General features: G+C 70.9%; 100 protein-coding genes (2 of these 100 cut by a window edge). 47 read left to right on the top strand and 53 right to left on the bottom strand.

The features are described 5' to 3' along the window. A protein-coding gene (locus BJZ21_RS00840; RefSeq protein ID WP_343051884.1) for a M3 family metallopeptidase crosses the window boundary here: on the bottom strand, window positions 1-1,247 show its 5' portion. Its footprint begins 766 nt before the window's first position; only the first 1,247 of its 2,013 coding nucleotides appear in the window; its start codon is at window positions 1,245-1,247; its stop codon lies beyond the left edge, outside the window. 185 nt (window positions 1,248-1,432) lie between these two features. On the opposite strand from BJZ21_RS00840, the gene BJZ21_RS00835 reads away from it, so the two are divergent. Next, window positions 1,433-2,038 (top strand): hypothetical protein, encoded by a 606-nt coding sequence (locus tag BJZ21_RS00835; RefSeq protein ID WP_179662022.1) that lies wholly within the window; start codon window positions 1,433-1,435, stop codon window positions 2,036-2,038. Between the two features lie 13 nt (window positions 2,039-2,051). Here the strand turns inward: BJZ21_RS00835 and BJZ21_RS00830 are convergent, their stop codons facing one another. The 6 genes from BJZ21_RS00830 to BJZ21_RS00805 form a co-directional block, all read right to left on the bottom strand. Then, window positions 2,052-5,183 (bottom strand): FtsX-like permease family protein, encoded by a 3,132-nt coding sequence (locus BJZ21_RS00830; RefSeq protein ID WP_179662021.1) that lies wholly within the window; start codon window positions 5,181-5,183, stop codon window positions 2,052-2,054. A 90-nt stretch (window positions 5,184-5,273) separates the two neighbouring features. After that, window positions 5,274-5,783, bottom strand: coding sequence for a DUF427 domain-containing protein (locus BJZ21_RS20705; protein WP_179662020.1), 510 nt, complete (start codon window positions 5,781-5,783; stop codon window positions 5,274-5,276). Between the two features lie 68 nt (window positions 5,784-5,851). After that, window positions 5,852-8,911, bottom strand: a complete 3,060-nt coding sequence (locus BJZ21_RS00820; RefSeq protein ID WP_179662019.1) for an FtsX-like permease family protein — start codon at window positions 8,909-8,911, stop codon at window positions 5,852-5,854. Further along, window positions 8,908-11,181, bottom strand: coding sequence for an FtsX-like permease family protein (locus BJZ21_RS00815; RefSeq protein ID WP_179662018.1), 2,274 nt, complete (start codon window positions 11,179-11,181; stop codon window positions 8,908-8,910). Before BJZ21_RS00815 ends, BJZ21_RS00820 begins: the two co-directional genes overlap by 4 nt. Then, window positions 11,178-12,134 carry an ATP-binding cassette domain-containing protein gene (locus BJZ21_RS21300; protein WP_179662017.1) on the bottom strand — a complete coding sequence of 319 codons (957 nt, stop codon included), beginning with the start codon at window positions 12,132-12,134 and terminating at the stop codon, window positions 11,178-11,180. The genes BJZ21_RS00815 and BJZ21_RS21300 overlap by 4 nt, the downstream gene beginning before the upstream one ends. Then, complete coding sequence (locus tag BJZ21_RS00805) at window positions 12,131-13,057, bottom strand: ABC transporter ATP-binding protein (RefSeq protein ID WP_343051883.1); 927 nt, start codon at window positions 13,055-13,057, stop codon at window positions 12,131-12,133. Before BJZ21_RS00805 ends, BJZ21_RS21300 begins: the two co-directional genes overlap by 4 nt. A gap of 172 nt (window positions 13,058-13,229) precedes the next feature. Here BJZ21_RS00805 and BJZ21_RS00800 point away from each other — a divergent pair, with 172 nt between their 5' ends. Continuing rightward, complete coding sequence (locus BJZ21_RS00800; protein ID WP_179662015.1) at window positions 13,230-14,516, top strand: MFS transporter; 1,287 nt, start codon at window positions 13,230-13,232, stop codon at window positions 14,514-14,516. Window positions 14,517-14,575: 59 nt separating this feature from the next. Here BJZ21_RS00800 and BJZ21_RS00795 read toward each other — a convergent pair whose 3' ends face one another. Continuing rightward, the gene (locus BJZ21_RS00795; protein WP_179662014.1) at window positions 14,576-15,079 is read right to left on the bottom strand and encodes a mycothiol transferase; all 504 of its coding nucleotides are present in this window, start codon (window positions 15,077-15,079) and stop codon (window positions 14,576-14,578) included. A gap of 73 nt (window positions 15,080-15,152) precedes the next feature. Here BJZ21_RS00795 and BJZ21_RS00790 point away from each other — a divergent pair, with 73 nt between their 5' ends. After that, window positions 15,153-16,151 (top strand): LLM class F420-dependent oxidoreductase, encoded by a 999-nt coding sequence (locus tag BJZ21_RS00790; protein WP_343051882.1) that lies wholly within the window; start codon window positions 15,153-15,155, stop codon window positions 16,149-16,151. 102 nt (window positions 16,152-16,253) lie between these two features. Here the strand turns inward: BJZ21_RS00790 and BJZ21_RS00785 are convergent, their stop codons facing one another. The 3 genes from BJZ21_RS00785 to BJZ21_RS00775 all read right to left on the bottom strand — a co-directional run bounded on the left by BJZ21_RS00785 (window position 16,254) and on the right by BJZ21_RS00775 (window position 20,994). Then, on the bottom strand, window positions 16,254-17,942 hold the full coding sequence (locus tag BJZ21_RS00785; RefSeq protein WP_179662012.1) for an ABC1 kinase family protein: 1,689 nt from the start codon (window positions 17,940-17,942) through the stop codon (window positions 16,254-16,256). Between the two features lie 101 nt (window positions 17,943-18,043). Further along, window positions 18,044-19,798 carry a DUF429 domain-containing protein gene (locus BJZ21_RS00780; RefSeq protein ID WP_179662011.1) on the bottom strand — a complete coding sequence of 585 codons (1,755 nt, stop codon included), beginning with the start codon at window positions 19,796-19,798 and terminating at the stop codon, window positions 18,044-18,046. A gap of 35 nt (window positions 19,799-19,833) precedes the next feature. Beyond that, entirely contained in the window at window positions 19,834-20,994 is a 1,161-nt protein-coding gene (locus BJZ21_RS00775; protein WP_218851216.1) for an ROK family protein, read from the bottom strand. A gap of 207 nt (window positions 20,995-21,201) precedes the next feature. Here BJZ21_RS00775 and BJZ21_RS00770 point away from each other — a divergent pair, with 207 nt between their 5' ends. Genes BJZ21_RS00770 through BJZ21_RS00750 form a run of 5 tightly spaced genes read left to right on the top strand, consistent with a single transcriptional unit; the run spans window position 21,202 to window position 27,733 of the window. After that, window positions 21,202-22,473 (top strand): extracellular solute-binding protein, encoded by a 1,272-nt coding sequence (locus BJZ21_RS00770; protein WP_179662009.1) that lies wholly within the window; start codon window positions 21,202-21,204, stop codon window positions 22,471-22,473. Between the two features lie 24 nt (window positions 22,474-22,497). Beyond that, a complete protein-coding gene (locus tag BJZ21_RS00765; protein WP_179662008.1) occupies window positions 22,498-23,499 on the top strand; it encodes a carbohydrate ABC transporter permease in 1,002 nt (333 codons plus the stop codon). Continuing rightward, window positions 23,496-24,368 (top strand): ABC transporter permease subunit, encoded by an 873-nt coding sequence (locus BJZ21_RS20690; protein ID WP_218851214.1) that lies wholly within the window; start codon window positions 23,496-23,498, stop codon window positions 24,366-24,368. Before BJZ21_RS00765 ends, BJZ21_RS20690 begins: the two co-directional genes overlap by 4 nt. Window positions 24,369-24,386: 18 nt before the next feature. Continuing rightward, complete coding sequence (locus BJZ21_RS00755; protein WP_179662007.1) at window positions 24,387-26,141, top strand: glycoside hydrolase family 13 protein; 1,755 nt, start codon at window positions 24,387-24,389, stop codon at window positions 26,139-26,141. Further along, entirely contained in the window at window positions 26,138-27,733 is a 1,596-nt protein-coding gene (locus tag BJZ21_RS00750) for a glycoside hydrolase family 66 protein (RefSeq protein ID WP_179662006.1), read from the top strand. The genes BJZ21_RS00755 and BJZ21_RS00750 overlap by 4 nt, the downstream gene beginning before the upstream one ends. 60 nt (window positions 27,734-27,793) lie before the next feature. On the opposite strand, the gene BJZ21_RS00745 is transcribed toward BJZ21_RS00750, so the two are convergent. After that, complete coding sequence (locus tag BJZ21_RS00745) at window positions 27,794-28,336, bottom strand: dihydrofolate reductase family protein (protein WP_179662005.1); 543 nt, start codon at window positions 28,334-28,336, stop codon at window positions 27,794-27,796. Between the two features lie 6 nt (window positions 28,337-28,342). Continuing rightward, window positions 28,343-29,266 (bottom strand): NAD-dependent epimerase/dehydratase family protein, encoded by a 924-nt coding sequence (locus BJZ21_RS00740; RefSeq protein WP_179662004.1) that lies wholly within the window; start codon window positions 29,264-29,266, stop codon window positions 28,343-28,345. A gap of 247 nt (window positions 29,267-29,513) precedes the next feature. Here BJZ21_RS00740 and BJZ21_RS00735 point away from each other — a divergent pair, with 247 nt between their 5' ends. Together BJZ21_RS00735 and BJZ21_RS00730 are read left to right on the top strand one after the other, a co-directional pair. Further along, window positions 29,514-31,301 carry an AMP-dependent synthetase/ligase gene (locus BJZ21_RS00735; protein WP_179662003.1) on the top strand — a complete coding sequence of 596 codons (1,788 nt, stop codon included), beginning with the start codon at window positions 29,514-29,516 and terminating at the stop codon, window positions 31,299-31,301. Window positions 31,302-32,029: 728 nt separating this feature from the next. Further along, window positions 32,030-33,967: a hypothetical protein gene (locus tag BJZ21_RS00730; RefSeq protein WP_179662002.1), complete on the top strand. Its 1,938-nt coding sequence runs from the start codon at window positions 32,030-32,032 to the stop codon at window positions 33,965-33,967. A 140-nt stretch (window positions 33,968-34,107) separates the two neighbouring features. On the opposite strand, the gene BJZ21_RS00725 is transcribed toward BJZ21_RS00730, so the two are convergent. From BJZ21_RS00725 to BJZ21_RS00715, 3 genes are all read right to left on the bottom strand, one after another. Continuing rightward, window positions 34,108-34,902, bottom strand: a complete 795-nt coding sequence (locus BJZ21_RS00725; protein WP_179662001.1) for an AbiTii domain-containing protein — start codon at window positions 34,900-34,902, stop codon at window positions 34,108-34,110. Window positions 34,903-35,490: 588 nt separating this feature from the next. After that, window positions 35,491-36,051: a hypothetical protein gene (locus tag BJZ21_RS00720; protein WP_179662000.1), complete on the bottom strand. Its 561-nt coding sequence runs from the start codon at window positions 36,049-36,051 to the stop codon at window positions 35,491-35,493. Between the two features lie 136 nt (window positions 36,052-36,187). Then, window positions 36,188-37,171, bottom strand: a complete 984-nt coding sequence (locus BJZ21_RS00715; RefSeq protein WP_179661999.1) for a hypothetical protein — start codon at window positions 37,169-37,171, stop codon at window positions 36,188-36,190. 325 nt (window positions 37,172-37,496) lie between these two features. Between BJZ21_RS00715 and BJZ21_RS00710 the strand changes: the two genes are divergently transcribed. The 5 genes from BJZ21_RS00710 to BJZ21_RS00690 all read left to right on the top strand — a co-directional run bounded on the left by BJZ21_RS00710 (window position 37,497) and on the right by BJZ21_RS00690 (window position 42,463). After that, entirely contained in the window at window positions 37,497-38,084 is a 588-nt protein-coding gene (locus tag BJZ21_RS00710; RefSeq protein WP_179661998.1) for a hypothetical protein, read from the top strand. A 287-nt stretch (window positions 38,085-38,371) separates the two neighbouring features. Beyond that, complete coding sequence (locus tag BJZ21_RS00705) at window positions 38,372-39,124, top strand: class I SAM-dependent methyltransferase (RefSeq protein ID WP_179661997.1); 753 nt, start codon at window positions 38,372-38,374, stop codon at window positions 39,122-39,124. Window positions 39,125-39,206: 82 nt separating this feature from the next. Continuing rightward, complete coding sequence (locus tag BJZ21_RS00700; protein WP_179661996.1) at window positions 39,207-39,848, top strand: methyltransferase domain-containing protein; 642 nt, start codon at window positions 39,207-39,209, stop codon at window positions 39,846-39,848. A 75-nt stretch (window positions 39,849-39,923) separates the two neighbouring features. After that, entirely contained in the window at window positions 39,924-40,838 is a 915-nt protein-coding gene (locus BJZ21_RS00695) for an SMP-30/gluconolactonase/LRE family protein (RefSeq protein ID WP_343052252.1), read from the top strand. A 47-nt stretch (window positions 40,839-40,885) separates the two neighbouring features. Then, entirely contained in the window at window positions 40,886-42,463 is a 1,578-nt protein-coding gene (locus tag BJZ21_RS00690) for a GMC oxidoreductase (RefSeq protein ID WP_179661994.1), read from the top strand. A 54-nt stretch (window positions 42,464-42,517) separates the two neighbouring features. On the opposite strand, the gene BJZ21_RS00685 is transcribed toward BJZ21_RS00690, so the two are convergent. Further along, window positions 42,518-43,453, bottom strand: coding sequence for an NPCBM/NEW2 domain-containing protein (locus tag BJZ21_RS00685; RefSeq protein WP_179661993.1), 936 nt, complete (start codon window positions 43,451-43,453; stop codon window positions 42,518-42,520). Between the two features lie 536 nt (window positions 43,454-43,989). Here BJZ21_RS00685 and BJZ21_RS00680 point away from each other — a divergent pair. Continuing rightward, a complete protein-coding gene (locus tag BJZ21_RS00680) occupies window positions 43,990-44,436 on the top strand; it encodes a hypothetical protein (RefSeq protein ID WP_179661992.1) in 447 nt (148 codons plus the stop codon). Window positions 44,437-44,470: 34 nt separating this feature from the next. On the opposite strand, the gene BJZ21_RS00675 is transcribed toward BJZ21_RS00680, so the two are convergent. After that, a complete protein-coding gene (locus tag BJZ21_RS00675) occupies window positions 44,471-45,331 on the bottom strand; it encodes a phosphatase PAP2 family protein (RefSeq protein ID WP_179661991.1) in 861 nt (286 codons plus the stop codon). A 188-nt stretch (window positions 45,332-45,519) separates the two neighbouring features. Between BJZ21_RS00675 and BJZ21_RS00670 the strand changes: the two genes are divergently transcribed. Then, entirely contained in the window at window positions 45,520-46,122 is a 603-nt protein-coding gene (locus BJZ21_RS00670; protein ID WP_179661990.1) for a DUF1326 domain-containing protein, read from the top strand. A 6-nt stretch (window positions 46,123-46,128) separates the two neighbouring features. After that, window positions 46,129-46,938, top strand: coding sequence for a DUF2182 domain-containing protein (locus BJZ21_RS00665; protein WP_179661989.1), 810 nt, complete (start codon window positions 46,129-46,131; stop codon window positions 46,936-46,938). Between the two features lie 61 nt (window positions 46,939-46,999). Here BJZ21_RS00665 and BJZ21_RS00660 read toward each other — a convergent pair whose 3' ends face one another. The 8 genes from BJZ21_RS00660 to BJZ21_RS00625 all read right to left on the bottom strand — a co-directional run bounded on the left by BJZ21_RS00660 (window position 47,000) and on the right by BJZ21_RS00625 (window position 56,602). Then, window positions 47,000-47,335 carry a hypothetical protein gene (locus BJZ21_RS00660; protein WP_179661988.1) on the bottom strand — a complete coding sequence of 112 codons (336 nt, stop codon included), beginning with the start codon at window positions 47,333-47,335 and terminating at the stop codon, window positions 47,000-47,002. Between the two features lie 43 nt (window positions 47,336-47,378). After that, window positions 47,379-48,908, bottom strand: coding sequence for a SulP family inorganic anion transporter (locus BJZ21_RS00655; protein WP_246298430.1), 1,530 nt, complete (start codon window positions 48,906-48,908; stop codon window positions 47,379-47,381). A 282-nt stretch (window positions 48,909-49,190) separates the two neighbouring features. Next, window positions 49,191-50,765 (bottom strand): peptide chain release factor 3, encoded by a 1,575-nt coding sequence (locus tag BJZ21_RS00650; RefSeq protein ID WP_179661987.1) that lies wholly within the window; start codon window positions 50,763-50,765, stop codon window positions 49,191-49,193. Window positions 50,766-50,838: 73 nt separating this feature from the next. Then, window positions 50,839-51,246 (bottom strand): MerR family transcriptional regulator, encoded by a 408-nt coding sequence (locus BJZ21_RS00645; protein ID WP_179661986.1) that lies wholly within the window; start codon window positions 51,244-51,246, stop codon window positions 50,839-50,841. Window positions 51,247-51,320: 74 nt separating this feature from the next. Beyond that, complete coding sequence (locus tag BJZ21_RS00640) at window positions 51,321-52,634, bottom strand: alpha-hydroxy-acid oxidizing protein (protein ID WP_343051881.1); 1,314 nt, start codon at window positions 52,632-52,634, stop codon at window positions 51,321-51,323. 94 nt (window positions 52,635-52,728) lie between these two features. Beyond that, window positions 52,729-53,247, bottom strand: coding sequence for a hypothetical protein (locus BJZ21_RS00635; RefSeq protein ID WP_179661985.1), 519 nt, complete (start codon window positions 53,245-53,247; stop codon window positions 52,729-52,731). Window positions 53,248-53,285: 38 nt separating this feature from the next. Next, a complete protein-coding gene (locus BJZ21_RS00630; protein ID WP_179661984.1) occupies window positions 53,286-55,061 on the bottom strand; it encodes a sialidase family protein in 1,776 nt (591 codons plus the stop codon). 350 nt (window positions 55,062-55,411) lie between these two features. Beyond that, window positions 55,412-56,602: a RimK family alpha-L-glutamate ligase gene (locus tag BJZ21_RS00625; protein ID WP_179661983.1), complete on the bottom strand. Its 1,191-nt coding sequence runs from the start codon at window positions 56,600-56,602 to the stop codon at window positions 55,412-55,414. A gap of 106 nt (window positions 56,603-56,708) precedes the next feature. On the opposite strand from BJZ21_RS00625, the gene BJZ21_RS00620 reads away from it, so the two are divergent. Both BJZ21_RS00620 and BJZ21_RS00615 read left to right on the top strand, forming a co-directional pair. Next, complete coding sequence (locus BJZ21_RS00620) at window positions 56,709-57,182, top strand: putative ATP-dependent zinc protease (protein ID WP_179661982.1); 474 nt, start codon at window positions 56,709-56,711, stop codon at window positions 57,180-57,182. Then, window positions 57,182-58,141 (top strand): succinylglutamate desuccinylase/aspartoacylase family protein, encoded by a 960-nt coding sequence (locus tag BJZ21_RS00615; protein ID WP_179661981.1) that lies wholly within the window; start codon window positions 57,182-57,184, stop codon window positions 58,139-58,141. The genes BJZ21_RS00620 and BJZ21_RS00615 overlap by 1 nt, the downstream gene beginning before the upstream one ends. A 56-nt stretch (window positions 58,142-58,197) precedes the next feature. Here BJZ21_RS00615 and BJZ21_RS00610 read toward each other — a convergent pair whose 3' ends face one another. Next, a complete protein-coding gene (locus BJZ21_RS00610) occupies window positions 58,198-58,851 on the bottom strand; it encodes an SAM-dependent methyltransferase (protein WP_179661980.1) in 654 nt (217 codons plus the stop codon). Between the two features lie 178 nt (window positions 58,852-59,029). Next, window positions 59,030-59,464: a hypothetical protein gene (locus BJZ21_RS00605; RefSeq protein ID WP_179661979.1), complete on the bottom strand. Its 435-nt coding sequence runs from the start codon at window positions 59,462-59,464 to the stop codon at window positions 59,030-59,032. Between the two features lie 83 nt (window positions 59,465-59,547). On the opposite strand from BJZ21_RS00605, the gene BJZ21_RS00600 reads away from it, so the two are divergent. Further along, entirely contained in the window at window positions 59,548-60,072 is a 525-nt protein-coding gene (locus BJZ21_RS00600; RefSeq protein WP_179661978.1) for an excisionase family DNA-binding protein, read from the top strand. Window positions 60,073-60,112: 40 nt separating this feature from the next. On the opposite strand, the gene BJZ21_RS00595 is transcribed toward BJZ21_RS00600, so the two are convergent. Continuing rightward, a complete protein-coding gene (locus BJZ21_RS00595) occupies window positions 60,113-60,556 on the bottom strand; it encodes a hypothetical protein (protein ID WP_179661977.1) in 444 nt (147 codons plus the stop codon). A gap of 49 nt (window positions 60,557-60,605) precedes the next feature. Between BJZ21_RS00595 and BJZ21_RS00590 the strand changes: the two genes are divergently transcribed. Together BJZ21_RS00590 and BJZ21_RS00585 are read left to right on the top strand one after the other, a co-directional pair. Next, window positions 60,606-61,670, top strand: a complete 1,065-nt coding sequence (locus tag BJZ21_RS00590; RefSeq protein WP_179661976.1) for a protein kinase domain-containing protein — start codon at window positions 60,606-60,608, stop codon at window positions 61,668-61,670. A 286-nt stretch (window positions 61,671-61,956) separates the two neighbouring features. Further along, window positions 61,957-62,481 carry a hypothetical protein gene (locus tag BJZ21_RS00585; protein WP_179661975.1) on the top strand — a complete coding sequence of 175 codons (525 nt, stop codon included), beginning with the start codon at window positions 61,957-61,959 and terminating at the stop codon, window positions 62,479-62,481. Between the two features lie 231 nt (window positions 62,482-62,712). On the opposite strand, the gene BJZ21_RS00580 is transcribed toward BJZ21_RS00585, so the two are convergent. From BJZ21_RS00580 to BJZ21_RS00540, 9 genes are all read right to left on the bottom strand, one after another. After that, window positions 62,713-63,297, bottom strand: a complete 585-nt coding sequence (locus BJZ21_RS00580) for a hypothetical protein (protein WP_179661974.1) — start codon at window positions 63,295-63,297, stop codon at window positions 62,713-62,715. 84 nt (window positions 63,298-63,381) lie between these two features. After that, a complete protein-coding gene (locus BJZ21_RS00575; protein WP_179661973.1) occupies window positions 63,382-63,534 on the bottom strand; it encodes a hypothetical protein in 153 nt (50 codons plus the stop codon). 17 nt (window positions 63,535-63,551) lie between these two features. Continuing rightward, a complete protein-coding gene (locus BJZ21_RS00570) occupies window positions 63,552-64,133 on the bottom strand; it encodes a hypothetical protein (protein ID WP_179661972.1) in 582 nt (193 codons plus the stop codon). Beyond that, window positions 64,130-64,771, bottom strand: a complete 642-nt coding sequence (locus BJZ21_RS00565) for a Cap15 family cyclic dinucleotide receptor domain-containing protein (protein ID WP_179661971.1) — start codon at window positions 64,769-64,771, stop codon at window positions 64,130-64,132. Before BJZ21_RS00565 ends, BJZ21_RS00570 begins: the two co-directional genes overlap by 4 nt. Next, window positions 64,768-65,694 carry a nucleotidyltransferase-like protein gene (locus BJZ21_RS00560; protein WP_179661970.1) on the bottom strand — a complete coding sequence of 309 codons (927 nt, stop codon included), beginning with the start codon at window positions 65,692-65,694 and terminating at the stop codon, window positions 64,768-64,770. Before BJZ21_RS00560 ends, BJZ21_RS00565 begins: the two co-directional genes overlap by 4 nt. Window positions 65,695-65,794: 100 nt before the next feature. Continuing rightward, window positions 65,795-66,790 carry a nuclease-related domain-containing protein gene (locus BJZ21_RS00555; protein WP_218851212.1) on the bottom strand — a complete coding sequence of 332 codons (996 nt, stop codon included), beginning with the start codon at window positions 66,788-66,790 and terminating at the stop codon, window positions 65,795-65,797. A gap of 87 nt (window positions 66,791-66,877) precedes the next feature. Next, window positions 66,878-67,594: a TIGR02391 family protein gene (locus tag BJZ21_RS00550; RefSeq protein WP_179661969.1), complete on the bottom strand. Its 717-nt coding sequence runs from the start codon at window positions 67,592-67,594 to the stop codon at window positions 66,878-66,880. 10 nt (window positions 67,595-67,604) lie between these two features. Continuing rightward, window positions 67,605-70,196, bottom strand: a complete 2,592-nt coding sequence (locus BJZ21_RS00545; protein ID WP_179661968.1) for a DEAD/DEAH box helicase — start codon at window positions 70,194-70,196, stop codon at window positions 67,605-67,607. A 9-nt stretch (window positions 70,197-70,205) separates the two neighbouring features. After that, a complete protein-coding gene (locus tag BJZ21_RS00540) occupies window positions 70,206-72,347 on the bottom strand; it encodes a DNA methyltransferase (protein ID WP_179661967.1) in 2,142 nt (713 codons plus the stop codon). Window positions 72,348-72,639: 292 nt separating this feature from the next. On the opposite strand from BJZ21_RS00540, the gene BJZ21_RS00535 reads away from it, so the two are divergent. The 7 genes from BJZ21_RS00535 (at window position 72,640) to BJZ21_RS00505 (ending at window position 79,169) form a co-directional block, all read left to right on the top strand. Continuing rightward, window positions 72,640-73,098: a hypothetical protein gene (locus BJZ21_RS00535; protein WP_179661966.1), complete on the top strand. Its 459-nt coding sequence runs from the start codon at window positions 72,640-72,642 to the stop codon at window positions 73,096-73,098. A gap of 419 nt (window positions 73,099-73,517) precedes the next feature. Further along, window positions 73,518-74,105 carry a hypothetical protein gene (locus BJZ21_RS00530; protein ID WP_179661965.1) on the top strand — a complete coding sequence of 196 codons (588 nt, stop codon included), beginning with the start codon at window positions 73,518-73,520 and terminating at the stop codon, window positions 74,103-74,105. Window positions 74,106-74,146: 41 nt separating this feature from the next. Further along, on the top strand, window positions 74,147-75,793 hold the full coding sequence (locus BJZ21_RS00525) for a DDE-type integrase/transposase/recombinase (RefSeq protein ID WP_179661964.1): 1,647 nt from the start codon (window positions 74,147-74,149) through the stop codon (window positions 75,791-75,793). Between the two features lie 83 nt (window positions 75,794-75,876). Beyond that, on the top strand, window positions 75,877-76,692 hold the full coding sequence (locus tag BJZ21_RS00520) for an AAA family ATPase (protein WP_179661963.1): 816 nt from the start codon (window positions 75,877-75,879) through the stop codon (window positions 76,690-76,692). After that, on the top strand, window positions 76,692-77,891 hold the full coding sequence (locus tag BJZ21_RS00515; protein ID WP_179661962.1) for a hypothetical protein: 1,200 nt from the start codon (window positions 76,692-76,694) through the stop codon (window positions 77,889-77,891). The genes BJZ21_RS00520 and BJZ21_RS00515 overlap by 1 nt, the downstream gene beginning before the upstream one ends. Before the next feature lie 17 nt (window positions 77,892-77,908). Further along, window positions 77,909-78,592, top strand: coding sequence for a helix-turn-helix domain-containing protein (locus BJZ21_RS00510; protein ID WP_179661961.1), 684 nt, complete (start codon window positions 77,909-77,911; stop codon window positions 78,590-78,592). A gap of 124 nt (window positions 78,593-78,716) precedes the next feature. Beyond that, on the top strand, window positions 78,717-79,169 hold the full coding sequence (locus tag BJZ21_RS00505) for a hypothetical protein (protein ID WP_179661960.1): 453 nt from the start codon (window positions 78,717-78,719) through the stop codon (window positions 79,167-79,169). A gap of 359 nt (window positions 79,170-79,528) precedes the next feature. Here BJZ21_RS00505 and BJZ21_RS00500 read toward each other — a convergent pair whose 3' ends face one another. Both BJZ21_RS00500 and dnaB read right to left on the bottom strand, forming a co-directional pair. Further along, on the bottom strand, window positions 79,529-79,732 hold the full coding sequence (locus tag BJZ21_RS00500; protein WP_179661959.1) for a hypothetical protein: 204 nt from the start codon (window positions 79,730-79,732) through the stop codon (window positions 79,529-79,531). 522 nt (window positions 79,733-80,254) lie between these two features. Continuing rightward, the gene (dnaB, locus tag BJZ21_RS00495) at window positions 80,255-82,051 is read right to left on the bottom strand and encodes a replicative DNA helicase (RefSeq protein ID WP_179665422.1); all 1,797 of its coding nucleotides are present in this window, start codon (window positions 82,049-82,051) and stop codon (window positions 80,255-80,257) included. Window positions 82,052-82,598: 547 nt separating this feature from the next. Between dnaB and BJZ21_RS00490 the strand changes: the two genes are divergently transcribed. Both BJZ21_RS00490 and BJZ21_RS00485 read left to right on the top strand, forming a co-directional pair. After that, complete coding sequence (locus tag BJZ21_RS00490) at window positions 82,599-83,966, top strand: MATE family efflux transporter (protein ID WP_343051880.1); 1,368 nt, start codon at window positions 82,599-82,601, stop codon at window positions 83,964-83,966. Window positions 83,967-83,976: 10 nt separating this feature from the next. Continuing rightward, the gene (locus BJZ21_RS00485) at window positions 83,977-84,561 is read left to right on the top strand and encodes a hypothetical protein (RefSeq protein ID WP_179661958.1); all 585 of its coding nucleotides are present in this window, start codon (window positions 83,977-83,979) and stop codon (window positions 84,559-84,561) included. A gap of 20 nt (window positions 84,562-84,581) precedes the next feature. Here the strand turns inward: BJZ21_RS00485 and rplI are convergent, their stop codons facing one another. The 4 genes from rplI to rpsF all read right to left on the bottom strand — a co-directional run bounded on the left by rplI (window position 84,582) and on the right by rpsF (window position 86,466). Then, window positions 84,582-85,028, bottom strand: coding sequence for a 50S ribosomal protein L9 (gene rplI, locus BJZ21_RS00480; RefSeq protein WP_179665420.1), 447 nt, complete (start codon window positions 85,026-85,028; stop codon window positions 84,582-84,584). A 16-nt stretch (window positions 85,029-85,044) separates the two neighbouring features. Continuing rightward, on the bottom strand, window positions 85,045-85,281 hold the full coding sequence (gene rpsR, locus BJZ21_RS00475) for a 30S ribosomal protein S18 (RefSeq protein ID WP_179661957.1): 237 nt from the start codon (window positions 85,279-85,281) through the stop codon (window positions 85,045-85,047). 170 nt (window positions 85,282-85,451) lie between these two features. Further along, window positions 85,452-86,051, bottom strand: coding sequence for a single-stranded DNA-binding protein (locus BJZ21_RS00470; RefSeq protein ID WP_179661956.1), 600 nt, complete (start codon window positions 86,049-86,051; stop codon window positions 85,452-85,454). A 124-nt stretch (window positions 86,052-86,175) separates the two neighbouring features. Further along, on the bottom strand, window positions 86,176-86,466 hold the full coding sequence (rpsF, locus tag BJZ21_RS00465) for a 30S ribosomal protein S6 (RefSeq protein ID WP_179661955.1): 291 nt from the start codon (window positions 86,464-86,466) through the stop codon (window positions 86,176-86,178). Window positions 86,467-86,837: 371 nt separating this feature from the next. On the opposite strand from rpsF, the gene BJZ21_RS00460 reads away from it, so the two are divergent. The 3 genes from BJZ21_RS00460 to BJZ21_RS00450 are packed head-to-tail and all read left to right on the top strand — an operon-like array spanning window position 86,838 to window position 89,909. Then, complete coding sequence (locus BJZ21_RS00460; protein WP_179661954.1) at window positions 86,838-87,632, top strand: deoxyribonuclease IV; 795 nt, start codon at window positions 86,838-86,840, stop codon at window positions 87,630-87,632. 20 nt (window positions 87,633-87,652) lie between these two features. Next, entirely contained in the window at window positions 87,653-88,816 is a 1,164-nt protein-coding gene (locus BJZ21_RS00455) for a lipid II:glycine glycyltransferase FemX (RefSeq protein ID WP_343051877.1), read from the top strand. 7 nt (window positions 88,817-88,823) lie between these two features. After that, complete coding sequence (locus BJZ21_RS00450) at window positions 88,824-89,909, top strand: alanine racemase (protein WP_179661953.1); 1,086 nt, start codon at window positions 88,824-88,826, stop codon at window positions 89,907-89,909. Here BJZ21_RS00450 and BJZ21_RS00445 read toward each other — a convergent pair. Together BJZ21_RS00445 and BJZ21_RS00440 are read right to left on the bottom strand one after the other, a co-directional pair. Next, window positions 89,902-91,332: a glycosyltransferase 87 family protein gene (locus BJZ21_RS00445; protein WP_179661952.1), complete on the bottom strand. Its 1,431-nt coding sequence runs from the start codon at window positions 91,330-91,332 to the stop codon at window positions 89,902-89,904. The genes BJZ21_RS00450 and BJZ21_RS00445 overlap by 8 nt on opposite strands. After that, window positions 91,329-93,680, bottom strand: coding sequence for a transglycosylase domain-containing protein (locus BJZ21_RS00440; RefSeq protein WP_179661951.1), 2,352 nt, complete (start codon window positions 93,678-93,680; stop codon window positions 91,329-91,331). Before BJZ21_RS00440 ends, BJZ21_RS00445 begins: the two co-directional genes overlap by 4 nt. Before the next feature lie 151 nt (window positions 93,681-93,831). Between BJZ21_RS00440 and BJZ21_RS00435 the strand changes: the two genes are divergently transcribed. Both BJZ21_RS00435 and BJZ21_RS00430 read left to right on the top strand, forming a co-directional pair. Further along, window positions 93,832-94,449: a PadR family transcriptional regulator gene (locus tag BJZ21_RS00435; protein ID WP_246298429.1), complete on the top strand. Its 618-nt coding sequence runs from the start codon at window positions 93,832-93,834 to the stop codon at window positions 94,447-94,449. 18 nt (window positions 94,450-94,467) lie between these two features. Next, on the top strand, window positions 94,468-95,553 hold the full coding sequence (locus tag BJZ21_RS00430) for an inositol-3-phosphate synthase (RefSeq protein ID WP_179661950.1): 1,086 nt from the start codon (window positions 94,468-94,470) through the stop codon (window positions 95,551-95,553). A gap of 210 nt (window positions 95,554-95,763) precedes the next feature. Here the strand turns inward: BJZ21_RS00430 and BJZ21_RS00425 are convergent, their stop codons facing one another. The 3 genes from BJZ21_RS00425 to BJZ21_RS00415 form a co-directional block, all read right to left on the bottom strand. Next, entirely contained in the window at window positions 95,764-96,750 is a 987-nt protein-coding gene (locus BJZ21_RS00425) for a hypothetical protein (protein ID WP_179661949.1), read from the bottom strand. A gap of 210 nt (window positions 96,751-96,960) precedes the next feature. Then, window positions 96,961-97,464, bottom strand: a complete 504-nt coding sequence (locus tag BJZ21_RS00420) for an SRPBCC family protein (protein ID WP_218851209.1) — start codon at window positions 97,462-97,464, stop codon at window positions 96,961-96,963. A 99-nt stretch (window positions 97,465-97,563) separates the two neighbouring features. Continuing rightward, entirely contained in the window at window positions 97,564-98,985 is a 1,422-nt protein-coding gene (locus BJZ21_RS00415) for a CCA tRNA nucleotidyltransferase (RefSeq protein ID WP_218851588.1), read from the bottom strand. A gap of 156 nt (window positions 98,986-99,141) precedes the next feature. Here BJZ21_RS00415 and BJZ21_RS00410 point away from each other — a divergent pair, with 156 nt between their 5' ends. From BJZ21_RS00410 to trxA, 7 genes are all read left to right on the top strand, one after another. Continuing rightward, window positions 99,142-101,340, top strand: a complete 2,199-nt coding sequence (locus tag BJZ21_RS00410) for a DUF6049 family protein (protein ID WP_179661947.1) — start codon at window positions 99,142-99,144, stop codon at window positions 101,338-101,340. Window positions 101,341-101,477: 137 nt separating this feature from the next. Continuing rightward, complete coding sequence (gene murJ / locus BJZ21_RS00405; RefSeq protein WP_179661946.1) at window positions 101,478-103,154, top strand: murein biosynthesis integral membrane protein MurJ; 1,677 nt, start codon at window positions 101,478-101,480, stop codon at window positions 103,152-103,154. A gap of 21 nt (window positions 103,155-103,175) precedes the next feature. After that, entirely contained in the window at window positions 103,176-105,269 is a 2,094-nt protein-coding gene (locus BJZ21_RS00400; protein ID WP_179661945.1) for a protein kinase family protein, read from the top strand. Continuing rightward, a complete protein-coding gene (gene sigM, locus BJZ21_RS00395) occupies window positions 105,266-106,012 on the top strand; it encodes an RNA polymerase sigma factor SigM (protein ID WP_179661944.1) in 747 nt (248 codons plus the stop codon). Before BJZ21_RS00400 ends, sigM begins: the two co-directional genes overlap by 4 nt. A 68-nt stretch (window positions 106,013-106,080) precedes the next feature. Beyond that, the gene (locus tag BJZ21_RS00390) at window positions 106,081-106,830 is read left to right on the top strand and encodes a hypothetical protein (protein WP_179661943.1); all 750 of its coding nucleotides are present in this window, start codon (window positions 106,081-106,083) and stop codon (window positions 106,828-106,830) included. A 118-nt stretch (window positions 106,831-106,948) separates the two neighbouring features. After that, the gene (gene trxB, locus BJZ21_RS00385; RefSeq protein ID WP_179661942.1) at window positions 106,949-107,965 is read left to right on the top strand and encodes a thioredoxin-disulfide reductase; all 1,017 of its coding nucleotides are present in this window, start codon (window positions 106,949-106,951) and stop codon (window positions 107,963-107,965) included. 118 nt (window positions 107,966-108,083) lie between these two features. Beyond that, window positions 108,084-108,410, top strand: coding sequence for a thioredoxin (gene trxA / locus BJZ21_RS00380; protein ID WP_343051876.1), 327 nt, complete (start codon window positions 108,084-108,086; stop codon window positions 108,408-108,410). A 36-nt stretch (window positions 108,411-108,446) separates the two neighbouring features. Here trxA and BJZ21_RS00375 read toward each other — a convergent pair whose 3' ends face one another. Beyond that, a complete protein-coding gene (locus BJZ21_RS00375; protein ID WP_179661941.1) occupies window positions 108,447-109,094 on the bottom strand; it encodes a GNAT family N-acetyltransferase in 648 nt (215 codons plus the stop codon). A 128-nt stretch (window positions 109,095-109,222) separates the two neighbouring features. On the opposite strand from BJZ21_RS00375, the gene BJZ21_RS00370 reads away from it, so the two are divergent. From BJZ21_RS00370 to BJZ21_RS00360, 3 genes are read left to right on the top strand one after another with little or no spacing between them, the layout of a single operon-like run. Continuing rightward, on the top strand, window positions 109,223-110,569 hold the full coding sequence (locus tag BJZ21_RS00370) for an aminotransferase-like domain-containing protein (RefSeq protein WP_179661940.1): 1,347 nt from the start codon (window positions 109,223-109,225) through the stop codon (window positions 110,567-110,569). A gap of 37 nt (window positions 110,570-110,606) precedes the next feature. Further along, window positions 110,607-111,560, top strand: a complete 954-nt coding sequence (locus tag BJZ21_RS00365) for a D-alanine--D-alanine ligase family protein (protein ID WP_179661939.1) — start codon at window positions 110,607-110,609, stop codon at window positions 111,558-111,560. 19 nt (window positions 111,561-111,579) lie between these two features. Next, on the top strand, window positions 111,580-112,335 hold the full coding sequence (locus BJZ21_RS00360) for a 1-acyl-sn-glycerol-3-phosphate acyltransferase (protein WP_179661938.1): 756 nt from the start codon (window positions 111,580-111,582) through the stop codon (window positions 112,333-112,335). A 319-nt stretch (window positions 112,336-112,654) separates the two neighbouring features. Here BJZ21_RS00360 and BJZ21_RS00355 read toward each other — a convergent pair whose 3' ends face one another. From BJZ21_RS00355 to rsmG, 3 genes are all read right to left on the bottom strand, one after another. Beyond that, the gene (locus tag BJZ21_RS00355; protein WP_179661937.1) at window positions 112,655-113,740 is read right to left on the bottom strand and encodes a ParB/RepB/Spo0J family partition protein; all 1,086 of its coding nucleotides are present in this window, start codon (window positions 113,738-113,740) and stop codon (window positions 112,655-112,657) included. After that, window positions 113,737-114,741 (bottom strand): ParA family protein, encoded by a 1,005-nt coding sequence (locus BJZ21_RS00350; RefSeq protein ID WP_425490497.1) that lies wholly within the window; start codon window positions 114,739-114,741, stop codon window positions 113,737-113,739. Before BJZ21_RS00350 ends, BJZ21_RS00355 begins: the two co-directional genes overlap by 4 nt. A gap of 209 nt (window positions 114,742-114,950) precedes the next feature. Further along, a protein-coding gene (rsmG, locus tag BJZ21_RS00345; protein WP_179661936.1) for a 16S rRNA (guanine(527)-N(7))-methyltransferase RsmG crosses the window boundary here: on the bottom strand, window positions 114,951-115,343 show its 3' portion. 354 nt of this gene lie beyond the right edge of the window; the window shows 393 of its 747 coding nt (coding positions 355-747); its start codon lies beyond the right edge, outside the window — the gene reads right to left on this strand; the stop codon is at window positions 114,951-114,953.

Raw genomic sequence — 115,343 nt, 5'->3', positions numbered from 1 at the left:
ATCCGGCCGATCCGTCGAGACGCTGGCTGCGCTCGCTCCCCGGGAACGGCGGAGTCCGGGTCGGCCCCGTCGTGCAGGTCGGACTCGTCGTACACGTCGTAGACCGTGACGTCCTCGTGCCACACCGGGGCGTCGGGCACCTCGACCCAGCGCAGCCCGAACAGCCGGCCGGTGACGTCGAGCAGCCCCTGGCGCACCTTGGCGAAGTCGAAGTAGGTGCGCACCTGCTGGGCGTCGACGTCGAGCTGCTCCTTGCGGACCAGCTCCTCGTAGTAGCCGGCGTCGGCGGCGTCGATCGTCGTGGCGCCGGGGACGTCGCGGCGGTAGCGCTCGAGGACCACGTCGAGGTCGCGGCGCATCGGCTCCTCGGCCGCGGCGGCGATCCGGTCGATGAACTCCGGGATCCGCGCGCCGGCGCCGATCATCTTCACCTCGGCGTCGTAGGACGCCCAGTCCGGGAACCCGACCAGCGTGGCGAGCTCGTGGCGCAGCGCGACGAGCTCGGTGAGCAGCGGCTCGTTCGCGGGCCAGCCCCGCTGCAGGAACGCGACGGTGACGTCGCGGCGCACCTGCGGGTCGTGGACGAACATCCGCACCGGCACGGCGTCGGGGTAGTCGGTGGTCACGGTGACCAGGCCGTCGGCGTCCGCGGGGTGGGCGTCGAGCCAGTCCTGCGGCATCCCGGCCAGCCGGTCGGCCGGCACCCGGACCCGGCGCACGTCGTCGCGGATCGTGCGGCCGAAGTCCTGGACCAGCTCGGTCAGCCGCTCCTCGATCTGCGCCAGCCGCGCGCGGGTCGCGTGGTCGCGGTCGACGCCGGCGCGCCGGAAGTCCTGCAGGGTCTTGTCCAGCAGCCGGGCGGCCTCCGGGTCCAGCCCGGCCGGGTCGAGGGCCGCGAACACGTCGTAGAGCCCCCGGTCCTGGCGCAGCTCGGTGCCCAGCCGGTCGGCCTCGACCTCGGCCCGCTCGCAGGCGGTGCGCACCTCCAGCAGCGGGTGCACGTTGGCCCACAGCGACCCGACCGCGGCCACGTCGGAGAGCGCCAGGGAGACCTCGTCCCAGCTGCGCAGCACCGTCAGCGGGTCGGCCGGCCGCGCCTCGCGGAGCCGCGCGACCAGCTCGCGCACCCGCGCGAAGCCCTCCGCGGTGCGCGCCTCGACCCAGGCCCGGGCGCCGGCGGCGTCGGGCAGGGCCAGCGGGGCCGGTTCGGCGGTGGGCGGGTGCTCCGGGAGCGGCGTCTGGGTCACGGGCGCCACCCTAGGGCTCACCGGCGACGGCGCGCGCCGTCCAGGATGAGCAGGCCGAGCGCGACGACGAGCACGACGATGAAGATCCAGAACCACATGGGGCACCTCCTGCCCGCGACGCTAGGGACGGCGGGGGCCGCGGCGACAGGGCCGTTCGCACCGCCCGGATGCCCTAGGGTCTGGCCATGACGGACTGGGGCGGCCTCTACCGCGACCACGCGACCGCCCTGGCCGCGCTCGCCGCCGGGCTCACCGACCACCAGCGGCACCTGCACGTGCCGGCCACCCCCGCCTGGACCGTGCATGACGTCTACGCCCACCTCGCCGGCGGCCCCGCCGACGCGCTGGCCGGCCGGATGGACGGCGCCCCGGGCCCGGAGTGGACCGCCCGGCACGTCGGGGAACGGGCCCTCCTCCCGCTCGACGAGCTGGTCGCCGAGCTGCTGGCCAACGTCGACGCGGTCGCCGGATCGGTCGCCGACAGCGCCACCCCCGCCCTGGTGTGGGACATCGCGGTCCACCACACCGACCTGCACGAGGCGCTCGGCCTGGGCCGGCCCCCGGAGCACCTGTGGCGACCGGTCCTCGACGCGCTCCGGCCGCGGATGCTCGACCGGCTGCCGGACGGGGTCGCGGTCGACGCCCCGGCGTACGAGCTGTTCCGCGGCTTCTTCTCCCGCCGCTCCCGGCGGCAGATGCGGGCGTGGTTCGCGCCGGTGCCGGGCGACGACGAGCTCGACGCGCTCACCGTCTTCGGGCCGCGCCCCGACGACCAGCCCCAGCCCGCCTGACGCCGCGTCGGGATCAGCGTGCGTCCTCCCGCAGCGTCGCGCCGCGCGCACCCCGGACGGTCAGTACGGCGCTGGCCACGGCCACCACCGCGAAGAGCCCTCCGGCGAGCAGGGCGAGAACGGCGAGTCGCTGCACGTCGAGCTGCGCCACCAGGGGTGGCGTCCGGATGTCCTGGAGATAGCCGAGCGTGACGGTCCGCAGCACGACGTACTCCGCGAGCGTGCCCGCGGCGAGGCCGGCCAGGGCGGTGCCCCCGAGCACCACGACGAGCTCGCGCACCACCGAGGACATCACCGAGCGCCGGGACATACCCACGACCCGCAGCGACGCGGCGTCGCGTCGGCGGGCGGGCAGCTGGACGGCTGTGCTCACGAAGAGTCCCGCGAGCGCCATCACGAGCACCAGCCCCGCGACGACGGCGTAGAGCCGCAGGGCCAGCGCGTAGGCGCCCTGGTCGAGGGTGTGCTTGACCGCGGCGAGCGTGGTGCTGCGCGTGACACCCGCCTCCTGCAGTCCCAGGACGACCGAGGCCGGGGTGTCCGCACGGGCCAGCACGTGGACCGCCTGCCCCTGGTCGTCGATGGTGCGGGTGGTCGTCAGCATGTCGTAGTCGACCATCAGGCCGCTCGGCCCGAGGAACGGCACGCTGCCGGAGGTGATCACCGGGTCCACCGGGAACTCGTAGGCACTCGTGTTGCTGAAGCTGCCCGAGGCTGCCGTCGTGGACGCGTGGGCGCCCGCCACGACCGGGAGCCTCGACGGCACACCCCCGGAGGTGATCCGCCCGATCGCCGGCCGGCCGCCCGAGTCCACGGCGACCACCAACCGGTCGCCCTCGGTCCGCACCGCTGTGACGGCACCGTCGGGCTGGTCATCGGGGCTGCGGACCCAGCCGGCGGACCGGATCCCGCTGGCCACCGTCCTGCCGTCCACGACGACGTCGCTGATCGTGAGCGTGCCCGTCATCGTGGTCGGCAGCGCGGCGGACCCACCCAGGGTCATGCCCTGCAGCAGGCAGCCCTCGCGGCAGTAGGACACCGGCCCCGAGACGCTGCTGGTGCCGGACGCGAGGGGCCCGAGGAAGAGCAGGTGGGTGCGCTCTCCGAGGACGTCGAGCCGGAGCCGGAGGTAGAGGTCCTCCCCCGAGCTGACCCGGTTGTCGACAGTGATCCCGACCCGCGAGCCGGTGACGGTCGGCACCGTCGCCGGCAGACCGATCCGTCGGGCGATCTCGTCGGCGCTGGTGCCGGGGGTCCACTGGTCCTGCCACGCCGCCACCCGGCCCAGGCGGGGCGCGTCGACGACGGTGTACGTCGGGCCGAGACTGTCGATCTGGCCGGCCGCCATCAGCCACCGGCCCCTGGGGTCGAGCCGGTGGGTCAGCGCGACGGTCTGGTCGAGCGTCGCCGACGACGTCCAGACCTGCCCGGCCGGCGCGGTCGTGGCGGCCACGCTCTCCCGCCACAGGCTCGCGGACTGATAGACCCCGGCCCCGAACACGCAGATGGCGATCGCGGCGGTCAGCGGCAGGATCACCAGCGTGCCCTCCCGCCTGCGGCTGATCGCCCGGGCCGCCACGAAGCCCGCCAGGGACCGGGCCCGGGGGCGGGCCCGGGTCCAGCGCGAGGCCGCCGCCGCGACCAGTCGGGTCGCCGCGAGACCGGTGACCACGGCCAGCAGCACCGGCAGCACCAGGTCGGTCAGGTCGGGCTGCCCCGGTCGGCCGGCGGTCAGCTTGCTGGCCAGCACCGCGACGGCCGCGGCGAGGAGGGCGAGCTGTCCGATCAGTCCGAGCCGTGAGGTCCGCTGCGGTCGGCGGACACCGGTGAGCTGATCGGACAGGGGGACCCGCAGCACCCGGCCGACGGCGACCACCGCCACGAGCACCGAGGCGACCGTGACCACCAGCGCCGAGGCCAGCGCGACCCCCGGGACCGGCATCGGCAGGCCCGGGACCAGCCACCACCGCACCAGCACGAAGGAGGACCCGAGACCGGCGATGACCCCGACCGGGAACGAGAGGCCCAGCAGGGCAAGCGGCTCCGACAGGCCGAGGGTCCACATCCGCCGACGCGGCAGGCCGCGCAACGACGCCAGCGCGAGCTCGGGCAGGCGCAGCTCCGCCGCGGCCACCAGCAGCCGCAGCAGCAGTGCCATCGCGACGAGCACCAGCGAGATCACCGCCGGCGTGACCGAGGCCTTGGCGGTTGACTGCTGCCGCTCGATCTCCCGGGCGATCCCCGTGAGGTCGTTGATGGTGTCGCCGGTCAACGTCCCGCCACGGACCGGCGTGACCCGACCATCGAGATGGTGGCCCATCCGCTCCACTGGCGCCAGGTCGCTGAGCCTGAAGTCGGGCGGGACCTGCAGCCGCCGGTCGACCAGCACGCTGTACCGCGCGGGCTCGACCTGGTCGAAGGTGCCCAGCGAGGTCACGAACGGCGCCGGCTGGTACGGCGAGTTGGTGGTGGGCGGGATGCTGCTGAACCGGGCCGGCAGGAACCAGTAGTCGGTCGCGTCGACCGGCACCTCGTAGCTGCCGACCACCGTCAGCCTGCCGAAGCCACCGCGTCCCTGGGGGCCGGTGTCGATCGCGCTGCCCGGGGACAACCCGGTCAGCTCGAGGTCCTTGGCGAGCATCAGGATCTCGCCGGGCCGGCTCGGACAGCGTCCCTGGACGACGAGGTGGGAGCAGGCACCCTGCTTGCCGAGCACCTCGACCTTCGCGTCGGCCAGGGCCGTCATCCGCGGGCTCTCGACCAGCGACTGCGGTGGCAGGAACGGGCCGTGCGTCTGGTCGGCCGCCGCGTCCTCAGCAAGCCCGATGGCACGGTGCACGTCGCGGACCCCACCGTCCGGCTGGAACCGCCAGGTGAGGCCGGTGAGCTCGTTGGGGGACTCGTTGAGCCGGCTGACCAGGTAGGAGCTCACCACGGCCTGCTGGAACACCGGGCCCAGCACGGCAGCCCCGACGGCCAGGACCGTGAGCAGCACCGACCCGGCCGAGAGCAGGGCGCGGGACCGCACGCCCCGGGCCACGGTGGCGAGCAGCTGACTCCTGCTGAGCCGCGTCCGCGCCGCACGGCCGGGCGGGTCGGACGAGTGTGCCGGTGACCGGTCCTTCGGCGGCGGCGTGGCGGTCACAACCGCCCACCCTAGGCACGATCGGGGTGGAACCTGCGGCGTTTCGGCCGGTCTCCTCCGCATCACCCGTCGCGCCGGCGCGCCGACGGCCTACCAGCCGGCGGTGCCCGGCGCGCCCTTGAACGGGCCGACGAACCGGCCGGTGATCCAGCCGCCGTAGAAGCCGCCCGGCTGCGGCACCACGGTCTCCCCGTCCACCGTGCACCGGTCCACCAGCCCCGGCATCACCGCGACCGCCCCCGCCAGCTCGACGAAGCCCGGGGTGGGGTGCTCGTAGGTCCAGGCGGCCCGAGGGGCCACGACCTGCGCCCCCGCCGGGCCGGTGGCGACCACGTCGAAGTACGACGCCCGCCCCTTCCACTCGCACCACGTGGCACCGGGGCACGGCCGCAGACTGCCGGCGACGAACGCCTCGCGGGGCAGGTAGTACGTCGGGGGGTGGCTGGTCTCCAGCACCCGCCAGCCGGCCCGGCTGCTGGCGACCACGCGGCCGCCGAGCTCGACCTCGACCAGCTCCTCGGTCCGCTCCAGCCGGGGCGGCCGCGGGTAGTCCCACACCGACTCCTGTCCCGGCCCCGGGACCTCACGCTGCTGCTGCACGGCCCCACGGTAGGCGCGGGCCCAAGGCGCCCGGGGTCGGGACCGGCCAGGACCGGAGCGGCCCCGGCTCAGCGCGCGTTCTCCCGCAGCGTGGCCCCACGCGCGCCGCGGACGGTCAGCGCGGCGCTCGCCACGGCCACCACGCCGAAGACCACCGCGGCGAGCAGCGTGAGCACCGCGAGCCGGTTCCAGTCGACCGCGGCGACGAGCGCGGGGGTCTTGATGTCCTCGACGTAGCCGAGCGTGACCGTCCGGAGCACGACGTACTGCGCGACCGTGCCCGCGGCGAGGCCGGCCAGCGCGGTCCCCCCCAGGACCACCGCGAGCTCGCGCACCACCGAGGACATCACCGACCGGCGGGAGACCCCCACGACCCGCAGCGACGCGGCATCGCGGCGTCGGGCCGGCAGCTGGACGGCGGTGCTCACGACGAGGCCGGCCAGCGCCATGATCAGCACCAGCACCGCGACCACGGCGTAGAGCCGCAGCGCCAGCGCGTAGGCCCCCTGGTCCAGGGTGTGCTTGACCGAGGCGAGCGTGGTGCTGCGGGTGACGCCGGCGTCCTCGAGGCCCTGGAGGACCGACGGCGGGGTGTCCGCGCGGGCCAGCACGTAGACGTCCTGGCCCTGGTCGTAGAGCGTGCGGGTGGCGGTCAGCATGCCGTAGTCGATCATCAGGCCGCTCGGGCCGAGGAACGGCACGCTGCCCGAGGTCAGCACCGGCCGGACCGGGAACTCGCTCTCGCTGGTGCCGGTGAAGCTGCCGGACGCGGCGGTCGTCGGCGAGTCCACGCCGGCCACCACCGGCAGCCTCGCCGGCACGTCCCCGGAGGTGATCTGCCCGATCGCGGTGCCGCCGCCGGAGTCCACGCCGACCACCAGCCGGTCCCCGCTGGTGGAGACCTCGCCGACCGCGCCGTCCGGCTGGTCGTCGGGGCTGCGGGTCCAGCCCGCCCCCGCGATCGCGCCCGGGACGGGCTCGCCGTCGGCGACGATGTCGCTGAGGGTGAGCGAGCCCTGCATCGCTGCCGGCAGCGCGGCGGCGGCGCCCACGGTGATGCCCCGCAGCTGGCAGCCCTGGCGGCAGTACGGCGTGGGCCCGGACAGGCTGCTCGTGCCGGACCGGAACGGGCCGAGGAACAGGTAGTGGGTGCGGTCCGACGGCACGTCGAGCCGGAGCCGGAGGTAGAGGTCGTCGTCGGAGCGGACCTGGTTGTCGACGGTGAGACCGAGCCGCGTGCCGGTGACCGTCGGCACCGTCGCCCGCAGGCCGATCCGGCGCGCGACCTCGTCGGCGCCGATGCCGGGGGTCCACTGGTCCTGCCACGCCGCGACCCGGCCCAGCCGGGGCGCGTCGACGACGGTGTACGTCGGGCCGAGGCTGTCGAGCTGCCCCGCGGCCATCAGCCACCGGCCCTGCGGGTCCAGCCGGCGGGTCAGCCCCACGGTCTGGTCGATGGTCAGCGGGGAGGTCCACACCTGGCCGGCCGGCGCGGCGGTCGCGGCGACGCTCTCGCGCCACTGGCTCGCCGAGGTGTAGACCCCGGCGCCGAACACGCAGATGGCGATCGCGGCGGTCACCGGCAGGATCACCAGCGTGCCCTCCTGCCGCCGGCTGATCGCCCGGGCGGCGACGAAGCCGGCCAGGGCCCGGGCCCGCGGGCGCGCCCGGGTCCAGCGGGTCGCCGCGCCGGCCACCAGCCGGGTGGCGGCCAGGCCGGCCACCACCGCGAGCAGCACCGGCAGCACCAGGTCGGTCATGTCGGGGTCGCCCGGCTTGTCGGCCGACAGCTTGCTGGCCAGCACCGCGACCGCGGCCGCGACCAGCGTGAGCTGCACGACTAGCGCCACGCGGGAGGTCCGCTGCGGCCGGCGTACACCGGTGAGCTGGTCGGACAGGGAGACCCGCAGCACCAGCCCGACGGCGAGCACCGCGACCAGCAGCGAGGCGACCGCGACCACCAGCGCCGAGGCCAGCGCGGTCCACGGCAGCGGCAGCGGCAGGCCCGGGACCAGCCACCAGCGCACCAGCGCGAGCGACAGCGCGAACCCGACCGCGGCGCCCACCGGCAGCGACAGCGCCAGCAGGGCCAGCGGCTCCGACAGCCCGAGCGCCCACATCCGTCGACGCGGCAGGCCGCGCAGCGAGGCCAGCGCCAGCTCGGGCAGGCGCAGGTCGGCCGCCGCCATCAGCAGCCGCAGCAGCAGCGCCATGGCCACGAGCACGAGCGAGATGACAGCCGGGGTGATCGAGGCCTTCGCGGTGGCCTGCTGCCCCCTGACCTCCTGCGCGATGCCGTGGATGTCGTTGATGCTGTCGCCGGTGAGCGTCCCACCCGGGACCCGGCTGGCGTCGCCGTCCAGCCCGGCCGCGGTCCGCTCGACCGCGGGCAGGTCGTCGACGGTGAAGCCGGCCGGGACCTGCAGCCGCCGGTCGACCAGCACGCTGTAGCCGGCCGGCGGGACCCGCTCGAAGGTCGACAGCGGCGTGACGAACGGCGCCGGCTTGTAGGGCATCTGCTGGCGCGCCGTCTCGAACGGGGGGATGCTGCCGAAGCGGGCCGGCTGGAACCAGTAGTCGGTGGCGCTCGACGGGACCCGGTAGCTGCCGACCACCGTCAGCTTCCCGAACCCCCCGCGGCCCGGCGAGCCCGTGTCGATCGGGCTCCCGACCGTCAGCCCGGTCCGCTCGAGGTCGCCCGCCAGCATCAGGATCTCCCCCGGCCGGGCCGGGCACCGGCCCTCGACCTCGAGGTGGTCGCAGGCGCCGTCCCTGCCGAGCAGCTGGACCTGGGCGCCGGACAGCGCGGGCAGCCGGCCGCTCTCGACGAGGGACTGCGGGGCCAGGAAGGGCCCGTCGGCGGCACCGGCGGCGGCCCGCTCCGCCCGGGCCACGGTGGTGGCGACGTCGACCGTCGGGCCCTCCGGCTGGTAGCGCCAGGTCAGCCCGGTGAGCTCGTTCGGGGCGTCGTTGAGGCGGGTGACCAGGTAGGAGTTGGTGACCGCCTCCTGGAAGACCGGACCGAGCACCGCCGAGCCGATGGCCAGCGCCGTGAGCAGCACCGAGCCGGCCGAGAGCAGCGCCCGGGCCCGCAGCCCGCGGGCCACCGTGGCGAACAGCGGGTTCATGCGGCGCCCTCCTCGCGCAGGATGGCCGGCCGGGTCTGGTCCGGGCGCAGCCTCCGGCCGCGGCCGGCTACCCCGCCGGTGAGGACGGCCGCGACGACCGCACCGAGCAGCAGCGGCCACCACGACAGCCCGGTGACGAGGGGTACGGCGTGCTCCGGGACGCTGACCAGCGGCAGGTGGGCCAGCAGCAGCGGCACCGCGAGAACGGTGCCGAGCAGCGTGGACACCGTGGCGGCCGCGGCCAGCCAGAGCACCTCGACCCGCCCGGAGGCGCGGACCACCTGGCTGCCGACGCCGACCGTGCGCAGCGCGGCCACCTCCCGGGTCCAGGCGGTGCGCTGCCGGGCCACCGCGGTGGCGAGCACCAGCAGCGCGGCCAGCACGCAGAACAGCGCCATCAGCGAGTAGACCTTCGCCTGGGCGGCGCCGGTCACAACGGCCACCCGCTGGTCGACCGCGTCGAGGGTGACCGGGCGGTGCCCGGCCTTGGCGACGAGCGCGTCGAGGACCTTGGTGGGGGTGTCCGCGCGGGCCAGCACCATCACCTGGGCGGCCGGCACGGTCGGGGGCGCGCCGGCGGCGGCCCGCGACAGGTCGGCGAGCAGCCCGTCGGCCTCCACCAGCGGCAGCGCCGGCAGCCGGCCCACGAGCTCGGCGGTCCGCTCGTCGCCGCCCGGCGAGTCCAGCAGCCGCTTGCCGTCCCAGGTGGCGGAGTCGGTCGCGACCACCGGGACCGTGGCGGCGGTCTGGGTGGCCTGGGCGGTGAGCGGCTTGAACGTCGACGGCGCGAGCAGCCCGTCGTCGACCCGGGTCGGCGAGGTCGGCTCGCCGAACCAGTTCGGGGCGCTGGTGCGCCAGTGCGCGGTCATCGCGTCGGCGCCGCCGAGGTCCAGGCCGGTGAGCACCCACGGCAGCGTGGTGTCCCCCGGGCTGCGGGCCAGCGTCACCGAGGTGACCACGCAGCCGGTGTCGCAGCCCTCGACCGGCGCGGAGGCGGTGTCCGGGCCGCCGTCCCGCGCGACCTTCAGGCGGACGACGACCTGCCGGCCGGTGCCGGTGGAGTCGCGGTAGCCCACCTTGACCCGCGGCCGCATCACGCCGGTGCGCCGCGCGCTGACGCCGCGCACCGTCGCCGTGACCGTGTCGCCGGTGCCGAGGCTGTCGCCGCCGGTCAGCGCCGCCACGTCGTGGGCCAGGCCGGCCGCGGGGGTGCCGGCGTAGAAGTCGCCGAGCACCGGGTCGAAGCGCGAGAGGTCGAGGAACGCGCGCCGGGCCACCACGCTGCCCTCGCCGGGCACCAGCACCGCGGCCATCAGCCAGTGCCCGTCCGGGTCGAGGTCGCGGGTCAGCTGCAGCGCCGCGGCGGCGTCGCCGTCGAGGCGGACCTGCAGCGGCGCCCCCGCCCTCAGCCGGGCGGTGTCGTGGGTCCAGTCGCCGACCTGGGCGGCGCCGGTGACCGCGACGGCGGCCACGACGGTCGCGGCCACGAGCACCCGCAGCGCGGTCGCCGCGTCCGCGACCCGCGCGAGCCGGCGTACGGCCAGGAAGCCGGACAGCGACCCGTCCGCGGTCCGCGCCACGGCCACCCGGGCGGCCACCCGCACCAGCCAGACGACCAGCCCGCCGACCGCGAGCCCGATCAGCGCGGGACCGACCAGCACGACCCAGTCGGGGTCGCCGGTGGCCACCGAGCTGCGGTAGACGGCGACGACCGCGGCCACGACCACCAGCACGTTGCCGAACAACGCGGCCGCGGAGGCCGACCGCGGACGCGTGGCGGTGCTGACCTGGCCGGCCAGCGGCTCGCGCAGCGCGCCGGCCATGCCGGCGAGCACCGCGACCAGGCCGATCACGACGATCGCGAGCCCGGCGAGCAGCGCCCCCGGCCCCGGCAGGCCGGCGCCGGAGCCGAGCCAGGCCGCGGTGGCCAGCAGCGAACCGATCCCGCCCAGCACCAGCCCGGCCAGGCCGCCGAGGACCAGGACCAGCAGCGGCTCCACCGCGAGCAGCCGGTAGAGCTGGGCACCGCGCAGGCCGCGCAGCCGGGCCAGGGCGATCTCGCCGCGCCGGGCGCTCGCGAGCTCGCGCCCGGTGGTGGGGACCGCGACGATCCCGAGCAGCAGCAGCGGCACCGCCAGCATCGCGGAGGTCCCGGCCTGCTCGGCGAAGCCGATGACGGTGACGGTGCCGGCGACCACGACCACGGTCAGCAGCAGCAGGGGCAGCAGGGTCCCGCGCCGGGACCACGCACCCCGCAGGGTGCGGTTCATGCGTCGCCCGGGGGGCGGCGGAACGCCGCGTCGTCGCCCTCGGCGCGCGGCCGGGCCACGGCGGGGACCTGTGCGTCGGCCGGCTCGCTCGTCCCGGCCGGTTCGTTCGTCCCGGACGGCTCGCTCGTCCCGGCCGGTTCGGCCGGTTCGGCCGTCCCGGTCGGCACGCTCGTCCGGGGTTGGGCGGGCCGGGCGGGCTGCGGCGCGGCGAACTGGGCCAGGTCGACCTCGGCGACGTGGTCGACCAGGCGGCCCTCGTCGATCACGTAGTGCCGGTCGCAGGCGTCCACGACCGCCGGGTCGTGGGTCGCCACGACCACGACCGCGCCGCGCCGCGCCTCCTTGCGCAGCTCGGCCAGCACCAGGCCCCGGTTGCCCTCGTCGAGCTCCGAGGTGGGCTCGTCGGCCAGCAGCACCTCCGAGCCGACGCACAGCCCGCGCGCCAGCGCGACCCGCTGCATCTGGCCGCCGGAGAGCTCCTCGACCTGGCGGTCGCCGAGGTCGGCGATGTGGAACCGGGCCAGCGCCGCCTCGGCCCGCTCGTCGGCCTCGGCCGGCTTCAGGCCGCGGGCGCGCAGCGCGACCGAGACGTTCTCGCGCGCGGACAGGATCGGGACCAGGCCGTAGACCTGGAGCACGAAGGCGACCTCCGGGCGCGGGTCGCCGGTCCCGAGCCACATCGGCTTCCCGGCGTACGTCGCGCGGCCGCTGGTCGGCTCGATCAGGCCGCCGGCGACCGACAGCAGCGTGGTCTTGCCCGAGCCGCTGGGCCCGGACAGCGCGGTGAGCTCACCGGCCCGGAACTCCACGTCGACGTCGTCGAGGAGGCGCCGGGACAGCTCGTAGGTCACCCCGGCGAGGACCAGGCTGCGCCCGGCCGCGTCCGGGCCGGGGGTCGCTCCGGCGCTCGTGCCCGCCTCGGCGCCCGCGCCGGTGTTCACGCCCGTGCTCACTGCTCGACCTCCGGGTCCTGGCCGGCGTCGGACTCCGAGGGACGGGAGACCACCAGCCGGTCGTAGTCCTCCGGCTCGATGCGCACCAGCGTGCCCTGCGGCCACTGGTCGGCGAGGTGGCTGGGCAGGTGCACCACGCCCTCCGCGCCGATCACGACGTACTCCGCGCCGTCGCGGCCCTCGGAGCCGACCCGGCCGCCCTTCATCGTGACCGTCCGCGGGAAGGTCGCGGCGACCTCGGGCTGGTGGGTGACCACGACGATGGTCGTGCCCAGGTCGTCCCCGAGCTCGTGCAGCAACTCGATGACGTGGTCGCGGTCCTCGTGGCTGAGCTGGCTGGTCGGCTCGTCGGCGAGCAGCAGCTGGGGACCGGTGGAGACCGCGCAGGCCAGCGCGAGCCGCTGGCGCTGGCCGCCGGACATCGTCGAGACCACCTGGTCGGCCTGGCCGCCGAGCCCCACGCGGTCCAGCAGGGCGGCGGCCGGCTCGACCTCGCGGCGCTCGGAGCCGGCCAGCGCCAGCCGGGCGAACGCGATGTTCTGGCGGGCGGTGGCGTAGGGCAGCAGGTTGCGGGTCGAGCCCTGCAGCATCGTGCTGACCCGGCGCGACCGGATCCGGGCGAGGTAGCGCTCGCCCATCCGCGAGATCTCCTCGTCGCCGAGGAAGATCCGGCCCGCGCTGGGCTTCTGGATGCCGCCCAGCAGCGTGAGCAGCGTGGACTTGCCCGAGCCGCTGGGGCCGAGGAACGCCACCCGCTCGCCGGGCGCGATGGTCAGGTCGACGCCCTGCAGCGCGACCACGTCGTGGCCCTCGAAGGTGCGGTAGAGGTGCACGAGGCCCTGGCAGCGGATCCCGATGCCCCCCGGCCGGCCCAGCTCCCCGATGTCGAAGCCCCGCTCGACGACCGTCTCCGCCGCTACCACGTCCCACTCTCCCCACGTCGATGCCTGGGACACCGTACGGTCGGCGTCAAGCCTATTTGCTGCGTCGCGTCCGTTCGTCATCGGTTCGTGACCGTCCGGAGGCCGGACACGGCTGCGCCGGTGCCGGCCCGGCGGCGTGCGGGCCGGGCTGCGGGCAGTAGATTCGCCGGACGTGGCAGGACTCCGAGGGCTCGTCGCGGACACGCGGCCGTTGCGCAACGAGCACTTCCGCCGGCTCTGGCTGGCCAACATCGTCACGGTCGTCGGCGCCCAGCTGACGGTGGTCGCGGTGCCGGCGCAGATCTACGCGGAGACCGGCTCCTCGGCGTACGTCGGACTCACCGGGCTCTTCGGCCTGGTGCCGCTCGTGGTGTTCGGGCTCTGGGGCGGCGCGCTGGCCGACGTCGTGGACCGCCGTACGATCCTGGTCTGCACGACCGTGGGGCTGATCGCGACCAGCGCGCTGTTCTGGCTGCAGGCCGCGGTGGGCGGCCTCGACGTGTGGCTGCTGCTGGGCCTGTTCTCGCTCCAGCAGGCGTTCTTCGCGGTCAACCAGCCGACCCGCAGCGCGGTGCTGCCGAAGATCATCTCGCTGGACCTGCTGCCGGCCGCCAACTCGCTGAACACGACGATCTTCCAGGCCGGCGCGATCGCCGGCCCGCTGGTCGCCGGGGCGCTGATCCCGGTGCTCGGCTTCTCCTGGCTCTACCTGATCGACACCTGCACGCTCTTCGCCACGCTGTCCGCGGTGGTCCGGCTGCCCCGGCTGGCGGTCGAGGGCGCCGCCGGCGCCCCCGGGCTGCGCTCGGTGGTCGAGGGCCTGACCTACCTGCGCGGTCACCCGGTGCTGCTGATGTCGTTCGTCGTCGACCTGATCGCGATGACCTTCGGGATGCCGCGGGCGCTGTTCCCCCAGGTGGCGCACGAGGCGTTCGGCGGGCCGGCGGAGGGCGGCCTCGCGTTCGCGCTGCTGTTCGCCGCGATCCCCGCCGGCGCGGTGCTCGGCGGCATCTTCTCCGGCTGGGTCTCCCGGGTCGACCTCCAGGGCCGGGCCGTGATCGTCTGCATCCTGCTGTGGGGCGTGGCGATCACCGGCTTCGGCGTGGCGGTGGGGCTCGCCGACCGCCTCGGCCCGACCCCGATGCTGGTGGCCGCGGTGCTGACGCTGGTCCTCGGCGGCGCCGCCGACATGGCGTCCTCGGCGTTCCGCAACAGCATGCTGATGACCGCCGCCACCGACTCGGTGCGCGGCCGGCTGCAGGGCGTGTTCATCGTGGTGGTCGCCGGCGGGCCGCGGATCGCCGACGTCGCCCACGGCGCCTCCGCCGCGCTGGTCGGCACCGCCGCCACCGCCGCCGGCGGCGGCGTGCTCGTGGTCGTCGGCACCGTCGTCGCCGCCCTCGCCGCCCCCGCCTTCGTGCGCTACCGGATCAGCCGGACCATGCGCGAGGTCACCTGAGGCGGGCGCTGCCTGCTGTCGCTCGGCCGGGGGCCGGGCCGGGCCGGGCCAGCCCGGCCTCAGACGCCGAGCAGCCCCCGGACGTACGCCGCCTGGCCGAGGTGCTGGAGGTCGTCGCCGACCACGCTGACCAGTCGCACCCCCAACGTCACCGGGGGGTCCCAGCGCTCGTCGACGACCCGGTCAAGGTCCGCCTCGGCGAGCCCCTCGAGGTAGCCGCGGGTCTGGTCGTGGACGGCCGCGACGTACTCCTGGAGCATCGTGGCGTCGGCGCGCAGCTGCCCGACCTGCTCGCTGGAGTGGCCGTAGCCGATGTCGCCGGTGTCGAAGGGCAGGGCGAACCGCTCGGCGAAGCCGCGGCCGGTCCACACCTGGTCGCGGCCGGCCACGTCGGCGACGTGGTCGTCCTGGACCCGGGCCAGGTGCCAGACCAGCCACCCGATCGGGTTGGCGTCCGGCCCGGGGCGGTGGGCCAGCTGGGCCTCGTCCAGCCCGTCGACGACGTCGTGGGCGCCCTCGGCGATCCGGCCGAAGGAGTCGATCAGCAGCTCGGCAGGTGTCATGGCTCGAGGCTACGAGGGGTACGGGCGTGGTCCGACGTTCGTCCGGGCCCGCGGGGCCCCCGAGGAGGATGCAGTGACCGAAGCACAGACCCGGTTCGGCTACACGCTGATGACCGAGCAGAGCGGTCCGCGCGAGCTGGTGCGGTACGCCGTGGGCGCGGAGGAGGCGGGCTTCGACTTCGAGGTCTCCAGCGACCACTACTCCCCGTGGCTGACCGAGCAGGGGCACGCGCCGTACGCCTGGACGGTGCTGGGCGCGGTGGCCCAGGCGACCTCGCGGGTGGACCTGATGACCTACGTGACCTGCCCGACGATCCGCTACCACCCCGCCGTGGTCGCCCAGAAGGCGGCGACGCTGCAGCTCCTCGCCGAGGGCCGCTTCACCCTGGGCCTCGGCAGCGGCGAGAGCCTGAACGAGCACGTGGTGGGCGCCGGCTGGCCGTCGATCCAGACCCGGCAGGAGATGCTCGCCGAGGCCGTCGAGATCATCCGGGCGCTGCACACCGGGGAGCTGGTGACCTTCCGGGGCGAGCACTTCGACGTCGACTCCGCGCGCATCTGGGACCTGCCGGAGCAGCCGGTCGAGCTCGCGCTCGCGGTGGCCGGGGACCGGGCCATCGAGCACTTCGCACCGATCGGCGACCACCTGATCGCGGTGGAGCCGCGCGCCGACCTGGTCGAGTCGTGGAACGCCGTCGAGGGCGCCACCCGGATCGGGGAGGGCGCCCGGGCCGTCGGCCAGATCCCGATCTGCTGGGACCCCGACGAGGCCGTGGCGGTCCAGCGCGCCCACGAGCAGTTCCGGTGGTTCGCCGGCGGGTGGAAGGTGAACGCCGACCTGCCGACGCCGCGGGGGTTCTCGGGCGCGACCCAGTTCGTCCGCCCCGAGGACGTCGCCGAGTCGATCCCGTGCGGCCCGGACCTGGACCGGATCGTCGAGGCGGTCAGCGCGTTCTGGGAGGCCGGCTTCACCGACGTCGCGCTGGTGCAGGTCGGCGACGAGAGCCAGGACGCGTTCCTCGCCGAGGCCGCCCGTCCGCTGCTGGAGAAGCTCCGGGCCGCCTCGAGCTGATCGCGCCGCCTGCTTGTAACGCCCGGTTAGGGGGCCAGCCGACCCGTTCGAACGGTGCGACGGAGCCCCTAACCGGGCGTTACATGTTTTCCCGGCCGCCGCTCAGATCCCCGGGCCGGTGTCGCCCGGGCTGGGCCGCACGGTCCTGGCCACCTTGCGGTCGGTCATCACGATCCACACGCCCAGCGCGATGCCGGCGAGCACGGCGAAGGAGAAGAAGCCCATCGCCAGGGAGGGGTAGCCGAGGATCCGGTGGTCGGTGGGCACCCGCATCATCAGGGCGGCGCCGAGCAGGGTCGCGGCGATCACGATGCCCAGCGTCACCCGGTTGGCGAGACGCTGCAGGACCCGGTGCAGCCGCTCCTCGTCGACCGCCTGCACCCGGATGGTGAACTCGCCGTCGGCCAGGCTGTCCAGGATCCGGTTGCCGCGGCGGGGCAGCTGCGCGGTGAACTCCTTGGCCTCCAGCGCCGCGGCCATGACCCCGCCCCGGCTCACCTTCAGCCCGCTGGTGAGCAGGTCGCTGAGGTTGGCCCGGACCGCCTCGGCGGGGTCGAAGTCCGGGTCGAGGTGCAGCGTCGACTGGTCGAGGTTGAGCAGCGCCTTGCCGATCATCGACATCTCCGCGGGCGGGCGCAGGCCGTGCGCGCCGCTGAGCCGGCTGAGCTCGACCAGAACCTTGCCGGCCTGCTGGTGCGGCCCGGCGGCGGTCGCCTCGGAGACCAGGTGCGCCACGTCCGAGCGGAACGCGGCGGCGTCGTACTCGTCGAGGGGCTGACCCATGGCGGCCAGCACCTTCGCCGCCTCCTCGCCGTCGCCGTCGCCGATCGCGAGCAGCAGCTTGAGCACCCGGTCCTGGATCCGCGGCGGGATCATGCTCACCATGCCCAGGTCCAACAGCGCCAGCCGGCCGTCGTCGGTGAGCAGCAGGTTCCCCGGGTGCGGGTCGGCGTGCACCACGCCCTCGTCGAGCATCAGGTTCAGGTAGCAGCGGAACAGCTGCTCCACGATCGGCGCGGCGTCCACGTCGAGCAGGCCGAGCGGCCCGACGTCGGTCACCTTGCGCCCCTCGATGCGCTCCATGGTGAGCACCCGCGACGAGGAGTGGTCGAGGACCGGCTCCGGCACGACCAGCAGGTCGTAGGGCTGGGTCAGCTCGCGGAACTTCGCCAGGTTGCGCGCCTCGCGCCGGTAGTCCAGCTCGCCGGCCAGCGAGCGCCGGAACTGCCCGAGCAGCTGCTCGAACCCGAACCGGTGCCCGGCCTCGGTGTGCCGGTCCGCGAGGCCGGCGAGGCGCGCGAGCACCTCCATGTCCTCGCGGGCCACCTCCCGGGCGTCGGGGCGCTGCACCTTGACCACCACCTCGCGGCCGCCGGGGAGCGTCGCGCGGTGGACCTGGCCGAGCGAGGCGGCCGCCAGCGGCTCGCGCTCGAAGTCCGCGAACAGGTGCCGCACCTGCCCGCCCAGCTCGGCCTCGACGATCGCCTCCACCTGCTCGTAGGGGAACGGCTCGGCGTCATCCTGCAGCCGCGCCAGCGCGGTGGTGTACGCCGGCGGCAGCAGGTCGAAGCGGGTCGAGAGCAGCTGGCCCAGCTTGATGTACGTCGGGCCGAGCTCCTCCAGGTCCCGGGCGAACGCCTCGGCCCGACCCTGGTCGCCGGTCGGGCGCTCCTCGTCGACCGCGAACTCGTCCAGGCCCGCGCCGGACACCAGGTCCGACCGGCCGTGCCGGACCAGCAGCCGGACCAGCGCGGTGTAGCGGTGCAGGCTTCCGGAGGTCGTTGAGCTCATGACTCTCCTATGCCCACTACCGCACCGGTCCTACCGCGCGGGCCGTGTGCGATCCGCCGCAGGTGGGATGCGGACTGGACCGGCCGGAGTCAGGGCCGGAGTCAGGGCTGGCCGCGGAGCCGGGCCAGCCGGGCCTCCAGCAGCGGCACCCGGTGACTGTTGCCGTGCAGCGCGACGTACTGCTCGTCGTAGGCCGCCAGCAGCGCGTCGTCGAGCCGGCGGACGGCGCCGGGCGGGTAGCGGTAGTCCATCCGCTCGTTGAGCGCGGCCGAGTCGACCGCCCGGAGCACCTCGCCCAGCTCGTCGAGCGAGGCGATGCCCAGCTCCAGCAGCAGCCCGGAGATCCACGCGTAGTGGTCGGTGCGCGACCAGCCGGCGTCGGCGTACTGGCCGGCGAGGAACGCCGCGAGCTCGCGCGGGCTGATCCGCGGGTCGTCGTCGACGTGCTCGGCGGGCGCGACCCGGAGCCCCTGCTGCAGCCGCTCCCGGATCGTCTCGAACTCCTGGTCGGCCAGCTCCAGCAGGCCGGCGGCCAGCGTGAAGCGGCGGTCGAAGTCCGGCACGTGCTCGTCGGGGATGGTGCCCTTGTAGCGGATGTCGTGCTCGAACTCCGCCCACGCGTGCTGCAGCACCGTGCGGATCTGCACCTGCACGACCCGGCCGCGCAGCAGCTCGTAGGCCTCCTGGCCCTCCCGGGCGGCGTCCAGCTCGATCAGCAGGTGCCGGCTGGCGTACCCGAACCGGCCCTGGCTCGCGGTCTCGCGGCCCATGTCGCGGTCGTCGCGGACCACCACCTGGTCGCCGAGCAGGTCCGCGACCGCGGCCACGTCGCTGTGCACGTAGGTGATCACCCGGACGCCGACCTGGTCGGTGATGTCGCGCAGCGGGTCGGGGTACGCCGGGGCGCCGTCCTCGATCCGGGCCGCCTTGGCCGCGAACGACGCCACGCTCTTGGCCCGGCCGTCCACGGTGAGGTAGTTGATGCCGGCGTCGTCGAGCACGGTCCGGACCAGCGCGACCGCCTGCTCGGCGGCCCCGCGCAGCGACGGCTGCGCCACGGCGTACTCACGCACCGCGGCGGCCACCCGGTCCCCCGCGGTGGCGCTGCGGCGCTCCCGCGGGGTCGGCTCGAGGCCCTCAGGCAGCGCCGGGGTGACGATGCAGCCGTGCTCGGGGTCGCCGTACGTCGTGGTCTGCTGCGGCCGGCGGGTCGCGAAGAGGGCGACGTAGGCGCAGAGCACCGCGTCGACCTGGTCCTCGACCACCCGCAGCTCGCTCTTGCGACCGGCCTCCTCGACGGCCGTGACCAGGGTGCGCCAGGTCCCGTTGACGTGCAGCGCCGGGTCGGCGTCGGCGAGCCCCTCGAGCAGGCCCATCAGCACCAGCATCTCCCCGCGCAGCGACTCCAGGGAGCGGCCGGTCTTGTTCTTGTACTTCAGGGTCCGGCCCAGCCGGAACAGCGAGACCGTGGCCGCGTGCGGGTAGACCTCGACCGCCCGGCGGCCGTTGCCAGGCGCGGGGTCCAGGGAGAGGCCGAGCTTGTCCGCGAGCAGCGCGCCGCGGGGCGAGACCAGCTCCGGCTTGCCGGTGTTCGAGGGGTGCGCCCCGGCGTCGAACCGGGCGAAGTCGCGGTTGAGCTCGGCCTCGGCCGCCCGGTTGCCGGTCGCGTTGCGGACCACCAGCGGCGCGTCGACGGCGACCACGCAGTCGCCCTCGACGTACGGCGCCAGCGCGGCGACGATCTCCTCGTCGGTGGTGACCGCGGAGACGTGCACGAGCCGGCCGTCGTCGTCGAGCGCGGCCAGCCCGGTGGGCTTGCGCCGCCCCCAGGCGAGGTCGACCCCGACGTAGTACATGCGCACAGCCTGCCGCATGAGGGGGCGGGGCAGCGTCAGCGCGTCGACGCGGAGCCGAGAACGTGGTGCTGGATCGCGATCGCGGCCGCTCCCCGGGCCCACTGGTCGGAGTCGTAGGGCTGCACGGCCACGTCGACGGTCGAGGCGGCGGGGTCCCGATCGCGCTGCACTCCCGCCCACACCGACGCCCAGACCAGCCGGGCCAGCTCGATCCCCTCCCCGGACAGGAAGATCCGCTCGGGCATCGCCAGGTTGGCGACGGCGGCGATGAGCCGGCCCAACGCGTGGCCGGCGGCGGTGACGACCTGCAGCGCCACCGGGTCACCCTGGCGGGCCAGCTCGAGCGCCTCGTCGTAGCCGACCGGGCGGCGGTGGGCGACCGAGACCTGCGAGCTGATCCCGGTGGTGGTCAGCATCGCCTCGGCGCATCCGTGGTGGCCGCTGGGACAGCGCGGCCCCTGCGGGTCCAGCGGGTAGTGGCCGACGAGCCCCACCCCGACGTCTCGGTGGGTGACGACGCGGTCGTGCACGACCAGGCCGTAGCCCACGCCGATGCCGATGGTGAGGACGGCGAAGCTCGACACCGTGCGCCCCTCGCCGAACCAGTGCTCGGCCCCGGCCAGCGCGACCAGGTCGTTCTCGAGGATCACCGGCAGGCCGGTGGCCTGCTCGACCAGCTCCGCCAACGGCACCTGGTGCCAGTCCAGGAACGGCGCCCGGGCGACGGTGCGGCCGTCGTGGCTGACCCCGCCGAAGCTGATGCCCACCGCGGTCGCGTCCCGACCCGTGTCCAGCTGCTCGACCAGGCGGGCGACCTGCTCAGCGACCCGCGCCGGCTCGAGGGTCTCGAGCTGCACGGTCCGCGAGGCCGCGATCTGGGCGCGGAGGTCGGTGAGCACCCCGTGCACGCAGTCGCCGGTGAGCTTGAGGCCGACGAACCGGTGGGTGCTCGCCGGGACGTCGAGCAGCCGGGCGGGCCGCCCCAGGCCGCCGGCGAGCGGCTCCTCGAGCTCGATCAGCACCCCGCGCTCGATGAGCGGCGCCACCGTCCGGGTCAGGGTCGCGGCGGACACCCCGAACTTGGCCGCCAGCTCGCGCCGGGGCAGCGGCCCCCGGATGAGCACCTCGAGCGAGAGGTCGCGCGCCAGCCCGTCCAGCGTCGGCCAGGCCTGCTGTCGCTCCTCCAACTCGGTCACACCGATCTCCGTTCCCCGCTCAACACCCATAGTTCCTTGCAGTATGGCGATAATTCAACGCGATGATCGCGGTTCAGCGCAACGGTTGCGCGAATTTCACGCCTGGCCGCCAGTGACTCTTGACACCAGTTCTTTTCATGCTGCAACTTATTCCCCAAGCGACGTCTCGCACGCCGCCGACCACTCGCCGAGAACGGAGAACCGAGCATGAGAGTCTCGAAGACGCTGAGCTGGCTGGCCCTCGGGGGCGTCGCGCTGACCCTGACCGCCTGCGGCGGGGGCGACCAGAAGCCGACCACCGACGCCCAGGGCAACACCGTCATCAAGTACTGGCACGCCTACAGCGCCGACAGTCCCGAGATCAAGACCCTCGAGGACAAGGTCATCCCGGCCTTCGAGAAGTCCCACCCCGGCATCAAGGTCGAGTCGGTGCCCTATCCCTACGACGACCTGCACCAGAAGCTGCTCACCGCCACCGCGGGCGGCACCCTGCCGTGCCTGGTCCGCAGCGACATCATCTGGGTCCCGGAGCTGGCCAAGCTCGGCACGATCGCGCCGCTCAGCGACGAGATGACGGACTTCGACAAGATCGCCTCGACGACCTACGACGGCGCGCTCGCGACCACCGAGTACGACGGGAAGCACTACGGGCTGCCGCTGGACACCAACACCCGGGTGCTGATGTACAACCAGGCCACGCTCCAGGAGGCCGGGATGAGCAAGCCGCCCGCCACCTTCGACGACATGCGCAAGCTCGCCGACGGGCTCAAGGGCACCGGCGACTACGCGTTCGCCGACAACGGCACCTCCGGCTGGAACCTGATGCCGTGGATCTGGTCCGCCGGCGGCGACCTGGCCAACTCCGACATGACCAAGGCGACCGGCTACCTGAACTCGCCGCAGTCCGTCGCCGGTGTGCAGCTGCTGGTCGACCTCTACAAGGAGGGCGAGCTCCCCGACATCATCACCGGCGCCAAGGGCGGCGAGGAGACCTCGGTGGGCCTTCCCAAGGGCGACTACGCGACCATGCTCGACGGACCGTGGATGCTCCCGATCTTCGCGAGCCAGAACCCCGACTTCCAGGTGCAGACCGCGATGATGCCCGCCGGCCCCGGCGGGTCCATCTCGGTCGTCGGCGGCGAGGACGTCGTGATGACCAACAGCTGCCCGTCCAAGGGCGACGCCGAGCAGTTCATCCGGTTCCTGCTCTCCGACGAGGCCCAGAAGGACATGGCCGAGGTCGGCCAGATGCCGGTGCTGTCCACGCTCGGCTCGCAGCTGACCGACATCAAGCCCTACTACGGGATCTTCGCCAAGCAGCTCGAGACGGCGCGGCCGCGGCTCCCCCACCCGGAGTACCCGAAGATCGAGACGATCCTGAGCACCGAGGTGCAGAAGGCGTTCACCGGCGACACCACCGTGCAGGCCGCCCTCGACAGTGCCGCGAAGCAGATCGACGGCATCCTCGCGAGCTCCTGACCGACCTGACTTGGTGGCTGACCGATGACCGATACCGCCTCACCGACGACCGGCGCCACCCCGGCGGCCCGCCCCCGCGTCCCCCGCCCGGGGTCGGGCCGCCGCGCCCGCCCCCGCCGGGGGCCCGCCCCCTCGGGCGGGACCGGGCACGGCTCCCGGCTCACGCCGTACCTCTTCCTGCTGCCCGGCATGGTGCTCTTCGTCGGGCTCGTGCTCTGGCCGATCGTGCAGGCGGCCCGGATGAGCCTGCTGGACTGGCAGTTCAACCCGGGGCTGCCGAGTCCGTTCGTGGGCCTGAAGCACTACGACCGGGCCCTGCACGACCCGATCTTCTGGAAGAGCCTGGTCAACACCGGCGTCTACATGGTCGCGACCGTGCCCACCCAGATGATCCTCGGCCTGGCCCTGGCGCTGCTGCTGAACAAGGCGATCGCCGGCAAGGTCGCCTTCCGGGTGCTCTACTACCTGCCGGTCATCACCAGCTGGGTCGTGGTGTCGCTGGTCTTCGAGTACCTCTTCGCGACCAGCAGCGGCCTGGTCAACCACGTCCTGCACGACGGGCTGGGGATCGGCTCGGAGCCGATCAACTGGCTCGGCAGCCGGTGGCCGGCGATGGTCGTGCTCAGCCTGCTCGGCATCTGGAAGGGTGCCGGCTGGTCGATGCTGATCTTCCTGGCCGCCCTGCAGGCCGTGCCGAAGGACCTGCTCGACGCCGCCAGCGTCGACGGAGCCGGACCGGTCCGCCGGTTCTTCGCGGTGACGCTGCCGCAGCTGCGCCCGGTCGCACTGTTCGTGACGGTCATGCTGGTCATCGGCGGGTTCAACGTCTTCATCTCGGTCTTCGTCATGACCGGTGGCGGCCCCGCCAACGACACCCAGGTGGTCCTGACCTACATGTACAAGCAGGCGTTCGACTTCCTGGAGTTCAGCTACGGCTCGGCGATCGCCTACCTGCTGGCGATCATCATCTTCGCGCTCAGCTTCGCCCAGATGAGGCTGTTCCGCTACGACGAGGAGGCCTCGTGACCCGCCCCCCGACCGGCCCGCCGACCCGCCCGCCGGCCCGCCCGATGAGCCGGCCGTCCGCGCGGACCACCGGACGCTTCGTGGTGCTGCTCGTCGGGGCCGCGGTGATGGTGCTGCCGTTCGCGATGATGATCGCCACCTCGCTCAAGCAGCAGAGCTTCGTCCTCACCCCGAGCCTGGTGCCCGACCACCCGACGCTGGACAACTACGTCCGGGCGTGGACCTCCAGCGGCTTCGGCCGCTACTTCCTCAACAGCGCGGCCGTCGCGCTGGCCACGGTGGCGCTGGTGCTGCTGTTCGGATCGATGATGGCCTACGCGTTCGCCCGCTTCGAGTTCGTCGGCAAGAAGGCGATGTTCTACGCGATGATCGCCACCTTGATGATCCCCGCGATGATGCTGCTGATCCCGCAGTACTTCGTGGCCCGCGACCTCGGCGTGCTCGACAGCCGCACCGGCCTGGTGCTGTTCTACGTCGCCGGGCAGCTCGCGTTCACGACCTTCCTGTTGCGGGGGTTCTTCGCCGGGATCCCGCGCGAGCTCGACGACGCCATGCTGATCGACGGCGCGAACCGCTGGCACATCTACTGGCACCTGATGCTGCCGCTGGCCCGTCCCGCCCTCGCGACCGCCGCGATCTTCACGTTCCTCGGCTCCTGGGACGAGTTCGTCTGGGCGGTGACCATCATCGACTCCAAGGACAACCGCACGCTGCCGATGGCCATCCAGCTCTTCCAGGGCCAGCACGGCACCTCCTGGGGGCTGGTGTTCGCCGCCTCCACCATCGCCGTGGTCCCGGTGATCGCCGTGTTCGTCGTCTTCCAGCGCTACTTCGTCTCCGGCCTGCAGGCCGGCGCCCTCAAGGGCTGAACCGAAGGGATGATCCCCATGACCGTCGCAGGGTCCGTTCCCGAGCCCCGCCCCGAGTCCCGCCCCGAGCCCGGCCCCGAGGCCCCCTGGTGGACCAGCTCGGTCGTCTACCAGGTCTACCCGCGCAGCTTCGCCGACGCCGACGGCGACGGGGTCGGCGACCTGCGCGGCATCACCTCGCGCTTGGACTACCTCCAGCAGCTCGGTGTCGACGTGCTGTGGCTCAGCCCGATCTACCCCTCGCCGCAGGACGACAACGGCTACGACATCAGCGACTACCAGGGCGTCGACCCGCTGTTCGGCTCGCTCGCCGACCTCGACGACCTGATCGCCCAGGCCCACGCGCGCGGCCTCCGGGTCGTGATGGACCTGGTGGTCAACCACACCTCCGACGAGCACCCGTGGTTCGTCGAGTCGCGGTCCTCGACCGACTCGCCCAAGCGCGACTGGTACTGGTGGCGGCCCGCCCGGCCCGGCAGCACGCCCGGTGAGCCGGGCGCCGAGCCCACGAACTGGGGCTCGTTCTTCTCCGGGCCCGCGTGGGAGTACGACGAGGCGTCCGGCGAGTACTACCTGCACCTGTTCAGCCGCAAGCAGCCCGACCTGAACTGGGAGAACCCCGAGGTCCGGCACGCCGTCCACGCGATGATGCGCTGGTGGCTCGACCGCGGCGTCGACGGGTTCCGGATGGACGTCATCAACATGATCTCCAAGCAGCTGCCGCTGACCGACGGCCCCGTGGCCGAGGGCGCGGCGCACGGCGACGGCGCGGCGTACTTCCTGGGCGGGCCCCGCATCCACGAGTTCCTCGCCGAGATGCACGCCGAGGTGGTGGCCGGTCACGAGGCCACCCTGCTGACCGTCGGCGAGATGCCGGGGGTGACCGTCGAGGAGGCGCAGCTGTTCACCGATCCCGAGCGGCGCGAGGTGGACATGGTCTTCCAGTTCGAGCACGTGGGCGTCGACCAGGGCGAGGGCAAGTGGGACGTGCTGCCGTTCCGGCTCACCGCGCTCAGGGAGTCGCTGGGGCGCTGGCAGGAGGGCCTGGCGAAGGCCGGCTGGAACAGCCTCTACTGGAACAACCACGACCAGCCGCGGGTGGTGTCCCGCTTCGGGGACGACGGCGCGCACCGGGTGCGCTCGGCCAAGCTGCTCGGCACCGTGCTGCACCTGCACCGCGGGACGCCGTACGTCTACCAGGGCGAGGAGCTCGGCATGACCAACGCGCCCTTCGCCGCGATCGAGGACTTCCGCGACATCGAGTCGGTCAACCACTACCGGCACGCGGTGGGGCTCGGCGAGCAGCCCGCCGACGTGCTGCGCGCGCTGCGCGCGATGAGCAGGGACAACGCCCGGACGCCCATGCAGTGGGACGCCTCGCCGAACGCCGGCTTCACCACCGGGACCCCCTGGCTGGCGGTCAACCCCAACCACGACGAGATCAACGCCGCGGCCGCGCTGGCCGACCCCGACTCGGTCTTCCACCACTACCGGCGGCTGATCGCGCTGCGGAAGTCGGAGCCGGCGGTCGCCCTGGGCGACTTCACGATGCTGCTCGAGGACGACCCTGTGGTCTACGCGTTCACCCGGCGGCTGGGCGAGGTGGAGCTGCTCTGCGTCGCGAACTTCTCCGGCGACCCGGTCCGCCCGGCGGTCCCGGGGTGGGAGGAGTGGCTGGACGCTCCGCTGCTCCTCGGCAACGTGGCGGGCTCGGTCGGACCCGACCTCGTGGCCTGGGAGGCCCGGGTCCTGCGGCGGGAGCACGGACGATGAGCGGGCAGGACCTGGTCCCGACCCACGCGACGTTCGCCCCGGACCAGCCGGTGGTCCTGGAGTGGACCGGCGCCGCTGCGCCGGCCCGGCTGGTGGTGACCCGGCTCGGCGAGAGGGTCCGCGACGAGCAGGTGCCACCCGGTCGGCTGCTCGACCTGGGCGTGCTGCCGGTCGGCGGCTACGCCGTACGCCTGCTGGGTGAGGACGAGGCGCCGGTCACCAGCGCGTTCGACGTGCTCGCCGCTCCGGTCGACCGCCCGCGCTACGGCTTCCTCTCCGAGTTCGGGCCGGGCCGGTCCCCGGAGGAGACCGCGGCTGCGAGCCTCGGCCTGCGCCGGTTGCACCTGACCGCGGTCCAGTTCTACGACTGGGCCTACCGGCACGCCGACCTGGTCGGGAGCGCGGAGGAGTTCACCGACATCTGCGGCCGCGACCTCTCGCACCGGACCACACGGTCGCTGATCGCGGCCTGCCGCGAGGTCGGCGCGTCGGCGGTCGGGTACGCCGCCGTCTACGGCGTGGCGATGGACTACGCCGAGGAGCACCCCGACCAGCTGCTCTACCACCGCGACGGGACGGCGTACGCGCTGGCCGACCTGCTCAAGATCGGCAACCTCGCCCCGGACAATCCCTGGCACGACCACATCATCGGGCAGTTCCGGCGCGCGGTGGACGAGCTGGGCTTCGACGGGCTGCACCTCGACACCTACGGCTTCCCGAAGATCGCGTGGGACCACGAGGGCCGGCCGCTGGACCTCGCCGAGCTGTTCCCGCCGTTCCTGCGCGAGGTCCGGCGTGCGCTGCCGGAGGCGACGCTGTTCTTCAACAACGTCAACGACTACCCGACCTGGACCAGCGTGGCGGCGCCGCTGGACACGACGTACGTCGAGGTGTGGGACCCGCACCGGGAGTACCGCCACCTCGTCGCGCTGATCGAGGCCGCCCGGCTCTCCGCGCCGGGACGCCCGGTGGTGCTCGCGGCCTACCTGGTGCCGTTCGCCGACGGCAGCACGCCCGGCGCGGAGTGGGCGGCGCGGCTGGCGCTGGCGACGATCTGGGCCCACGGCGGCCACCACCTGCTCTGCGGGGAGGGCGACGGGGTGCTGACCCACCCCTACTACCCGAACTTCGCGCGGGTCGACGCCGGGACCGGCCGGTTGCTGCGGGACTGGTTCGACTTCGCCGTGGCCAACGGGGACCTGCTGCACGCACCGAAGGCCCGCACCATCACCCACTCGCACCTGTCCGGGGACGAGAACGACGACCTCGCGGTCACCGCCGCCGTCCCGGTGAGCCCGGACCCCGTCGCCGGGAGCCTGTGGGTCGTGGCCCGGTCCTCGGCGCTGGGCATGACGCTGCACCTGATCGACCTGGCAGGCCAGGAGGACCTGGAGTGGAACCGGCCCAAGCAGCCGTCGCTCCCGGTCGGGTCGGTCACGGTCCGGGTCCGGTGGGCCGGCGAGCGGCTGCTGTTCGGCAGTCCGGAGCACGGCCCGGAGCTGGTGGATCTGCCGGCCGTCCGCGACGGCGACTACCTGGTCGCCGAGCTGCCCGCCTTCACAGGCTGGGGGCTGGTGCACCTGCCGCGCTGAGGGTGCCGGGGCGCCGGCGCCTCAGCCGGGCGCCTCAGTCGGGCGCCTCAGTCGGGCGCCTCAGTCGGTGCGCACCCGGTAGTGCACGAGCAGCGAGCCGGACGGGGTGCTGGTGCTGCGGACCAGCTCGAGGGAGTGCGCCACGTCGTCCTGGAACAGGCGGCGACCGCGGCCGACCACGCACGGCGCCACGAGCAGCCGGAGCTCGTCGACCAGCCCCGAGGCCAGCAGCGACTGCGTGAGCGTGATGCTGCCGTGGACCCCGATGTCGCCGCCCTCGTCGCTCGCCTTGAGCGCCCGGACGAAGTCGTCGACCGGGCCCGAGATGGCCTCCGCGTTCGTCCACCCGCCCATCAGCGGGGTCGCGGTCGCGACGTACTTCTGCACGGTGTTGATGAAGTCGGCGAAGGGCTGGTGCTCGGCGTCGGGCCAGTAGCGCGACCACTGGTCGTGCATCGTGCGGCCGAGCAGGACGGTGTCCTGGGTCTCGATCGCCTCGGCGAGGTCGGCATCCATCTCCTCGTCGAAGTCGGACACGAACTCCTCGGGGTCCTGCGCGACCCCGTCCGCCGACACGATCATGTAGGCCACGAGCTTGCGCATGGCGGTTCAGCTCCTCCCGGTCCCGGTCTCGCTCCGGGCACCGGGGTCGGCCAGGACATCGCGCCAGGAATGGCGAGGAGCGTAGCCGAGCAGGTCGCGCGCCTTGTCGATGGAGTAGAAGGTCTCGTCGCGTCCCAGCTCGCGGCGCACCTCCACGCCGTCGTAGAACCGCTCCCGGATCTCCTGCGTCGTCGAGGCCACGGACAGGTCGGCGTTCGCGACGTTGAAGACCTCGTAGCCGAGCCCGTCGGTCTCCAGGCAGCGCTGGACCATCTGGCCCAGGTCGCGGGTGTCGATGTAGGCGAAGATGTTGCGCCGCCGCAGCGCCGGGTCAGCGAGGAAGTCGGGGAACAGCTCGGCGTACTCGTGCGGCTCGATGACGTTGTTGATCCGCAGCCCGTAGACGTCCGCCCCGGTGCGGGCCTGGAAGGAGCGGGCGGTCGCCTCGCCGGCAACCTTCGACATCGCGTAGGAGTCCTCGGGGACGGTCGGGTGCTCCTCGTCGACCGGGAGGTAGCGCGGGCGCCGCTCGCCCTGCGCGAAGCAGATCCCGTAGGTCGTCTCCGAGGACGCGAACACGATCTTGCGCACCCCCAGCGGGGTGGCGGCCTCGAGCACGTTGTAGGTGCTGAGCACGTTCGCGGCGTACGTCGCCGCGTCTGACGTCAGCAGGATGCGGGGGATCGCGGCGAAGTGCACGACCGCGTCGTAGGTGGGCTTCTCGGGCAGGTCCAGCTCCTCGAAGGTGGCGAGCCCGGCCAGCGCCGAATAGGTCTCGCCGGCGTCGGTGAGGTCGACGCGGAGGTCCGCCACGGCGGGGTGGCCCAGCGGGACGAGGTCGGCGTTGGTGACGTGGTGGCCCTGGGCGGCGAGGTACGGCGCGACGTGCCTGCCGGCCTTGCCACTGCCCCCGGTGAAGAAGATGCGCATGAGCGTCGACGTACCCGCCTCGGGGACGGTCCAGTCATGGACCGGATCGGCGTCGGGACAAAGTTCCCTGGTGAGCCCCCCGGCCGGGGCGGGACGCTGGCGGCGACGGCGTAACGGTTACGTCGGGTGCAGGCGCGCCGAGGCCGGTGCGAGCGAGTCGGCGGCGGCGCCGGGAATCGGAGTACCCGTGACCAGGACGAGTGCAGGTTCGACCGACGCCAGCCGATACCCGACGCCAGCGGTCTCGATGGCCCGCCTCTTCCGCGACCGGGTGACCGCGACGCCGGACGCCGAGGCGTTCCGCTTCCCGACCGACTCGGGCTGGCAGTCGGTGACCTGGGCGCAGGTGGAGGACACGGTCCGGACGATGGCGGCTGGTCTGCTGGAGCTCGGGGTCCGGCCAGAGGACCGCGTGGCGATCGTGAGCAACACGCGGGTCGAGTGGATCTACGCCGACCTGGCCGTGATGTGCGCTGCCGGCGCGACCACGACGGTCTACCCCACGACGGGAGCCGAGGGCGTCGCGTTCATCGTGTCCGACAGCGGCTCGCGCATCGTCTTCGCCGAGGACGATGCGCAGATCGACAAGCTGAAGGAGCAGCGCGACCATCTCCCGGACGTGGTCCGGGTCGTCACCTTCGACGGTACGGCGGACGGGGAGTGGGTCCTCGCCCTGGAGGAGCTGCAGGCGCTCGGCGCCAAGCACCTCGTCGCGCACCCGACGGCGGTGGACGAGTCCGTGGCCGCCGTACAGCCGGAGCACCTGGCCACGCTCATCTACACCTCCGGGACCACGGGACCACCCAAGGGGGTCGAGCTGCCGCACCGGTGCTGGACCTACATCGGCGCGGGCGCGACGACGCTAGACCTGTTGTCGCCGAGCGACCTGCAGTACCTCTGGGTGCCGTTGGCGCACGCCTTCGGCAAGATGCTCGAGACGGTGCAGCTGCAGGTCGGGTTCCCGACCGCCCTCGACGGCCGCGTCGACAAGATCGTGGAGAACCTCGCCGTCGTCCGGCCCACGTTCATGGCCGGCCCGCCGCGGATCTTCGAGAAGGTGCACTCGAAGGTCGTGCAGGGCATCGAGGAACAAGGTGGCCTCAGGCACCAGCTGTACAAGTGGGCCTTCGGCGTCGGCGACCGGGTGGCGCGGGCCCGGCTGGACCAGCAGCGCCCGAACCCGCTCGTACGCGCGCAGTTCGTGCTCGCGGACCGGCTGGTGCTCTCCCAGATCCGCGCCCGGCTCGGCGGCCGGATCCGCTTCCTGGTCTCGGGCAGCGCGGCGTTGTCGACCGACGTGGCGCGCTGGTTCCACGCAGCCGGCCTGCCGATCATCGAGGGCTACGCGCTCACCGAGACCAGTTCCGGGGCGTGCATCACCCGTCTCGACGACCTGCAGTTCGGAATCGTCGGACCACCGCTGGCCGGCACCGAACTCAAGGTGGCCGACGACGGCGAGATCTTCATCCGGGGCCCCGGGGTGATGCGCGGCTACCACAACCTGCCCGAGGCGTCGGCCGAGGTGCTGGACGAGGACGGCTGGTTCGCGACCGGGGACGTCGGCGAGATCGATGACCAGGGCCGGTTGCGCATCACCGACCGGAAGAAGGACCTGGTCAAGACCTCGGGCGGCAAGTACATCGCGCCCCAGGCCATCGAGGTGATGTTCAAGGCAATCTGCCCGCTCGCCAGCCAGATGCTCGTGCACGCCGACGGCCGCAACTACGCCACCGCGCTGGTCACGCTCGATCCGGAGGCACTCCTCCAGTGGGGACGGGCGCAGGGTCTGGCGGCCACCGACTACGCCCCGCTCGCCGCGGACCCCGCCGTCCGCTCGTACGTCGGCTCCTGCGTCGAGGTGCTCAACGGCCGGGTGAACCGCTGGGAGACGATCAAGGAGTTCCGGATCCTCGACCACGACCTGAGCGTCGACGACGGCGAGCTGACACCCAGCATGAAGGTCAGGCGCAAGGTCATGGAGTCGCGGTACAGGCCGCTGCTGGACTCCATGTACGACGGACAGCCGCATGGATGACGCGGATGCCCTGCGGGCGGAAACACCCGCGACCTGAGCCTTCAGCCCGAGCAAAGCCCGTATCCGGAGCCTTCACGTTGCGGCGTCAACGTCGCTCCCCGGCGGCGGGACCACCAAGCACTGCTCCCGATCGGGCCGCCAGCCTGACGCTCGCCTCGGTCCACGGCTTCTCCGTCGCTCGCGCAACCGGGCAGGGCTGGCGCTCGGCACTGAATCGCCTCGCGGTCTTGGACGCAGACGGCCGATAGGTCTTGTGGCCGCAGTCTGTCAGCTCGTCGTAGCCACCGACGGGCCAGAGATTCAGCGTGTGCGAGCCCGAGCCGGTCTATGAGGAGTCCACCTTGGCTCCTTCGACCTCCAACCACTTGCCACAGACCGTGGCCTTGTCGTCCTCGATGTGGATGGTGCTGTCCGCCTTGGCGCGGAAGGCGTAGTGGCAGAACCAGTGGCCGTCATCGTGCCGGGGCGACGAGATGTCACCGGTCCACTCGCGGTTCCGATACCTGCGGCCTTTCGCCCAGAATGCTGCGACCGGCAGCGCCGGCTTGAGTTTCGCACAACGCGCCGGGTTGAGATGGGCTCAGCTCAGGCGTCTTCTCGCGCTCAGCTACGAGCAGAAGGAGAGGTGCCACAACATCTGACGCAAGCCGAAGGTGGCCGGCCTCATCAGACCGAACACGACGCAGAAATCCTTCGTGTGACACACGCCGAACCACCAAGATAGGCCCATGTCCGAACCAGAACTCCCACGAAGGAGGTTGAGGTTCTACGGGCTATCCGACTACGCGACGTTCTTCCAACTCGAGCAAGTTGTCGGGCTACTCGGCGCCCTCGACTCCTCGCAGCAGCCCTCGGAGGTCAACGACGTAGTCGAGATTCACCACGCGGGCAGGTTCGCTGACCAAGACCTCTTCCCCGCAAGTGTTACCGAAGAAGAGCGCCGCGCGCTGAGAGCGCGAATTGCTGATGTGCGCCGGATAGTCGGCACCTTCTTCAGTCAGGTAGACGACGCGAACTTCGCGACTCGCATCACAGAGGTCGATTTTCAATACCACACCGACGTGTTGGATCTACTCGCACGAAACGGCGTCTTCCACAGATGCAGCGCATCGGTAGTGCTGCCTGCGCTGAAACAAGCTCGCTTTCACACAGGCGAACTCCTGTCCAACGCTGCTCTCGTGCGCGCCTACGACGCGGAAGTGAGAGCTCTGCTTCTGGCGAGTCCGAAGCACGCAGAGCAGATCATTGCCAAGCATCTTCAGGCGGATGGCGGGCGCGACATCCACCTGCCTCAGAGTCTGACCGCCGACGACAGCCGTGGACTCATCGAGACGTACATCGACAGCGATGGGCCCAACCCGAACTACTTGAAGCTCGTCGCCGATGCGCGTACCGATCGCAACACGGGCATCGACCCGAAGTTGAAGCTCAAGGCTCAGCGCGCTTACGACGCGTATTGGAAGAAGCACTTTGAGACGAACGAGGGCATCAAGACGGGGTGTGAGATTCGCGTTGCCGATGACCAGGACGATCCAGTTGCGACAAGTTTGGATGGGCTCGTCGGCAAGTACTCCTACAGCAGAGAGTGGCTGAACGCGAGCCTGGACAATCCGTCCATCCTGAACAACTTCATATACCTGTTCGAGTTCTCGAGCCATCACATGCTGCTCAACTTCCCGTCGTTCTCGGCGCAACTTGGAGTGGTTGAGCGGTTCTTGGTGACTACCGGCAAAGACAGCTACCGAACTGGCGCAGCGTTCGACCACTCGAATCAGGCGAGCTTCCTCCAGTTGGTCATGTACGAACAGTTCCTGCGCTCAGAGTCGATCGAGCTCGAGAACGTCTTGGCGTGGTTCTTCGAGGACTACCTTCCAGCAGAGTTCGGCGTCGACAACCTGAGGTTTCGGCCGGCGAGCAGCACAGCCAGCTTCCTGGAGAAGGCCCGACATCTGTTCGCAGAGATGGAGAGCGTCCTCAAGCAGTACTCGCTCTACGTTGAAAACGGACAACTGGACCCAGAGTTGCTCGCAATGACTTCCGAGCAGCTGTCATACCGGGCCATACCGAGCTTCGTCGAAGGTAAGTACGTCTACGTGACCGACAACCCGGAAGTGCGCCGAATTCAACACCTGCTGTTCTCCGACCAGGCCGTTCTGGGCTACATCGACGGGAGCCTGCAGGAAGACACGTTCGCTCGTCTCATCCTCAAGCACGACGTCCCGTACGAAGCCTTCGCCGAGCATCAACGGGCAGACATCGACTTCCTCGTTGAAGGTGGAATTGTTGAGAACGAGAATGGTAAACCTCTCCGATTCGCCAACCTAGCGCAGTTTGAAGTCCTTCTGTCGCTCAACAACTTCGAGGCCGCGAGCTTCAACCGCCATTCGCAGGCAAGCCAAGACGCCATCGAGGAAATGGAACAGAAGGGATGGGTCACGCGTAGGTCCTCATTGCTCACAGCACCGGAGAGCAGCTACTTCAACTACATGCTGAACCAGTCCGAGTTCAGCAACGGACCCGACCTGCGCAACCGGTACCTCCACGGATCGCAGGCTGATGGCGAGGACGACCGCGAGCACTTCCATACCTACATACACGCGCTTCGATTGCTCGTAGCACTCGTCATCAAAATCAACGACGACCTCGAGCTAAGGGAGTCGAACTAGGGCCCCTGCCAGCCGGACGTCTACTTGGTCCTACGTCGTGCAAACACACGACGTGGGCCGGTGTTCCCTTTCAGCGAGAGCGACGGGCGGCGACCAAAGGCACCGCCCGTCGACCCCTCCGCCCACGTTGCGACTCGCGATCATGTGAATGGGGTCCAATCGAGCCAGACCGCGATCGCGCCCACGCCACCGGCAATGGTTGCCAGGCCCAGGACCACCGCCCACGGCCCCCGGACCCAGCCTGGGAGACTCGCATGCTCGGCGGACGGTGGCGTTGTGATCTCCTGGGAACCTCCAACGCCGCCCGATGCCTGGTTGGCATTGACAGTGATCTGACTTCGTTTGGCGTTGTGAACGACCACCTGGACTGCTTGGTTGGCGACCTCCGCCGGTGGCACATCATCCACTCCCGCCGCCCGCATTTCAGCCACGAGTGCCACGAGATTTGTGCGAATCGTGTCCAAGATCCCGTACAGGGCACTCGGCGTGACCTTCCAGTACATGGCGAGAATCGTCCCGTTGACATGGACGTCGTCCTGCTGGCTGTTCATGTAAGTCACTAGGTCCGGCATCGCTGAGTGCTGAATCCGTATGACCTCCTCCTGGGTGGCAGCCAGCCTCTCGATTTCCGCGACGCCTTGCGTGATCGCAGCTTCTTGCTTGATGGACTCACGCGCGAACTCCGGAAGGTCCGACGGCGAGATTTGTTGGCCCGTGACCTTGTACGCAAGGTTTGCGCCGTCGATCGCAATGATGGCCCCCACTGTCCTATAGCCCGGCAACTCCTCCGCGGGTGGGTATCCGTCAAGTTCGCGACGTGCCCAGTCCCTCAGCTGCTCCGAGCCAGAGCGTCCGCCAAGGGCCACACACTTCCGCAAGACATCAGCCAGCGAAGACTTACTGTCCAGCGCGCCCTCCTCGATCTGCTCGAGCATGCCCTTCGTGGATCGGGTCAAGCCCACACCTCGCTCCCGGAGCCGTTTCAATCCTCGACCGCGACTCTAGAGCCCTCGCGCCGATCGTCCGAGACAGAAGTTCCAACCACCTGCGTCATTTCGCCGCGAGTGCCCCGGCTTGACCCCTTGATGGGCAAAGCGGGAAGCCCTGGCAACCGCCAGGGCTTCCGAGTCATTGGCTCAAGGTGGCCAGTGGGCTGACCATTACCCCAGCACCCACGGCCCAGATAGTTTCGAGCAGATACTGCCAGTACTTCCGTGCAGACGTGTTTGACTTCTTGGTGTTGCTGCTGTTGTGCCTTCCCTTTCGTGCGTCCATGTTGTTCTCCTTCCTCGTACCCCTTGCGGGGAGTTCACTCAGAAGGCGCATGAATGCCAGTCCGGCCAGCGCCGCGAAGCCACCTGCGATGCCCCAGGAATCGAACCCAGGTCCACTGGCGCCTTCAACCAACGACTGGTCCCATCATACCGCTGACCACGACAGAGCCGCGCGCGTCAATCCACCGCGTTCACGCCCGCCCCTCGCCGAGTGGTTGACCGAAGATCTTTGGGCGTGCGAAGCCGGCGCTAACTTCCTATGGCCGGTACTGCATTGGAGCCCCACGGCTCCCGGCGACCGGTACGCACCAGCCACTCCTCGTAGGTCATCAGTTGCTTCGGCGTGTCCTTGCCTGAATCGCCCCATCGCAAGATCGACCTCGCCGCGTAATCGAGGTACTCGTCGGCATAGTCCTGCCACATGCCATCTGGCTCCGCGAGGTCCAGCTCTCTCGCGTCTGGGCGGAGGTCGACGAACGAAACGCCACCGAAGACGGTTCCAGTTGCGTCCCGAACGCTCCGACTCAGGTGTCGCCACTCCTGCGGTAGCCGATGACCATGATCGTCGTACGCCGCGAACCAGTGCTGGAACGCGTCTGCCACCTCGTCGCGGGCGACATCTTCCCGTCCGAATCGGCGTACGAGTCGCTGCAGGACGCGGAGCGGAGCCACTAGATCCGCCGCGGCAGTGAAACGTCGGCCGCGTCCTTCCTTGTCACGCTCCTGGCGCACGCCGAATGCATAACCTGACCAAGTAGTTGCTAGGGCGACCAGCGCGCCGCCCGCGGATGAAGCCACCAGTTCGTACACGACGCGAATCCTGCACGTTCACACCGACATCACGTGACGATGTATGACGCGACGCCCATCAGCCCGACGCCTTCGCGAGCGCAGCCTTTCGCCACAGTGGCTCATGCAGAGGACGCGTCTTACCGCCGCGGGTCGGCTATGGGCACGCGGCGCGGCCGCCGTCCGCTACCGCGGCGAGTTCCCGGTCGATTGCGACGGCGAGGTTAACGGCGTGCGCTACGAGGGGCTCAGGATTGCCTTCGATGAGTTCGAGCCGGGGACCGAACCCAGCCCACCCCCAGCGGGTCAACTGATTCTGCCCATATCCGTAGGTCCATGAAGCGGGCACCTGATTGACAGCGGCAGCCGACGTCTCTTCCGGCGTGCGGCGCCCTCGTTGGCCATGCGCCACGTGTTCGGGTGGCACTAGCGTTGACCGACCAGCAGCATGGCCGAGCGCGGACCAGACGACCGGATCGGTTGCGCTGGATCTGCTGCAGGCCAACACATGGGCGCGCAGCGGCGTCCGTTGGCCACGTGATCGGTCAGATACCTCAACCTGCACCCACTGACCACTCGGCATTTCGGGGCCGGTGAGTATCAGCAGATCGCCACCTGCTTTGTTCCCCACGACACTGCAACTCCAGTTCGAGGGCAGCGGGGCCGGGATCAGAGCAGCGAGCCGACGTCGCCTTCGGATCGCCGGCGAGTCGAGCAGGAGCATGAGCTCATCGGCGAGAAACTGCGTGACCGCGTCCGCGTGCGGTCCTCTCTGCATGAGCTTAACCAGGTCTTCCCAAGTAGCCGCAACCACCCCCGAAAGCACCGGGGGAGCGATTCCGGCCGGGACCAAACTGACCACGACATCCGACGCGCGTTTCGTGTCGGCAAGTTGCGAGACATCCACAGGGGCGTCGAGTTTCGCTTCAACGGTCAAGACAGCGACGCTGCCGGCGACGAAAACGTCGAGGCGGACGTCCGCGCGGCGTTCACCGTCCAGAACAATCTCCTCTACGCGCACATCTGTAACTGCGTCGCACGGGACACCGAGGTGGCGAAGCCAGTCCCTAGCCAGTGAAAGGGAGCGAAGCAGGGCGGCGGCGAGCGCTCGAGTGGCCTCGGTCTCAGTGGTCAGCAACACTTGATCAGTGTCCCCCGGACGTGCGGCGTCACGCACAGCCTTCCCTATGCCGCCTGTCTGATCTTGATCAGAAGGCGCGCAATGACTCCTCTGCCGATTGCGTCCTCAGTGAGGACCTTGAGCGCGCGCCGGGGGGATCACCACTCTTAGGTCGGACGTGTCCATGCATCGCGCGTTCAGAGGATCCATAGGAGCAGGGCCATCCGCAATGGGCAGTGCGTCACTCCGCCGCGAATCGTCGAGGCGCACTGTGCAGCAGCCGCGACCGACATAGCCCCGGTAGAAATACGGACGACGCTCGACCAGTCGTGCGAGACTCCCGCCCATGATGCGCCTGGGGATCGCCTCGGTCCTGCTCCTGCTCCCGTTCGCCGCCTGCAGCAGCTCTACCGAAGAGCCCGAGGCCCGCCCGGACACGGCTTCAAGCAGCAGCTCAAGCCCTGCACAGGAGCCGGCTGACTCCCCCGCCGACGACGAGAGCGAGCCCTCGGGCCCAGTCGAGGACGTGACCGCGATTGCCAACGGCCTCAAAGGCTCCCTGCCCGACGTGCTCGAGTCCATCAAACTCACCGAGGACAACGACGCGAACGACTTGATCGGCCGCCCGGGGCAGTACGACGCCGCGGTGTTCCTCGCGCTCGACTCACTCGGCTGCAGCGGGCCTGACTACGACGAACTCTCGATCGACTGTGGCATCAAGCTTGAGCGTTGGCCGTCCGCAGACGACGCCGCGGCCCGCGCCCACGACATTCAGACCAAGCTGCAGACCTACGGGCTGGGCGCGGAGTGGGACTACGGCGCCGGCAGGGTGCTTCTCCGCATCGCCGGCGACGTGCCGCCCTCCCAAGCCACCAAGATCCGCGACGCCTTCGCCAAGGCGACGAACGCTAAGCCAGTAGACCTCGCCACCTGACCTCAGCCGGGCGGCCTCGGATACTGGCCGCCGAGGAGGTCGGGATGACGATGCGTCATGCCGCGTGTCGGGCGGCTGCCTGGACTTGTCCGTGGGTGCGACAGTCGTGCGTGGCTCTGTTTGGGACTGGTTCAGCGGGGCGATGTCACTGTCGCCGCATCGCGGACACGGGTCTCTGCACGGCCCACAGCCGACGCGCTCACATATTGTCAGGACCGTGCGTGGGCCTGCTTGAGTCAGGAGGATTCGAGCGCAGCTGCAGGCGGTCACGCGGGAAGGGCGTCGTGATGGGCGAAGCGTTCTACTCAAACGCGAGGCTTTACGACCTCATGTTTCCCGGTGGTGGTCCCGCGGTGGACTTCTACAGAGCCGAGGCCGGCCGACGCGGGGGCCCGGTCCTTGAGCTCGGCTGCGGGACAGGGCACAAGCTGATCCCGATCGCGTCGGACGGTGTTCGGTGCGTCGGGCTGGACCTCTCACCGGGCATGCTCGCCGAGGCCCGCCGCAAGGCGGACGAGAACGGCGTCGGTGTGGAGTGGGTGCAGGGGGACATGACGTCCTTCGACCTGGGCCGCACGTTCGATCTGGTGTTCATCACCGCCAACTCCCTGCTGCACCTGCATGAGACTGAGGATCTTGTGAGCTGCTTCAGGGCGGTACGCCGCCATCTGGCACCCGGCGCCCGGTTCGTCTTCGACGTGTTCAACCCGAGCGTGCGGCTGCTCGCCGAGGCCGACGGCGTACGACGCACCAGGGACTCGCTGTCGTTCACCGATCCCGACCGCGGCAGGGTGAGGGTCGATGTGGCCGAGACCTACGATGCGCCCGCTCAGGTGACCCGCGGGACGTGGTTCCTTTCGACGGACGCCGAGCCCGACTTCCTCGCCGCGCCGCTCGAGATCAGGAGCATCTTCCCGCAGGAGCTTCCGCTGCTGCTCTCGCTCGGCGGACTTCGGCTGGTCGACCGCTTCGGCGACTGGTCCGGCCGAGAGTTCATCGGTGACGCGCCACTCCAGCTGTGCGTCTGTGAGGCCGCCTGATCGCAGCGAGCACCGGGTCGCTTCTTGCGCCGGCTCCGCTGGACGATCTCCGCTGGCACCGCCGGGGACTAGGGTCGAGCACGTGCACGAACACAAGCGATTCGACGACGAGGCAGCGACGTGGGACGACGACCCCGGCCACGAGAAGCGGCAGGTGGCGGTGGCCCAGGCCATCAGGGAGGCCGTCAACCTCAGCCCTCGGATGAAGGCTGTCGACGTCGGCGGCGGCACCGGCCGGCTGAGCATCCTGCTCGCCGACCAGGTCGGCTCCGTGGTCGTGACCGACCCCTCCGCCGGGATGGTGCAGGTCGCACGGGAGCGGATCGACGCGGCCGGGCTCAACGACCGGCTGCGCGCGGTCCAGGCAGACCTGACGACAGACCGTCTCGACGGCGCGTACGACGTGGTGTGGAGCTCCATGGCGCTGCACCACGTGCAGGACCTGGACGGACTGTTGCGGTCCGTAGCGGACCTCCTCGTCGACGGTGGCCGGCTGTGTATCGCGGACCTGGACGAGGATCCCGACGGCGCCTTCCACGCTGACAAGGTCGACTTCGCCGGACATCACGGGTTCGACCGGCACCGGCTTGCCGAACAGTTGGCCCACGCGGGATTCGCCGACGTCAGCTTCGTCGACGCCACGACCATCCTCAAGGGCGACCGCGAGTTCGGCGTCTTCCTGTGCACGGCGACCAAGGTGCACGAGCCTGCCGGAGAGCACTGAGCAGGACAGTCGTTCGCGGCGGGGCCGGTCCCTGGTCGAGTGGCACCCCAGCCGGGGGTCCGATGCTGCGTGGCTATGGTCGTGGGCATGGTGTCACCGAAGCCCCTCCAGTTGCCCACCCCTGACTGTGTCGTGCGGAGCGAGGCCACCTGCGGCGAGTCACCCATGTGGTCGACCCTCGAGGCGGTGCTCTACTGGACCGACAACGTCGAGCACCGCATCCACCGTTTCGACCCGCGTACCGGGCACGACGAGGAGATCCGGCTCGACGAGGACGTGATGGACCTCGTGGTCCGGCGCGAGGGCGGCCTGCTGGTGGTCACCGCCAAGTCGTTCGCCTGGCTCGAGCCCGGTTCCGGCGTACTCCGTCCGTTCGCCGAGGTGGAGCAGGACCGTCCCGACAACCGGTTCAACGACGGCAAGGTGGACCGGCGCGGCCGGTACTGGGCCGGCAGCATGGACGGCGAGCACTGGGACCGGCCCACCGGCGCCCTCTACCGGCTCGACCCCGGCGGCGCTCCGGCCCTGCAACTCGACGGCGTCGTCTGTGCCAACGGACTCGGCTGGAGTCCGGACGACCGCACCTTCTACCTCGGCGAGAGCTTCCGGCACGCCATCTTCGCCTACGACTTCGACATCGACCGCGGCACGGTCTCCAACCGCCGGTTGTTCACCGAGGTCGGAGCGCCCGATGGCGCCTTCCCCGACGGGCTGACCGTCGACGCCGAGGGCGGTGTCTGGAGCGTGCACAACGCCGGCGGCAAGGTGGTCCGCTACGACCCGGAGGGCGCACCCACCCACGTGGTCGACCTGCCGGTCCCTCACCCCACCAGCTGCATCTTCGGTGGCGAAGACCTGACCACGCTCTACATCACGACGGCGCGGCAGGGCATGGACGACGACGACCTTGCGCGCTACCCGCTCAGCGGAAGCGTGTTCGCGCTCGATCCGGGTATCCCAGGTATGCCGGAACCACTGTTCGCGGGCTGACCGACCGTTCCGCCTCGCGCCGACACGACCAACCACAGGAGAGCCCGATGGACCCGCACGAGCATCAAGACGTCATCGTGATCGGCAGCGGCCCGGCCGGCGGCACCATGGCCGCCGAGCTCGCCGCCACCGGCAAGAAGATCCTGCTGCTGGAGCGGGGAGACTGGCTGCCGCGCGAGCGGGCGAACTGGGAGTCCGAAGAGGTCTTCGGCAACTCCCGGTACGGCGCAGCCGAAACCTTCTACGACCGCGACGACAAGCCGTTCCACCCCGGGATGCACTACTTCGTCGGCGGCAACTCCAAGGTGTACGGCGCCGCGCTGTTCCGGCTGACCCCCGCCGACTTCGGTCAGATCACGCAGCACGGCGGCATCTCCCCCGCCTGGCCGATCAGCTACGACGACCTCGAGCCGTACTACGTCCGCGCCGAACACATGTACAAGGTGCACGGCAAGCACGGCGAGGACCCGTTCGCCGGCAAGTCGAGCGAGGACTACAAGTACCCCCCGGTCCAGCACGCCCCCCGCATCCAGCAGCTCTCTGACGGCCTGACCGGCCTGGGCCTGCACCCGTTCCACCTGCCGATCGGCGTCGACATGATCCAGGACGAGCAGGGGCAGGCGACCCACGACTCGCCGTGCATCCGCTGCGACCGCGTCGACGGCTTCCCGTGCCTGGTCGGCGCGAAGTCGGACTCCGAGACGATCGCAGTGCGTCCCGCGCTCGCCGCCCACTCCAATCTGCAGCTGCTGACCCGCGCGACCGTGCGCAAGCTGCTCACCGACGACGCGGGCGGCTCGGTGACCGGCGTGGTGACGGAGATGCCCGACGGCTCGACCCAGACCTTCACCGCCGACATCGTCGTACTCTCCGCCGGCTCCATCCTCTCCTCCGCCCTGCTGCTGGCCTCCGCCAACGACAAGCACCCGCACGGCCTGGCCAACTCCAGTGACGTCGTCGGCCGCCACTACATGCGGCACAACAACGTGGCGCTGATGGCGCTGTCGAAGGACCCCAACCCCACCACGTTCCAGAAGACGCTGGCGATCAACGACTTCTACGGCCCCAGCAAGTTCTGGGACTACCCGATGGGCAACATCCAGATGCTCGGCAAGTCCGACGACTGGCAGGTCAAGGGCGAGGCCCCCAAGATGCTCCAGTGGGGCCCTGACTTCGGCTACCGCATCGCCGCCTCGCACTCCATGGACTTCTGGCTGGCCGGCGAGGACCTCCCGCTGCCCACGAGCCGCGTCACCCTGCGCAACGACGGCTCGATCAAGCTCGCGCTGACGCCGGACAACAACACCGAGGGCGTCAAGAGGCTGCGCGCCTGCTTCGATGACATGCTCACCGACCTCGGCATGGCCTCGAAGTCGTTCGCGCGCGGCCTCTACCTCCACAAGAGGATGGACGTCTCGGCCACCGCCCACCAGGCGGGGACGGTGCGCTTCGGCACCGACCCGACCACCTCCGCGCTCGACCTGGACTGCAAGGCCCACGAGCTGGACAACCTCTACGTCGTCGACGGCAGCTTCATGCCCTCGATCGGCGCGGTCAACCCGACACTGACCATCATCGCCAACGCGATCCGCGTCGCTGAGCGGATCGCTGCCCGGCTGCGCTGAGGCGCACACACACCCGCACGATCCGCCCAAGCCTTGCGGCCGCAGTTCAACCACTTAGACGCCTGTGCAGAGGAAGGTCGGTTCCCCTAGTACTGGCCAGGATTCCACGGCGTCCCGTTCCGTGGTGGCGCCGGGCGTGGTGTCGAGCAACTGGATGCCGAACCGGTACGGCTTCGCCAAGTCGACGGTGACTGGAACGCTCATGCCCGGCGTCAGGGTTGGTGAGGCGTAGACCTGCGTGTCATCGGCGGTGAACGTGATCGCGCCGGAGGAGCCGTCGGCAGAGATGTCGGCGACGCCGAGGACTGCCTTGAACGACCTGCAGTGTCGCCCGGGCGTGAACCGGCTCTCCCAGCTTCCGGTGTGGGAGTAGATGTCTACTCCCCAACCGGTGTAAGCGACTCCGTTGATGGTGGTGGTTCCGAAGGTGGTTCCGCCGGTGGTGTAGTACGGGTGGTAATCCGAGAGTGGGATCCAACGCCAGATGGTCACGCTGACCGCGTTCGACACCACCGGCCTGGCGACATGCCGGTAGGTCACGAACACGCGGTAGCGCTCCGTGTTCTCATCGGTGGCGACCCTCTTGAAGCGGACCTTTCTCCGCCCGTTGACCTTGACGGTCTTGACCGTCTGCCACGACGCAGTGCCATAGACCGGCACGTACCACTTCTGAAACGTCGCAGAAGTGGCAGTCCTGGGCGACTTGACCGTGACCGTAAGGGTCAACCGGTCGCCCTCCTTCACCGCCTTCGCGGAAGAAGTCAGCACGGGCTTGGCGATCGACTTGGCGGCGACTCGGCTCTCTGCGGATAAGCCAGCCGTCCTCGCTTCTGCCGTGTCGGTCATCGCCGATAGCGGCGCGACCAGTCCAACCAGCAGGCCGGCGACCAATCCGATACGAACGCGCTTCAATGCCCTCACCTCAACGCCGCCAGAGACCACGTACTTGCGGGTCCGAGTATTGGCCACCCGGTTTCCGAACGTGGCCATTCCCGCGAAGTCGGCTGGCGGAGCGATGTTTTCAACTTGCGGGCGCCTGCATGGCTTCCTTCACCCGGTCCGACCAGCCTGTGCACGCAGACAAGACCGGTGATCGTCGCGATAGCTGCGACCACGGCTGCGCCGCCTGCACGCCACCGAGGCGGCCTGTTGACGTTCCACCCGGGTCGCCGAGTCGGGCGACCGCCGGGCCTCCTTCCGCACGGGAACCCGGCGTCAACCTGCGCCGAGTCGGCCCATGTTGACGTTCCACCCGGGTCGCCGAGTCGGCGCAGGTTGACCTTCCACACGGGAACACGGCGTCAACGAGCGCCGACTCGGCGTGCGCACGGCGTCAACGAGCGCCGACTCGGCGGATCAGGGGCCGGGCCGCGATCTAGTCGAAATGGGTCCTGCCGTCACGCGCCCGGCGGGGTATAACGGAAGTGTCCGGCACAGCACCGCCGGGAGACACGGCGCCGGCCCCCCGGCGCACCGCGAGCTCACGACCCGTGCACGCGCCACGCCGCCCGGATCGGAGCCCCGCCATGCGCAGCTCGCCCGCCCCCCACCTGCTCGCAGCACCGGTCGGCCTGCTGCTCGCGGTGGCCACGGCGATCGGCTGCCAGAGTTCTGCCCCCGACCATGCCGACACCCTGGTCCGGGCCGCGAGCCAGCCGACGTACGTCGCCCAGTACGGCGTCGACACCCACGCCTACCGGCCGAGCCGGCTGAACCCCTCCGTCGACGGGTCGTTGTACGTCACCGGCATGCGATGGACCACCTGGGACGCGCGCCGAGCGGTCGGCAAGGGCGTCGCCCACGTCAACGACTGCAAGCCGGACTGCGCCCACGGCCACTACGCCCGTTACCGGGTCACCGTGCACCTGGCGAAGCCCCGGGAGCTGTGCGGCAGCCGGTTCTTCACAACCCTCCGGGTGAAGGGATCGGGCTACCACACGTTCGCCCACCGGCCGGGCGTCGGCTGCCGGTAGGCACCACGGGCGCCCGGTCCGGGGCCGACCAGGACTACGTGGGCGAGGACCTGTTTCCCGGGCCCGGCCCCCCTGCCGGACTCGCGCGGACGCCCGCTGGTGCGCCCACCGGTGCACCCGCCAGGGCCGGCCGTGCCGCCGCGGGGGCGGCCTCCTTCGGTGCCCCGCGGGCGCTGCGGGTGGCGCCGGGCGTCAGCAGCCCCACCGCCCAGGTCGCCACGAGGCCGAGCAGCATCCCGCTGCCCACGTCGACCACGTAGTGGTTGGCGGTCACCACGACCACGACCGCGGTGAGCAACGGATGCGCCACCAGCAGAGCGCGCACCCACCAGCGGCGCACCATGGCGACGCCGACGACGGCCACCCAGGTGGCCCAGGCGAGATGGAGCGACGGCAGCGCGCCGTACTGGTCGGCGGGGATCGGCCCGTGCGTGGTCCCGAAGCCCGCCCGGGCCACCGAGTCCACGAACCCGGCCCCCGGCAGCAGCCGAGGCGGCGCCGCGGGATAGAGGGCGAACACCAACAGCGCGACGACGTTCGTGAGCACCAGCGCGTTCCGCGCCGGACGGTAGAGGGCCGGCCGACGCACGTAGCAGAACGCCAGCACGCCCATCGCCACGCTCAGGTGGAGGAACTGGTAGTAGTCGACCGCCAGCATGCGCACCAGTCCCTGACCGGTCAGCCAGCCGTTCACCGCGCCCTCGACGCGCAGGGACACGGCCCCCTCGGCGTCGAGGATCGCCCGGCCGTGGGCGACCGCCTCGGACGGGCGGACCGCGGCCAGGGATCGCACCCGGCCGTAGAAGACGAGGAGCGCGGCGACGATCGCGAGCTCACCGACCAGCCGAGGCCGGGCTCGTCCGGTGAACCTCCAGCAGAGTGGGAGCAGTGCCACGACTTCGACTCTACGGTCGGTTCCCGGCGTCGCGCGTCCCACAAGTTCGGGGTCGAGGAGCGGCGACTCGCGGTCCCGATCCTCGGCACCGCTCGTCGCCGAGCCGGGGCCGCCGTATCGCCCGTCTGGTGGATTGACGGGCCGATTCCGCGGTCGAAGAATGAGAGGGCCCAGGGAAGGGGACCGGGATGGCATGGAATCTGACCGGTAGCTACGTCGAGACCTGCTCGTGCGAGCTGATGTGCCCGTGCAACCTGTCGTTCGACCACGGCGCGACCTACGACTTCTGCCGGGTGACCCTCGTCTTCGTCATCCGTGAGGGTGACATCGAGGGCACCGACATCGCAGGCCGCAAGGTCGCGCTGATCGCGGACACGCCCAAGGTGATGACGCAGGGCAACTGGCGGCTCGGGGTGTACGTCGACGACGGGGCCAGCGACGAGCAGTTCGACCGGCTCGTGAAGGTGTTCGGCGGGCAGCTCGGCGGCCCGATGGGCGCCCTCGCGCCGCTGGTGGGCGAGATCATCGGAGTCGAGCGCGCCCGGATCGAGGTGAGCGACGACGGGCTGCGGCACAGCGTCCGGGTCGCCGACACCATCGACTTCGAGATCGAGGACGTCGTCCCGTTCGGCGTCGAGACCGGCGAGCCGGTGCGCTTCCAGGGCATGTTCCACCCGGTCGCCTCCGATCTCACGATGGCCGAGGCCAAGCGCAGCCGGATCGACGCGTTCGGCATCTCCTACGAGGGCCGCACCGGGCTGTCCACGTCCACCTTCACCTGGGCCGCCTGAGCCGAGATGGGGTCGACGGCCGGGCCCACCCCGAACGCCGGCCCGAACCCGGCGTACGCCGCCGCGCGCGCCCGCCTCGGCCTGGTCCTCGCGCTGTTCGCGGTCGCCGCCGCTGGCTGGGTGTGGACGGCGCGGGAGATGCGCGGGATGGACCACGGGCCCTGGACCAGCCTGGGCAGCCTCGGCTGGTTCCTCACCGTCTGGGTGGTGATGATGGCCGCGATGATGTTCCCGTCGGTGGCCCCGACGATCGCGCTCTACACCCAGGTCACCAAGGCCGCCTCCCGTGCCGCACCCTGGCTGTTCGCCGGCGGGTACCTGCTCGCCTGGGTCGGCGCCGGGCTGGTGGCCTTCCTCGTCGGGCGGGGCACCGTCGCGATCGCCGGCGACACCGTGGCCTGGGACCACGCGGGCCGGGCGGTCGCGGGCGCCACCCTGGTGGTCGCCGCGGCCTACGAGCTCACCCCGCTCAAGGACGTCTGCCTGGCCAAGTGCCGCAGCCCCCTGAGCGCGCTGCTCGGCTCCTGGCACGGCGGCCCGACCGGCGCGCTGCGGATGGGCGCCGGCAACGGGGCCTGGTGCGTCGGCTGCTGCTGGGCGCTGATGGCCTCGCTGTTCGCCCTCGGGATCATGAGCATCACCTGGATGGCGCTGGTCGCGGGCATCATCGCCGCCGAGAAGACGCTCCCCTGGCGCCGGACGGTCACCCTGACCACGGCCGGCCTGCTGCTGGCTCTCGGCGTGCTCCTGATCGCCGCCCCGGACGCGCTGCCCGGGCTGCACCTGCCCTCTGGCCAGAGCATGCAGATGGGCTGAGCCGGAGTCGGAGTCCCCGCGACGGCGACGGAGGCGAGCGGAGGCGGGCAGAGGCGGGCGACTACCGACGGGCGCGGTGCACGGCGATCGCCGCGAGCATCGCCAGCACGCCACCGGCGACCGACCAGGCCGGCACCCGGCCGGTGGCCTGCCGGTCGCGGAACCCGTGGCGGGACTGACTCGAGAGCACGGACCCGTCGCACTGGTGGGACAGGGCCGAGCCCCGGCACTGGTAGGACAGCAGCGAGGCGGCCGACATCGCCGACCCGATCGACCCCACCGAGGCGAAGGAGCCGACGCTCGCGACCGAGGCGACCGAGGCCGCGCAGCCGATCGAGAGCACCGAGTCCTGGGAGCAGATCGACAGGATCGAGTTCTCCGACCGGAGGGACCACACGCCGGCAGCCTAGCCCCGGGCCCCGGACGGCCCCCGGAGCCGGTCAGTGCGTCGCGAGCTGCCCGGTGAGCCGGCCGTGCATCCGCGAGCTCGCGTCGTTGAGCCCGCGGATCTCCACGGTCTTGCCCTTGCGGTCGTACTTGGTGGTGATGCTGTCCAGCGCGGCGACCGTCGAGGCGTCCCACACGTGGGACGCGCTGAGGTCGATCACCACCCGGTCGGGGTCCGCGGCGTACTCGAACTGGGTGTAGAGGTCGTTGCTGGAGGCGAAGAACAGCTCGCCGGTGACCGTGTAGACCGCGCGCACCCCGCCGTCGGGGTCCTCGACCAGCTCGCGGGAGACCTCGGCGAGGTGGGCGACCCGGCGGGCGAAGAGCGTCATCGCGACCAGGACGCCGACCACGACGCCGATCGCCAGGTTGCTGGTGGCGACCACCACGACCACGGTCGCGACCATCACGATGGTCTCGCTGCGCGGCATCCGGCGCAGCGTGGCCGGCTGGATGCTGTGCCAGTCGAAGGTGCCGACCGAGACCATGACCATCACCGCGACCAGCGCGGCCATCGGGATCCGGCCCACGACGTCGCCGAAGCCGACCACGAGGATGAGCAGGAACAGCCCGGCGCAGAACGTCGAGATCCGTGACCGGGCCCCCGAGGCCTTCACGTTGATCATCGTCTGGCCGATCATCGCGCAGCCGCCCATCCCGCCGAAGAACCCGGTGATGACGTTGGCGCAGCCCTGGCCCCAGGCCTCGCGGCTCGTGTGGGAGCGGGTGTCGGTGATGTCGTCGACCAGCTTGGCGGTCAGCAGCGACTCCAGCAGGCCGACCAGCGCCATCCCCAGGGCGTAGGGCGCGATGATCTTGAACGTCTCGAGCGTGACCGGCACGTGCGGGATCCCCAGCGTGGGGAGGCTGTGCGGCAGCTCGCCCTCGTCGCCCACGTTCGGCAGGTCCCAGCCGGCGAGCAGCGTCACCGCGGTGACCACGACGATCGCGACCAGCGGGGCGGGCACGGCGGTGGTCAGTCGCGGCAGCAGCACGATCATCGTGATCCCGACCACCACGACCGGGTAGACCAGCCACGGCACGTGCACGAGGTGCGGCACCTGGGCCAGGAAGATCAGGATCGCCAAGGCGTTCACGAACCCGACCATCACCGAGCGCGGCACGAACCGCATCAGCCGCGCCACGCCGGCCAGGCCGAGCAGCACCTGGAAGACGCCGGCGAGGATCACGGTGGCGATGAAGTACTGCTCGCCGTGCTCGCGGACCATCGGCGCGATCACCAGCGCGACGGAGCCCGTCGCGGCCGAGATCATCGCCGGGCGGCCGCCGAGGAAGGCGATCGAGCAGGCCATCGTGAACGAGGCGAACAGCCCGACCTCGGGGTCGACGCCCGCGATGACCGAGAACGAGATGGCCTCGGGGATCAGCGCGAGGGCCACGACGAGGCCGGCGATCAGCTCCCGGCGCAGCAGCCGGGGTGAGCGCAGGACCGTGGCGACGCGGTCGCCCGCCGGGTCGTACGACGAGGAGCGGGCCGGCCGGGACAGGGCGGGATCGATCAAGGAGGAGGCTCCGTGGGAACTGGATCTGTACGGGGGAAGGCCGCGGAGGTACGACGCCGTCCACGCCGTCGGCGTCCGGGGACGCCGCGGCAGTGGCAGGGAGGGCCCACGAAGAACGCGGCGGGGCACGCGGCGGAGGACGTCGCGGCGACATCCCCGGCCTGAAGGCCCCGAAAGCCCCGAGGGCCCCGGGGCGTGCGTGACGCACCCGGGCCCTCGAGTCAGCAACTCTACCCTTACGTAAGACTCAGGGACGAATCGACGCGAGCGCTGGCCCGTGGCTCACGCCTGGTCGACGCCGAGCTCCTCGAGCCGCAGGTCGGGGAGCTCGCGCTGGACGCTGGAGACCCGCCACCGGTCGGGGAAGAGCGCCAGCAGCGCCCCGTCGCTGCGGCGCATCACCTCGACGCCGCGCTTGCCGGCCAGCGCCTCGGCCTGGTCCGCGGGGACCCGGCGCGCCAGGGTGTAGTCGAGGTGGTCGAGGCGCACCGGGCACTTGTACTCCGCCGCCATCCGGGCCACGACCACCTCGAACTGCATCGGGCCGACCGCGGCCAGCACCGGCGCCTGGTCGCCGCGCAGCTCCGAGCGCAGCACCTGGACCACGCCCTCCTGGTCGAGCTGCTCGATGCCGCGGCGGAACTGCTTGTGCCGGCCGCTGTCGGCGGCCCGGACGCTGGCGAAGTGCTCGGGCGGGAAGCTGGCGATCGGCGGGTACTCCACCGGCGAGCCGTCGTAGATCGTGTCGCCCACGCGCAGCGCCGCCGCGTTGACCAGCCCGATGATGTCGCCGGGCTCGGCCACGTCGACCGACGAGCGCTCGCGGCCGAAGACAGCCTGGGCGTACTTGGTCGCGAACGGCCGGCCGGTGGCGGCGTGCCGGACCACCATGCCGCGCTCGAAGGTGCCCGAGCAGACCCGGGCGTAGGCGAGCCGGTCGCGGTGCGCGGCGTCCATGCCGGCCTGCACCTTGAAGACGTAGGCGCTGAAGTCGTCGCCCGGCTGCCGGGGGCTCCCCTGCGCGTCCAGCGTCGGGCCCGGCGCCGGCGCCAGCTCGAGCAGCGTGTCGAGCAGCCGGCCGACGCCGAAGTTGAGCAGCGCGGAGGCGAACAGCACCGGCGTGGTCGCGCCGGCGAGGAAGAGCTCCTGGTCGTGCTCGGCGCCGTCGGCCGCGAGCAGCTCGTGCTCCTCGACCGCGGTCGCCCAGGCGTCGCCCTCCCGGGCCGCCGCGGCGGCCGGGTCCATCCGCTCCTCGGGGGCCTTCGTGGCGCCCCCCGCGGTGCGGGTGTACCGGACGAACTCCCCGCTGCGCCGGTCGAGGACGCCGCGGAAGTCGCCGGCGAGGCCGACCGGCCAGGTGAGCGGCGTGGGGTCGAGCCCGATCTGCTGCTGGATCTCGTCCATCAGGGCCAGCGGCTCCAGCCCGGGCCGGTCCCACTTGTTGACCACGGTGAGGACCGGGATCCGCCGCTGGGCACACACCCGGAAGAGCTTCAGCGTCTGCGGCTCGAGCCCCTTGGCGGCGTCGACCAGCATCACCGCGGAGTCGACCGCGGTGAGGACCCGGTAGGTGTCCTCGGAGAAGTCCGCGTGCCCGGGGGTGTCGACGAGGTTCACCACGTGGTCGCGGAAGGCGAACTGCAGCGCGGCGGAGCTGATCGAGATGCCGCGGGCGCGCTCCATCTCCATCCAGTCCGAGACCGTGCCTCGGCGGCCGGCCTTGCCGTGCACGGCGCCGGCCTCGGACAGCATCTCGGCGTGCAGCGCCAGCGCCTCGGTGAGCGTCGACTTGCCGGCGTCCGGGTGGCTGATGACCGCGAAGGTACGGCGGGGTCGGGTGTCGCTGCTCGGTTGCATAGGTGCACGGAGCCTACCGCCGCGTGAGGGTGGCCCGCATTCCTGCCGCCCCGGCGGTCGGCCGAGCCGGGAGTCAGTGCCGCGCGGAGCGCCGCTGCTTGGCGACCGCGCCGCGCAGCTCCTCGGCGAACCCCTCGGCCACCGCGAGCTGTGCCCGGATCGCGTCCACCCGGGCCAGGGCGGCCTCGTGGAACAGCGAGAGTCGCGCCAGCAGCACCGACCGGTCGGCCTCGGGGTCCTGGCGCTCGAGGGCGTCGAGCGTGCCGAGCAGCTCGCTCATCTCCTCCAGCGAGAACTCCAGCGGCTTCATCCGCTTGATCACCATCAGCCGGGCCACGTCGCTCTCGGTGTAGAGCCGGAAGCCGCCCGTCGTACGCGCCGAGGGCACGACCAGGCCCATCTCCTCGTAGTAGCGGATGGTGCGCAGGCTCAGACCGGTGCGGTTGGCGACCTCGCCGATCTGCATGTGCTGGCGGCCCATGGGTTCCGTTCCGTCGCGGCCTGGGTGACGCCCGAGTCTACCGCCGCGGGCGGGTGCCGCCCCGGCCGGCGAGCTCAGGCCAGCAGGTCGCGGGTGACCTGCTCGACGCCGCCGACGCCGCTCAGCGCCATGGTCAGGTCGAGCTCGGCCCACAGGTCCTCCATCACCTCGCGCACCCCCCGCGCGCCGGCGAGCGCCAGCCCGTAGACCCAGGGCCGCCCGACCAGCACCGCCCGGGCGCCGAGCGCGAGCGCCTTGAACGCGTCGGCGCCGCTGCGCACGCCGCTGTCGAACAGCACCGGGACCCGGCCGTCGACCTCCTCCACGATGCCGGGCAGGGCGTCGAGCGACCCGATCGCGCCGTCGACCTGGCGGCCCCCGTGATTGGACACCACGATCCCGTCCACGCCGTGGTCCAGGGCGAGCGCCGCGTCCCGCGGGTCCTGGATGCCCTTGAGCAGGATCGGCAGCGCGGTCCGCTCGCGCAGGTAGGCCAGGTCGGCCCAGCTCAGCGACGAGCGCGAGAACACGTCGAGGAAGGTCTCGACCGCGGCCCGCGGCAGCGGGGAGCGCAGGTTGCCCCAGGTGTCGCCCGGCCAGTGCCGCGCCATCGAGACCAGCGCGCGTACGGCGGCCGCGGTCGGCCGGGGCGTCGGCTCGCCCGAGGGCCCGGCCGCCGCCCGCTCCGCCACCAGCCGCCGGAAGACCGGGTCGCTGGTGTACTGCGCGATGCCCTGGCCGCGCGCGAACGGCAGGTAGGCCAGGTCGAGGTCGCGGGTGCGCCAGCCGAGCACGTGGGTGTCCAGCGTGACCACGATCGCCTCGCTGCCGATCTGCTCGGCCCGGCGTACGAACGAGTCGACGAGCTCGTCCTCGCGGCTCCAGTAGAGCTGGAACCAGCGTGGTGCGTCCCCGAGGCGGGCGGCCACCTGCTCCATCGGCACCGACGCCTGCGTGGAGAGCACCATCGGGAGGCCCAGCTGCCGGGCCGCCTCGGCGACCGCGAGGTCGGCGTCCCGGTGCGCCATCTCGAGCACGCCGACGGGCGCGAACAGCAGCGGCGCCGGCAGCCGGCGGCCGAAGAGCTCCACCGAGGTGTCGCGCTCCTCGACGTCGACCAGCATCCGCGGCACGATCCGGTGCCGGTCGAACGCCTCGACGTTGGCCCGGGCGGTGCGCTGCTGGCCGGCGCTGCCGGCCACGTAGGACCAGGCCTGCCGGCTCATCGCCCGCTCGGCCGCACGCTCGAGCGCGGCCGGTTCGACCGGGACCGCCGGTCGGTGGCCGAAGACGCCGGCGCGGTAGATCCGGCCCTGGACCTCCCGGCCGACGGACACGGCGCTGGTGGTGGCCCGCTGGGCCCGGCTGAGCGTGGGCTGGTCGGTCACGGCAGCAGTCTCCTACACGGCGGGCTGGGGGTGGAGGGGCTGAGCTGGCAGCCCCAGCCGGCAGCACCAGCCGGCAGCACCAGTCCGGCGCCGGTCAGGACGTCGGCTCGGCGTACACCTGGATCACGGTCTCGCCGGGGCACTGCGGCGATTCGCGGATCGCCCAGCGCCCGTCCTGCCGCCCCGTGGACCAGTTCGCCTCGGCGTCGTGCTCCTCGGTCTCCCCGCCGGTGACCTCGAAGCCGGCGTCGACCGCGTCGTGGTTGAGGAAGTCGAGGATCTGCTTGAACGGGGTCGAGGAGATCCCGGTGACGATCACCCCGGTCGAGCCGCGGTCCTCGACGTCGTAGACCGTGGTCCGCGGCGGGAAGCGCCACGCGTCGGGGAAGCCCTCGGCGTACGGCGTGGCCACGGCGGTCGCGTCGGCCTGGCAGATCGTCCGGTCGGCGGCCCCCTCGAGCTCGTTGCCGGCCTCCTGATCGGTCTCGTGCCCCTGGGTCGGCTCGGTCCCCCGGCCCGACGCCGGCTCGCCGTCGGCGTCGCCGCCGCAGCCCGCCAGCGTCGGCAGGCCGAGCAGCAGGGCGACCGCGAGCGCCGCCGCCCGCAACCCCACCGGCCGCACCCTGCCCGGCCGCGCCCCGGCAGACCCCCTCATCGGTCGTACTTCGGGAACAGCGTGCGGCCCCCGGTCTGCCGGGCGATCGTGGCGTAGGCGTCGTGGCCGTTCTTCCTCGGGTGGTCCACGCAGGCGCCGATGCAGCCGTCGGCGTAGCCGACCAGGATCCGCCCGTGCTCGTCGAGGGTGATGTCCATGAAGTCGAGCAGGTTCCGGTCGTTGCCGCAGGTGGTGCCGCCGGTGCACAGCGAGCCGCGCTGCACCGGGTCCTTCGGGGTGGCGTCCCGGGTCACCCAGTGCCGGCCGCCGTCGTACGTCGTGCTGATGTAGAGGTGCCAGACGCCCTTGAACTTGCCGGTCGCCTGGTAGTTGCCCCCCTTGGTGGTGCCGAGGTAGGCGAACGCGGCGCGGTCGTCGGCGCCCGCGACCATCTCCGGGAACACCGCGTTCTTGACGCCGAAGTCACCGGCGACCTGCTGGCCGTGCTTCCAGGTCCGGCCCTGGTCGTGGCTCACCGCGACGCCGGGTCGGCTGTCGGCGCCGACGTACCCGAAGTAGACCGTGCCGTTGGCGCCGATCCCGATCGACGGGTCGGAGTCGCCGACGGTGCTCGAGGGCACCTTGCGGACCGTCCAGCTCTGGCCGTCGTCGGAGGAGACCGCGACGGCGGCGTTGGAGCCGCAGCCCTTGTTCGGCAGGTAGGCCGTGCCGTCGGGGGCGACCTTGAGGTGGCCGTGCAGGCCGCCGCACTGGGTCAGGTCGTAGGTCGGGACGCCCGCGCCGAAGGTGGTGCCGCCGTCGTGGGACGCGGCGCAGAACGCGGTCGCGATGTCCTGGCTGCAGTAGTAGACGGCGTTCGGGTACGCCGAGGTCGGCAGGCCGCCCAGTCCGCCGGCCGCGTAGGGGCCACCGCCGATGCTCTGGTGGTCGACCCCGCTGGGGATGCCGCCGCCCTCGCTGGGGTTCCAGGTCTTGCCGTCGTCGTCGGTCCAGCAGGTCGCGGAGTCGACCCCGGTCAGCTGGGACTCGAAGGTGCGGCCGGTCTGGCGGTCGGTGAACAGGATCGGGTCGAGGCTCTGTGTGCTGCCCTGCGGGCAGCCGTTGCCGGCGTTGGCCGAGACGTCGGTCCACGCGGCCTTGCCGTGCTTCCAGCGGACCTTGTAGGTCGACAGGTAGGCCTGGTACATCGTGGCGCCGGTCTTGAAGCTGTTGCCGATGCTGGGCTCGCCGGCGTTGTCGGCGTCGGCGAACTTCTTCGGCGCCTTGTAGTTGCGGAAGGTGGGCGCCCTGCCGGGCGCCGGGGCCGGGTTGTCCGGCTTCTTCACCAGCTTGGCGGTGGCGGAGTAGCTCTCGCCGAGCGGGGCGAACGGCACGACGCGCACGGTGTAGTCGCCCGCCTTCGGCGCCGCGAGGATCAGCTCGGGGTCGGCGCTGCTCGCGGCGGTGGCCACCGCGTCGCCCTTCGCGTCGAGCAGGTAGACGTCGAAGTCGGCCGCGGCGTTCGACCAGCCGACCCGCACCCTCAGCTGGTGGTGGGCGCCGTAGCCCTTCGGGCTGTCGACGTGCAGCGTGAAGTCGTCACACGACTGCGGGGCCGAGCAGTCCGGCTGGTCCAGCGCGTTGCCGGTGACGTTCGGGACCGCGAACGGTCCCCCGGTCCAGGTCGCCTTGTGGTGGCCGTCGGCGGCGACGGTCCCCTCGGCCGGGGTCGCGGCGTCGGCCGACCCGAGCGCGGTCAGGCCGCCGGCCAGCAGCAGAAGGGCGCCGAGGCTCCCGAGCGCCGTACGGGCGGATGAGGACAGCAGTCGCATGCTGGTGGACCCTTCGCCGTGGAGGACCTGCTCCTCCGTCTGCCTGCGTCAACGACGGACTTCCCGCCGCGCTACGGCACAAACTCCGGCGCGGCACTGGTCTGGAGCGGTTGAGCACGCCGAGTCGGCGCTCGTTGACACCGTGGGGCCGGCCGGCCGGTGGGAGGGCGACGGGGGTAGTCCGTGACGATCCGGCCCCGCTGCGGGTCAGTAAGGGGCCGAAACGTCACGGACTATCCCGCCCAGCCCGCCCCAGCCCGCCCCAGCCCGCCCCGGCCGACCCGGCCGACCCGGCCGACCCGTGCCGGGCGACCACCAGCGGCCCCTCGGCGGTCGGCACGCCGGACCGGTCAGGACTCGGGGATCGGCTGCTCCGGCAGCTTCTTGACCCGGCTGCGGCGCCGGCGGCGCGCGGGGATCATCGAGCGCATCTCCTCCAGCTTGCCGAAGCAGAGCAGTCGGTCGCCCGCCTCGACGAGCTCCTTGTTGCGCGGGTTGGGGATCACGGTGGCACCGCGGTGCAGGGTGAGCACGGTGATGTCGCGGTCGTCGAGTCCGGACTCGCTGAGCTTCCGGCCGACCATGTCGGCCCCGGGGTGGACCACGAGCTCGGCCACGCCGTACCCGGTCGAGACGCTGAGCCGCTGGCGGACGTCGATCTCGGGGAAGGCCACCTGGTTGGCGATGAAGTCGATGATCGCGCCGGCGACGTCGAGCTGGGTGGCGGTCTCGATGCCCTCCAGGCCGGGCGAGGAGTTGACCTCCATCACCAGCGGACCGTCGTTGCCCTCGAGCATGTCCACGCCGGCGACCCGCAGGCCCATGATCTGGGCCGCGCGCACCGCGGTGCGCTCGTACTCCGCGTCGAGCGCGACCGGCTCGACCGACCCGCCGCGGTGCACGTTCGAGCGGAACTCGTCGCCCTGGGCGACCCGTCGCATCGCGGCGACGACCCGGTCACCGACGACCAGCGCTCGGATGTCGCGGCCCTTGCTCTCCTTCACGAACCGCTGGATCAGCACGTTCTGCTGGGTGCTGTGCAGGGTCTCGATGATCGCCTCGGCGACTTTGCGGTCCGGCGCGAGGATCACGCCGATGCCCTGGGTGCCCTCGAGCAGCTTGATCACCACCGGCGCGCCGCCGACCCGCTCGATGGCCGCGACCACGTCCTTGCGGTCGCGCACGAACGTCGTGGCGGGCATCCCGATGTTGTGGCGGGACAGGATCTGGGTGGCGCGGAGCTTGTCGCGGCTGTTGGTGATGCCGTACGCCGGGTTCGGCGTGTAGACGTCCATCTGCTCGAACTGACGGACCACGGCCGTGCCGAAGTAGGTGATCGAGTTGCCGATCCGCGGCAGGACCGCGTCGTAGCTGGAGAGATGCTTGCCCCGGAACTGCAGGTCGGGCTCGTCGCCGGAGAGGTCGATGGAGAAGCGCAGCGTGTTGAGCACCTTCACGTTGTGGCCGCGCTCGAGCGCGGCCGACCGGAGTCGCTGGGTGCTGTAGGCACGTGGTGCTCGGGAGAGGATCGCCAGTTTCATGACCGTCCTGGGGCCGCCGGGGGTGACGGCCGCCCATTCAAGCACCGATCACCGAGCAGGGTGCCGCCTGGCCCGGGCGCTGGTCGGCTCCTGACAGGATGTGCCCGTGTCGAAGACCCCTGAGAGCACCCTCGTCGGCTGGCGGGAGTGGGTGAGCCTCCCCGACTGCGGCGTCGGCTGGATCAAGGCCAAGATCGACACCGGCGCGCGCTCCTCGGCGATCCACGCCTTCGACCTCGTCGAGCTCGAGCGCGACGGCGCGCCGTGGGTGCGCTACTCGGTGCACCCCTGGCAGGGCTCCGGCGAGGACGCCACCACCGTGGAGAGCCCGATCCTGGACCGCCGCCTCGTGCGCAGCTCCTCGGGGCACTCCGACGAGCGGTACGTCGTGCGGATGGACGTCAGCCTGGCCGGACGGCGGGTCACCACCGAGATGACGCTCTCGCGCCGCGACCAGATGGGCTTCCGGATGCTCATCGGCCGGGAGGCGCTGCGCCAGGGCTTCGTGGTCGACCCGAGCCGCTCCTACGTCGGCGGCCGGCCCCAGGTGTCGGTGCGCCGGCAGAACCGGGGTCGCTGATGCCCCGCGACTCCTTCGCCATCGGTCCGGTGCGGGTGCGGGCCGGCGCCGCACGGGACCTCGAGCTCCCGATCACCCGGCTGATCAGCGGCGCCGACGTCGGCCTGCCGGTGCGCGTCCTGCACGGCCGGGAGGACGGACCGGTGGTGTGGGTCAACGCCGCCACGCACGGCGACGAGGTGGTCGGCGTCGAGGTGATCCGCCGGCTGCTGGCGACCCTGAAGCCGCGGGACATGCGGGGCACGCTGATCGCCGTACCCGTCCTCAACGTGCTCGGCGTGATGACCGGCGAGCGCTACCTGCCGGACCGCCGCGACCTGAACCGATCCTTCCCGGGCTCGGCCCGCGGCTCGCTGGCCAGCCGGATCGCGCACCTGATGATGACCGAGGTGGTCGCGAAGTGCGAGGTCGGGATCGACCTGCACACCGGCTCCGACCGGCGCACGAACCTGCCGCAGGTGCGTGCCGACCTCGACGACCCGCGCACCCGCGAGCTGGCCGCGGCGTTCGGCGCGCCGGTGATGCTGCACGCGCGGATCCGCGACGGCTCGCTGCGGCACGCGGCGCGGGAGCAGGGCGCGACCGTGCTGCTCTACGAGGGCGGCGAGGCCTGGCGGTTCGACGAGTGGGCGATCACCGCGGCGGTGGACGGCGTACGCCGGGTCCTCGAGGAGCTCGGGATGGTCGACCGTGTCGAGGAGGAGGCGCCGCCCGCGCCGAGCGTGGAGTGCCGGGCCAGCGGCTGGGTGCGGGCCCGGCACACCGGCTTCCTGCACCTCGACGCGCAGCTCGGCCAGCAGGTCACCGACGGCGACCGGCTGGGCAGCCTGTCCGACTCCTTCGGCCGCACGCTGCGCCTGGTCCGCGCGGACCGCACCGGCCTCGTGGTCGGCCGCACCGAGGCGCCGGTGGTCAACGGCGGCGACGCGGTCGTGCACCTCGCCACGCCCGAGCCCTGAGCGCCGACCGCACGCGAGGCCGCGGGACGGCCTGGGGTGCGGGCTGACCCGGCCGGTCAGCGGAGGAACGTGAAGAGCTGGTGCTCCCGCTCGAGCGGCTGGGGCCGGCCGCGGAACCGGTGCACGCCCACCGCCCAGGAGTCCTCGCCCGGGGAGACGAACCCCTGCTCCTCGCAGCCCTGCTCGGCGAACCACCGGCGGATCGTCGGGGTCGGGTCGGGGGCGCCCCGGTGTCGGGTCCACACCACCAGCGCGTCCGGCGCGCACAGCTGCGGCAGCGCCCGGATCGTGCGGTGCACGTCGACGTCGCTGATGTTGCCGAACACCCCGCACAGCAGCACCAGGTCCGCCGGCACCGCCCCCGCGTAGCCGCGGGTGCTGCCCGCGTCGGCGCAGCGCACCTCCACCCCCGGCAGCGCCAGCCGCTGCGCCTGCGCGGCGGCGGTCCGCGCCAGCGCCGGGTCCGCCTCCAGCAGCACCACCTCCACCCGGGCCGCGTCGTCGCGGTCCTCCAGCACCCCGAGCAGGTCGCGGCCCTCACCGGCGCACGCACTGGCCACGCGCACCGGACGGGGCGCGGTCCGGTCCAGCCAGCGGCCGATGACCCCCTGGATCGCCGCCAGCCGCGCCGCGAGCGACGACCCGGGGTCGTCGTACCTGTCGTGCCAGGCGCCCCAGTCGGTGGGCTGCTGCTCCGCGGCGAGGTCCATCGGTCACTCCCTCCTCATCGGTGTGTCCTGTCGGTGCGCCTTCTCAGTGGGCCCTATCTCTCAGTTGTCCCGCGACAGGAATCTGACAGTGTCCGCGACAAGCCGCGTCACCACTGACACCACTTGTCGTCTGTCCACAGGCACATCGGCGATGCTGCTCGCGGCCTCGTCCTTGGCGTCATGCAGACCGACGGGCCCGCAGGCTGCTTTGACCGAGCAAAGTGAACGAGTCGAGCATGCTTGACGAGGTGTGCCCTGCGACTTCGATGGCGCACCCGTGGATGTGAGTCGCGCCGCGTCGTCGGGCGTTAATAGCAGCCGCCTCGAACTCGATTAGTGACGCAACGACGGTGCCGACGAGCAAGACATCGCGTCCGTCAAGTCTGTCGGTCCAAACAGGGATGTCGATACTGCCCTGTGCCATCAGCGACACAGCCCCTAACAGGCGTTGTGCGGCGTCACCGACCGGCATCAGCACGGGGTTGGTGAGACGGCTCGCCCAGTCGATGACATGCTCCGCGTGACGTTGAATCTGCGCATACCCGACCACTTCGTTGTCGCGGTCTTGGGCCCGCAGGAGGCCCTCAAGGAGGATGGTCTGTCCGGCGTCCATGAGGAAAGTATCTTTCTTTGTGGTTGCGGATTGGGGACGTGGACCCTGTGGTGGGTACAAAGTTTGTTTCGTACTATCGAAGGATGCCACCGCCCACCGACATGACGCCTCCGCAGGCGGCGGAGGTCCTGGGGTGCACGGCACCCACGGTGCGGTCACTGATCATCGACGGCGCTCTCCGAGCGGTCGCAACCAAGAAGGGGAATCGAACCTTCTATGCGATTCGTCGGGAGGACGTCGACGCTTACGTGGAAGAGCACGGCACCTTCGATAGGAGGAGGCGTGGAGGCGCGGCGGACCCTGCGGCCGGTTCGTCCCTGGCTGGTGAGGTTCGATCGCTGCGCAGGCTGGTCGAGGGGCGGCTGGCGGACTCCTCGGACGCGGTCGCCGAGATCGTCGCGTTACGTGAAGCACTGCAACTACAGCGAGCGGCGATGGCTGTGTTGCTCGAAGCGGATGCCGATCGGGCCGCCGGGGTCAAGCACATGCGGGACGCGATGGAGTGTTTCGACCGCGCAGACGCTAAGCGCCAGCATGCGATCGAACTTCTTGACCGAGTTGTCGGGTCATTGACCTTGCCTCGAACGACTGCGGACTTGACCAACTGATGGGACTTGTCCCGGCCGATGAACCTTAGACATCGAAGACCTAAGGATGGCTGAGTGCTCCCAGCGCTGCACCGATGGCGCGAGCGTACTTCTGTGCGAGCCCGGTGGATTTGGCCAGACTCTTGGCCTCGGCCTCCACCGTGTCCTTGTCGGACCCGCACCACGCCCCGAGGTCCTTGCCGGTGGCCAAGTAGGTGTTGACGCAGTTGCTGCGTGCGGCGCTCGTCAGCGCCCCCTCGGCCAACAGCCGCACCTTGGGGGCCTCTTTGCGGCTGCCGGTCGGCGGGAAGTCGGCGCGCCGGATGGCGACGCGGTCCGGCTTAAAGGTGCTGACTTTGGTCCGGATATTTTCTGCCATGTCGTACAGACGCGTGGCGAGGTCGGCCTCGTCGTTGGTGATTGCGAACTGGTCGACGACGACCGGCGACCCGCTGCCGTCGTCCACGATGACCACGTAGGCCGTGGCCTTTTGGTCGCCCTGCATGGCTACGTCTATACCGAAAACTCGCACGGCAAGACCGTAACCTGCACGGGTGCTTACCCCGGGGTCCATTATCGGCAACCGCTACGAGGTCTTGGGATCTTTGGGGTCCGGAGGCGGCGGTGAGGTGTACCGCGTCCGCGACCATGTCGAGGGCGACGAGGTGGCACTCAAGATCATCGACCCGAACACGCTCACGCCGTATGGGCCCTGGGTAGAGGCGCAGATTCTGCGGCGTCTCAGCGACCACCACATCCTCCCGATCCGGAACGCCTTCCCCGAGTCTGGCTACCCGATCGTCGTCACCGAGGTTGCCTCTCACGGCACCGTCGAGGACCGCGTCAACGGAGAGCCCCTCGGTCTTGACCCTCTCGACGCGATCCGCTGGACACGGCAGGCATGCCAGGGCATCAGCCGTGCACACGACCTCGGGCTCGTTCACAACGACATCAAGCCCGGCAACTTGTTCCTCACCGAGCACGACGACTGTCGCGTCGGGGACTTCGGATTCGCTGGCTTGATCGATCCCACCACCGGCACGGCACCCGTCCATGGCGGGACCCTCGCGACCTTGGCTCCCGAGGTGGCCTCCGCCTGGGGACCGGCCGCGCAGGCCACGACACGAAGCGATGTCTACTCACTCGCCGCCAGCGCCTTCTGGATGCTGGCTGGGGTGCCCCCTCATGACCTCTCCCGCTACATCGACGATGTTGACAAACTGACGCATATCAGCAGCACCCCTGCACGTAAACTGCGGGACGTTGCTCCGCACGTACCGGACACGATCGCCCGGGTCATTGACCGCGCACTCTCCATGGATCCTGCCGATCGACCGGTCCACCCACACCAGTTGAGTGCGGACCTCGGGCGGCCCATCACCGGTAGACGGTGGCGACGTACGGATGAGCACACAGGCCACCTCGCGTGCTGGCGCGGCACACCGACCAACAAGGGAAGCGTGTACTTGCTCTGCATGACACCGGGTGCCCGCACGACCCAACGGGTGCTCACGGCCACGCATGCCACAAGTGGCAACAAGATCCACAAGGGATGCACTACGGCCATCCAGTCGAACTGGCAGGCAGCAGTCCGGCGCATGATGCGAGCACTTCATTGAGTCACCGGACCTCCCGCACGGCACGAGCGGGTTGGTCGCGGGAGGCGCGCCGCACAGGCTGGCAAGTTCAGTAGCCGCCGAACATACGGCTGACGGCCTTCTCGCCTGATTGACCAGTTCTGGTGCCCCGTCGGCGGATGCCCGCCTTGCGTGTTTCCCCCCACCGGCCGGATGCTGTCGACAAGTCGCCGCGCTGGCCGCGCCCGCTGGAACTCTCGTAGGAGCCTGAGGTGGGCGGGACCGGGCCTCGATGTGGTGCTTCTCGTCAGGAACGGGGAAGGGACACATGACCGAGGAACCCGTCACAGATAATGAATTCGCGCAAGTGGTCGGTGTGTGCTGGTCCGAGCACAAGGTCCTCACAGCAACCGGAGTCACTTCCCAGACCCTGGCCGCGTGGAGGAAGACCGGGAGAATCCTCGGGTTGCAGACCAGCGATGGAACGCGCCTCTACCCGGTAGACCAGTTCGTTCAACGCGCGGATGCGGTCGAGGTCAGGCCCGCGCTGCTCCCGGTTCTCGGAGCGTTGCGTTCGTTCGACCCGTGGGCAGTAGCGGTCCTACTCCACACGCCTGCGCCCGAACTCGACGACGCCTCGCCACTCGGCTGGTTGACCGACGGTGGAGCACCCGAGGTCCTGGCCCGTCTCGCTGACACCGTGGCGCAGGAGTGGGCTGCGGGCACGCCCCCTCAAGGCTCCCTCGGAGAGCACTACAACGTAGCGACTGACCCGGTCAGCGGCCTAACTGTTGTTTCACTGGGAAGGCCGGTCTCGGCGGTCGAGGTGGCCGAGGCGCTCGACGACGACTGACCAAGGTTCTCTCTTCCGCTGGACCCGATCGGCGATCAATACTGTCGACGTGTCGGGTGGCACGGTGCGCGGTGATCAGGCGGACCGGGCCTACGGCACTGGTCCGAACGCGAGTGGCACTGACCGGCTTCTCGACCCGGCCCGAGGTCTCGTTCGCGGTCAACAGGGCGAACTAGGCGGTTGACGATGTGGCCCGAGCCGTACTGACAGGCGGCTCGGGCCACAGTCACGTCACCCGGCATCGCAGTTGGCCGGTTCCCAGATGACCTCTCCGCGCCGGTCTGGCGGGTCGATGAGGATGACGCCTTTGCGTCGCAGGTAGCCGGGTGAACTGTTCGGTTTCCGGATCCCTCGGTCGAGCCAGTCGCGGATCGCGGCGGCGGGGTCGTCGTCAGGGGCGCATGGGAGGCCGCGCATCATCAGGTCGACTCGGCGACCCTGGTGCTCGCGGTGCCACTTGGTCCAGAGGGCCAATTCTCGGGGTGACCGAGCCTTCGCCATGACGTACCGCTGGCGGCCCAGGTCGGAGGGACCGAAGTCGACGTGTCGCTTGCGACGGTCCTCTGGGAACCGGCTCTCGCTGGGCGGCAACGCGAAGAAGGACCACACGTCGAGGTCTTTCACGCCGTTGCGGCGGTCAAGGTAATGCTGTCCCCCGCCCTGCGCGAGCACGACAGCGATCAGTTGCCCCCGGTAGTCGGGACGACGCGCGTAGAGGTCTTCGTGGTCGGCGGCGGCAATCTTGGAAAGGCGCGTCAGGTGACGCTTGGTGAGCGCGACCTTCGACCGCGTTGTCCGGCTGGCTGTGGTGGCCATGACGGACATCATGCCCCGCGTGGCGGGCGTCAGAGACCAGACCCGAGCCGCCGACATGCGCGGCTCGGGTCTCGTCGGCTGTGCCTACCGGTCTTCGCGAATCTCGCGTCCACGGTCGGAGCGATCGTCGCCGCTCTCGCTGTTGTCGGGCTTCCCGCGCTTCTCGAACCGGTCAGGCTCACGCGGGCCAACGTCCGTGGTGGTGTAGTCGAAGTCGTCATCGTCGTCGCCGGGCATCTTTCACCTCCCTCGGGTCAGGCGGCGGTCTGCTGGTAGATCAGGAACAGCAGGACTGCGAGCGAAATCAGTGACACCAGCATGGCTGCGGCGGCGGTGATGAAGAATCCGGCTCGCCGGTCAGCGCGGGTGTAGGCGTCGCCGACGGGGAACCCGTCCTGGGCATCGTGTGCCATCAAGTAGGAGTCTGCGATGTCGCCGAGGACCTTGCCGCGTCCTTCCTTGGCGAGCCACCTCTTCCAGCGCTCGCGGTGTTCGTCGACGCCGGGGGCGGTAGTGGGTCCGGGCAGCACGGTGAGCAAGCAGAACAGTGCGCACATCAGTAGGAGGACAACGGTGGTGATGCCCGCGACCTTGAGAGACGTGGTGAGTTCGACTCCCTCTGGGAGCGGTCCACGCAGGAGGAGGACGAGGATCACGCCGCTGAAGCCCAGGAGCGCGGTTGCGCGCGTGGTGAAGGAGTCGCCCCGCTTGTCGTGGTACTCGATGAGCCAGCGAGATTGGTCGATGAACGCTTCGAGTTCTGCTTTGGTGATGGCGCTTCGGTCCTTCGGAGCCGGGGCCGGGTTGCGTTCCTTCCGTCGGCGACGGCCGATCACGACTGGTCCTGCTGCCGGACGGCCGCGAGTGCATCGGCTGCGGAGAGGTCGACCTTGGAGTTGACCCGCTGGATCGCGATGTCGCCCGAGGTAAGTCGATCGGTCCAGTAGGTGCCGTCCAGCCTTGTGGGTTTGAGGCCGGTCACGTGGAGCAGGGTGGTCCCGTGGTGGGGGTAACTGCGCTCGTTGTGTTCCTGCCTCGCTCGGTTCGCGTAGGTGAAGTAGAGGTTCTTGCTCTGCTTGCTGTCGGGAGCGGACGTGATGGCTGCCGTGGTGGAGGCTGATGTGCTCTGGTCGGTGTGGAGGCGCACGGCGGTCGTCCAGAAGGTCTGTTCGATGACGAGTGCCCCGGTGGGTTGCCAGTTGCCGCCTTCTGGGATCCGGCTGTTGGGATTCGGGGTGAGGGTGGCTCTCCAAGTGCCGTAGAGGTGTGGTCGCCCGGTGGCCTTGCTGACGCCGGGGATCTTCCAGAGCCACAGGTCGAAGGCGACCACGAGGAGTCCCACTGCCGAGGGCAAGTAGGCAAGCCACCGGCGAATCTCCCAGTCCAGGTCCAGGCCCGTGAAGAAGAGGACCGCAGCCCAGACGGCGGAGACCCCGATGGCGGTGAACCGCGCAAGGTTGGCGGTGGAGTTCACGACTGATACCCGAGATGCTCCCAGGTGCGCCAGCAGAGGAGGAGGCCATCATCGCGGGTCCACTTGGAGTCGTCGGCGAACAGCCACTTGAGGCCGTTCGGTTCCCGCCATTCGTTCTTGTCGAAGTTGTCCGGGATCAGGTTGGTCAGGAGGTGGGCGAGGGTGGCGCGGAACCCGTCATCGACGGAGTAACCAGTCGTGATGGCGTGGTTGGGCACGTTCGACACCAGGCACTCCATGAAGTAGGAGGGCAGGTCGGAGATGATGCCGTTCTCGGCGAGGTAGTTCTCGGCGCTCTTGAGCGCGCGGACGTACTTCTTGTACCTCCCGCTCGTGACTCGGTCCTTCTCGACACCGTTGCTCTTCTGCTGTGCGGGGAAGTTGTCGATCGCCTTACCGTCGGTCGAGAAGACCCGGCTGCCGTGATGCACGACGCTGCGGTCGGCGGCGTCGAACCGGCGGAACTCGAATGACGGGACCACGTCGGCTGACGGACGGCTGCCGGGTACCTCGGCGATGGTCAGGGCGACCTTGCCGCTGGTGTCGACCTGGGTGGCCCCGAAGGCGTTGATAAGCGCCTTCGTGACCTCGGTCCGCCACTCGGCCTTGTCGTCCCACCGGCCGGTGTACGGGCTCGCGTTCGGATCGGGTGCCGGGGCGCTGCTCGTGGGGTTGTACCGGTAGTAGTAGAGGTCTCGATTTTCGACCACCACGTCGACGTCACTGTCGGCGCGCACGTTGGTCTGGTTGGCGTAGGACCCCTTGGCGTAGACCTTGATCGAGGAGCGGTATCCATCGAAGGCTGGATGGGCGTCGATCGCGGCCTTGACCATTCGCTCGGCACGGTCCATGCGCTCGTCTTCGGATGCGCTGGATCGGCTCATCCATCTGTCCAGCAGCGGTTTGCGTTCCGCAGGTCCCATCAGACTCTCCGTTCCCCCAGGGTGACTTCTTCCGCAGGGAGGTTAAGGGCGTCCACCGACAGTGGCGGTGCCGACCGGCGATCAGGCAGGACCTCGGACGTCACGACCGCCAGGTGGTTGACCGGCGTGCCGCCTCATAGATGGCGTCGAGTGCCTCGGGTGTGTGGATGTCGCCGTGGCGCAGGAGCCACTTGGCGAGGTTGTTGCGCCAGGTGACGCTGACTCCGTCGGGCTGGGTCTTGATGACAACGTCGGCTGCGTTGACGGTGACGATGAGACCTTCGACGTGGACCGGGAAGCCGCAAGCGGCAGTAAGCAGTTTGGCTGCGCGGGCGGCCTCGTGGCGGCTGTTGCGGATGTAGGGCTGCCGGTTGCCGTTGACCATGAAGGTGTTCCCGCCGACCCAGATTTTGGCCTTGGGGTGGTGCTTGGCGTTGACAGTGAACACTCCGCCGGGGCCGACGACGAGGTGGTCGATGTCGGAGCCTCGCTCGCCGACCTGAATGGCATGTAGCGCCTGCCAGCGGGGGTCCTTCTTCGCAGCCTTGGCGAGTTGGGCGGCGACGAGTTCTTCGCCGTCCGCGCCGATTCGCCAAGCGCGTTCGTCGGTGTGGACCCCAAGGACTCGGGCGAGGACAGTCTTCACGGGTGCGGCGTCGCGTGCGGCTTGCGCCTGCTCTCGTGCCTCGGCACCGGCTCGGTTGGTAGAGAGGTCCACCCAGGGCCGGGGTGTGGCTTCGTCGGCAGTTTCGTGCGTTGTCGACTCGACGACCTGCAGAGGCACGGGGTCCGGCGGCTCCTGACCTGCAGGATGTGGCTGTTCGATGGGCGGGGCGGTCCATCCGGTCTGAGTGAGGTCGACGGTGTCGCCGGACTTGGGGGCAGTCGCGTCTGCCTCTGATCCGTCCTCCACTTGATCGGACATCCAGTCATCTACGGCATGGGTGAGGGCGGGCAGGTCATCCTGGCTCTCCGGGTGCGCCTCGTTCGTGGTGAGGTCCCACCAGCCGACCTTCACCCCGTCAGGCCGCTCGACGTACAGCCGGTCCTTCCCGTACCTGCGCCACCGAGTCACTGAGCACGTCGCGTTCTCCATGCGTGAATCATCGGAGAGACTGCACGCCCACTACAGCGGTTCTGAGGAACTGCGCTTCTCACCCATCCGTGGCCCGGCGAGGGGCGATTACTCAGACCCCGCCTGCTTGGCGAGAGCGGCGTCGATGCGCCGGTGAAGAAGGCTGGCGAAGCCGAGGTACTCCAGCGCCTGCTGCGGGTCCCCTGCCTGGAAGAGTTCGTGCGCCCCGGGGTTCCGGATGCCGAGCATGGCTCCCCGAAAGATGTGCAGGAAGCCTTCTCGTTCGTCTTCGCCGCTACGCCCTTCGTGGCTGGCCACATCGAGGACGGAGCCGTCCATCTTGAAGGCGTCACCCATGAGCGCCGCGCCTGACTTAGCCAGGCCGGTGGTCTCGCGGACGCGAACCTCGATGGACTTGAAGGCTTCGGAGACGGCGGACTCATAATGGCCGTCAGCGAACAGAGACCCGGCCGCTTCCTGCACGGCTGGGTGCAGGTTTTCGAAGGTCAAGCGTCGCACCGGGGCTACGCGCGGTGGCGGGGCCGCGCCCCATTCCACGTGGATGTGGTGCATGTTGCGAGGCCCCATGTTGTTGACCTTGACCTTGCGGGCGAGTCGTCGCTCGACACCGTCGGGTCCTCTTCGGGGGTCCGGAACCTCAACCAAGTCGCCCTCGAAGATGGGGGTGTCGACTTCGAAGAAGCCCGACTCTCCCTGAATGAGGGCGTCGGCCTCACGCGTCTCTTCGTCGTCAGTGCCCGGGTTGTGGATGATCTTGGCCTTAGTGATGCCGTGGCTGCTTCCGATCTGCCTGATGAAACTCATGGCTTCCCTGTCAGTAGTTGCTGGCCGCACTGCTGAGGTACAACGTCTCCGCGTCGTCGGCGTCGTGGATGGCCTTGCGCACCCTGTGGTTGGTGAGGTCGAGGACTCGGAGGGTCTTGTCCTTCATCTCTGCGATGGCTTCGACGCGGTGGAAGTCGTCGGCATGGTCGACGGTGAAGGTGGCGAGGCCCCGCAACTTGGGGAGGGCGTCTCCGAGGTGGAAGCCGTGGGGGTCGACGATGGACACCTTCACGTCGTCCTCGGTGCCAGTGAAGAAGATGAAGTCAGGGCAGAGCCGTCGCCAGTTGTCCTTACCGTCCTTGTAGGCGATGGCGAGGGAGTCGTCGGAGGCGCGTCCGGGGTTTCGGTACCAGGCGAGGAACCCGGGCTGCTTCATCTCGCTTTCCAGCACGCGGGTTTCCCATCCGTTGAGCACACCGATGGGGAACGCTCCGTCTTCGTCCGACATGAGGTGGCTCGTCTTGGTATCAACCTTGTTGCCCTCGGCGTCCTCGGTCTCCTCCGCGCGAACCTTGGGGCGGAGGATGTCGATGCGCTGGGGGTCGGACGACATGGCGATGATGTCGTCGTAGACGGCGCGGCGGTCGTCGCCGAGGCCCTTGATGGCCACCCGGTACTCGTCGAGCCACTTGCGGGCGATGGCGTCGGCTTCCCGGTCGAGTTCGGCCTGCACACCGTCGACCTTGGCGAGCGCGGCGACCTTGAGGTGTGCCTCGAACAGGCCGTCGTCGTCTCCGTCGGCGACGGCGATGTGGTCGGCGTACTTGCGGGCGATGTCCGGGGAGAGGACTCGTCCGGCATCCTTGAAGTCAGCGTCAACCGAGCGCTCGTCGGCGATCTCGGTGAAGGTACCTGCGACGGCCACCTTGTTGGTGCCGACCCCGGCAACGATGGTTTCGCCTTCGACTTCGAGGATGGCGTCGCTGGCGGCTTCGACCTTGTCCTTGTGGCGGGCCATAAGCCCGTCTAGAACGGAGAACAGTTCCTTGTAGGCGTCCTTGCGGGCATGGGGTCGCAGGTTGTCCTTCGAGAGTGCCTGTGCGAGTGCGGTGAGCCGCTTGGTCGGCTTGGCGGCCTTGCGAGGCAGGGTCTGTGAGGGGATGTTGTCGAACGCCTCCCAGACCGCGTCGGGGATCGCCTTGTTGGCCTTCATGTCGGCGGGCTTGAACAGCACCCGTCGTCCTTTGCCGCCTCCGCTGTCGCCGGAGCCGTCGTCGCCTTCGGCCTTATTGCCGAGGAGGACTTCTGCGACGGTGGTGGCGGTCTTGCGGTTGAACTTGGGCAGCACACACTCGACCGAGTTCAACCGGTCGTGGCCGGAGATGCGACGTGCAAGCGGGGTGCGGACCATACGGCCCAGCAACTGGGTGATGTGCGTTTCGTCGGTGGCCGGTCGGAACGAAGCCAAGACCTCCGCACGGGGGCAGTCCCAGCCGGTGGAGATGGCGTCCTTGGCGAAGAGGATGCGGATATGGGTGCGGTCCTGCACCTTCTCGGGACTGACGTAGGAGATGACATGTCCTCCGACGTCCAGTGGCGTGTGTTCACCGAAGACGTGCGCGAGCGCGTCAGCCGGAAGGTCGGGCCACTCGTCATAGATGGTGGTGACGGCGTCCAGTAGCAGGGCGTCAGACGGGGTGTTCGGCACCTGTACGACCAGAAGGGGGACGACCGGCTCGGTGGGCGGGTCCTGTGCCTCGGCGTACTCACGCCACAGGGTGGTCGACTCCTTGATCTTCCGCACGGCTCGTGCCAGTAGCACCGTGTCAAAGGTGCCCGTCTCGGCGGGGAAGTCGAGTCGGATGTCGTCCTTGAGGAGCCCGGACTCCTGCACGCGCGAGGGGTCGACGATGACCGACGGGTACTGGAGCCTGCCCTCGGACTCGGCCATCGCGGTGTTGAACCGCTCCACGGTCGCGGAGATGCCCAACACGACCGGGACTGCGGGAGTGCCGTTCGCGCCGTTAATGAGTCGCCGGACGATGGTCTGCTTCTCAGCCCTGTCGTTCTTGTTCGGCTTGCGCATGCCCCGGTGCGCCTCGTCGAGCACCAGGTAGAGAGTGAGGCGCTCGTCCTCGATGGTGTTGCGGATGGTGTCCCACATCGTGAAGGCGCGCAGGTCCGGAGACGCCTTCCGGTCTACCAGTGCGTCCTGTTCGTCGCTCGGGGCTCCCTTGACGAGCAGGGAGTTCTTGGACAACTTCTGGGCGTTTAGGAAATAGACCCTGCCGGGCTCCAACTTCTCCTGGTTGAACGTGTTCCCGATGACGACCAGACGCGAGTGCGGGATCCGGTCACCGGCCTCCATGAGCCGGAACCGGGTCTGCTCGTTCAACGAGGGGTCATCGGTGAACCAGAGCACCACCGCTCCGGGGTCGGCAGCGAAGTCGAAGTCGTCGTTGCCGTCGAACAGCGACTCGACCACGGCAGCCGCCATCACGGTCTTACCCGCACCCGTCGTGGCGGTCAGGGAGAACGCGACTGGACGACCCTTGCGGTGCCAGTCGTCGTGCGCGTCGGCCAGGTTGCGCAGCACCTCGCCCACCGCGTCGTTCTGGTAGTCCTTCAGCGTGAACCGCATGGCGACGCGTCACTCCCTGCCCGTGTTGATCGTGAAGTTCGTCAGGTACGACTCGTAGAGGCGCACCGGTTCGACGTGTGCCGGGAGGTCCGAGCACACCATCTGGTAACTGCGGTCGTCGTCGGTGACGATGAACGCCATCCGGACCGTCTCGGACTTCTCAACTGCTTCCAGGAAGTCGTGTGAGTAGTCCATGTCGAACAAGACTCCGTAGGTGTCCGCAACGTCGAAGTCCTCCGTCGCCGCCACAACGCGGCGACCCTGCGCCCCTGCCTTGAGCCACAGAAGCGGTGCGATCGCGTCGAAGGACCGGTTGTGTGCCACAGAGCGAGGCGCTTCGTAGGTCATCGAGAAGAACTCAACGTTCTCCTCGAACCCGTCGGACATCGGGAACTCGTCAATGAACTTGTAATCGCCCTTGACTGGCTCACCCTCCGGCGTGCGCCCCGTGATAGCGGCCTCAATGCGTGGCTTCGTGATGTAGTCGCAGACGCCGAGCGCTTCCCACTCGGCGTCCCCCGGCCTCAGCCCCCTGCCTCGCAACCCCGCCTGCTCGTCGTCCGATACCTCGTTATTCGTCACACTGATGGAGCGTCGATGTCCGTTGTCCTGACGGTTCAAACGCATCACAGCGTGAGCAGTGGTTCCCGACCCCGTAAAGAAGTCAACAATCAAGGCATCGGGCTTTTCGTCGACGAAGAACCGTAGAGCGTCCTCCACGGCATACAGCGACTTGGGATATGGGAACGTGCGGTCCGGCAGAAGTGAGCGGATCATTCCAACACCACCAGACCCACCAGCATTATGAGAAGCAATGCGCCACTGAGTCCCTGGGATGTAGCGTGGGCGGTAATCAGCATCATCAACGATGACCGAGCCGTCCAATCTGCGACCTTGAACGGGAAAAATTCCCGACTCAATCTTCGCTTGTTCGCCGCTCGTCAGGAATGTAACCGTTGTCTGGGCTTCTCGCCATGCGCCGAGCCTTACGTAGCCCTTGTCAATTAGGTCACGAAGGGTTTGTGGTGAGACTGACCACGTACCTTCTTCGCCGACCCCGCGGATCGGCCAAACAGCAACCGCCCCCTCTGGAGCGCTTAGACCACCCCATCCGGCACCAGTGAATGTCTCCCCTACGGAATGAAAGAGCGCAGTGCCGTTCTTGTTCTGGATGAAGATGGGATAGAAAAGATTGGGTCGCGCGGTTCTTCGCCCGTTTGCGCCTTGGCGCTGCAAGGTAGCCCAGCGGAGCGATTGCGCACGAGCGTCGCTTACCACTCGCCACTCGTCGGACAGTTCCAGTCCACTCGGGGCAGCGCTGCCGAACATGACAAAGAATAGGTATTCGTCCGTTCGACGAAAGGTGCCAGTGCGGGCGGAGCCCTTCGAGTTGATGACCGAAGAAACCATGGTCACCCGAGCAGTTGGAAAAGTCTGCTCCAGTAGCAAGCCGAGCCGGTGGACTTCCTTCTCGTCGATGGTGACGATTAGTACGGAGTTCTCGGGGTTGAGCAGCCGCTGGGCGACTTTGAGACGGCGCTCCATGAAGGCGAGCCACTTGGAGTGGCGGTAGATGTCGTCGGAGTCGACGTAGTCGTTGTTGTACTTCCAGTCGCGTGCGCCGGTGTTGTAGGGCGGGTCGATGTAGATGGCATCGACCTTGCCTTCGTGGGTGTAGAGGAGCGCTTGCAGAGCGTGGAAGTTCTCGGCGTTGATGACGGAGTGGTACGGCTTGTCACCGCCCCGTTCGACCTTGCCGGTGGAGATGAGGCCGGGGTAGATGGGGTCGCGGAACTCCGCCACAACGACGAGGTCCTCGATGGCACGTGTCGTGGTCTCGTGCTCGGAGTCTGGAGTGTCTTGCCGTACCAGGGTGGCCGTGCGACCGTCTGTGGTTCGCTGAACGGCCACGACGCGCCAGAGCCGCTGGTCGAGGCCCTTGGTAGAGGCTCCGCGCTCGGGAAGGAAGCGCACCTTGTCGCCCTTGCGGACAGGTCGTCCTGGAAGTTCGACGGTCTCAGGGGTGTGGCGTTCGAAGTTGAGCCCGAACTCACGGCGTTCACCAAGAGCCTTGACCTCGTTGGCGAGGTCGGCTGCCAACTGCGGGTCCTTCTGCTCGACCTGTCGCAGCAGGTTGCTCAGCGTTGACACTCGCACGCTCCGTTCTGACTTGCCGATGTGTATGCGTCGACATCGGCAGACTTGCCGTCAGCCGTACTCCGGGAGCAAGGCGCGAGGCATACAGTCCGTCAATGCGGTCCAACCCTAGGCAACGGCCGCGTCTCAGTCGGCGTAAACGACCCGCCCGGGGTGTCACTAGCGTGTTACCGAAGCATCCTGGCAGCCAGGCCGCAACGCACCATCACTTGGGACCACACCTGGGCGCTGGTCTGTGCGCGTCACTGACTCGCATACACGGCGTCAACGCCTAGGGTCGGGCTGCGTGACCACCCCCTCCTCCCCCCGACGGTCCACGAGCGTGTCGGGACCCCAGAAGTGGTGTTCTCCGCCGGAAGCGTTCGGGCAGTTGAACGTGTCGAAGAGGACGTGGCTTCCACCCAAGGGCAACGACCTGGTGGAGGTGGCGAAGTTCCGCGCTGCGGTGATGCAGCACGTCATCTGCCTGCGCGTCCGCAAGGCCAAGAACGAGGAGACGTTCGGCCCGGACGGACAAGAGCGGCTTACCCAGGAGCAGTTGGCGGCCCTCGACCCACGCCCAGACACGCAGAAGCGCTGGAACGCTCGACTGTGCGGGCGGGCGAACCTGACGACCGCCGACATCGCCACCCTCATGGTCATCCTACCCGGCGCGATGCCGAGCGAGGACGAGGTCCGTACGTTCATCGAGGTGGCAGAGAAGCGCATCGAACCCCCGGACTGGTGGCGCTGGCCCGACCGCTAGCACCCTTTACCCCACCGATCGCGGCGTCGGCAAACGGCAAAATATGCCGGGGCATCTGGTGCCACGGAACGGCGTGCCAGGGCGTCTTTTGCGGCATGTTTTGGGACGGAATCTCGACAACGATTCCTGTCATGAACAACCGCTCCTCCGCCGCCAACTCGGACGTACGGACGACTAGCGTCGACGTCCAGGCCACCGTTGACTCGGCCATCCGTCCGGACGCTACGGTCCGTCCCACTGAACTCCCGTTCCACACCAACGGGAGCGCGGGCCACGGGGGTCCACTGAACAGCGAGTACGTCGAGGAGCAGTTCGCATGGCAGTCGGGTTCAGAGACCAGTTGGTCCTCTGCCCGTCCCGGCACGGGTTCCACTAGCCCGAGTCGCAGGCGGCGCGGGCCCGGCTCCCTTGGAGTGCTCATGCCCACCCTCCTTCCCCAGTCGACCCCGTTCACCGGTCGCGGCACCAGCGACCTCGGCTCGCTGACCCACGGGCTCATTGGCTCCCACATCCAGTTCCTCTCCGATGGCCAGGTGCCGTCGAACCTGCTGGAGCGGATGTATGCGGTCGCCTACGCGCTCATCGAGGCCAACCCGAACGCGACGCGGGTGCTGGCCACGGAGGCGGCCAGCCTCGCCTTCCGCTACCTGACCGAGTTCCCCCCTAGGCCGCCGTGGCGGCTGCTCGGCGTCGAGTACGACACCGGCGAAGGACCGGTCGACCTTGCATGGGCCAACACGTCCACCAACGAGATGTTCTTCGATGAGGTGAAGACGAGTCGGGTCGCCACGGGTCGCCAGGTGCCGTCGGCCTGGCTGGCGCAGACACGCCGCTACGCGGCTGCGGGGGCGGCTGCCATGGGTGAGTCGTTCCTCGGGGTGCGGCTCGTGCCGCTGATGGCGGCCGACACCGCCCGGCTGGTGCGTCATGGGGAACCGGTGCGTCTGCTCGCTCACACCGCCGAGGCCCCGCTACGGCTGGCTGCCCGTTCGGGGGGTGGTCGCTGATGGACCCTCGGACGGAGACCGAGTGCAAGGCGACTCACGAGTTGAAGAACGCGGTGGTCACGGCGCTGTTGCGTACCAAGGAGGAGCGCGGGGAGGTGTCGGCAGCCGACGTGCGTGACGCTGTTCGGGTGCTCGGGTGTTCCGAGCGGACGGTGTGGCGCTGGGTCCAGCGTGGAGGGGTGCCCGCGTCGCAGCGCAAGCGCTGGGAGCCGGACCCTGAATACCGGACGTTGCTGATGCGGCACGGCGGGAGCATCGCGGACCTTCGCAACTCCTTGGCTGCAGCCGGTAAGGAGACCGTCAGCACCCGCACCATGCAGCGAGCCTTCGCCCGGGAGTATCCGACCGCGCTGCTGACGTTCGCCCGGCAGGGCTATGACGCGGCCGCCGCGCAGTTGCCGACCAGCCGGATGCCCGACCTGGAAGTCAACGAGGAGTGGTCGATGGACGACACCCAACTGCCGGTGTGGTGTGTTCTGCCTTCCGGCCGGGTCGGCAAGGCCCAAATGCAGGGCATCATCGACGGTTGCACCCGCTACATCCTGTCGGTCGTCGTGTCTCCGTACACGTTCAGGACCGACGATGCGGTGGAGAATCTGGCCACCGCGATGGCGGGCCACTACACCGAGGATGGGGTGTTCATCGGCGGGAAGCCGCAGGCGCTCCGCACTGACCGGGGCAGCATCTTCGTCACCCGCGCGACGTCGATGGGTCTGGTGACAGAGAAAATCGCCCGCAGGTACAGCGCCCCCTACACGCCGCAGCAGAACGGCAAGATTGAGCGGTGGCACCGGTACAAGTCGGTGTTCAAGCACCTGCCCGGCTTCGACTGGTCCGACTACAAGCAGGGTGACCGTCGCAAGAAGGTGGAGCCCCCGGCGGCTGATGGTCTGCTGACGTTCGAGGAACTCGCGGTAGAGGTCCTCAAGGCCGTGCGCCACTACAACACCCAGCGCGTTCACTCGGCTCATGGGCTGACCCCGCAGGACTGTTGGGAGCGGGAGGTGAGCCTCAACCCCGACCTCGTGCGTCAAGTCGATGGCGTGGCGCTGCGTGCGTCGATGCGGCAGGAGGACGCCCGCATGCTGCGGCGTCGGCGCATCGAGTGGGACAACCGGACCTACAACCTGCACCCGCAGTCCGTCCAGGACTCCGATGAGGACGAACTGGCCATCGAGCGGCGGCGCGCGCTCATCGACGCGGCTGAACAGAGCAAGGTGACCTTCCGTTACCTCCCCGACCGCTACCAGTACGTGTCGGTCTACAACGGGCGCGGCGAGTACCTCGGTGACGCCGTATGGGACAAGTACCAGAGCGTCGCCCAGGCTGGTGAAACCGCGCAGACACGCCGCAGGCACATCAACACGATGACCGCGCATCTGGAGGAAATCGCCAAGCGTGACCTCATCGCCATTGCTGCTCGCCGCCAGATGGTGCTGGACGAACTTGAGGCTGAGCGGGCAGACCACCGACAGTACGACGCGCCAGAGAACGAACCGGACATCGTCGACGCATCGGAGGCCGAGCCGGGGACCCCGGCCGACCCCGGTGGCCGCAAGTCCCGGACGGCCAAGGTGCCCTCCAAGGACAAGGCCGGAGGCAAGCAGACCCTTCGCGAGCGGACCGAGGCAAAGCGTCGGAGCGATGCCACCGACGCGGCTACCTGGACGCGCGCCGCCACCGGCTGACCCACCCCCCCCCCGCTGTCGGGGCCGACAGCCGGTCGGCCCCGTCCCCGAACACACCCTCAACCCATCAGAAAGGCAACACCATGACCATCACCGTCGACCCCAAGGACGACTCCTCACCCCTCAAGCAGCAGACGCCGGTCCCGCTCACCGCCGGGCTCTTTCCGCCCGTCCCGGACAACATCGCCGACCTGCTTTCCGTCACCCAGTCCCTCACGGCGACCCGGATGGCCGTCGACTTCCGTGACATCGCCTGCTTCAACGGAGCCCCCGGCACCGGCAAGACCACCGCCGTCACCCTTGCCACCCAGCAGGTCGGCGGCGTCACCTGGAAATACTGCATCCCGCCGCAGAAGGCGACCACCAAGGGCGCGATGCTTGCCTTGTACGAGTCCGTGTTCGGCTGGTGCGGCCCGCTGAGTGAACGCGAAGCCACCGACGCACTTGCCCGTCGGCTCTCCGAGGGCGACCTCGGTGTCGTCATCGACGAGGTTCACCACGTGGGGCTGCTCGGCATGCAGCAGTACCGGCACCTGTGGGACCGGGCGACCATCTACCACGAGCCGTTCCCGATGATTCTCGTCGGCTGCGACGTCCGCGAGACCCTGGCGCGGGCAGACGAGGTCCGCACCCGCGTCGCTCGCTGGGTGCTGTTCGACCACATCCAGCACCCCGACGACCTCCTCGTCCTGGCACACCAACTGCACCCCCGCCTGGCGGTTACCGCCCAGTCGGTCCTCGAACGCATCAACGAGAACATCACCGACGGCAACATCCGCGCCTGGCACCAGTTCGCCAAGCACATCGACTACCTGCCCTCCACCACCGGCAAGGGCAAGCCCAAGGCGATTGCCGGTGAGGACGTGCGCCGCCTCCAAAACCTTCTCGGAGCACGCTGATGAAGGTCTACGTGAGCGAACTGCCATCGGGAAACCCGCCTGCCCTGCTGCGGGGACGGTTCTCCGCCGAGCACGGAACGTTCGCGTTGCTCATCGGCGCGGCCGAGAAGGTACGCGGAAAGCGCACCCGCAAGACAGTCTCGATTCCGTTCTTCCACTGCCTGGGCAAGAACCTCGGCACCGTCGGTTCATACACCGGACAGACCAGCGAGTTCCGCTCGCAGATTCAGCACTGGTTCACCGCCTACGACGCCCGCCACCTGACGGTCTTCAACGGTGACGTCCTCTTCCCGGCCACGATGCAGGCAGTGTTCGAGTACGCAGCGACCGTGCCGGAAGTGACGTTCGTGTGCGAGCCGGGCGGATACGAGCGGACCCGCGCGGCAGTGCTGGCCGCCGGGGTCACGCCAGAGCAGTTGGCGTGGGACGACCTCCTGGACCGGCTTCCTCCGGTCCCAGACTCCGAGCCGCTGCCCGAACCCGCCTACGGCATGGAACACCTGCCCACGGTCGACTTCCTGCTGTTCCGGCACCACGCCCGGACCCTCAACGAACCACAACGCTTCACGGCCATCGACGCCAACTACCGCGCGGCCTACGCCGCTGCCACAACCGTCGAACCCAACTTGGACAGCATCGTCGCAATGCTCGCCGAGGTCACCCGGACCGCCACCGACACCGCCCCCATCATGGTGGCGTTGCGCGCCACCCAGGTCGCGCTCCTCACACGCGGCTGGCTTCTCAACGCACATCAGGACAAGGCCATCGGAACGCTGTGCTCGGTCCGCTCCCCCAACCCCACCGACGCGCACTGGCGCGCGCTCCACGGTTACGTCCGCACCCCACGTGTCGCCGGTGTCGCGCTGTACCTACTCGACATCGCACCCGACGTCATCAACGCCGTGACCATCGCCGAGGTCGAGCGGTTCCTGCACGACGGACACGTGCGGGGTCGACCCCTGCCCGACCTGGCCCGGCCCCTCCTGAAAGCACACCTGGCCTTCCGTCGCGGCGAGAACGCGCGAGACGGCGACCCCTATCTCAACCAGAAGGGACCACGCCGCCACCTTGAAGACCTCATCGACGCCCGCCGCCACCTCGGTATCCCCATTGACGCCCGCTTCTTGCGCGGCGGCTCCCTGACCCACACCCAGCGCCCCATCTGGCGCTTCGGCCTAGAACTGCGAGACCTCACATGACTACGACCAGCCAGCCCGTGTTCGACCACCGCTACGTAGCCCACGTCTTCAATCAGCGCGGGTACCACATCAACGAGTTCGCCACCCGGCTCGACATGTCGAACGGCGTCGTCGAAGCCTTCCTGCGAGGCACCGTGGAACCCGGCGACCTGCGCATCGCAACGCTCGCCAACATGGCCAACCTGCTTGGAATCCCGCTCCACTCCATGTTCGCTCGCCCAGCGCCGCTGCCCGACCCGGACGACCTGGACCCGCACGCGCCGAACGATTCCGTCGCCGACGCGGAGCAACTCCTCGCTTGCATCTACGACACCGGGCGCACAACCCCCACGCTCATCAGCGAGGTCGCCAAGGCGTTCGAGTGGACCCTCGACCGCACCTACGCCGCCGCCGCAGAGGCCAGCCGCCGACTCCAGCCCGCGGGGCTGGCGGTCAACACCAGCCACGGCGAACTGTTCGTCACGCCCGTCAACGACCACCTAGACGCCCACAAGGCGCTCACCAACCGCAAGGTCTACGAGCGCGGCCTGAACTACAACCACTACCGGGCTGCCCACCAAATCCTCTCCCGGCAGGAGGTCACCGTGAACCGGTCCGCCCGCCAACGGCTTCTCACCCTCGGGGGGATGGTCAACCTCGGTGTCCTCACCCAGGCCAAGCAGCCAGCCTTCAGCGACGAAGCGCTCGAAGCGTTCCTGTAGGCGGCGCTGCCACCCACGCCACGGGCTCCCGCGCACAACCAAGGCCACGACCCGCCCCGAACAAGCCGGACACGACTCGCACCCGAGAGCCACGCCCCTACGAATGCAACCAGGAGAACAAGGCATGACCACCATCACGCAGAGCCTGTGGCTCCCACCCACCGACAGGTCAGTCATCGTCGCGATGCTCTTAGACGCCTGCTTCCCACGCGCGGACGCCGAAGCGTGGGCCGACGGCTCGACCTGGACGGCTGGCTCGTCCATCGTCGCAGCCGAAGCCATTGCCTACGACGACCACGTAATCCCGCTCGACGAAGCCATCGCATGGCACGCACAAGGGTTCGAGGCCGCCGAAGCCATCTACTTCTACGACCGCCGCTACACCTTGGAACAGGCAATCACTGTCATCAACCTCACGAACCAGGACATCGAATGGCTCGCCACCGGCCTCCCCGCCGACCGGGTCATCGCCTACCTGCGTGCCGGGGTAACCCTCGACGAGTACGGAGACTGGGAAAGCAGCGACGCGACCGATGATGCGCTCACCATGCTCGCCGCATTCCTCCAAGCGCCGTGAGCGCGGCACCGGCAGCGACATGAGGGGGCAACACGAGCAAGGGGCCCCGGTCGTCATGATGTCGACCGGGGCACCCGGATGGGGTTAGGCGGCGGCTATCTCAATCCAGCCGCGCCGCCGCGATTCCTGGTAGTGCTCCCTCAACTCCCGTTCAGCGAGCGCATCAAGGTTTGCTGGCAGAACACACCCGCCACCGCCGCCGCCGAATCCGTAGCCCGCGCCCTGGTCCGGCGGACACCGCAGGTCCGGGTGCACCTCGCGACCCACCAGGATGCACAGGTCGTGCTCATGCCCACTACGACATCTGACCTTCGCTCGCACACGGTGCTGACCACCCCGGTTGGGGTTCCCCGCGGCACTCACTTCTTCCTGCTGCCGTAGGGCGACCGGTTGGTCGGCTTGAGGCTCACGCCCAGTTCAGAGGCGTGTGACTGCACAGCCTCGGGAGTGCGCCCCATCTTCAAGCCAATCACCCTGGTCGGGGTGTTTTGGGACGCCAACTGCTTGAGCGACTTGTCGTCACTCGGCGTCCATGACTTGCCGTGATTCTTGGGTTTGGTCATCGTTCTGCTTCCTGGCGAAACAGACGGCTGAGCCCACCACCGGTTTGTGACTCGCCGGGCAGGCCCCCCATCTGAGGACGCCTGCCCGGCCCAGTGCTACGGTTCCCGAACAAGTTCCCGCTTGTATTCAGGTCCCGATGTCGGCTCGTCCCACGTCGGGACTTGCTATTTCACCGGCACACCGAGCGGCGACGCCGACTAACTACGACGGTGTAACTACTAGATGTAGTGGCCACTTTACTCGCCGACACCGACAAACTGCCGCGCTCGTCCTCAGGACTCCTTGCCGGTAGCCCGACGAACGATGCTTCGCAGGGTCGCCCCGAGTGAGTTCAGGCACGCATCGCGCCAAACGCTGTCGACCAGTCCCTGTGGAGAAACGGCAAGCCATGTCACTACTGACACGTCATGTCGTTTGTCCACAGGGCTACTGACACGTCGCGTCGCGTCACTGACACCTTGCTGTCGCCGTCGGACTGACACGTGGTGTCGCAACCACTGACATCAAGATGTCGCGTCATATCAGTGCGCCATGTCGACGAAGCGCGAGTAGTGGCCCTGGAAGGCAACGGTGATGTCCCGCGTCGGACCGTTGCGGTGCTTGGCCACGATCAGGTCGGCCTCGCCGGGGCGGGTCGACTCCTTCTCGTAGACGTCGTCGCGGTGGAGCAGGACCACCATGTCGGCGTCCTGCTCGATCGACCCCGACTCGCGCAGGTCGCTCATCATCGGGCGCTTGTCGCCGCGCTGCTCCGGGCCACGGTTGAGCTGGGAGAGCGCGATGATCGGGATCTCGAGCTCCTTGGCCAGCAGCTTGATCTGGCGGGAGAACTCCGAGACCTCCAGCTGGCGGGACTCGACCTTCTTGCCCGAGCTCATCAGCTGCAGGTAGTCGATGACCATCAGCTTGAGGTCGTGGCGCTGCTTGAGCCGGCGGGCCTTGGCCCGGATCTCCATCATCGTCATGTTCGGGCTGTCGTCGATGAACATCGGCGCCGAGGACACCTCGCCCATCTTGCGGGCCAGCTTGGCCCAGTCGTCGTCGTTCATGTTGCCGTTGCGGATGTGGTTCAGCGGCACCTTGGCCTCGGCGGACAGCAGGCGCATGGTGATCTCCGAGCGCGTCATCTCCAGGCTGAAGAACGCGCTCGTGAGGTTGTTGGCGATCGACGCTGCCCGGCAGAAGTCCAGCGCCAGGGTCGAGTTGTGGGTCGGGATCATCGACCGGCCGGCGAGGTAGAGGTGCTCCTCGTTGTCCACCTGGACGCAGCGCACGGGGACGGTCGCCGTCGGCCGAACCGACTCGACCTTCATGGTGCTGCCGTCCGGCATTCCGATGACGTGACGCTCGGCCACCGACCCAGCCAGCTGCTCGGTCGTGCGGACACGCCGGTCCTCGACGGTCTCGGTCAGCCACTGGTGCTGGGCGTCGGCCACGATCATCGAGCCGTCGGAGAACTCGACCTCGTAGCACGGACGATCGTGGAGCACCTCGGTCGCCGCGACCACCCGGGTCGGCCGGCCCTCGGCGTCGTAGAGGAGGGCGCCCACCTGGACCTCGCCCATGGTCGTCCAGCCCGAGGGCGTCGGCAGCGGGGTGTCGAGCGCCAGCGCCTTGCCCATCGCGGGGCGCGCGGCGACGATGATCATCTGGCCGGCGTGCAGGCCGTTGGTGAGGTCGTCGAGGTCGGCGAAGCCCGTGGGCACGCCGTACAGCCCGGCCTCCCGGTTGGAGATCGCCTCGATCTCGTCGAGGACCCCGTCCATGATGTCGGAGAGCGGGACGTAGTCCTCGCCCGAGCGTTTGTCGGCGATCTTGTAGACCTCGGCCTGCGCCTGGTCCACCACGTCGTCGATCTGGCCCTCGCCGGCATAGCCGATCTGGACGATCTTGGTGCCGGCGTCGACCAGCCGGCGCAGGATCGCCTTCTCGCGCACGATCTCGGCGTAGTAGCCGGCGTTCGCGGCGATCGGCACGTTGGCCGAGAGCGTGTGGAGGTACGGCGCGCCCCCGATGCGCTGCAGCTCGCCGCGGCGCTGCAGCTCGGCGGCCACCGTGACCATGTCCACCGGCTCGCCGCGGCCGTAGAGGTCGATCACCGCGTCGTGGATGGTCTCGTGGGAGGGCCGGTAGAAGTCGGCGCCGCGCAGCACCTCGGCCACGTCGGCGATCGCGTCCTTCGACAGCAGCATCGACCCGAGCACCGACTGCTCGGCGGCCATGTCCTGCGGCGGGGTGCGGTCGCCGGGCCGGGTGGGCCGCTCGCCGGGCGCGTACGGCGCCGGGCCGTCGCCCCACTCCTCCAGCGGCTCGATCATGCCGACGGACCAGTCCTGGCCCCCCGGCCCGTGGCCTGGCGAGTCCTGCTCCGCGATGCTCACTCCTGCGCCTTCCTGACCGTCCCGCAACCGTCCGCCCGGGCCCGCGCCCCGGACGGGACGAGGCTAGAGGCGGCCGCCGACAACCGGGGACTGGTCCACCGACGACCGCTGGACCGTACGTCGGCGGACGCCCTCGACGAAAGCCCGTCGTCCACAGGCCCTGTGGATAACCGGGGTATGCCCGTGGACGACACGCGGGATGTTGTGCACCCCCTGGGGAGGAACCTGTGGACAAAGCGCCAGATCTCACCCGCTCCACCCCTCTGACCTGCGGTAATGCGACTCCACACGTGTGCACAAGAAATACTTCGGCTGTGGGTCCGGCCGAGGCGCGCGGACCCGGCCCGGCCCGTCGTACCGGATGTCGACAAAAGGACCTTCGTCCCGAAATCCACAGGTTCGGGGTCATTTCCCACAGGCCTGACGACTAGTCATTGTCGTGGACATGTCTCGCTCTGGTCCTTACCGTGACTAGGCTCGGGCGGTGCGCAGCGGATCGGACCGGGAGATCGTCCGGCTGGCCGTCCCGGCCTTCCTGGCGCTCGTGGCCGAACCGCTCTTCCTCATGGCCGACGCCGCGATCGTCGGGCACCTCGGCACCGCACCGCTCGCCGGTCTCGGGCTCGCCGGAGTGGTCCTGCAGACCGCCGTCGGCCTGTGCGTGTTCCTCGCCTACGGCACCACCTCCTCGGTCGCCCGGCAGCTGGGCGCGGGCGACCGGGCCGGCGCGCTGGCCCAGGGCATCGACGGGCTCTGGCTGGCGGTCCTCATCGGCCTGCTCACCACCGTGGCCGGCGTCGCCCTGACCGGCCCCCTGGTCGCGCTGTTCGGCACCAGCGCCGCGGTCGCCGGCCCGGCCACGACGTACCTCCGCCTGGCCTTCCTCGGCACCACCCCGCTGCTGGTCATGCTCGCCGCCACCGGCGTGCTGCGCGGCCTGCAGGACACCCGGACCCCGCTGGCCGTCGCCGTCGGCGCGAACGTGCTCAACGTGGCCCTCAACCTGCTGCTGGTCTACGGGCTCGGTCCGGTCGCCGGCCTGGGCATCGCCGGGTCGGCGCTCGGCTCGGTCCTGGCCCAGGTCGCCAGTGCCGTGGTGCTGACCGCGGTCGTGGTGCGCGCCGCCCGCCGGCACGGGGCCCCGCTGCGCCCGGACCGGGCCGGCATCCGGGCCGCCGCCCACGCCGGCGCCGCGCTGGTGGTGCGCACCCTCACGTTGCGGGCCGCGCTGCTGGTCACGACGTACGCCGTGACCCTCGGCGCCACCTCCGCCCGCGGCCAGGAGGTGGACCTGGCCACCCACCAGCTCGCCTCCACCGTCTGGAGCTTCCTGGCCTTCGCCCTGGACGCGCTGGCGATCGCCGCCCAGGCCGTCACGGGCCGCGCGCTGGGGGCCGGCGACGTCGAGGGCACCCGCGCCCTGACCCGGCGCATGGTCAAGTGGGGGGCGGCCTGCGGCGTCGTGACCGGGCTGCTGCTCGCGGCCGTCAGCCCGCTGCTGGGCCCGCTGTTCACCGGCGACCAGGCGGTGCACCGGGCGCTGGTGCCGGTCCTGCTCGTCGCCGCCCTCGGCCAGCCCGTCGCCGGCGTGGTCTTCGTGCTCGACGGCGTGCTCATCGGCGCCGGGGACGGCAGCTACCTGGCTCGCGGCGGCCTGGTCACCCTCGTGGTGTACGCCCCCGTCGTGCTGCTGGTCGCCGCCGGGTCACTGGGACTGGTCGCGGTCTGGGCCTGCTTCGCCGGGCTGTTCATGGGCGCCCGGCTCGTCGTGCTGCTCCGTCGGGCCCGCGGTGACGCCTGGCTGGTCACCGGGGCGCCACCCGTCCGACGGGCCGCCCCCGACCCGTCGTAGGTTCTCGCCCATGAGGCCGCTGCAGTCCGTCGCGATGGGGCTGGTCATCATCGCGCTGGCGGCGAGGGTCCACGGGTACGACGTCCTGGCCGACCCGGCCGGCTGGGTGCTGGTCCTCGCCGGCGTCCGGCTGCTGCCCCGCCGCCCGGCCCGGGCCGGCACCGTCCGGGCGCTCGCCGTGCTGGCCGGGCTGGCCGGGCTGCTCAGCGTGCCGCTGTGGTTCCCGGCCGTCGTCGCCGCCCTCGAGGACGCCGACGAGTCGTTGCTGTGGGCGGCCACGCTGCCCCAGCTGGCCTTCGTCGCCGCCCTCACCGCGGGCCTGGCCCGGGCGGCCACGGAGCAGGAGGACCGGGCCGCGGCCGCCTGGCTGCGCACCGCCTCGACGCTGACCGTCGTCGCCGCGGTGGCGCCGCTGGCCGTCTACGGCGCCGGGCAGCGGGCGCTGCTGGTGCCCACCTTGTTGCTGGCGACGGGTGTGCTCGTGCTGGTGATCTGGTTGCTGTTCAGCTACGCGGCGCGACCGTGGGCCCGGTCCGCCTCCGAGCAGGCGACAGGGGCCGCCCCTCCCGAAGGAGGAACGGCCCCTGCCGCGTGAGGCTGCTGTGCCGGCCGCGCTCAGGCCGGGACGACGTTGAGCGCCACCGAGGCGGAGACCTCGTCGTGGAGCTTGACCGCCACCTGGTGGGCGCCGAGCGACTTGATCGGGTTGGTGACCACGATCGTGCGCTTGTCGACCTGCTCACCGGAGGCCTCGGCCAGCGCGCCGGCGATCTCGGCGACGGTGACGGCGCCGAAGAGGCGGCCGCCCGCACCGGACCGGACCTGCACGTTGACCGTCTGGGCCTCGAGCTTGGCCTTGATCTGCTCGGCGTGGTCGTGGTCGCGCACCGCACGCGCGTTGCGCGCGGTCTTGATCGACTCGACGGTCTTCTCCGCGCCACGGGTCCAGCGGATGCCGAGGCCCCGCGGGACGAGGTAGTTGCGGGCGTACCCGTTCTTGACCTCGACCACGTCGCCCGGGGCACCGAGGCCGGTGACCTCCTGGGTCAGGATCAGCTTCATCATCTCCTGGCTCCTCTCAGCGACCGGTGGACGTGTAGGGCAGCAGGGCGAGCTCGCGGGCGTTCTTGACCGCGATCGCCACGTCCCGCTGGTGCTGGACGCAGTTGCCGGTCACGCGACGAGCGCGGATCTTGCCGCGGTCGGAGATGAACTTGCGGAGCAGCGCGGTGTCCTTGTAGTCGACACCGGTCGCCTTCTCCTTGCAGAACTGGCAAACCTTCTTCTTGGGCTTGCGAATCACTGCCTTGGCCATTGTGGTGCTTCCTTTCTAGAAGCCCGGCTGGAGCCGGAATGGTTGAGGGTGTTCGGTCTTTTCGTGCTGCTGGATCTCGATACGCGCGTCACGGCCTCGCAGACTCGGCCGTGGCGCTACTCGACCTGCCCACCTGATCGGTTGCCTCGCGAGCTCGGCAACGGGGTGGGTCAGAACGGAGGCTCGTCCGAGCCCACACCGGGGGCGCCCCACGGGTCGCCGGCCGGCGCGGACGCCGGAGCGCCCCACCCGCCTCCGCCGCCCTGGCCCCCGGACTGGGGAGCCGGGGTGGCCCACGGGTCGTCGCCCTGCGGGGCGCCGCCCTGGCCCGAGGCCTGGCCGCCACCCCAGCCGCCGCCCTGACCGCCGCCCTGGCCGCCGCCAGGACCGCCCTGGCCACCCTGACGGGTGGTGCGGGTGACCTTGGCGGTGGCGTACTTCAGCGACGGACCGACCTCCTCGACCTCGATCTCGAAGACGGTGCGCTTCTCGCCCTCGCGGGTCTCGTAGGTGCGGGACTTCAGGCGACCCTGCACGACGACACGCATGCCGCGCTGCAGCGACTCCGCGACGTTCTCCGCGGCCTGGCGCCACACCGAGCAGGAGAGGAACAGCGCGTCGCCGTCCTTCCACTCGTTGGCCTGCCGGTCGAAGGTGCGCGGCGTCGACGCGATCCGGAAGTTCGCCACGGCCGCACCCGAGGGGGTGAAGCGCAGCTCCGGGTCGTCGACGAGGTTGCCGACCACCGTGATGACGGTCTCGCCTGCCATGCGGGTCTCCTGCTCGTTGGGTTCGGTGTGTTCGCGCCCATCGTCGCCGGTGGCGCCGACAGGCGGAGGCACTCCTCCACAGGTGGTGCGGCCGGTCGCGGGGCGACCGGCCGTTCACCGTCGCTCAGTGAGCGGCGGCGCGCATCACCTTGGTGCGGAGGATGGTCTCGTTGAGCCCGAGCTGGCGGTCGAACTCCTTGACCGTGGCCGGCTCGGCGTTCAGGTTGACGACGGCGTAGACGCCCTCGGCGTTCTTCTTCACCTCGTAGGCGAGGCGACGGCGGCCCCACACGTCGACGGACTCGACGGTGCCACCGTCCTTGCGGATCACGTCGAGGTACTTGCCGAGCGAGTTCTCGACGGTGCGCTCTTCGATGCTGGGATCGAGGATGACCATCACTTCATATGCACGCAAAGCGGTCTCCACCTCCTCTGGACTCAGGCGGCCACGGACTCTCCGTGGCAGGAGGGCATTGCGTCCGGCTCCGTGGTGGCCAGGTCGGCCGACGGAACCGGGTCGTCCCGGTCAGCCGCACCGTTCGGCGGGCGGAGACAGGGACAGCACAGGCTAGCAGCGCGCAGGCACCCCGCCGAATTCCTCCGCCACCGGGGTCAGCGGTGGAGGGTCGACGGCCCCGCGGGTTGTCAGGGCGTTCTCTCGCTTGGGGGCCGTTGCAACGCCCATCAACCGCGGGAGTCCCCGGCTGGCCGGGGATTCCCGCACGCACCCGGGACCCGCGAGCACGCCGGGATTCCCGCAGCCGGCTCCTTCCTAGGATGACCCCCATGACCATCAGCATCGGAGCCCACGTCGACCAGGCCGACCCGATCGCGGAGGCGAAGGCCCGGCAGGCGCCGCTGGTGCAGTTCTTCCTCGGCGACCCGCAGGGCTACCAGGGCCCCGAGTTCGCGTACGCCGGGGGCGCGGAGGAGTTGCGGGCGGACGCCGAGGCGGCGGGGATCGACCTCTACGTGCACGCGCCGTACATCGTCAACGTCGCCACCACCAACAACCGGATCCGGATCCCGAGCCGCAAGCTGCTCCAGCAGCACGTGGACGCGGCGGCGGCGATCGGGGCCAAGGGGCTGATCGTGCACGGCGGCCACGTCAACAAGGCCGACGACCCGGCCAAGGGCTTCGACAACTGGCGCAAGGCGATCGAGGCGACCGACCTGAAGCTGCCGCTGCTGATCGAGAACACCGCGGGCGGCGAGAACGCGATGACCCGGCACCTCGAGCGGCTCGAGGGCGTGTGGGCGGCGATCTCCGGCTGCGAGCAGGCCGACCTGGTCGGCTTCTGCCTCGACACCTGCCACGCCCACGCGGGCGGCAACGCGCTGGAGACCGTGGTGGACGACGTACGCCGGATCACCGGCCGCATCGACCTGGTGCACTGCAACGACAGCCGCGACGACTTCGACTCCGGCGCCGACCGGCACGCCAACTTCGGCGCCGGCCGGATCGACCCGGACCTGCTCGCCGCGGTGGTGCGCGACGCCGGCGCCCCCGTGGTCTGCGAGACTCCCGGCGGCGCCGAGGAGCACCGGGCCGACTTCGCCTGGCTGCGCGAGCGGCTCTGAGGGCCCGGTAGCCTCGCCGGGTGACCTCCCCGCACCCCCCCGGCCCCCTGACCGTGCGCGAGGTGTCCCCCGAGGAGCACCTCGACTTCCTGCGCAGCCGCCGGTCCGCGAGCTTCCTGCAGACCCCCGCCTGGGGCCGGGTGAAGTCGGAGTGGCGCCGCGAGTCGCTGGGCTGGTTCCGCGGCGGGGAGCTGGTCGGGGCCGGGCTGGTGCTCTACCGCCAGCTGCCCCGGCTCAAGCGCTACCTGGCCTACCTCCCCGAGGGCCCGGTGATCGACTGGGCCGACGACGACCTGGCCGCCTGGCTCGCCCCGATGACCGCCCACCTGAAGGGGCGCGGCGCCTTCGGCGTCCGGATGGGCCCGCCCGTGGTCACCCGCCGGTGGAGCGCGGCCCAGGTCAAGGAGGGCATCGCCGACGAGGGGGTGCGCCGGCTCGGCGACCTCGCGCCCTCCGAGCGAGACCACACCGGCGCCCGGGTGCTCTCCCAGCTCGACGAGCTCGGCTGGCGGCGCCAGGCCGCCGAGGGCGGGTTCGCCGCCGGCCAGCCGCAGTACAACTTCCAGATCCCGCTGCGCGACGCCGAGGGCCGGCCGCGCACCGAGGACGACGTCCTCGCCGGCATGAACCAGCAGTGGCGGCGCAACATCCGCAAGGCCGACAAGGCCGGCGTCGAGGTCACCGGGTCCGAGGGCCGCGAGGAGGCGCTGGCCGCGCTGCCGGCGTTCCATGAGCTCTACGTGCACACCGCCGGGCGCGACCACTTCACCCCGCGCCCGCTGGGCTACTTCCGCACCATGGTCGAGGCGCTCGCCGCCGAGGAGCCCGACCGGATCCGGCTCTACCTCGCCCGTCACGAGGGCGAGCTGGTCGCGGCCACGATCGCGGTCCGGGTCGGCGGCCACGCGTGGTACTCCTACGGCGCCTCCTCCACCGAGAAGCGCGACGTGCGCGGCTCCAACGCGGTGCAGTGGGCGATGATCCGGGACGCGCTGGCCGCCGGCGCCGACGTCTACGACCTGCGCGGCATCACCGACACCCTGGACCCGGAGGACTCCCACGTGGGGCTGATCCAGTTCAAGGTCGGCACCGGTGGCGAGGCGGTGGAGTACGCCGGGGAGTGGGACCTGCCCGTCTCCCGGCCGCTCTACGCCGCGTTCGACCTCTACATGAGGCGGCGGTGAGCCCCCGATGAGCCTGGTCCTCACCGTCGACGGCGAGCGCTGGCGCGGCCACCTGCGCAGCGTGGCCGAGGCCAACCCCGGGCTGGTGCCGGTCGCCAAGGGCAACGGCTACGGCTTCACGATCGGCCGGCTGGCCCGTCGCACCCAGTGGCTCGCCGACCAGGGGCTCGGCGGCGACACCCTCGCGGTCGGGACCTACGACGAGCTCCCGCAGGTGGCCGACCGGTTCGGCGGCGACCTGCTGGTGCTGACCCCGTGGCGGCCCTTCGGCGCGGCCCTCGAGGTCGACCCGCGGCTCTCCCCGCGACTCGTGCACACGGTCAGCCGGCTGCCGGACCTCGAGGAGCTGCTGGCCCGGGACCCCGGCGCCCGGTTCGTGCTCGAGCACGTCACCAGCATGCTGCGCCACGGCCTGGCCGCCCGGGAGCTGTGGGCCGCGGCCGCCCTGCTCACCGACCGGCACCCCCGGGCCCGGTTCGAGGGCGTCGCGCTGCACCTGCCGCTGGCCCAGGGCTCGCACCTCTCCGAGGTGCACCGGCTGCTCAACGACGTGGTCGGCGCCGAGCTCCCGCCCGGCCCGGGGGCCACGACCGTCTGGGTCAGCCACCTGACCACGGAGGAGCTGGCGCAGCTGCGCGCGGCGTACCCCGACTTCACGGTCCGCCCGCGGATCGGCACCCAGCTGTGGCTCGGCGACCGCGGCGCGCTGCGGGCGACCGCGACGGTCCTCGACGTGCACACCGTCGAGCGCGGCGACGTGTTCGGCTACCGGACCCACACCGCCCCGAAGGCCGGCCACATCCTCGTCGTCAGCGGCGGCACCGCTCACGGCATCGGCCTGGAGGCGCCCACGGGGGACACCTCGCTGAAGGCCCGCGCCGCCACCCTGGCCCGCGGCGGCCTCGACGCGGTGGGCTTCGTGCGCTCCCCGTTCTCGATCGACGGCAAGCAGCGGCTGTTCGCCGAGCCGCCGCACATGCAGGCCTCGATGCTGTTCCTCCCGCACGGCTCCCGGGTCCCGGAGGTCGGCGACCGGATCGACGTGCGGGTGCGGTTCACCACGACCGCCTTCGACCGGGTCGTGGTCAGCTGAGGGCCAGCGAGGCCTGGCCGCGCGGCGGCCGCGACCAGCCCGGGGGGCGGGCCGGGTCCTTCTCGGGGACCAGGACGTCGCGCAGCACGAACGCGACGAGGTAGAGCTCGGCGGCCATCCGCAGGCCGATCGCGACCCAGTAGAAGCCGGAGTCCCCACCCGCGGCGGGCTCGAGGTACTTCCCGAGGTACCACCACACCGCGGCGAAGTAGAGGACCTCCCCGCTCTGCCACACGATCTGGTCGCGCCAGCGGGGGCGGGCCAGCGCCGCGAGCGGGAGCAGCCACAGCACGTACTGCGGCGAGTAGACCTTGTTGACCAGCAGGAACCCGGCGACGATCAGGAACCCCAGCTGCGCGAGCCGCGGGGTGGCCGGCGCCAGCAGGCCGACGACGAGGACGCCGAGGCACCACAGGCCGAAGAACAGCCAGGACACCACGTTGATCGTGTGCGGGGAGATCGTCGCACCGCTGGCCTGGCTGATCACCAGCCAGACCGAGCCGAGGTCGGCGCCGCGCCGGGAGTTGAAGGTCCAGAAGACCTTCCACTGGTCCAGCCCGGACAGCATCGCCGGCAGGTTCGCCAGCAGCCAGGCGCCGGCCGCCGCCAGCGTGGCGACGGCGAGGGTCCGCCACCGGCCCCGCCGTACGCAGATCACCACCAGCCCGCCCAGCAGGAACAGCGGGTAGAGCTTCGTGGCGGTCCCGAGGCCGATCAGCACGCCGGTCAGCACCGGACGGTCCCGGGACCAGGCCCACAGCGCGCCGGCGGTCAGCGCGACCGCGAGCAGGTCCCAGTTGACCAGCGCGGTGAGCGCCAGCGCCGGCGAGAGCGCGTAGACCGCGGCGTCCCACGGCCGGCGGCGGTCCACCCGGGCGAGGAACCAGGCCGCGAGGATGCCCGCGGCGGCGAGTCCGACGGCGTTGACCACCACGAACAGCCGGGACTCGGCGATGATCCGCGGCTGGGAGTCCAGGTACTGCACGCTGCGGCCGTAGCGCGGCTCGAGGTCGGGTGACCCGCTGAGCCAGTGGGTCACCCAGGCGGTCCCCCACGCCCAGTACGAGATGCCCACGGGGTACTCCATGGTCTCGTAGCGGGCCCGCACCTGCGGGTCACCGGTGTAGGGCCAGTTCAGCTCGACGAACCCGCGCCCGGTGTAGAGGTAGGGCAGGTCGGAGTAGCACATGTGCGCGTAGCGGGCCTGGCCGTCCTGCCAGGAGTCGGCGTAGCAGCTGCTCTTCTGGACCATCCCGAGCGCCAGGCAGACCGCCGCGAGCGCCAGCACCACCCGGACCGGCGTCCACCACCGGTGCCGGCCGGCCCGGGTGCCCGCCGGCCCGCCGACCACCTCGCTGAGGGCGGCGACGACCGGGTCGTCCCGGGTCGGGTGGACCCGGCCCCCGTGGCCCGCGGTCGTCACCTCGAGGCGTACCTGCGGGTGTCCGGCGCCGCAGCCCCGGGCGGCCCCGGGGTCTTGGTGTGCTTCGGAGTGGGCGGGGCGCTGCTCGTCGGCGTCGAGGACGGCGACGACGACGGGGACGACGACGGGGAGGAGCTGGGCGCGCAGCCCAGCGGGCCGCAGGTGTCAGTCGGCGAGGGCTGCGGGGTCGAGGGCGGCGCGGTGGGCGTCGGCGTCGGGCTCGGGGTCCGGCTCGGCGTGGGGGTGGGCGTCCGCGACGGCTGGGTCGTGTGCGTCGGCGTCGGCGACGGCGGTGGCGTGTACGGCGCGTGCCCGGTCTGCGGAGGCGTGCCGGAGACGTTGGCCGGCGGCGGGAAGCTCGCCACGGGGACGCCCTCCATGTCCTTCTGCATCACCGCGGTCCAGGTCCGGGCCGGGTAGTCGGCGCCGAAGTACGACGGCAGCCAGCCGTCCAGCTGGTCGTTGCCCTGGCCGCGGACGTACATCACCGCGGTCGCCAGCTGCGGGGTGTAGCCGACGAACCACGCCGAGGAGACCTGGTCCTTGGCGTTGGTCGCGGTGCCGGTCTTGCCGGCGGCCGGCCGGCCCAGGGCCAGCGCGGCGGTGCCGGTGCCGTGCTGGACCACCTGCTGCAGGGCGTAGGAGGTGTCGGCGGCGATGTCCTGGCCGATCGCCTGCTTCGTCGACTGCTTGTAGGACCAGACCGTCTTGCCGTCGCGGTTCACGACCTTCGAGATCACGTGCACCCGCGCGGCCTTGCCGCCGTTGGCGATGCTCGCGTAGGCGTTGGCCATGTTGACCGGCGCCACCGTGGCCGACCCGAGCGCGATGCCGCTGATCGGCTCCAGGCCGGGGCTGGTGTGCAGGTGGTTGTAGCCGTGCACCGACTTGTCCCACTTGGGGATGCCGAGCGCGTTGGCGGTGTCGAGGATCTTCTGCGGCCCGTTGGGGATGGAGACCGTCAGGTCGGCGTACGCCGTGTTGATCGACTCCTCGGTGGCGTAGATCAGGTTGACCGCCGAGCCGTAGTCGGTGCCCAGCCCGTCGGGCCCGGTGCCCTCGTTGCGCACCCGGTCCCCGGTGCCCTGGCCGTTGTAGTAGTAGGGCGAGTTGCCGTCGAAGGTGCTCTTCAGCGAGTAGCCCGCCTCGAGCCCGGTCGCGAGCGCGAACGGCTTGAACGACGAGCCCGGGGAGCCGCCGGTCAGCGCCCAGTTGATCTGCGACTGCAGGTAGTCCTGGCCGCCGTAGATGCCGCGCAGCGCCCCGGTGCCGGGCTCGACGCTGGCCACCGCGACGTGCAGCTGCTTGTCGCCGAACCCGTCCGGCCGGGCCTCCTTGACCCCCTGCTCGGCGGCGCGCATCGCCTTCTGGGTGAAGGTCGTGGTCACCCGGAGGCCGGCGCCGTCGATCTCCTCGTCGTTGTAGCCGAGCGAGTGGAGCTCGTCGCGAACCATCGCCAGCATGAAGCCGCGCTGACCGCCGAGCTGGCTCTGGAAGGCGATCTTGGGGAACGTCGGCAGCTTCTTCTCGGCCTTCTGCGCCTGGGCCGAGCTGATCGTGCCCATGCTGGCCATGCTGTTCAGCACGTAGTCGTAGCGCTCCTTGAGCGCGTGCCGGTTGTCCTTGCCGTTGGCCGGGTCCAGCCCGGTCGGGTTGTTCAGCACGCTGGCCAGCACGGCCTCCTCGCGCAGGCTCAGCTGGTCGACGTCCTTGTCGAAGTAGGCGTGCGCGGCCGCCTGGACGCCGTACGCGCTGCGGCCGAAGTAGATCGTGTTGAGGTAACCCTGGAGGATCTTCGACTTCGACAGCTGGTTGTGGATCTTCAGGGAGAGGATCGCTTCCTTGATCTTGCGCTTGTAGGAGCGTTCCTGGCTGAGGTAGAGGATCTTGACGTACTGCTGGGTGATCGTCGACGCGCCCTGGGTCGCGCCGCCGCGGGCGTTGTTGAACGCCGCCCGGAGGATGCCCTTGGGGTCGATGCCCTTGTCGGTCCAGAACGTCCGGTTCTCCGCCGCGATCACGGCGTTCTGCAGGCGGTCGGGGATCTTGCTCAGCGGCAGCGAGACCCGGTTCTGGGTCGCGAACCGGCCGAGCTCCTGCTTGCCGTCGGCGTAGTAGACGAAGGAGGTCTGGGTCTGGAAGTCGCTGTTCGGGTCCGGGATGTCGATGCTCTGGTAGAGCACGAAGAACGCGCCGGCGAGCAGCAGCACCCCGCACAGCGCCGCGACCAGCAGCCACAGCGCGACCCGCTTGAGCCGCTGCTTGCCGCTCCGGCGGGGTCGCCCGCCCCGGGCGGGCGTCTTCGCCGTCTGCTGGGCGGGGCTGGCAGCCCTGCGCTTACCACTCACGTCGGCTCTCCGGGGGGTTGGGGGCGCGGTCGAACACGTCGACGCGCTCTTACCCCGTACCGCCGACGCTGACACAGGGTACGGGGGTGGCCCACGACACCGCCCGGCCCGGTCATTCGCGCATCTCGGATATATCGCTACGATAGGTCGCATGGCACGTCGTGCGGAGACCATCGAGCTGGCAGTCCTCGGGCTGCTGCACGAGGGACCCATGCACGGCTACGAGCTGCGCAAGCGGCTCAACCTGATGCTCGGCTGGGGTCGGGTGCTGTCGTACGGCTCGCTCTACCCCACGCTGAAGAAGATGCTGCGCAGCCACCTCATCGAGGAGGCCGCGGCGACCGTCACCCCGGTGACCCGCCGTCCGCGCATCGTCTACCAGGTGACCGACGCGGGTCACCTCGAGTTCGAGCGGCTGATGTCGGAGGTGGGTCCCACCGCCTGGGAGGACGACAACTTCGACATCCGGTTCGCGTTCTTCGGCCGCACCGACATGGAGATCCGGCTGCGCGTCCTCGAAGGACGCCGTACCCGCCTCCAGGAGCGGTTGGACCGGGTCCAGAACCAGCTGTCGATGACCCAGAAGGAAGTCGACCGGTACGCCGCGGAGCTGCAACGCCACGGGGTCGAGTCGGTCGAACGCGAGGTCCGCTGGCTCTCCGAGCTCATCCAGGCCGAGCGCAGCGGCGAGGAGCCGTCCGGGTTCTCGCAGGCACCCGCCCACGCCACTCCCCAGCAACCAGCCGGCCCCACGGCCGACCAGAAGTAGAAGAAGGAAGGAATCCCCATGGGTTCGGTACGAGTAGCAATCGTGGGAGTCGGCAACTGCGCCAGCTCCTTGGTCCAGGGCGTGCACTACTACAAGGACGCCGACCCGTCGGGCAACGTCCCGGGCCTCATGCACGTCGCCTTCGGCGAATACCACGTCTCCGACGTCACCTTCGTGGCCGCGTTCGACGTGGACGACAAGAAGGTCGGCAAGGACCTCTCCGAGGCCATCAACGCCTCCGAGAACAACACCATCAAGATCTGCGACGTGCCCACGCTCGGGCTCGAGGTGCAGCGCGGCCACACCCTCGACGGCCTCGGCAAGTACTACCGCGAGACCATCGAGGAGTCCGCGGCCGAGCCGGTCGACGTGGTCCAGGTGCTCAAGGACCGCGAGGTCGACGTCCTCGTCTCCTACCTGCCGGTGGGCTCGGAGGAGGCCGACAAGTTCTACGCCCAGTGCGCGATCGACGCCGGCGTGGCCTTCGTCAACGCGCTGCCGGTCTTCATCGCCTCCGACCCCGAGTGGGCCAAGAAGTTCGAGGACGCCGGCGTCCCGATCGTCGGTGACGACATCAAGTCCCAGGTCGGCGCCACCATCACCCACCGGGTGATGGCGAAGCTGTTCGAGGACCGCGGCGTGACGCTGGACCGCACCTACCAGCTCAACGTCGGCGGCAACATGGACTTCAAGAACATGCTCGAGCGCGAGCGCCTGGAGTCCAAGAAGGTCTCCAAGACCCAGGCCGTGACCTCCAACCTGCAGGGCGAGCTGTCGGGCAAGATCCACGACCGCAACGTCCACATCGGCCCGTCCGACTACGTCGCCTGGCTCGACGACCGCAAGTGGGCCTACGTCCGCCTCGAGGGCCGCGCCTTCGGCGACGTCCCGCTGAACCTCGAGTACAAGCTCGAGGTCTGGGACTCCCCGAACTCCGCGGGCATCATCATCGACGCGATCCGCGCCGCGAAGATCGCCAAGGACCGCGGCCTCGGCGGCCCGATCATCTCGGCGTCGTCGTACCTCATGAAGTCCCCGCCGGTGCAGCTGCCCGACGACGAGGGTCGCCGCCGCGTCGAGGCCTTCATCGCCGGCGAGGAGTGAGCGTCCGCTCCCGCTGACACCCGGCCGGGCCCCCGTCACCCCTAGGTGGCGGGGGCCTTCGCCGTACGGCGGGCGTGCGGTCTGTCCGTTCAATTGCTCGGAGATCCGGGCGCTACTGATCAGTAACCCCCCGACTTCCGAGCAATTGTTCCCGGAGCGCCGACGTTCGAGGCTGTCGATCGCCCAGACGGCTCTGGGGGCCGAACGAGGTCAGGCGGCAGCGTTCCCCTGCCGGCCAGGGAAGTGGATGCGCCACTCGTTGGACAGCCGGCCGATCCGGACGCCCAGCCGACGCAGCGCGAGTTCGATCTTGCGGATGGTCCGGCCGGGCTCGACGTAGATGCCGCGTGAGGTCACGGTGATGATCCGCCACTCCTCGTCCTGGACCAGCTCGCGACGGTCGATGTCGGACTCCCAGTTCGCCCGCACCTCGACGTGCGGGCGGCCGTCGTACTCGATCGCCTGGTGCACCGCGGGATAGGCCAGGTCGAACCTCACCAGCACCTCGCCGTCCCGGTTGCGCAGCTTGTGGTTGACCACCGGCTCGGGCAGCCCGGCCAGCACGATGAGCATGCGCAGGCGCGTCTCCATCGGGGAGTCCACCTCGTCGCGGACGTACGCCGCGGCGGCGCGCGCGGCCGGCGACCAGTAGTCGCGGCTCCGGGACAGGCCCTCACGGAACGCCGCCGCCTTCAGGTGGAAGACGCGCAGGATGGCATCGCCGGCCACCACGAGGTCGACCAGGGTCAGCATCGAGGCCAGCTCGATGAAGAGCCTCTGCGGCTTGGACACCGGGATGCCGTCCTGGAGCCGGAAGTCGGTGCCTGGCGGAGAGACGTGGCACTTGATCCCGGGTTGGAACCTGCGGTCCTTGGCCCTGGCCACGCTGATGTGCACCTCAGAGTGGTCGGGCACCGGTACGCGGCACAGCTGGGCCGCGGTCACATGGCTCGCGCGGGCACCCTTCGGGTGCAACAGCAGCGCCCCCTCGACCTTCTCGCGCCTGGTGGGGAGCACTTCCTCGGCGATGAAGACGTCGCGGAAGATCCGGCGGAAGCGCGAGCCGAGCTGGCTCGGGCGGATCCCCGCGCGGACGGCGTCCGCGCGGGTGAACGGCCGTTTCGTGTTCAGCCCGGTCCCGGCCTCGGCCCCGGCTTCGGTCCCGGTCCCGGGATCTGTGTCGTGCTCTTCTGCCACGTTTCCGACCTTGGCACGACGAGGCGTTCACCCGCGGCGGCTATCCACAGCCCTGCTCCGGTCGACCGTGACGGCCTTGGCGCCTCGTTCAATTGCTCGAACTTGGGGGGGGTTACCGGCCAGTAGGCCGGCTTGACTCCAAACAATTGAACGGAACATGGGCACCCGGGCAAACCGGGCCGGGGACAGCGGGCAGGTCAGGCGGGCAGGTCAGGCGGGGTCGGTACGCCGGGCCTCGGCCTCGGCCCGGATCCGGGCCAGGGTCTCGCGCATCCCCTCGCGCAGCTCGGCGGTGAAGACCTGCTGGCCGCCCAGGGCGAGGCGGGTCAGGCCGCGCGAGACGCCCGAGATGCCCTTCGGGGCCTCGCGACGCTCGGTCAGCCGGGTGCCGCCCTCGGCGGTCGGCTCGAGCGTGAACGACCACACCGTCCAGTTCTCCTTGATCCGGAACGCGAAGCGCCGGTGCGGCTCGCAGGCCACCACCATGGCCTGGGTCGGCCAGAAGAGCGGCCCGCGCCGGTTCAGGTTGTAGAAGCGGGTGCCCTGCTGCACGGGACGACCGCGCACGACCGTCCGGACCACCTGCGGACTCCAGGAGGACATCCGCGCCACGTCGGAGACCAGCGCCCACACGGTGGCGGGCGATGCGGCGATCTCGATCGATTCCTCGAGCAGCGGCTCGATCCGGTCGGTATCGGTGGTCTGCTGGGTCATGGCGCGCTCCCGGAGGTCTGGTGGTCGGTGCGCCGACGTTACTGACAGATGTTCAACAGTGCAGTGACCCCCGCCACGCCCAGACGCGCCGACCGCCGGTCAACCCCGGGCCGCCCACCACTCCCGCAGCGCGGCCTCGGCGTCCTCGGACGACATCGGGCCGCGGTCCATGCGCAGCTCGAGCAGGTGCTGGTAGGCCTCGCCGACCACGCGGCCCGGCGGGATCTCGAGGATCGCCATGATCTGGTTGCCGTCGAGGTCCGGCCGGAGCGAGGCCAGCTCCTCCTCCTCCGAGAGCCGGGCGATGCGGGCCTCGAGGTCGTCGTAGGTGCGGCGCAGCCGCTCGGCCTTGCGCCTGTTGCGGGTCGTGCAGTCGGCGCGGGTCAGCACGTGCAGCCGCTCGAGCTGGTCACCGGCGTCGCGGACGTAGCGCCGCACCGCGGAGTCGGTCCACTCGCCGGTGCCGTACCCGTGGAAGCGCAGGTGCAGCTCGACGAGCCCGCTGACCGCGTCGATCTGGTCGTTGGAGAAGCGCAGCGCCTTCATCCGCTTGCGAGTGATCTTGGCGCCGACCACGTCGTGGTGGTGGAAGGTGACCGTGCCGTCGCCGACGAACCGCCGGGTCCGCGGCTTGCCGACGTCATGCATGAGCGCGGCGAAGCGGGAGACGAAGTCGGGTCCGCCGCCGGGCAGCCGCGACTCGAGCTCGATCGACTGCTCCAGCACCGTCAGCGTGTGCTCGTAGACGTCCTTGTGCCGGTGGTGCTCGTCGCGCTCCAGCGCCAGCGCCGGCAGCTCGGGCAGCACGTGCCCGGCCAGCCCGGTCTCGACGAGCAGCCCCAGGCCCAGGCGGGGGTACGGCGCGCACACCAGCTTCACCAGCTCGTCGCGCACCCGTTCGGCGGAGATGATCGTGATCCGGTCCGCCATCGCGGTCATCGCCGAGACGACCGCGGGGTCGACGCTGAACCCGAGCTGCGCGGCGAACCGGGCCGCCCGCATCATCCGCAGCGGGTCGTCGGAGAAGGAGTCCTCCGGCCGCCCGGGCGTGCGCAGCACCCGGTGCGCCAGGTCCACCACCCCGTGGAAGGGGTCCTCGAAGGTCCGGTCGGGCACCGAGACCGCCATCGCGTTGACGGTGAAGTCGCGGCGCCCGAGGTCGCCGGCCAGCGTGTCGCCGAAGTCCACGTCGGGCTTGCGCGAGGAGGGGTCGTAGGTCTCCGAGCGGTACGTCGTGATCTCGACCTGCCAATCACCCCGGCGGCAGCCGATGGTGCCGAACGCACGACCGATGTCCCAGACCGCGTCCGCCCACCCCTTGAGCAGCCGCTCGGTCTGCTCGGGGCGCGCGGAGGTCGTGAAGTCCAGGTCGTTGTGCTGGCGGCCCAGCATCGCGTCGCGCACCGGCCCGCCGACCAGGTGCAGCTCGTGCCCGGCGCCGCGGAAGCGCCGGCCCAGCTCGTCGATGACCGGGGCGATCCGGTCCAGCTCCGCGGAGACCGAGCGCTGGACGTCGGTCAGCTGGAGCGGGGGGAGCGGGGCATCGGGCACGGCGCGCGAGTCTATAAGCCCCGGGACGCCGGACTCGACTCCGCGTCTCGCCCCCACCCCCGCCCCGAGCCGCCCGGCGCCGCGCCGACCCCGGGGCGCGGGAGCCCGACGGCTACAGTCAGGCCCGTGCCTCGTCCCACGTCGCTGCCGCCTGCCCTCGTGGCGGCGGTCGTGACCGTGCTGGCCGCGGTGCTGGCCGGCCTGGTCGCCGGCGTGGCGCCGCTGACCACCCCACCGGCCGCGGCGCGGACCGCGGCCGACGCGCCCCCGCTGTCGATCTCGCTGGACTCGATCTACCCCTCGACCATCCCGCGCAAGGGCCCGATCCGGGTCACCGGCTCGGTCACCAACGACGACGACGCCGCCTGGACTGCCGTACAGGTCTACGGGTTCATCGGGGGCGCCCAGCCGGGCTCGCTGACGCCGATGCGCTCCGCCGGCGAGCTGGTGGCGGCCGCCCGGACCGATCCGGCGGCGTACGTCGGGGACCGGATCACCAAGCCCGGCACCTACGCCACCCTGGACCGGATCGAGCCCGGCCAGAGCCAGCAGTTCGCGATCACGATCCCGCGCTCGCAGCTCCCGGTGACCGAGCCCGGCGTCTACTGGTTCGGCGTGCACGCCCTGGGCGCGGGACCCGACGGCCGTATCGAGGGCGCCGACGGCCGGGCGCGGACCTTCCTCCCCCTCGTCGTGGGCCACCGCAAGCCGCCGGTCGACACCGCCCTGGTGCTGCCGCTGCGCAAGGCGGTCTCCTACGCCCCCGACGGCAGCGTCCGGGGCCTGCGCAACTGGGAACGGACCCTCCAGCCGGGCGGCCGGCTGCGGTCGATGGTCGACTTCGGCGCGGCGGCCGGAGACCGGCCGGTGACCTGGCTGCTCGACCCCGGCCTGCCCGAGGTGGTGCGCTCGCTGACCGCGGGCAACCCCGCGCGGCTGGCGGTTCCGCCCCGGTCCGGCGACGAGGACGGCGGGGCGAGCTCGTCCGCGTCCCCCTCAGCGTCGGGCTCCCCCACCGACCCCCCGTCGGAGGAGGGCGCCGGCACCGGCTCCAGCACCGGGGCGAACTCCGAGCTGGCCGCGGTCGCGGACGCCGGCAATGCGTGGCTCGACCGGCTGCACGAGGCGCTGGACGGCAACCAGGTGCTGGCGCTGCCGTACGGCGACGTCGACGCGGCCGCCGCGTCCCGCTACGACCCGGAGCTGCTGCACGAGGCCCGCAAGCGCAGCGGCGACGTGCTGTCACCCTGGGGCATTCCGATGACGCCGGGGCTGGCCGCCCCCTCGGGGTTCCTGCCGAGCGACACCCTCACGGCCGCGCCGAAGCGCGCCACGGTGCTGCTCTCCGACCGGGAGCTCGGCGGTCCCTCCACGCCGACGGTGGCCGCGGTGGCCGGGCGCAAGGTCATCGCCGTCTCCCAGGGCGCCTCCTCGGGCGGCCCCGGACCGGGCCCCCGACGGGCCCCGATCGCGATGCGCCAGCGGATCCTCGCCGAGGCGGCGGTGCGCTTCCTCGACCCGGCCGCGAACCCCCTCGTCGTGCTGCTGCCCTCGGACTGGACCCCCAACGCGACCACGGACTTCTTCGACGGCCTCGACGTGCCCTGGCTGCGGCTGACCAGCGTCGCCGACATCTCCGCCCGCGCGGCCACGCCGGTGTCCGGCGACGGGCTGCGCTACTCCCGGCACCGGGAGGCGCGCGAGCTGAACGCGCCGGCGTTCACCGCCGCGGGGGGCCTGGTGCGCGCCGGCGCCACGCTGCAGGACGTGCTGGGCGACCAGGCCGCGGTGGCCGCCGCCGTCCGGGACCAGGCGATGACCTCGGTGTCCTTCGGTCACCGCGACCACCCGCACCGGACCCGGGCCACGCTGGAGGCCTCGCGGTCGTGGATCGAGGGGCAGCTGGGCTCGATCCGCATCGACGCTCCGCCCGCGGTCACCCTGTCCAGCACCAGCGGACGGTTCGCGGCCACGCTCAGCAACGGCCTGGACCGGGCGGTGACCGTGCACGTCCAGGCGCTCACCGGCCCGCGGGTGCACGTCGAGGGCCCGCGACAGATCCCGCTCGGGCCGGGAGGGAGCGCCACGGTGCTGCTGACCGCCTCGACGTCCGCGCCCGGCGTGCACAACATCACCCTGGTCGTGACCGACTCCGACGGGACCCCGCTCGGGGCCAGCGACCGGCTCCCGATCCGCTCCGCCCAGGTCAGCAGGGTGATCTGGCTGATCATCGGCACCGGGCTGGCCCTGCTGTTCCTCGCCATCGCGTTGCGGCTGGTCCGCCGGGTGCGCGCGGCCCGGGGCGCCCGGGGCGCCCGCTTGTGAGCCCCTCGTGAGCCCCTCGTGAGCCCCGTGTGAGCGCCTCGTGAGCCCGGCGTGAGCCCGATCCCGTCCCCCGCTCCGACCGCCGGCGTGACGCCGGCCCGGATCGCGAGCAGCCTGTTATCCATGAGGAGGAGCGCATGACGGCCTCGGAGAGCCAGAAGGTCCTGGGCTCGAGCGCGGTGATGGCCGCCGGGACGGTGGTCTCGCGGCTCAGCGGCTTCGCCCGCGCCTTCCTGATCACCGCCGCGCTCGGGCTGGGCCTGCACGCCGACCTGTTCACGATCGGCAACACGATCCCGAACATGCTCTACATCCTGCTCGCGGGCGGCGTCTTCAACGCGGTGCTGGTGCCCCAGCTGGTGCGGGCGATGAAGGTGGACCAGGACGGCGGCGAGGCCTACACGAACCGGATCATCACCCTGGCGGTGGTCTTCCTCGGCTCGGTCACCGTGCTGCTGGTGGTGGCCGCCCCCTGGGTGATGCAGCTCTACCTGAACTCCTGCTACGACAGCCCCGCGATGGCCGCCGAGCGGGACTCGGTGGTGGCGTTCGCCCGCTACTGCCTGCCGCAGGTCTTCTTCTACGGCATGTTCGTGCTGGTCGGCCAGGTGCTCAACGCCCGCGGCCGGTTCGGGCCGATGATGTGGGCGCCGATCGCCAACAACGTGATCTCGGTGGCGGTGCTCACGGCGTACCTCCTCGTCTACGGCAGGGCCAGCGCCGCCGAGCAGCACGGGGCCTTCACCGGCGGCCAGGAGGCGCTGCTGGGCATCGGCGCCACGCTGGGCATCGCCGTGCAGCTGCTGGTGCTGCTGCCCTACCTGCGCGCCGCGGGCGTGACCTGGCGGCCGCGGTTCGACTTCCGCGGCACCGGCCTCTCGCACACGCTCCGGCTGGGGCTGTGGACCGTGCTGTTCGTGGTGGTCAACCAGATCGCCTACACGGTCGTGGTGCGGCTGGCCTCGGGCGGCACCGGCTGCGGGAGCTCGAGCACCGGGACCGGCTACACCGTCTACTCCACGACGTTCCTGATCGTGATGGTGCCGCACTCGGTGATCACCGTGTCGCTGGCCACCGCGATCCTGCCGCGCCTGGCCGCGCGCGCCTCCGAGGGCGACCTGGCGGGCCTGGCCACCTCGCTGAGCGGCACCCTGCGCACCGCGCTGGCGGTGATCATCCCGTTCGCCGCGCTGATGCCGGTGATCGCCCGCGACGTCGCCAACACCGTCGCGTTCGCCGCGGCCCGCGAGCACTACGAGCTGTTCGTGCTGTCGCTGGCGCTCTTCGGCCCGGCGATCGCGCTGTTCACGGTCCACTACCTGATGCTGCGGGGCTTCTACGCGCTCGAGCAGACCCGGCGGGTGTTCTGGATCCAGTGCGCGGTCGCCGCGACCAACATCGTGGTGGCGCTGGTCCTCGTCGCGCGCACCGACCCCGCGCACACCTCGCCTGCGCTGGTGGTGGCCTACGCGTCGTCGTACGCCGTGGGCTCGGTGGTCTCCTACTCGGTGCTGCGCCGGGAGCTGGGCGGGCTGCGGACGCCCACCCTGGTCCGGTTCGGGGTGCGGATGGCGATCGCCGTCACGGCCTCCACCGCCGTGGCGTACGCCGTCCACCAGCTGCTCGGCTTCCTGGGCGAGGAGCCCACCAATCTGGTCGCCGCGCTGCGGGCCCTGCTGGTCACCGGCGCGGACGTCGTGGTCTTCCTGGTGCTCGCGCGGCTGCTGCACGTGCGTGAGGTGACCGAGGTCGTGGACACGGTGGCCGGACGCCTCCCGGGGATGCGGACCCGGGGGTCCTACGATGGCCACTGATCTGCCGTAGAGGGGAGCTGAGTGCCGAACTCGATCCGGCCCGGCGACGTCCTTGCCGACCGTTACCGCCTGGTCGACCTGCTCGTCGAGAGCGGGGCCGGCCGGTTCTGGCGAGCCCAGGACCGGGTGCTCGATCGACACGTCGCGGTGCACGTGCTGGCCGCCGACGACGAGCGCGCCGCCGGACTGCTGGAGGCGGCCCGGAGCTCGGCGACGGTCCAGGACCGCAGGCTGCTCCGGGTGCTCGACGCCGACCGGGTCGACGGGCTCTGCTACGTCGTCAACGAGTGGGGCTCGGGCCGGTCGCTGGACATCATGCTGGCCACCGACGGGCCGATGGCGCCCCGCCGGGCGGCCTGGCTGGTCTCGGAGGTCGCGGCGTCGGTCGCGGCCGGCCACGCCGCCGGCGTCGCGCACGGCCGGCTGGCCCCCGAGAACGTGCTGGTCGACAGCACCGGCTCGGTCCGCCTCATCGGCTACTGCGTCGACGCGGCGCTGCACGGCCTGCCCCCGGGGCGCCTCTCCGCCGACGTCACCGACCTCGGTGCGCTGCTCTACTTCGCGCTCACCGGCCGGTGGGCGGGCGTGTCCCCCTCGGCCGTCCCTCCGGCCCCCGACGAGCACGGCCGGGTGCTGCGCCCGCGGCAGGTCCGCGCCGGCATCCCACGAACCCTCGACCAGCTCTGCGACCAGCTGGTGAACCCCTACGCCGAGGTGTCGCCCCGCAACGGCTTCGACCTGGGCTCCGCGCGCGGTGTCACCGACTACCTGTGCGAGTTCGTGGGCGACGCGGCCGGGCTGGCCACCGACGAGGCCCGCCAGCAGGCCCGCCAGCAGCAGGCCCGCCAGCTCCAGGCGCAGCAGCAGGCGGCGTACGACGGGCGCACCGTGGTGCTCCCGGCGCTGCCCACCGGCACCACCACCGCGTTCCGCGCCCCCGTCGCCCGCACCGGGCCCACCACCGGGCCCACCACCGGGCCCACCACCGGGCCCACCACCGAGCCCACCACCGGGTCCCCCACCGAGCCCACGGACCGTGAGCACGACCAGGACCGGCCCGGGCCGCTCGTCAACGGGCACGGGACGACCCCGCCCCCCGTGGAGACCTCCGCGGACGAGCTCCCGGCCGTCTCCGAGGAGCCGGCGGACGCCGAGGACCGGGTCGCCACCGGGCCGCAGCCACGGACCGAGGCGCCGGACCAGGCCGCGGCCGAGCTGCCGACGCAGGCCGGGATGCCGGTCTTCGACGACGAGAACGACGACGTGTCGTGGTTGCGCGCCCGCAGCACCCCGCCGCCGCCCCCGCCGCCGTTCGAGGAGATCCCCGAGCGGCCGCTGTTCGCGCCGGAGCCCACCGACGGCCAGCCGGTGCGCAAGGCCCGGCCGAACGCGATCGCGAGCACCGACGGACGCGACTACTGGCCGTGGGACACCGGCACCGGCACCGGCGCGGGGACCGGCAGCGGCGTGATCCCGATCGCCGAGGAGGACGAGGAGGACGACGAGGTCCCCGGTCGCAGCTGGATGCGCCTGGCGGTGGTGCTCGGGGTCAGCCTGCTGCTGCTCGTGGCGGTCGTCGTCACCTTCAACCTCGGGCGCGGACGGACCCCGCTCGGCGCCGTACCGGCGGAGCACCAGAGCACCCCCTCCGCCACCCCCAGCGCCTCCGCGGAGCCGATCACCGGGCTGACGGCCACCGACCTGGACCCCCAGGGCGACCCGCCGGAGGAGAACCCCGACCTGGCCCCGCTCGCCGTGGACGGCGACCCGTCGACGGCGTGGCGCACCATGACCTACGACCAGAACCTGGGTCCCGGCGGGCTCAAGACCGGGGTCGGCCTGGTCGTCGATCTCGGCGCCGTGCACGACGTCGCCTCGGTCGACCTCACCTTCCTGGGCCAGCCGACCTCGGCCTCGCTCTTCGTCAGCGACCAGCAGCCCACGTCGGCGTCCACGATGAGCGCGGTCGCCAAGGTGCGTGCCTCCGACGGCCACACCCACCTCGTGCTCGACAAGCCGGCCCGCGGCCGGTACCTCACCGTGTGGCTGACCTCGCTCCCCCCGGTGGACGGGGGCTACCGCGGCGAGGTGGCCGAGGTCGCGGTCCGCGGATGACCCCGGGTCGCGTCCCGCCGGACGGTGAGCCCGGCGGCGAGCCCAGCAGCGAGCCCGGCGGTGAGCCCAACAGAGAGCCCAGCGACGCCGACCTGCTGCGGGCCCACGTGGCCGGCGACGCCGAGGCGTTCGGCGTACTGTTCACCCGGCACCGCGACCGGCTGTGGGCGGTGGCCCTGCGCACCATGGGCAACCCCGAGGACGCGGCCGACGGTCTCCAGGACGGCCTGGTCGCCGCCTACCGCCGGGCGGGCTCGTTCCGCGGGGAGGCGGCCGTGACCACGTGGCTGCACCGGGTCGTGGTCAACGCCTGCCTCGACCGGCTGCGCGCCGCGCGGTCCCGGCGCGCCGACCCGTTGCCCGACGACCTCGCCGAGTACGAGCGGCGCGGCGTGGTGGCGACCGGTCCCACACCCGGGGCCGAGGCCACCGACCCGGCCGAGGCCGTCGTGGCCGGCGACCGCCGGGGCGCGGTGCTGGCCGCGCTGGCCACGCTGCCCGCCGACCAGCGGGCGGCGCTGGTGCTGGTGGACATGGAGGGCTACCCCGTCAGCGAGGTGGCCGCGATCCTGGGGTGCGCGGTCGGCACCGTGAAGTCCCGCTGCTCACGAGGCCGGACCCGACTGGCCCGGCTCCTCGACCTCGAGGGGTACGCCGGTGACCGGGGACACGTCCCGTCGGGGAACCCCCCGCCCGGCTCGTCCGTCCGATCACCGGAGTCCCCGCGCGGGCCGCCGGCCTGAAGCCCGACCCGACCCACCAGCAACCAGCCACCGGACCGACCCGAGACAGACCCGAGGAGGTGACCGCCATGACCCACCGGCCCAGCGCCCGGGCGCGTGAGGTCCGTCGCCTGCTCGCCGACGCGCGGCACACCGAGCCGATGCCCGTCGACGTGGCGAGCCGCCTCGACGCGGTCATCGCCGACCTGGCCGGCCAGCAGGAGGTCCCGCCGCCGGCGGCCGAGGTCACCGACCTCGCCGCCCGCCGCCGGCGGCGGGCCACCACCCTGCTGGTGGCCGCGGCGGCGGTGGTCGCCATCGGCGTCGGCGTGGACCGGCTGGCGCCGTTCTCGTCCTCGGGCGGCTCGTCCCAGGACTCCGCCGCCAGCGGCGCCGCGAGCGGGCCCTCGGGCCAGCACCCGGGCCAGCCCTCCCACGGGGCCTCCGGTGACGGGACCGGGCCCCAGTCGTACGCCCACGCCCCCTCCAAGTCGGCGGGGTCCGGTGCGGGCGCGACCGAGGGCCGCCACCCCGCGACGATCCCGGACCTCCCCCCGGTCCGGGTCCGCTCCGACCACTTCCCGGTCGACGCCACCCGGGCCCGCAGGGCGGCCATGTCCCAGACGGGCGCGACCGCGGGGGACCGCAACGGCGCGTCGCGACCGGCGTTCGACTGCCAGCCCGCGGACTGGGGTCGCGGCCGGGTGGTGCCGGTGCGCTACGACGGGCTCCCGGCCGTGCTGGTGCTGCGTCCCGCCACGGGGGACAGCCAGGTCGTCGACCTGTTCCGGTGCGGCACCACCGACCTGCTGCGGACCACGACGCTGCCCGCGCGCTGAGCCCCGTGGCCGTTCCGGACGCGGACCGGCTGCTCGCCGGTCGGGCCCGCACGGGGAATGGCCAGCACCTACGATCGGTTGCACCCGTGAGTCCCCGATCGAGGAGAGATCGCCCTTCATGTCCGCTTCTGCGACCCGCAACGTCATCATCATCGGCTCCGGGCCGGCCGGCTACACCGCCGCGGTGTACGCCGCCCGGGCGAACCTGCACCCGCTCGTCTTCGAGGGGTCGGTGACCGCCGGCGGGGCACTGATGAACACCACCGAGGTCGAGAACTTCCCGGGGTTCCGCGACGGCATCATGGGCCCGGCCCTGATGGACGAGATGCGCGCCCAGGCCGAGCGGTTCGGCGCCGAGCTGGTCCCCGACGACGTCGTCGAGGTCGACCTCACCGGTGACGTCAAGGTCGTCAGGACGGCGACCGACACCCACACGGCCCACGCGGTGATCCTGGCCACCGGCTCCGGCTACCGGAAGCTCGGGCTGCCCCGCGAGGAGGAGCTCTCCGGACGCGGCGTGTCCTGGTGCGCCACCTGTGACGGCTTCTTCTTCCGCGACCAGCACATCGCGGTCGTCGGCGGCGGCGACTCCGCGGTCGAGGAGGCGACGTTCCTGACCCGCTTCGGCAGCAAGGTCTCGCTGATCGTGCGCCGCGACGAGCTGCGGGCGTCGGCGATCATGCGGGAGCGCGCGTTCGCCGACCCGAAGCTGGAGATCGTTTGGAACGCCGAGGTCGAGGAGATCAACGGCGCCGACCGCCTGGAGTCGCTGACGCTCAAGGACACCGTGACCGGCGAGACCCGCCGGCTCGACGCGACCGGCCTGTTCATCGCGATCGGCCACGACCCGCGCTCGGAGCTGCTCCAGGGCCAGGTCGACCTCGACGACAACGGGTACGTCGTGGTCACCCACCCCTCCACCGGCACCAACCTGCCCGGGGTGTTCGCCTGCGGCGACCTGGTCGACCACCACTACCGCCAGGCGATCACCGCCGCCGGCACCGGCTGCGCCGCGGCCCTGGACGCCGAGCGGTTCCTCGCCGAGCTGGAGCACGTGGCCGCGACCCCGCGCGAGGCGCAGGAGCGCGCCGACGCGGAGCTGGTGGGCGAGCCCGCGCAGATCGCCGGCGCCTGAGCACCGCCCCGCCGTCGCGCCCCGCCGGCCACGGCGCGGTGGGGACGGGGTGGGAACATCCGCCCCCGCGATGGTGTTGACTCGACATCCCCAAGTACGACCGAGAGAGGTGTGATTCGTGGCGAACATCGCTGCCGTGACCGACGCCGAGTTCGAGGCGCAGGTCCTCAAGTCCGACAAGCCCGTCCTGGTGGACTTCTGGGCCGAGTGGTGCGGTCCGTGCCGCCAGGTCTCCCCGATCCTGGACGAGATCGCCGCCCAGCACGGCGACAAGGTCACGTTCTTCAAGATGAACGTGGACGAGAACCCGGTCACCCCGTCGTCGTACCGCGTCACGGGCATCCCGACCATCAACGTCTACAAGGACGGCGAGGTCGTGAAGTCGATCGTCGGCGCCCGTCCGAAGGCGACGCTGCTCAACGAGCTGTCCGACTTCATCGCCTGAGGCCAGCCCGCCTCCTAGGGCCCGTCATAGGGCCTGTCACAGGGCCTGGCGCCCGCTCCTCGTCGCCTTCGGCGTGGGGGCGGGCGCGGTCTTGTGCCCGGGGCGCACCGCGCCCAGCAGCCGCTCCAGCGCGGCCTCGAGCTCGTCCTTCCAGGTCACCGTCGAGCGCAGCTCCATCCGCATCCGCGGGTGCACGCCGTGCGCGCGCTGGGTCTTGAAGCCCACGCTGCTGAGGAAGTCCACCGGCGCCACGCACCGCCCGGTGCCCCGGGTGTCGCCGAACGCCTCGACCGCCCGGATCCCACCGCGCTCGATCAGGTCGCGGGCCATGCCCTGCACCAGCATCCGGCCCAGGCCCCCGCCGGCGTGCCGGGGCTCGACGTACACCGTGGTCATCAGCACCGCGTCCGGCGAGACCGGCGCGGTCGGGAAGCTCGCCGACCCCGGCACGAACGCCGCGGGCGCGTAGACCAGGTAGCCGACCGGCTGCGAGTCCACGAGCGCGACCCGGCCGCAGGACCCCCACTCGCGCAGCACCTGCGAGAGCCAGGCGTCCTTCTCCCGGCGCGGGTCCTCCACCCGGGCGCGCCGCACCGGGTCCAGCTCCCAGAACAGGCAGGAGCGACAGGGTTCGGGCAGCGCGTCGAGGTGGTCGAGCGTGAGCCGGACGATCTTGCGCGACATGGGCCCCTCCTGCGCGGTGTGACGAGCAGTACGACGAGCAAGGTGACCGGCAATGTGACCGGGCCGACGCGCCCAGTCCCCGGTCCACGCGTGCGGCGCCGGCCTCCATCCTTCATGCTAGAGCGGTCATGGACAACACCCCTGCGCAGCAGCACGGCCCCGGCCGCCCCGCCGGGTCGGGCACCCGACTGGACTCCTACGTCGACCGGTACGCCGCGCGCACGGCCGGCATGACCGCCTCGGAGATCCGGGCCCTCTTCGCGGTGGCCTCCCGGCCCGAGGTGGTCTCGCTGGCCGGCGGCATGCCGAACATCTCCGGCCTGCCCCTCGACGTGGTCGGGAGCGCGATCGGCGACCTGATCGCGACCAGCGGCCCGGTCGCCCTGCAGTACGGCTCCGGCCAGGGCGATCCCGCCCTGCGCGAGCAGATCTGCGAGGTCATGCGGCTGGAGGGCATCGAGGCCCACCCCGACGACGTCGTGGTCACGGTCGGCTCCCAGCAGGCCGTCGACCTGGTCACCCGGATCTTCTGCGACCCCGGGGACGTCGTGCTGTGCGAGGCCCCGTCGTACGTCGGGGCGCTGGGGGTGTTCAAGTCGTTCCAGTGCGACGTCGTGCACGTCGAGATGGACGCCGACGGGCTGGTCCCCGAGGCGCTGGAGCAGGCGATCACCTCGGTGCGCGCCTCCGGGCGCACGATCAAGTTCCTCTACACGATCCCGAACTTCCACAACCCCGCCGGCGTCACGCTCACCCCCGAGCGTCGCCCGCGGATCCTCGAGATCTGCCGGCGTCACGACATCCTCGTGCTCGAGGACAACCCCTACGGCCTGCTCGGCTTCGAGGCCGAGCCGCAGCGCGCGCTGCGCGCCGACGAGGCCGAGGGCGTGATCTACCTCGGCTCGTTCTCCAAGACCTTCTCGCCCGGCATGCGGGTGGGCTGGGCGCTGGCGCCGCACGCGGTGCGGGAGAAGCTGGTGCTCGCCCAGGAGTCGGCCACGCTGTGCCCGCCGTCGTTCAGCCAGATGGCGGTCTCGGCGTACCTGTCGACGCACGACTGGCAGGGCCAGATCAAGCAGATGCGGGAGATGTATCGCGAGCGCCGCGACGCGATGATGGAGGCGCTGCGCGACTTCATGCCGGCCACGTGCGCGTGGAACGAGCCCGAGGGCGGGTTCTTCGTCTGGGTGACGCTGCCGCCGGGCGTCGACGCCAAGGCGATGCTGCCGCGGGCCGTGACCGCCCGGGTCGCCTACGTCCCCGGCACCGCCTTCTTCGCCGACGGCTTCGGCTCGGGGTCGATGCGGCTGTCGTTCTGCTACCCGACTCCTGAGAGGATCCGGGAGGGGGTCCGTCGCCTCGCGGGGGTGCTCGAGGAGGAGATGGAGCTGCGCCAGACCTTCGGCGCGGTCCCGCCGAGCGCGGCCGTGGAGGCCCGCAGCGGCTACGACGCCCCCAGCAGCGACCTGAGCTGACCCCGCTGAGACAGAACTGACCGGAGTGGAGCACCCCTTGAGCGCGATCCTCGTCCTGGCCGGAGGCCTCTCCCACGAGCGCGACGTGTCGCTGCGCTCGGGCCGCCGGGTCGCCGAGGCGCTGCGCGGCACCGGCCAGGAGGTCGTCGAGCGCGACGTCGACGCCGACCTGCTCTCGGTGCTGCGCGCCGAGCGCCCGGCGTGCGTGGTGCCGATGCTGCACGGGGAGACCGGTGAGGACGGCGCGATCCGCGAGGTGCTCGAGCTGCTCGACGTGCCCTACGTCGGCTCCCCGCCCGCCGCGTGCCGCACCGCGTTCGACAAGCCCGTTGCGAAGGCGGTGGTCGCGCGGGCCGGGCTGCTCACCCCTGCGTCGGTGTGCCTGCCGCACGAGACCTTCCGCGAGCTCGGCGCCGCGGCGGTGATGGCCGCCCTGGTGGACCGGCTGGGGCTGCCGCTGATGGTCAAGCCCGCCCGGGGCGGCTCGGCGCTCGGCGCGTCGGTGGTGCGCACCGCCGAAGCGCTGCCCTCGGCGATGGTCAACGCGTTCGCGTACGGCGCGGTCGCGCTGATCGAGCAGCTGGTCACCGGCCTGGAGGTCGCCGTACCCGTCCTCGACGACGGCTCGGGACCCCGGGCGCTGCCGGCCGTCGGGATCCGGCCCGACGGCGGTGTCTACGACTACACCGCGCGCTACACCGCCGGGTCCACGGAGTTCCTCACCCCCGCCCCGCTGTCCGGGGAGCTGGCCGCCGAGGTCGCCCGGGTGGCGCTCGCCGCCCACCGGGAGCTCGGCCTGCGCGACGTCTCCCGCTCCGACCTGATCGTGGACGACGCCGGGCGGGTGTGGTTCCTCGAGGTCAACGTCGCACCCGGGTTCACCGAGACCTCCACCGTGCCGCTGTCCGTCCAGGCCGCCGACCGCGACCTCGGCCAGGTGTGCGCCTCACTCGTCCAGGCCGCCGTGGCCCGGCACCAGACCCCTGCATGAGCACCGAGGAGACGGCCCCGTGCGTGACCTGACCTATCCCCCCATCATCTGGGCCGCGAAGGCGGCCTTCCGGGCGCTCGGCCAGCGCTTCACGATGACCGGCACCGAGCACGTGCCCCGCACCGGCGGGGCGCTGCTGGTCTTCAACCACATCGGCTACGTCGACTTCGTCTACGGCGGGTTCGCCGCGCAGCCCTCGCACCGGCTGGTCCGGTTCATGTCGAAGCGCGAGCTCTTCGACCACCGCTGGGTCGGGCCGTTGATGCGGTCGCTGCACCACATCGAGGTCGATCGCGGCGCCGGCGTCGCGTCGTTCCGCACCGCGGTGGAGTACCTGAAGGCCGGTGAGGTGGTGGGGATCTTCCCGGAGGCCACCATCTCCCGCTCCTTCGAGCTCAAGGAGTTCAAGTCCGGGGCGGTCCGCATCGCCGCCGACGCGGGCGTGCCGATCATCCCGGTGATCCTGTGGGGCACCCACCGGATGATGACCAAGGACCACCCCCGCGACTTCTCCCGCGGGCGGACGATCGCGATCCGGGTCGGGGAGCCGTTCCACCCCACCGGCCAGGACGCGGCCGCCGAGACCGCCGAGCTGCGCGCCCGGATGGCGACCATGCTCGAGGAGGCCATCGCCGCCTACCCGGCCGCCGAGCAGCCTCCCGGCAGCTGGTGGCTGCCAGCCTCCCACGGCGGCTCCGCTCCCACCCCCGCCGAGGCCGACCGCCTCGACGACGAGGAGCGCGCCGCCCGCCTGGCCCGGCGTCGCAAGCGGTAGCTCCGGGCTGCAGGGATCCCCGGCTGACCGGGGATCCCCACGGTTGGGGGCCGTTGCAACGCCCATCAACCGAGGGAACGCCCTGACAACCCCCGGAGGTACGGCGGGTCACCGACGGGCGCGACCGCCCCGCCCGGCCCGCCACGGCCCGCCCCGGCCGGCTGCAGGAATCCCCGGCTGGCCGGGGATCCCCACGGTTGGGGGCCGTTGCAACGCCCATCAACCGAGGGAACGCCCTGACAACCGGGGCCCACGCATGTCGGCCAGTCGCTTCATCGCTTTATCATTTTGTCGACAAACCACTATATCGACTTAGCGACTAGATGACTCGATCGGTGCGATTGCGAGGGTCCATCACGTCCACGATGCGCTGGAGGTCGTCCAGCGTCGCGAACTCGACGGTGATCTTGCCCTTGGCCTTGCCCAGGTCGACCTTCACCCGCGTCTCGAAGCGGTCCGAGAGCCGGTCGGCGATGTCGACCAGGCCGGGGGCGGAGGGCTTGCGGCGCGGGGCCCGGGGGGCGGGGCCGTCCGCCTCGCCGATCGCGACGATCTCCTCGAGCGCGCGGACGCTGATGCCCTCCGCGACCACGCGCTGCGCCAGCCGGTCCTGCCGATCGGGGTCCTCGACGCCGAGCAGCGCCCGCGCGTGCCCGGCGGAGAGCACGCCGGCGGCGACGCGACGCTGCACCGCGGGGCTGAGGCGGAGCAGCCGCAGGGTGTTGCTGATCTGGGGACGGGAGCGGCCGATCCGGCCGGCGAGCTCGTCGTGGGTGCAGCCGAAGTCCTCCAGCAGCTGCTGGTAGGCGGCCGCCTCCTCCAGGGGGTTGAGCTGGGAGCGGTGCAGGTTCTCCAGCAGCGCGTCGCGCAACATCGCGGTGTCGTCGGTCTCGCGGACGATCGCCGGGATCGTCTCGAGTCCGGCCTCGGTGGCCGCGCGCCAACGGCGCTCGCCCATCACCAGCTCGTACGCCTCGCCGCCCGTCCGACGCACCACGATCGGCTGCAGCAGCCCGACCTCGCGGATGGAGTGGACCAGCTCCGCCATGGCGTCCTCGTCGAAGACCTGGCGGGGCTGGGCCCGGTTCGGCGCCACCAGGCCGACCGGGATCTCGGCGAAGTAGGCACCGGCTACGGGTGCCAGCCCGTCGCTGCCGACCGGGCCGGCCGCCGGCGCGGCCTGCACCGCACCGGAGACGTTGCCGTCGGTGCGCCCGTCCGTCCGCTCCTCGGCACCCGCCTCCGGGCGGGCCGCGGCATCCGCCCCGGCGGGTGACGGCTCGGGGCTCGGCGCCCCAGACGCGCTGTCCCGATCGGCGGGAGCCGGCTGGGCCGGCGCGGTCGGGATCAACGAGCCGAGGCCGCGCCCCAGGCCTCGGCGTTGCGGGGGTCGGCTGGCGTTCATCGTGGTGCTCCCTTGGTCGCGATCTCGCGGGCAGCCTCGAGGTAGCAGAGTGCGCCCGGCGATCCGGGATCGTAGGTCATCACGGTCTGCGCGTACGACGGCGCCTCCGAGACCCGCACCGACCGGGGGATCGTGGTCTTGAGGACCTGGTCCCCGAAGTGCGAGCGCACCTCCTCGGCGACCCCCGCGGCCAGCCGCGTGCGGGCGTCGTACATCGTCACGAGGATCGTGGAGACGCTGAGCTCGGGGTTCAGGTGCGCCTTGACCATCTCCACGGTCTCCAGGAGCTGGCCCAGACCCTCGAGCGCGTAGTACTCCGCCTGGATCGGGATCATCATCTCCTCGCCGGCGACGAGGGCGTTCAGCGTGAGCAGGCCCAGGGACGGCGGACAGTCCACCAGCACGTAGTCGTAGCGCTCCTCGCCGGCCTCCGCGGCGGTGCCGACGAGGGGATGCGCGCGAATCGCCCTGCGCAGCCGGTTCTCCCGGGCGACCACGCTCACCAGCTCGATCTCCGCGCCGGCCAGGTCGATGGTCGCGGGCACGACGTCCAGCGAGGCCACCTCCGGGCAGGGGCTGACCACCTCGGCCAGCGGGACGCCGTCGACGAGGGCGTCGTACGTCGACGGCACGCCGCGGCGGTGGTCCACGCCGAGCGCCGTCGAGGCGTTGCCCTGGGGATCGAGGTCGATGACCAGCACGCGTTGGCCGAGCTGGGCCAGCGCGGCGGCCACGTTCACGGTCGAGGTGGTCTTGCCGACCCCGCCCTTCTGGTTGGCCACCACGACCACGCGGGTGGCGGCCGGACGCGGCAGCGCCGGGCGCAGCATGGCGCCGTGCCGCGCCAGCACGGTGTGCTCCGCGGCCCGGGCCAGCGGGGTCGCGTCGTCGTCGAACGTGGCGTGGTCCACGGCGAGGTCCGCGGCCGTGCGTACCGTGAACCCCCGCGGCGGCACGGCCTCGCCGGCCGGGCTCGACGTCGCCGTTTCACGTGAAACCACGTCGTCCTCCTTCGTCGTGACCTGTGGATGACCAGCCGCAACCTGTGGATAATCACGCTCCACGGGCCAGCCCAGGGCGGTGGATAACCCGGTGGACAACTCAGTGGCCACCTCGGCGGGCGACTCAGGGACCGGCACCGCGAATGCTGCGGAGGTCTCCTCCTCGGGCCACCCGAGCGCTGCCCTGTCGGGACCTGTCGAACCGTCCGTCACGCCTGCCGCCTTCGCTTCGCCTTGCGTCCACGCCCCGCCGCGGACCGTCGTCCGCCGCTCTCGGCGACAAGCGGCCAAGATACCCGCGCCGGATCCTCCCAAGCCACTTGGAGGGCATACGTGGGCACCGGCACCAACCCCTCACCGAGCACGTGGACCACGGGCTCGTCGCAGCCCCAGCGGGAGAGCTCCTCCGCAGCGGCGTCGATCTCCTCCTGGACCGAGGACCCCTTCATCGCCAGCAGCACCCCGGTCGGCGCGACCAGCGGCATCGACCAGCCCAGCAGCCGCTCCAGGGGGGCCACCGCACGGGAGGTGACGACGTCGAAGGTACGCCGGCCGTGCAGCGCGTCCGCCCGGCCGCGCACGACCTCGACCGCGTGCAGGCC

It is taken from the genome of Nocardioides panaciterrulae (genome assembly GCF_013409645.1).
GTDB classification, from domain to species: Bacteria; Actinomycetota; Actinomycetes; order Propionibacteriales; family Nocardioidaceae; genus Nocardioides; species Nocardioides panaciterrulae.
Note: the sequence above shows the minus strand (reverse complement) of the source record. Positions and strands in the feature narration are given on the sequence as shown.

Excerpts from the sequence above, each read along its gene's own strand:
- BJZ21_RS00615 (WP_179661981.1), top strand. The coding sequence starts at position 57,182 with ATGCCCCGCGACTCCTTCGCCATCGGTCCGGTGCGGGTGCGGGCCGGC.
- BJZ21_RS00545 (WP_179661968.1), bottom strand. The coding sequence starts at position 70,196 with ATGCGGTTCACGCTGAAGGACTACCAGAACGACGCGGTGGGCGAGGTG.
- BJZ21_RS00815 (WP_179662018.1), bottom strand. The coding sequence starts at position 11,181 with ATGAACCGCACCCTGCGGGGTGCGTGGTCCCGGCGCGGGACCCTGCTG.
- BJZ21_RS00550 (WP_179661969.1), bottom strand. The coding sequence starts at position 67,594 with ATGAGTTTCATCAGGCAGATCGGAAGCAGCCACGGCATCACTAAGGCC.
- BJZ21_RS00725 (WP_179662001.1), bottom strand. The coding sequence starts at position 34,902 with ATGCTCGAGCAGATCGAGGAGGGCGCGCTGGACAGTAAGTCTTCGCTG.
- BJZ21_RS00595 (WP_179661977.1), bottom strand. The coding sequence starts at position 60,556 with ATGCAGGGCGACCAAAAGGCCACGGCCTACGTGGTCATCGTGGACGAC.
- BJZ21_RS00530 (WP_179661965.1), top strand. The coding sequence starts at position 73,518 with ATGCCCACCCTCCTTCCCCAGTCGACCCCGTTCACCGGTCGCGGCACC.
- BJZ21_RS00710 (WP_179661998.1), top strand. The coding sequence starts at position 37,497 with ATGATGCGCCTGGGGATCGCCTCGGTCCTGCTCCTGCTCCCGTTCGCC.
- BJZ21_RS00740 (WP_179662004.1), bottom strand. The coding sequence starts at position 29,266 with ATGCGCATCTTCTTCACCGGGGGCAGTGGCAAGGCCGGCAGGCACGTC.
- BJZ21_RS00555 (WP_218851212.1), bottom strand. The coding sequence starts at position 66,790 with ATGGAGAACGCGACGTGCTCAGTGACTCGGTGGCGCAGGTACGGGAAG.
- BJZ21_RS00650 (WP_179661987.1), bottom strand. The coding sequence starts at position 50,765 with ATGCAACCGAGCAGCGACACCCGACCCCGCCGTACCTTCGCGGTCATC.
- BJZ21_RS00505 (WP_179661960.1), top strand. The coding sequence starts at position 78,717 with ATGACCACCATCACGCAGAGCCTGTGGCTCCCACCCACCGACAGGTCA.
- BJZ21_RS00645 (WP_179661986.1), bottom strand. The coding sequence starts at position 51,246 with ATGGGCCGCCAGCACATGCAGATCGGCGAGGTCGCCAACCGCACCGGT.
- BJZ21_RS00370 (WP_179661940.1), top strand. The coding sequence starts at position 109,223 with ATGGACAACACCCCTGCGCAGCAGCACGGCCCCGGCCGCCCCGCCGGG.
- BJZ21_RS00560 (WP_179661970.1), bottom strand. The coding sequence starts at position 65,694 with ATGGGACCTGCGGAACGCAAACCGCTGCTGGACAGATGGATGAGCCGA.
- BJZ21_RS00745 (WP_179662005.1), bottom strand. The coding sequence starts at position 28,336 with ATGCGCAAGCTCGTGGCCTACATGATCGTGTCGGCGGACGGGGTCGCG.
- BJZ21_RS00575 (WP_179661973.1), bottom strand. The coding sequence starts at position 63,534 with ATGCCCGGCGACGACGATGACGACTTCGACTACACCACCACGGACGTT.
- BJZ21_RS00520 (WP_179661963.1), top strand. The coding sequence starts at position 75,877 with ATGACCATCACCGTCGACCCCAAGGACGACTCCTCACCCCTCAAGCAG.
- BJZ21_RS00835 (WP_179662022.1), top strand. The coding sequence starts at position 1,433 with ATGACGGACTGGGGCGGCCTCTACCGCGACCACGCGACCGCCCTGGCC.
- BJZ21_RS00630 (WP_179661984.1), bottom strand. The coding sequence starts at position 55,061 with ATGCGACTGCTGTCCTCATCCGCCCGTACGGCGCTCGGGAGCCTCGGC.
- BJZ21_RS00375 (WP_179661941.1), bottom strand. The coding sequence starts at position 109,094 with ATGTCGCGCAAGATCGTCCGGCTCACGCTCGACCACCTCGACGCGCTG.
- BJZ21_RS00670 (WP_179661990.1), top strand. The coding sequence starts at position 45,520 with ATGGCATGGAATCTGACCGGTAGCTACGTCGAGACCTGCTCGTGCGAG.
- BJZ21_RS00585 (WP_179661975.1), top strand. The coding sequence starts at position 61,957 with ATGACCGAGGAACCCGTCACAGATAATGAATTCGCGCAAGTGGTCGGT.
- sigM (WP_179661944.1), top strand. The coding sequence starts at position 105,266 with ATGACCCCGGGTCGCGTCCCGCCGGACGGTGAGCCCGGCGGCGAGCCC.
- BJZ21_RS00770 (WP_179662009.1), top strand. The coding sequence starts at position 21,202 with ATGAGAGTCTCGAAGACGCTGAGCTGGCTGGCCCTCGGGGGCGTCGCG.
- BJZ21_RS00600 (WP_179661978.1), top strand. The coding sequence starts at position 59,548 with ATGCCACCGCCCACCGACATGACGCCTCCGCAGGCGGCGGAGGTCCTG.
- BJZ21_RS00625 (WP_179661983.1), bottom strand. The coding sequence starts at position 56,602 with ATGAAACTGGCGATCCTCTCCCGAGCACCACGTGCCTACAGCACCCAG.
- BJZ21_RS00665 (WP_179661989.1), top strand. The coding sequence starts at position 46,129 with ATGGGGTCGACGGCCGGGCCCACCCCGAACGCCGGCCCGAACCCGGCG.
- BJZ21_RS00605 (WP_179661979.1), bottom strand. The coding sequence starts at position 59,464 with ATGGACGCCGGACAGACCATCCTCCTTGAGGGCCTCCTGCGGGCCCAA.
- BJZ21_RS00500 (WP_179661959.1), bottom strand. The coding sequence starts at position 79,732 with ATGACCAAACCCAAGAATCACGGCAAGTCATGGACGCCGAGTGACGAC.
- BJZ21_RS00580 (WP_179661974.1), bottom strand. The coding sequence starts at position 63,297 with ATGGCCACCACAGCCAGCCGGACAACGCGGTCGAAGGTCGCGCTCACC.
- BJZ21_RS00450 (WP_179661953.1), top strand. The coding sequence starts at position 88,824 with ATGAGCCTGGTCCTCACCGTCGACGGCGAGCGCTGGCGCGGCCACCTG.
- BJZ21_RS00735 (WP_179662003.1), top strand. The coding sequence starts at position 29,514 with ATGGCCCGCCTCTTCCGCGACCGGGTGACCGCGACGCCGGACGCCGAG.
- trxB (WP_179661942.1), top strand. The coding sequence starts at position 106,949 with ATGTCCGCTTCTGCGACCCGCAACGTCATCATCATCGGCTCCGGGCCG.
- BJZ21_RS00470 (WP_179661956.1), bottom strand. The coding sequence starts at position 86,051 with ATGGCAGGCGAGACCGTCATCACGGTGGTCGGCAACCTCGTCGACGAC.
- dnaB (WP_179665422.1), bottom strand. The coding sequence starts at position 82,051 with ATGATCGAGCCGCTGGAGGAGTGGGGCGACGGCCCGGCGCCGTACGCG.
- BJZ21_RS00390 (WP_179661943.1), top strand. The coding sequence starts at position 106,081 with ATGACCCACCGGCCCAGCGCCCGGGCGCGTGAGGTCCGTCGCCTGCTC.
- BJZ21_RS00785 (WP_179662012.1), bottom strand. The coding sequence starts at position 17,942 with ATGAGCTCAACGACCTCCGGAAGCCTGCACCGCTACACCGCGCTGGTC.
- murJ (WP_179661946.1), top strand. The coding sequence starts at position 101,478 with ATGACGGCCTCGGAGAGCCAGAAGGTCCTGGGCTCGAGCGCGGTGATG.
- BJZ21_RS00820 (WP_179662019.1), bottom strand. The coding sequence starts at position 8,911 with ATGAACCCGCTGTTCGCCACGGTGGCCCGCGGGCTGCGGGCCCGGGCG.
- BJZ21_RS00765 (WP_179662008.1), top strand. The coding sequence starts at position 22,498 with ATGACCGATACCGCCTCACCGACGACCGGCGCCACCCCGGCGGCCCGC.
- BJZ21_RS00685 (WP_179661993.1), bottom strand. The coding sequence starts at position 43,453 with ATGGCCACGTTCGGAAACCGGGTGGCCAATACTCGGACCCGCAAGTAC.
- BJZ21_RS00420 (WP_218851209.1), bottom strand. The coding sequence starts at position 97,464 with ATGACCCAGCAGACCACCGATACCGACCGGATCGAGCCGCTGCTCGAG.
- BJZ21_RS00610 (WP_179661980.1), bottom strand. The coding sequence starts at position 58,851 with ATGGACCTCGCCGCGGAGCAGCAGCCCACCGACTGGGGCGCCTGGCAC.
- BJZ21_RS00750 (WP_179662006.1), top strand. The coding sequence starts at position 26,138 with ATGAGCGGGCAGGACCTGGTCCCGACCCACGCGACGTTCGCCCCGGAC.
- BJZ21_RS00795 (WP_179662014.1), bottom strand. The coding sequence starts at position 15,079 with ATGACACCTGCCGAGCTGCTGATCGACTCCTTCGGCCGGATCGCCGAG.
- BJZ21_RS00460 (WP_179661954.1), top strand. The coding sequence starts at position 86,838 with ATGACCATCAGCATCGGAGCCCACGTCGACCAGGCCGACCCGATCGCG.
- BJZ21_RS00485 (WP_179661958.1), top strand. The coding sequence starts at position 83,977 with ATGAGGCCGCTGCAGTCCGTCGCGATGGGGCTGGTCATCATCGCGCTG.
- BJZ21_RS00730 (WP_179662002.1), top strand. The coding sequence starts at position 32,030 with ATGTCCGAACCAGAACTCCCACGAAGGAGGTTGAGGTTCTACGGGCTA.
- BJZ21_RS00780 (WP_179662011.1), bottom strand. The coding sequence starts at position 19,798 with ATGTACTACGTCGGGGTCGACCTCGCCTGGGGGCGGCGCAAGCCCACC.
- BJZ21_RS00680 (WP_179661992.1), top strand. The coding sequence starts at position 43,990 with ATGCGCAGCTCGCCCGCCCCCCACCTGCTCGCAGCACCGGTCGGCCTG.
- BJZ21_RS00430 (WP_179661950.1), top strand. The coding sequence starts at position 94,468 with ATGGGTTCGGTACGAGTAGCAATCGTGGGAGTCGGCAACTGCGCCAGC.
- BJZ21_RS00690 (WP_179661994.1), top strand. The coding sequence starts at position 40,886 with ATGGACCCGCACGAGCATCAAGACGTCATCGTGATCGGCAGCGGCCCG.
- BJZ21_RS00435 (WP_246298429.1), top strand. The coding sequence starts at position 93,832 with ATGGCACGTCGTGCGGAGACCATCGAGCTGGCAGTCCTCGGGCTGCTG.
- BJZ21_RS00695 (WP_343052252.1), top strand. The coding sequence starts at position 39,924 with ATGGTCGTGGGCATGGTGTCACCGAAGCCCCTCCAGTTGCCCACCCCT.
- rplI (WP_179665420.1), bottom strand. The coding sequence starts at position 85,028 with ATGAAGCTGATCCTGACCCAGGAGGTCACCGGCCTCGGTGCCCCGGGC.
- BJZ21_RS00355 (WP_179661937.1), bottom strand. The coding sequence starts at position 113,740 with ATGAACGCCAGCCGACCCCCGCAACGCCGAGGCCTGGGGCGCGGCCTC.
- BJZ21_RS00705 (WP_179661997.1), top strand. The coding sequence starts at position 38,372 with ATGGGCGAAGCGTTCTACTCAAACGCGAGGCTTTACGACCTCATGTTT.
- BJZ21_RS00755 (WP_179662007.1), top strand. The coding sequence starts at position 24,387 with ATGACCGTCGCAGGGTCCGTTCCCGAGCCCCGCCCCGAGTCCCGCCCC.
- rpsR (WP_179661957.1), bottom strand. The coding sequence starts at position 85,281 with ATGGCCAAGGCAGTGATTCGCAAGCCCAAGAAGAAGGTTTGCCAGTTC.
- BJZ21_RS00515 (WP_179661962.1), top strand. The coding sequence starts at position 76,692 with ATGAAGGTCTACGTGAGCGAACTGCCATCGGGAAACCCGCCTGCCCTG.